The organism is Terrabacter terrae, from assembly GCF_039529575.1.
In the GTDB taxonomy this organism is placed as follows: Bacteria; Actinomycetota; Actinomycetes; order Actinomycetales; family Dermatophilaceae; genus Terrabacter; species Terrabacter terrae.
In genome coordinates, this window is sequence record NZ_BAAANB010000021.1 from 1,499,067 (window position 1) to 1,612,801 (window position 113,735).

Annotated in this window: 107 protein-coding genes and 5 tRNA genes (1 of these 112 only partly in view); 62 read left to right on the forward strand and 50 right to left on the reverse strand. The window is 71.0% G+C overall.

Translation table 11 applies throughout. The features are described from left to right. Positions 1-66: 66 nt before the first annotated feature. A complete protein-coding gene (locus tag ABD194_RS17215; RefSeq protein ID WP_343993610.1) occupies positions 67-252 on the reverse strand; it encodes a hypothetical protein in 186 nt (61 codons plus the stop codon). Positions 253-614: 362 nt separating this feature from the next. Between ABD194_RS17215 and ABD194_RS17220 the strand changes: the two genes are divergently transcribed. The 5 genes from ABD194_RS17220 to ABD194_RS17240 all read left to right on the forward strand — a co-directional run bounded on the left by ABD194_RS17220 (position 615) and on the right by ABD194_RS17240 (position 3,598). Continuing rightward, complete coding sequence (locus ABD194_RS17220) at positions 615-914, forward strand: DUF4193 family protein (protein WP_142186733.1); 300 nt, start codon at positions 615-617, stop codon at positions 912-914. A gap of 53 nt (positions 915-967) precedes the next feature. Continuing rightward, positions 968-1,453: a dUTP diphosphatase gene (dut, locus tag ABD194_RS17225; protein ID WP_343993616.1), complete on the forward strand. Its 486-nt coding sequence runs from the start codon at positions 968-970 to the stop codon at positions 1,451-1,453. Between the two features lie 121 nt (positions 1,454-1,574). After that, a complete protein-coding gene (locus ABD194_RS17230) occupies positions 1,575-2,393 on the forward strand; it encodes a DUF3710 domain-containing protein (RefSeq protein ID WP_343993618.1) in 819 nt (272 codons plus the stop codon). 10 nt (positions 2,394-2,403) lie between these two features. Continuing rightward, positions 2,404-2,877 (forward strand): OB-fold nucleic acid binding domain-containing protein, encoded by a 474-nt coding sequence (locus ABD194_RS17235; protein WP_343993620.1) that lies wholly within the window; start codon positions 2,404-2,406, stop codon positions 2,875-2,877. Further along, positions 2,870-3,598: a DUF3159 domain-containing protein gene (locus tag ABD194_RS17240; RefSeq protein ID WP_343993622.1), complete on the forward strand. Its 729-nt coding sequence runs from the start codon at positions 2,870-2,872 to the stop codon at positions 3,596-3,598. The genes ABD194_RS17235 and ABD194_RS17240 overlap by 8 nt, the downstream gene beginning before the upstream one ends. A 35-nt stretch (positions 3,599-3,633) precedes the next feature. Here ABD194_RS17240 and ABD194_RS17245 read toward each other — a convergent pair whose 3' ends face one another. After that, positions 3,634-4,320 (reverse strand): potassium channel family protein, encoded by a 687-nt coding sequence (locus tag ABD194_RS17245; protein ID WP_343993624.1) that lies wholly within the window; start codon positions 4,318-4,320, stop codon positions 3,634-3,636. A gap of 21 nt (positions 4,321-4,341) precedes the next feature. Continuing rightward, on the reverse strand, positions 4,342-5,004 hold the full coding sequence (locus tag ABD194_RS17250; RefSeq protein ID WP_343993627.1) for a potassium channel family protein: 663 nt from the start codon (positions 5,002-5,004) through the stop codon (positions 4,342-4,344). A 239-nt stretch (positions 5,005-5,243) separates the two neighbouring features. Here ABD194_RS17250 and ABD194_RS17255 point away from each other — a divergent pair, with 239 nt between their 5' ends. The 6 genes from ABD194_RS17255 (at position 5,244) to ABD194_RS17280 (ending at position 14,666) form a co-directional block, all read left to right on the forward strand. Then, positions 5,244-7,205: an APC family permease gene (locus tag ABD194_RS17255; protein WP_343994193.1), complete on the forward strand. Its 1,962-nt coding sequence runs from the start codon at positions 5,244-5,246 to the stop codon at positions 7,203-7,205. A 7-nt stretch (positions 7,206-7,212) separates the two neighbouring features. Next, a complete protein-coding gene (locus ABD194_RS17260; protein WP_343993629.1) occupies positions 7,213-8,475 on the forward strand; it encodes a class I SAM-dependent RNA methyltransferase in 1,263 nt (420 codons plus the stop codon). An 87-nt stretch (positions 8,476-8,562) separates the two neighbouring features. Then, complete coding sequence (locus tag ABD194_RS17265) at positions 8,563-8,976, forward strand: acyl-CoA thioesterase (RefSeq protein WP_343993631.1); 414 nt, start codon at positions 8,563-8,565, stop codon at positions 8,974-8,976. A gap of 152 nt (positions 8,977-9,128) precedes the next feature. Further along, positions 9,129-11,912, forward strand: coding sequence for an aconitate hydratase AcnA (gene acnA / locus ABD194_RS17270; RefSeq protein WP_343993633.1), 2,784 nt, complete (start codon positions 9,129-9,131; stop codon positions 11,910-11,912). 127 nt (positions 11,913-12,039) lie between these two features. Then, positions 12,040-13,191, forward strand: a complete 1,152-nt coding sequence (locus ABD194_RS17275; RefSeq protein WP_343993635.1) for a C39 family peptidase — start codon at positions 12,040-12,042, stop codon at positions 13,189-13,191. A 140-nt stretch (positions 13,192-13,331) separates the two neighbouring features. Next, entirely contained in the window at positions 13,332-14,666 is a 1,335-nt protein-coding gene (locus ABD194_RS17280) for a peptidase C39 family protein (RefSeq protein ID WP_343993637.1), read from the forward strand. A gap of 104 nt (positions 14,667-14,770) precedes the next feature. On the opposite strand, the gene ABD194_RS17285 is transcribed toward ABD194_RS17280, so the two are convergent. Further along, complete coding sequence (locus ABD194_RS17285) at positions 14,771-15,544, reverse strand: VOC family protein (protein ID WP_343993639.1); 774 nt, start codon at positions 15,542-15,544, stop codon at positions 14,771-14,773. A 31-nt stretch (positions 15,545-15,575) separates the two neighbouring features. Here ABD194_RS17285 and ABD194_RS17290 point away from each other — a divergent pair, with 31 nt between their 5' ends. From ABD194_RS17290 to ABD194_RS17300, 3 genes are all read left to right on the forward strand, one after another. After that, positions 15,576-15,968, forward strand: a complete 393-nt coding sequence (locus tag ABD194_RS17290) for a hypothetical protein (RefSeq protein WP_343993641.1) — start codon at positions 15,576-15,578, stop codon at positions 15,966-15,968. Between the two features lie 199 nt (positions 15,969-16,167). Then, positions 16,168-18,033, forward strand: a complete 1,866-nt coding sequence (dxs, locus tag ABD194_RS17295; RefSeq protein WP_343993643.1) for a 1-deoxy-D-xylulose-5-phosphate synthase — start codon at positions 16,168-16,170, stop codon at positions 18,031-18,033. A gap of 62 nt (positions 18,034-18,095) precedes the next feature. Then, positions 18,096-18,413 (forward strand): hypothetical protein, encoded by a 318-nt coding sequence (locus ABD194_RS17300; protein ID WP_343993645.1) that lies wholly within the window; start codon positions 18,096-18,098, stop codon positions 18,411-18,413. A gap of 13 nt (positions 18,414-18,426) precedes the next feature. On the opposite strand, the gene sigJ is transcribed toward ABD194_RS17300, so the two are convergent. Continuing rightward, positions 18,427-19,398: an RNA polymerase sigma factor SigJ gene (sigJ, locus tag ABD194_RS17305; RefSeq protein ID WP_343993647.1), complete on the reverse strand. Its 972-nt coding sequence runs from the start codon at positions 19,396-19,398 to the stop codon at positions 18,427-18,429. After that, entirely contained in the window at positions 19,395-20,360 is a 966-nt protein-coding gene (locus ABD194_RS17310) for an NAD-dependent epimerase/dehydratase family protein (RefSeq protein WP_343993649.1), read from the reverse strand. Before ABD194_RS17310 ends, sigJ begins: the two co-directional genes overlap by 4 nt. Before the next feature lie 247 nt (positions 20,361-20,607). On the opposite strand from ABD194_RS17310, the gene ABD194_RS17315 reads away from it, so the two are divergent. The 6 genes from ABD194_RS17315 to ABD194_RS17340 all read left to right on the forward strand — a co-directional run bounded on the left by ABD194_RS17315 (position 20,608) and on the right by ABD194_RS17340 (position 26,322). Next, positions 20,608-21,828 carry a substrate-binding domain-containing protein gene (locus ABD194_RS17315; protein WP_343993651.1) on the forward strand — a complete coding sequence of 407 codons (1,221 nt, stop codon included), beginning with the start codon at positions 20,608-20,610 and terminating at the stop codon, positions 21,826-21,828. A 16-nt stretch (positions 21,829-21,844) separates the two neighbouring features. Then, positions 21,845-22,579, forward strand: a complete 735-nt coding sequence (locus tag ABD194_RS17320) for an ABC transporter ATP-binding protein (RefSeq protein WP_343993653.1) — start codon at positions 21,845-21,847, stop codon at positions 22,577-22,579. Between the two features lie 68 nt (positions 22,580-22,647). Continuing rightward, the gene (locus ABD194_RS17325) at positions 22,648-23,370 is read left to right on the forward strand and encodes an ABC transporter ATP-binding protein (RefSeq protein WP_343993655.1); all 723 of its coding nucleotides are present in this window, start codon (positions 22,648-22,650) and stop codon (positions 23,368-23,370) included. Further along, positions 23,367-24,251 carry a branched-chain amino acid ABC transporter permease gene (locus tag ABD194_RS17330; protein WP_343993657.1) on the forward strand — a complete coding sequence of 295 codons (885 nt, stop codon included), beginning with the start codon at positions 23,367-23,369 and terminating at the stop codon, positions 24,249-24,251. Before ABD194_RS17325 ends, ABD194_RS17330 begins: the two co-directional genes overlap by 4 nt. Further along, complete coding sequence (locus ABD194_RS17335; protein WP_343993659.1) at positions 24,248-25,396, forward strand: branched-chain amino acid ABC transporter permease; 1,149 nt, start codon at positions 24,248-24,250, stop codon at positions 25,394-25,396. Before ABD194_RS17330 ends, ABD194_RS17335 begins: the two co-directional genes overlap by 4 nt. Beyond that, positions 25,393-26,322, forward strand: a complete 930-nt coding sequence (locus tag ABD194_RS17340; RefSeq protein ID WP_343993661.1) for an alpha/beta hydrolase — start codon at positions 25,393-25,395, stop codon at positions 26,320-26,322. Before ABD194_RS17335 ends, ABD194_RS17340 begins: the two co-directional genes overlap by 4 nt. A gap of 52 nt (positions 26,323-26,374) precedes the next feature. Here ABD194_RS17340 and ABD194_RS17345 read toward each other — a convergent pair whose 3' ends face one another. Then, positions 26,375-28,327 carry a helix-turn-helix domain-containing protein gene (locus ABD194_RS17345; RefSeq protein ID WP_343993663.1) on the reverse strand — a complete coding sequence of 651 codons (1,953 nt, stop codon included), beginning with the start codon at positions 28,325-28,327 and terminating at the stop codon, positions 26,375-26,377. Between the two features lie 69 nt (positions 28,328-28,396). Next, positions 28,397-29,260: a 3-hydroxybutyrate dehydrogenase gene (locus tag ABD194_RS17350; protein ID WP_425580000.1), complete on the reverse strand. Its 864-nt coding sequence runs from the start codon at positions 29,258-29,260 to the stop codon at positions 28,397-28,399. 245 nt (positions 29,261-29,505) lie between these two features. Between ABD194_RS17350 and ABD194_RS17355 the strand changes: the two genes are divergently transcribed. The 3 genes from ABD194_RS17355 to ABD194_RS17365 are packed head-to-tail and all read left to right on the forward strand — an operon-like array spanning position 29,506 to position 31,393. Next, positions 29,506-29,682: a hypothetical protein gene (locus ABD194_RS17355; protein ID WP_343993665.1), complete on the forward strand. Its 177-nt coding sequence runs from the start codon at positions 29,506-29,508 to the stop codon at positions 29,680-29,682. Further along, positions 29,679-30,443 carry a cytochrome b N-terminal domain-containing protein gene (locus ABD194_RS17360; protein WP_343993667.1) on the forward strand — a complete coding sequence of 255 codons (765 nt, stop codon included), beginning with the start codon at positions 29,679-29,681 and terminating at the stop codon, positions 30,441-30,443. The genes ABD194_RS17355 and ABD194_RS17360 overlap by 4 nt, the downstream gene beginning before the upstream one ends. Next, the gene (locus tag ABD194_RS17365) at positions 30,440-31,393 is read left to right on the forward strand and encodes a hypothetical protein (RefSeq protein ID WP_343993669.1); all 954 of its coding nucleotides are present in this window, start codon (positions 30,440-30,442) and stop codon (positions 31,391-31,393) included. The genes ABD194_RS17360 and ABD194_RS17365 overlap by 4 nt, the downstream gene beginning before the upstream one ends. 83 nt (positions 31,394-31,476) lie before the next feature. On the opposite strand, the gene ABD194_RS17370 is transcribed toward ABD194_RS17365, so the two are convergent. The 7 genes from ABD194_RS17370 to ABD194_RS17400 form a co-directional block, all read right to left on the reverse strand. After that, entirely contained in the window at positions 31,477-32,493 is a 1,017-nt protein-coding gene (locus ABD194_RS17370) for an NHL repeat-containing protein (protein ID WP_343993671.1), read from the reverse strand. A 67-nt stretch (positions 32,494-32,560) separates the two neighbouring features. Continuing rightward, a complete protein-coding gene (locus ABD194_RS17375) occupies positions 32,561-33,289 on the reverse strand; it encodes an SGNH/GDSL hydrolase family protein (protein ID WP_343993673.1) in 729 nt (242 codons plus the stop codon). Between the two features lie 710 nt (positions 33,290-33,999). Beyond that, a complete protein-coding gene (locus tag ABD194_RS17380) occupies positions 34,000-35,529 on the reverse strand; it encodes a helix-turn-helix domain-containing protein (RefSeq protein ID WP_343993675.1) in 1,530 nt (509 codons plus the stop codon). A 131-nt stretch (positions 35,530-35,660) separates the two neighbouring features. Next, complete coding sequence (locus tag ABD194_RS17385; protein ID WP_343993677.1) at positions 35,661-37,790, reverse strand: 3-hydroxyacyl-CoA dehydrogenase NAD-binding domain-containing protein; 2,130 nt, start codon at positions 37,788-37,790, stop codon at positions 35,661-35,663. Further along, entirely contained in the window at positions 37,787-39,025 is a 1,239-nt protein-coding gene (locus ABD194_RS17390) for a thiolase family protein (protein ID WP_343993679.1), read from the reverse strand. The genes ABD194_RS17385 and ABD194_RS17390 overlap by 4 nt, the downstream gene beginning before the upstream one ends. Positions 39,026-39,331: 306 nt before the next feature. Then, positions 39,332-40,678: an HRDC domain-containing protein gene (locus tag ABD194_RS17395; protein WP_343993681.1), complete on the reverse strand. Its 1,347-nt coding sequence runs from the start codon at positions 40,676-40,678 to the stop codon at positions 39,332-39,334. Then, positions 40,675-41,259 (reverse strand): DUF3000 domain-containing protein, encoded by a 585-nt coding sequence (locus ABD194_RS17400; protein WP_343993683.1) that lies wholly within the window; start codon positions 41,257-41,259, stop codon positions 40,675-40,677. The genes ABD194_RS17395 and ABD194_RS17400 overlap by 4 nt, the downstream gene beginning before the upstream one ends. Before the next feature lie 94 nt (positions 41,260-41,353). Between ABD194_RS17400 and hemE the strand changes: the two genes are divergently transcribed. Continuing rightward, entirely contained in the window at positions 41,354-42,406 is a 1,053-nt protein-coding gene (gene hemE, locus ABD194_RS17405; protein WP_343993685.1) for a uroporphyrinogen decarboxylase, read from the forward strand. A gap of 17 nt (positions 42,407-42,423) precedes the next feature. Continuing rightward, the gene (gene murJ / locus ABD194_RS17410; RefSeq protein WP_343993687.1) at positions 42,424-44,112 is read left to right on the forward strand and encodes a murein biosynthesis integral membrane protein MurJ; all 1,689 of its coding nucleotides are present in this window, start codon (positions 42,424-42,426) and stop codon (positions 44,110-44,112) included. A gap of 85 nt (positions 44,113-44,197) precedes the next feature. On the opposite strand, the gene ABD194_RS17415 is transcribed toward murJ, so the two are convergent. Beyond that, positions 44,198-45,496 carry a DUF4349 domain-containing protein gene (locus ABD194_RS17415; RefSeq protein WP_343993689.1) on the reverse strand — a complete coding sequence of 433 codons (1,299 nt, stop codon included), beginning with the start codon at positions 45,494-45,496 and terminating at the stop codon, positions 44,198-44,200. Between the two features lie 191 nt (positions 45,497-45,687). On the opposite strand from ABD194_RS17415, the gene hemG reads away from it, so the two are divergent. Both hemG and hemQ read left to right on the forward strand, forming a co-directional pair. Continuing rightward, entirely contained in the window at positions 45,688-47,064 is a 1,377-nt protein-coding gene (hemG, locus tag ABD194_RS17420; protein WP_343993691.1) for a protoporphyrinogen oxidase, read from the forward strand. Between the two features lie 34 nt (positions 47,065-47,098). Next, entirely contained in the window at positions 47,099-47,800 is a 702-nt protein-coding gene (gene hemQ / locus ABD194_RS17425; RefSeq protein ID WP_343993693.1) for a hydrogen peroxide-dependent heme synthase, read from the forward strand. A gap of 51 nt (positions 47,801-47,851) precedes the next feature. Here the strand turns inward: hemQ and ABD194_RS17430 are convergent, their stop codons facing one another. Beyond that, positions 47,852-48,280: a DUF1707 SHOCT-like domain-containing protein gene (locus tag ABD194_RS17430; RefSeq protein ID WP_343993695.1), complete on the reverse strand. Its 429-nt coding sequence runs from the start codon at positions 48,278-48,280 to the stop codon at positions 47,852-47,854. A 47-nt stretch (positions 48,281-48,327) separates the two neighbouring features. After that, on the reverse strand, positions 48,328-48,777 hold the full coding sequence (msrB, locus tag ABD194_RS17435) for a peptide-methionine (R)-S-oxide reductase MsrB (RefSeq protein ID WP_343993697.1): 450 nt from the start codon (positions 48,775-48,777) through the stop codon (positions 48,328-48,330). 121 nt (positions 48,778-48,898) lie between these two features. Here msrB and ABD194_RS17440 point away from each other — a divergent pair, with 121 nt between their 5' ends. Next, complete coding sequence (locus ABD194_RS17440) at positions 48,899-50,068, forward strand: alpha/beta hydrolase family protein (protein ID WP_343993700.1); 1,170 nt, start codon at positions 48,899-48,901, stop codon at positions 50,066-50,068. Between the two features lie 61 nt (positions 50,069-50,129). On the opposite strand, the gene ABD194_RS17445 is transcribed toward ABD194_RS17440, so the two are convergent. After that, positions 50,130-50,873: a dihydrofolate reductase family protein gene (locus ABD194_RS17445; RefSeq protein ID WP_343993702.1), complete on the reverse strand. Its 744-nt coding sequence runs from the start codon at positions 50,871-50,873 to the stop codon at positions 50,130-50,132. 60 nt (positions 50,874-50,933) lie between these two features. Between ABD194_RS17445 and ABD194_RS17450 the strand changes: the two genes are divergently transcribed. Continuing rightward, on the forward strand, positions 50,934-51,914 hold the full coding sequence (locus tag ABD194_RS17450; protein WP_343993704.1) for a polyphosphate kinase 2 family protein: 981 nt from the start codon (positions 50,934-50,936) through the stop codon (positions 51,912-51,914). 64 nt (positions 51,915-51,978) lie between these two features. On the opposite strand, the gene ABD194_RS17455 is transcribed toward ABD194_RS17450, so the two are convergent. Next, on the reverse strand, positions 51,979-53,619 hold the full coding sequence (locus ABD194_RS17455) for an acyl-CoA dehydrogenase family protein (RefSeq protein WP_343993706.1): 1,641 nt from the start codon (positions 53,617-53,619) through the stop codon (positions 51,979-51,981). Between the two features lie 102 nt (positions 53,620-53,721). Here ABD194_RS17455 and ABD194_RS17460 point away from each other — a divergent pair, with 102 nt between their 5' ends. The 4 genes from ABD194_RS17460 (at position 53,722) to ABD194_RS17475 (ending at position 55,345) form a co-directional block, all read left to right on the forward strand. Continuing rightward, entirely contained in the window at positions 53,722-54,963 is a 1,242-nt protein-coding gene (locus tag ABD194_RS17460; protein ID WP_343993708.1) for a YihY/virulence factor BrkB family protein, read from the forward strand. 91 nt (positions 54,964-55,054) lie between these two features. After that, positions 55,055-55,127 (forward strand) — tRNA-Gly (locus tag ABD194_RS17465). Between the two features lie 28 nt (positions 55,128-55,155). Next, positions 55,156-55,226, forward strand: a tRNA-Cys gene (locus ABD194_RS17470). A 44-nt stretch (positions 55,227-55,270) separates the two neighbouring features. Continuing rightward, a tRNA-Val gene (locus ABD194_RS17475) sits at positions 55,271-55,345 on the forward strand. A gap of 99 nt (positions 55,346-55,444) precedes the next feature. On the opposite strand, the gene ABD194_RS21650 is transcribed toward ABD194_RS17475, so the two are convergent. From ABD194_RS21650 to ABD194_RS21655, 5 genes are all read right to left on the reverse strand, one after another. Then, complete coding sequence (locus tag ABD194_RS21650) at positions 55,445-55,891, reverse strand: tyrosine-type recombinase/integrase (protein WP_425580001.1); 447 nt, start codon at positions 55,889-55,891, stop codon at positions 55,445-55,447. Continuing rightward, positions 55,809-56,642, reverse strand: coding sequence for a site-specific integrase (locus ABD194_RS17480; protein ID WP_343993710.1), 834 nt, complete (start codon positions 56,640-56,642; stop codon positions 55,809-55,811). Before ABD194_RS17480 ends, ABD194_RS21650 begins: the two co-directional genes overlap by 83 nt. A 141-nt stretch (positions 56,643-56,783) precedes the next feature. Then, positions 56,784-57,407: a maleylpyruvate isomerase family mycothiol-dependent enzyme gene (locus ABD194_RS17485; protein ID WP_343993712.1), complete on the reverse strand. Its 624-nt coding sequence runs from the start codon at positions 57,405-57,407 to the stop codon at positions 56,784-56,786. Positions 57,408-57,665: 258 nt separating this feature from the next. Then, a complete protein-coding gene (locus ABD194_RS17490) occupies positions 57,666-58,688 on the reverse strand; it encodes an aldo/keto reductase (protein WP_343993714.1) in 1,023 nt (340 codons plus the stop codon). Positions 58,689-59,391: 703 nt separating this feature from the next. Then, positions 59,392-59,835, reverse strand: a complete 444-nt coding sequence (locus ABD194_RS21655) for a WhiB family transcriptional regulator (RefSeq protein ID WP_425580002.1) — start codon at positions 59,833-59,835, stop codon at positions 59,392-59,394. Between the two features lie 434 nt (positions 59,836-60,269). Between ABD194_RS21655 and ABD194_RS17500 the strand changes: the two genes are divergently transcribed. Beyond that, the gene (locus tag ABD194_RS17500; RefSeq protein ID WP_343993716.1) at positions 60,270-61,568 is read left to right on the forward strand and encodes an endonuclease NucS domain-containing protein; all 1,299 of its coding nucleotides are present in this window, start codon (positions 60,270-60,272) and stop codon (positions 61,566-61,568) included. A 268-nt stretch (positions 61,569-61,836) separates the two neighbouring features. Here ABD194_RS17500 and ABD194_RS17505 read toward each other — a convergent pair whose 3' ends face one another. Next, positions 61,837-62,229, reverse strand: a complete 393-nt coding sequence (locus tag ABD194_RS17505) for a hypothetical protein (protein ID WP_343993718.1) — start codon at positions 62,227-62,229, stop codon at positions 61,837-61,839. Positions 62,230-62,978: 749 nt separating this feature from the next. On the opposite strand from ABD194_RS17505, the gene ABD194_RS17510 reads away from it, so the two are divergent. From ABD194_RS17510 to ABD194_RS17530, 5 genes are all read left to right on the forward strand, one after another. After that, positions 62,979-64,229 carry a sugar ABC transporter substrate-binding protein gene (locus ABD194_RS17510; protein ID WP_343993720.1) on the forward strand — a complete coding sequence of 417 codons (1,251 nt, stop codon included), beginning with the start codon at positions 62,979-62,981 and terminating at the stop codon, positions 64,227-64,229. A gap of 386 nt (positions 64,230-64,615) precedes the next feature. Next, on the forward strand, positions 64,616-64,780 hold the full coding sequence (locus ABD194_RS17515; RefSeq protein WP_343994197.1) for a BldC family transcriptional regulator: 165 nt from the start codon (positions 64,616-64,618) through the stop codon (positions 64,778-64,780). 988 nt (positions 64,781-65,768) lie between these two features. Further along, complete coding sequence (locus ABD194_RS17520; protein ID WP_343993722.1) at positions 65,769-68,156, forward strand: winged helix-turn-helix domain-containing protein; 2,388 nt, start codon at positions 65,769-65,771, stop codon at positions 68,154-68,156. 410 nt (positions 68,157-68,566) lie between these two features. Further along, positions 68,567-69,424 (forward strand): alpha/beta fold hydrolase, encoded by an 858-nt coding sequence (locus ABD194_RS17525; protein WP_343993724.1) that lies wholly within the window; start codon positions 68,567-68,569, stop codon positions 69,422-69,424. A gap of 125 nt (positions 69,425-69,549) precedes the next feature. Further along, positions 69,550-71,286, forward strand: a complete 1,737-nt coding sequence (locus ABD194_RS17530) for an alpha/beta hydrolase (protein WP_343993726.1) — start codon at positions 69,550-69,552, stop codon at positions 71,284-71,286. A gap of 112 nt (positions 71,287-71,398) precedes the next feature. On the opposite strand, the gene ABD194_RS17535 is transcribed toward ABD194_RS17530, so the two are convergent. Both ABD194_RS17535 and ABD194_RS17540 read right to left on the reverse strand, forming a co-directional pair. Then, entirely contained in the window at positions 71,399-72,256 is an 858-nt protein-coding gene (locus ABD194_RS17535) for a diacylglycerol/lipid kinase family protein (protein WP_343993728.1), read from the reverse strand. Positions 72,257-72,507: 251 nt separating this feature from the next. Further along, entirely contained in the window at positions 72,508-73,233 is a 726-nt protein-coding gene (locus tag ABD194_RS17540) for a hypothetical protein (protein WP_343993730.1), read from the reverse strand. 470 nt (positions 73,234-73,703) lie between these two features. Here ABD194_RS17540 and ABD194_RS17545 point away from each other — a divergent pair, with 470 nt between their 5' ends. After that, a complete protein-coding gene (locus tag ABD194_RS17545) occupies positions 73,704-74,312 on the forward strand; it encodes an HAD family hydrolase (RefSeq protein WP_343993732.1) in 609 nt (202 codons plus the stop codon). Between the two features lie 397 nt (positions 74,313-74,709). After that, positions 74,710-75,222, forward strand: coding sequence for a DinB family protein (locus ABD194_RS17550; RefSeq protein ID WP_343993734.1), 513 nt, complete (start codon positions 74,710-74,712; stop codon positions 75,220-75,222). Between the two features lie 104 nt (positions 75,223-75,326). Here the strand turns inward: ABD194_RS17550 and ABD194_RS17555 are convergent, their stop codons facing one another. Beyond that, entirely contained in the window at positions 75,327-75,815 is a 489-nt protein-coding gene (locus ABD194_RS17555) for an SRPBCC family protein (RefSeq protein WP_343993736.1), read from the reverse strand. A 5-nt stretch (positions 75,816-75,820) separates the two neighbouring features. Then, positions 75,821-76,195 carry an ArsR/SmtB family transcription factor gene (locus ABD194_RS17560; RefSeq protein ID WP_343993738.1) on the reverse strand — a complete coding sequence of 125 codons (375 nt, stop codon included), beginning with the start codon at positions 76,193-76,195 and terminating at the stop codon, positions 75,821-75,823. A 192-nt stretch (positions 76,196-76,387) separates the two neighbouring features. On the opposite strand from ABD194_RS17560, the gene ABD194_RS17565 reads away from it, so the two are divergent. Both ABD194_RS17565 and ABD194_RS17570 read left to right on the forward strand, forming a co-directional pair. Then, positions 76,388-76,660 carry a three-helix bundle dimerization domain-containing protein gene (locus tag ABD194_RS17565; protein WP_343993740.1) on the forward strand — a complete coding sequence of 91 codons (273 nt, stop codon included), beginning with the start codon at positions 76,388-76,390 and terminating at the stop codon, positions 76,658-76,660. Beyond that, complete coding sequence (locus tag ABD194_RS17570) at positions 76,657-77,508, forward strand: 4'-phosphopantetheinyl transferase family protein (RefSeq protein ID WP_343993742.1); 852 nt, start codon at positions 76,657-76,659, stop codon at positions 77,506-77,508. Before ABD194_RS17565 ends, ABD194_RS17570 begins: the two co-directional genes overlap by 4 nt. Here ABD194_RS17570 and ABD194_RS17575 read toward each other — a convergent pair. The 3 genes from ABD194_RS17575 to ABD194_RS17585 form a co-directional block, all read right to left on the reverse strand. Continuing rightward, positions 77,446-78,780, reverse strand: a complete 1,335-nt coding sequence (locus ABD194_RS17575) for a M1 family metallopeptidase (RefSeq protein ID WP_343993744.1) — start codon at positions 78,778-78,780, stop codon at positions 77,446-77,448. The genes ABD194_RS17570 and ABD194_RS17575 overlap by 63 nt on opposite strands. Next, positions 78,781-82,764 (reverse strand): Pls/PosA family non-ribosomal peptide synthetase, encoded by a 3,984-nt coding sequence (locus ABD194_RS17580; RefSeq protein ID WP_425580003.1) that lies wholly within the window; start codon positions 82,762-82,764, stop codon positions 78,781-78,783. It abuts the gene before it with no gap. Between the two features lie 156 nt (positions 82,765-82,920). After that, positions 82,921-83,142 (reverse strand): hypothetical protein, encoded by a 222-nt coding sequence (locus ABD194_RS17585; protein ID WP_343993748.1) that lies wholly within the window; start codon positions 83,140-83,142, stop codon positions 82,921-82,923. 675 nt (positions 83,143-83,817) lie between these two features. Here ABD194_RS17585 and ABD194_RS17590 point away from each other — a divergent pair. Both ABD194_RS17590 and ABD194_RS17595 read left to right on the forward strand, forming a co-directional pair. Further along, positions 83,818-84,153 (forward strand): hypothetical protein, encoded by a 336-nt coding sequence (locus ABD194_RS17590; protein ID WP_343993750.1) that lies wholly within the window; start codon positions 83,818-83,820, stop codon positions 84,151-84,153. Between the two features lie 62 nt (positions 84,154-84,215). Further along, positions 84,216-84,575: a hypothetical protein gene (locus ABD194_RS17595; RefSeq protein ID WP_343993752.1), complete on the forward strand. Its 360-nt coding sequence runs from the start codon at positions 84,216-84,218 to the stop codon at positions 84,573-84,575. 319 nt (positions 84,576-84,894) lie between these two features. Here ABD194_RS17595 and glsA read toward each other — a convergent pair whose 3' ends face one another. The 3 genes from glsA to ABD194_RS17610 form a co-directional block, all read right to left on the reverse strand. Next, entirely contained in the window at positions 84,895-85,908 is a 1,014-nt protein-coding gene (gene glsA / locus ABD194_RS17600) for a glutaminase A (RefSeq protein ID WP_343993754.1), read from the reverse strand. A 44-nt stretch (positions 85,909-85,952) separates the two neighbouring features. Next, positions 85,953-87,557 carry an MFS transporter gene (locus ABD194_RS17605; protein ID WP_425580022.1) on the reverse strand — a complete coding sequence of 535 codons (1,605 nt, stop codon included), beginning with the start codon at positions 87,555-87,557 and terminating at the stop codon, positions 85,953-85,955. Positions 87,558-87,939: 382 nt separating this feature from the next. Then, positions 87,940-89,517, reverse strand: a complete 1,578-nt coding sequence (locus tag ABD194_RS17610) for an NAD(P)-dependent alcohol dehydrogenase (protein WP_343993756.1) — start codon at positions 89,515-89,517, stop codon at positions 87,940-87,942. A 275-nt stretch (positions 89,518-89,792) separates the two neighbouring features. Here ABD194_RS17610 and ABD194_RS17615 point away from each other — a divergent pair, with 275 nt between their 5' ends. From ABD194_RS17615 to ABD194_RS17630, 4 genes are all read left to right on the forward strand, one after another. Next, a complete protein-coding gene (locus tag ABD194_RS17615; RefSeq protein WP_343993758.1) occupies positions 89,793-90,968 on the forward strand; it encodes a VOC family protein in 1,176 nt (391 codons plus the stop codon). Positions 90,969-91,477: 509 nt separating this feature from the next. Continuing rightward, a complete protein-coding gene (locus ABD194_RS17620) occupies positions 91,478-91,750 on the forward strand; it encodes a hypothetical protein (protein WP_343993760.1) in 273 nt (90 codons plus the stop codon). Next, the gene (locus ABD194_RS17625) at positions 91,750-92,544 is read left to right on the forward strand and encodes an RNA polymerase sigma factor (RefSeq protein ID WP_343993762.1); all 795 of its coding nucleotides are present in this window, start codon (positions 91,750-91,752) and stop codon (positions 92,542-92,544) included. Before ABD194_RS17620 ends, ABD194_RS17625 begins: the two co-directional genes overlap by 1 nt. Then, positions 92,541-92,789 (forward strand): anti-sigma factor, encoded by a 249-nt coding sequence (locus ABD194_RS17630; protein ID WP_343993764.1) that lies wholly within the window; start codon positions 92,541-92,543, stop codon positions 92,787-92,789. The genes ABD194_RS17625 and ABD194_RS17630 overlap by 4 nt, the downstream gene beginning before the upstream one ends. Positions 92,790-92,829: 40 nt before the next feature. On the opposite strand, the gene ABD194_RS17635 is transcribed toward ABD194_RS17630, so the two are convergent. From ABD194_RS17635 to ABD194_RS17660, 6 genes are all read right to left on the reverse strand, one after another. Next, positions 92,830-93,531 carry a GTP cyclohydrolase II gene (locus tag ABD194_RS17635; RefSeq protein ID WP_343993766.1) on the reverse strand — a complete coding sequence of 234 codons (702 nt, stop codon included), beginning with the start codon at positions 93,529-93,531 and terminating at the stop codon, positions 92,830-92,832. Then, complete coding sequence (locus ABD194_RS17640; protein WP_343993768.1) at positions 93,528-94,316, reverse strand: RibD family protein; 789 nt, start codon at positions 94,314-94,316, stop codon at positions 93,528-93,530. The genes ABD194_RS17635 and ABD194_RS17640 overlap by 4 nt, the downstream gene beginning before the upstream one ends. Then, on the reverse strand, positions 94,309-95,289 hold the full coding sequence (locus ABD194_RS17645; RefSeq protein ID WP_343993770.1) for a lysylphosphatidylglycerol synthase domain-containing protein: 981 nt from the start codon (positions 95,287-95,289) through the stop codon (positions 94,309-94,311). Before ABD194_RS17645 ends, ABD194_RS17640 begins: the two co-directional genes overlap by 8 nt. A gap of 92 nt (positions 95,290-95,381) precedes the next feature. Further along, entirely contained in the window at positions 95,382-96,455 is a 1,074-nt protein-coding gene (locus tag ABD194_RS17650) for a glycosyltransferase family 4 protein (protein ID WP_343993772.1), read from the reverse strand. Between the two features lie 9 nt (positions 96,456-96,464). Then, the gene (locus ABD194_RS17655; RefSeq protein WP_343993774.1) at positions 96,465-96,860 is read right to left on the reverse strand and encodes a 6-pyruvoyl trahydropterin synthase family protein; all 396 of its coding nucleotides are present in this window, start codon (positions 96,858-96,860) and stop codon (positions 96,465-96,467) included. A gap of 3 nt (positions 96,861-96,863) precedes the next feature. Beyond that, a complete protein-coding gene (locus ABD194_RS17660) occupies positions 96,864-97,862 on the reverse strand; it encodes a zinc-dependent alcohol dehydrogenase (RefSeq protein ID WP_343993776.1) in 999 nt (332 codons plus the stop codon). 220 nt (positions 97,863-98,082) lie between these two features. On the opposite strand from ABD194_RS17660, the gene ABD194_RS17665 reads away from it, so the two are divergent. Then, positions 98,083-98,469, forward strand: coding sequence for a hypothetical protein (locus ABD194_RS17665; protein ID WP_343993778.1), 387 nt, complete (start codon positions 98,083-98,085; stop codon positions 98,467-98,469). 65 nt (positions 98,470-98,534) lie between these two features. Here the strand turns inward: ABD194_RS17665 and ABD194_RS17670 are convergent, their stop codons facing one another. From ABD194_RS17670 to ABD194_RS17695, 6 genes are all read right to left on the reverse strand, one after another. Continuing rightward, positions 98,535-99,164, reverse strand: coding sequence for a dihydrofolate reductase family protein (locus ABD194_RS17670; RefSeq protein ID WP_343993780.1), 630 nt, complete (start codon positions 99,162-99,164; stop codon positions 98,535-98,537). An 86-nt stretch (positions 99,165-99,250) separates the two neighbouring features. Further along, positions 99,251-100,696, reverse strand: coding sequence for a glycosyltransferase (locus ABD194_RS17675; protein ID WP_343993782.1), 1,446 nt, complete (start codon positions 100,694-100,696; stop codon positions 99,251-99,253). Between the two features lie 146 nt (positions 100,697-100,842). Beyond that, entirely contained in the window at positions 100,843-101,226 is a 384-nt protein-coding gene (locus tag ABD194_RS17680; protein WP_343993784.1) for an SHOCT domain-containing protein, read from the reverse strand. 84 nt (positions 101,227-101,310) lie between these two features. Further along, positions 101,311-101,694 (reverse strand): SHOCT domain-containing protein, encoded by a 384-nt coding sequence (locus tag ABD194_RS17685; RefSeq protein WP_343993786.1) that lies wholly within the window; start codon positions 101,692-101,694, stop codon positions 101,311-101,313. Positions 101,695-101,810: 116 nt separating this feature from the next. Continuing rightward, on the reverse strand, positions 101,811-102,044 hold the full coding sequence (locus tag ABD194_RS17690; RefSeq protein WP_343993788.1) for a hypothetical protein: 234 nt from the start codon (positions 102,042-102,044) through the stop codon (positions 101,811-101,813). A gap of 136 nt (positions 102,045-102,180) precedes the next feature. Then, positions 102,181-104,724, reverse strand: a complete 2,544-nt coding sequence (locus tag ABD194_RS17695; RefSeq protein ID WP_343993790.1) for a winged helix-turn-helix domain-containing protein — start codon at positions 104,722-104,724, stop codon at positions 102,181-102,183. 175 nt (positions 104,725-104,899) lie between these two features. Here ABD194_RS17695 and ABD194_RS17700 point away from each other — a divergent pair, with 175 nt between their 5' ends. Further along, entirely contained in the window at positions 104,900-105,274 is a 375-nt protein-coding gene (locus tag ABD194_RS17700; protein ID WP_343993792.1) for a hypothetical protein, read from the forward strand. A 6-nt stretch (positions 105,275-105,280) separates the two neighbouring features. Here the strand turns inward: ABD194_RS17700 and ABD194_RS17705 are convergent, their stop codons facing one another. Next, positions 105,281-106,111 carry a class II glutamine amidotransferase gene (locus ABD194_RS17705; RefSeq protein WP_343993794.1) on the reverse strand — a complete coding sequence of 277 codons (831 nt, stop codon included), beginning with the start codon at positions 106,109-106,111 and terminating at the stop codon, positions 105,281-105,283. 123 nt (positions 106,112-106,234) lie between these two features. Continuing rightward, positions 106,235-106,405 (reverse strand): hypothetical protein, encoded by a 171-nt coding sequence (locus tag ABD194_RS17710; protein ID WP_425580004.1) that lies wholly within the window; start codon positions 106,403-106,405, stop codon positions 106,235-106,237. A gap of 88 nt (positions 106,406-106,493) precedes the next feature. Here ABD194_RS17710 and ABD194_RS17715 point away from each other — a divergent pair, with 88 nt between their 5' ends. The 11 genes from ABD194_RS17715 to ABD194_RS17765 form a co-directional block, all read left to right on the forward strand. Then, positions 106,494-106,820 (forward strand): putative quinol monooxygenase, encoded by a 327-nt coding sequence (locus ABD194_RS17715; RefSeq protein ID WP_343993796.1) that lies wholly within the window; start codon positions 106,494-106,496, stop codon positions 106,818-106,820. Between the two features lie 116 nt (positions 106,821-106,936). After that, positions 106,937-107,009 (forward strand) — tRNA-Gly (locus ABD194_RS17720). Positions 107,010-107,150: 141 nt separating this feature from the next. Next, on the forward strand, positions 107,151-108,128 hold the full coding sequence (gene ligD, locus ABD194_RS17725) for a non-homologous end-joining DNA ligase (protein ID WP_343993798.1): 978 nt from the start codon (positions 107,151-107,153) through the stop codon (positions 108,126-108,128). An 83-nt stretch (positions 108,129-108,211) separates the two neighbouring features. Further along, positions 108,212-108,697 carry a glutathione peroxidase gene (locus ABD194_RS17730; protein ID WP_343993800.1) on the forward strand — a complete coding sequence of 162 codons (486 nt, stop codon included), beginning with the start codon at positions 108,212-108,214 and terminating at the stop codon, positions 108,695-108,697. Positions 108,698-108,719: 22 nt separating this feature from the next. Continuing rightward, positions 108,720-109,772: a chorismate-binding protein gene (locus ABD194_RS17735; RefSeq protein WP_343993802.1), complete on the forward strand. Its 1,053-nt coding sequence runs from the start codon at positions 108,720-108,722 to the stop codon at positions 109,770-109,772. Positions 109,773-109,836: 64 nt separating this feature from the next. Next, positions 109,837-110,682 carry an aminotransferase class IV gene (locus tag ABD194_RS17740; protein ID WP_343993804.1) on the forward strand — a complete coding sequence of 282 codons (846 nt, stop codon included), beginning with the start codon at positions 109,837-109,839 and terminating at the stop codon, positions 110,680-110,682. Continuing rightward, entirely contained in the window at positions 110,679-111,170 is a 492-nt protein-coding gene (locus tag ABD194_RS17745; RefSeq protein WP_343993806.1) for a TIGR02611 family protein, read from the forward strand. The genes ABD194_RS17740 and ABD194_RS17745 overlap by 4 nt, the downstream gene beginning before the upstream one ends. A 127-nt stretch (positions 111,171-111,297) precedes the next feature. Continuing rightward, positions 111,298-111,374 (forward strand) — tRNA-Val (locus ABD194_RS17750). A 248-nt stretch (positions 111,375-111,622) separates the two neighbouring features. Continuing rightward, entirely contained in the window at positions 111,623-112,993 is a 1,371-nt protein-coding gene (locus ABD194_RS17755) for a phosphoribosyltransferase family protein (RefSeq protein WP_343993808.1), read from the forward strand. A gap of 10 nt (positions 112,994-113,003) precedes the next feature. Then, the gene (locus tag ABD194_RS17760; RefSeq protein WP_343993810.1) at positions 113,004-113,354 is read left to right on the forward strand and encodes a hypothetical protein; all 351 of its coding nucleotides are present in this window, start codon (positions 113,004-113,006) and stop codon (positions 113,352-113,354) included. A gap of 19 nt (positions 113,355-113,373) precedes the next feature. Next, positions 113,374-113,735: the 5' portion of a flavin reductase family protein gene (locus ABD194_RS17765; protein WP_343993812.1), read on the forward strand. The gene runs 157 nt beyond the window's last position; 362 of the gene's 519 nt are visible here — the first part of the coding sequence; it begins with the start codon at positions 113,374-113,376; its stop codon lies off the right edge, out of view.

Here is a 113,735-nt window from a genome sequence, read left to right on the forward strand (position 1 = left end):
CCGTAGCGGGTGGGGCGCTCCTCGTGGAAGGGTGCGGACGGCATACGGCCGCCGCGGGACGGGTGCTCAGGCGGCCTCGAAGCGCGCCAGCTCGGGAACGCGGACACCGTTCTCGGCCGCGAGCCGGGCGTACGACTCCAGCTCGCCGGTGCACACCTGCACGCGGTAGTCGTCTCCGGCCTGCCGCGCGTCGGCGAGGTCGCCCAGCGCGTCGTTGACACGTTGCCTGATCTGGTCGACGAACTCGGTCATGGTGCCACCTCCGGGCCTGGGGGGTTGTCGATCGGTCGGGTCCGCAGACCCTATCGCGCCTTCAGAGCATCAATGTGCACGCCCGATGGTCGAGGAAGTGCAAAGCGCTGGTGTGCGCTTGGCCCGAAAAGGGTAGGAGTGGTGCGCTACGTCCCGCAGCCGTCTCGGGCCTCGGCTCGGGCAAGGTGACAACGGCCCGGGGATCAGGCACCATACGCGCACCCGGACAACATCCGGACCGCTCACGAACGCCCTAGGCTCCGCGGCTCTCCCGGGGAATTCCCTTGGGAACAAGCACGAGGCCACGAGCGTTCTCCGCGTCACAGCCGCAGGCGCATCACGAGTAGAAGCGAGACAACCAGATGGCAACCGATTACGACGCGCCACGCAAGACGGACGACGACCTGAGCGAAGACTCGATCGAGGAGCTCAAGTCCCGTCGGGTCGACAAGACGTCGTCGAGCGTGGATGTCGACGAGACAGAGCAGGCCGAGGGCTTCGAGCTCCCGGGTGCCGATCTCTCCGGTGAGGAGCTGTCGGTCCGGGTCCTGCCGAAGCAGGCCGACGAGTTCACGTGTGGACGGTGTTTCCTCGTCCACCACCGCAGCCAGCTCGCCAAGGAGAGCAACGGCGTGATGATCTGCACGGAGTGCGCGGCCTGACCGCACCCCGGTCGCGCCGGCGGCAGGTTCAGGAGCAAGTAGGGTCGGTCCTCGTGACCGACCCTTGTGCTGTCCCGGTGCGCCGGCTCGACCCGGACCTGCCGGCGCCGGCCTACGCCCACCCGGGCGACGCCGGCGCCGACCTCTGCTCCCGTGTCGACGTGACCCTCCAGCCCGGCGAGCGCGCCCTCGTCCCGACGGGGGTCGCCCTGGCCCTGCCGCCGGGGCACGCCGGCTTCGTCCACCCGCGCTCCGGTCTGGCCGCGCGGCACGGGATCTCCATCGTCAACGCGCCGGGCACCGTCGACGAGGGCTACCGCGGCGAGATTCTCGTCAACCTGGTCAACCTCGACCCGCGCGAGCCGTTCGAGGTCCGACGCGGCGACCGCGTCGCCCAGCTCGTCGTCCAGCGCGTCGAGAGGGCGGAGTTCATCGAGGTGGACTCGCTCGACGAGACCAGTCGGGGGGACACTGGACATGGATCGACCGGCGGCTTCGCCGGTGCCCCACACGGTGCCGCCTCGCCGACACCGGGCTAGACGGTCTCCGTGGCGTGATCATCGGATACGGTTCGCCGGGCGCTGGCTCAGCGCCACGACGACCACTTCTCCGGTCGGGCGAGATGCCCACCGGGCCGCAGGACTCAAAGGACGGATTGACGTGGGACTCTTCAGCCGGGGCAAGTCGAAGGACCGCCCGGACACCGGTGCCGTGGACGCGGAGCGCACCGACGACGTCGTGGACGACGCGGCGGAGGCGGACGACGCCGCCGGTGCCGTCGACCTGGACGACACGGACGACACGGACGACGCCGCTCGCGCCGCCGGTCGCCGGAGTGGCGGGCCGCTCGATCGCACTGAGGTCGCGGACGACGGCGACTACCTCAACCTCGGCGCCATCTGGCTCCGCGGCCAGCAGGGCATGGAGCTGCGACTCGAGGTCAACGAGCAGGAGCAGCAGATCACCGGCGTGACGGCCGTCCTCGGTGAGTCCGCCGTCCAGCTGCAGGCCTTCGCAGCCCCGCGGACCGAGGGCGTGTGGGTCGACATCCGCAACGAGATCGCCGCGAGCATCGTCGGCGCGGGCGGCACCGCAGAGGTCCTCACCGGCGAGTTCGGCGAGGAGCTGCTGACGCGTATGCCGCAGGCCGGCCCCGACGGACGCACCGTCTTCATGCCGGCGAGGTTCGTCGGTGTCGACGGTCCGCGCTGGTTCCTGCGCGCGGTCGTGTCGGGCCGTGCAGCCATCGAGCCGGCAGCCGCCCAGGCGGTCCACGACGTCATCCGCACGACCGTCATCGACCGGGGCGACGAGGCGATGCCGCCCCGTGAGCTGCTGCCGCTGCGGCTCCCCGACGCCGAGCCCACCGGTGAGGTCGAGGGTGCCGGCGACGCCGAGAGCGCTGAGCAGGCGGGACAGCCCGGGCTCGATGACCTCAAGCCCTTCGAGCGCGGACCCGAGATCACCGAGGTTCGCTGATGACCTGGCCGTGTCGCGCGACGGGAGGCGAGGAGGGGTCCTCGTCGTCCTCGTCGACCCCGGCAAGCCGCACGGACGGAGCCACCCGGTGACCACCGGGCACCCGGGCGCCCTGCGACGGCTCACCGAACGCCTGACGCGCTCCTCCCACGACCTCGAGGCGGCCGAGCTGCGTCGCGAGTCGTCGGACCTGCTCGGCGTGGTCCACATCGGCGAGGCGCGGCTGCGCACCAAGGTCACCATCTGCGGCGAGGTCCGCTCTGTGACCCTGCGTCCCCGCGAGGAGACGCCCGCCCTGGACGTCGAGGTGTGGGACGGCACCGAGTCGCTTCACCTCGTGTGGCTCGGGCGACGGCGCATCGCCGGCATCGTCCCGGGGATCAAGCTGCGGGCCACCGGTCGCATCACCTCCCAGCGCAAGCTGAGGACGATGTTCAACCCCGCCTACGAGATCGTCGGCCGGGCCGGTCAGACCCATGACTGAGCCACCCGGCGACGCGGCGCTGTCCGAACCGGACGACGGCGACGGGGTCGCCCGCTCCGAGGCCGACCTGCGCCGCTACGACTTCGTCGAGGAGCTGCTCCGCGACAAGCTGTCCGAGGCCCTCGGCGGCTGGCGCGGGGCGGTCGAGTCGGCGGTCCCGACGCTCGCCTTCGCGCTCACCTGGGCACGGACCGAGAACCTGCGCACCGCCCTCGTGGTCGCCGGCGCCTGCGTGGCCGTGCTGCTGCTCGTGCGCCTGGTCCAGCGACAGGACCCCCGATTCATCGCGTATGCCGCTGCAGGGGTGGGCATCTCGGCCTTCTTCGCGCTGCGCTCGGGTCGCGCCGAGGACGCATTCCTGCCGGGGATGCTGCAGAACGCCGGGCTGCTCGTGCTCCTGCTGGTCACGAACCTCACCCGTTGGCCGCTCTTCGGTTTCGTGGTGGGTGTGGCCGAGCCCGAGGCGTTCGCCGAGAACCCGACGTGGTGGCGCCGGCACTCCGGCATCGTGATGGTGGCAGCACGGCTCGCCTGGGTGCTGATCGCCCTCAACGTCGTGCGGCTGGCGATCATGGTCCCGCTCTACCTCGCCGAGCAGGTCGCGGCTCTCGGCGTCGCCAAGGTCGTCCTCGGCTGGCCGGCCTACCTCGTGGCGGTCACCGCGATGGGCGCGATCCTGCTCCGTGGCCGCACCCCGATCGACCCCAACCGCCTGGCCTGAGGCTCCTCGTCGCAGAACCCCTGGCCCAGGTGCGGTCAGCCCTCGGCGACCGCGTGGTGGCGCTCGTCGGGAGCGACGAGCTCCTGCAGCCGGTCCTCCTGCTCGGTCGTCGTGATGAAGAGCAGCTCGTCGCCGGCCTCCATCGCGTCGTCCGTCGTCGGGGCCAGCGGACGCTCCTCGCGGATGATGGCGACGAGGACCGTGTCGGTGGGCCACTCGACGTCGCCGACCCGGCGTCCCGCGAAGGGGCTGCCCTCGGGGAGCGTGATCTCGACCATCGAGGCGCGGCCCTGTTGGAACTCGAAGATGCGCACCAGGTCGCCGATGCTCACGGCCTCCTCGATGAGGGCGGTCATCAGCCGCGGGGTGGACACGGCCACGTCGACGCCCCAGGACTCGTCGAACATCCACTCGTTCTTCGGGTTGTTGACCCGCGCGACCGTGCGCGGCACCCCGAACTCGGTCTTGGCCAGCAGTGAGAGGACGAGGTTGGCCTTGTCGTCACCGGTGGCGGCGACGCAGACGTCGGACTCCTCGAGCCGGGCCTCCTCCAGGGCGGCCAGCTCGCAGGCGTCGGCGAGCAGCCAGGAGGCCTCCGGCACCCGGGATGCCTGGACGTCGTCGGCGTCCTTGTCGATGAGCAGTACCTGGTGCCCGTTGCCGAGCAGCTCACGGGCGATGGAGCGGCCGACGCTTCCGGCTCCGGCGATGACGACGCGCATTGGTTCTCTCCTGAGTGCCGGTCAGTGGGGGGCCGGAGCCTGGTCGCAGAGCCGCTCGACACGGGCGAGGTCGTCGCGCAGGACGGCCAGGTGCACGAGGTCGCCCTGCTGGACGACCATGTCGGGGCGGGGCAGGGTGCCCTCGCCGAGCCGGGTCACGTAGGCGACCCGCGCGCCGGTCTGCTCCTCGACATCGGTGAGGTGTCGGCCGATCCACGGCTCGGCGAGCGGCACCTCGGCGATGACGATCTTGCCGCTGGGGTCGGTCAGCTCCGGGACCGCGCCCTGGGGTAGCAGCCGCTGGATCATCTGGTCGGAGGTCCAGCGGACCGTGGCGACCGTGGGGATGCCGAGGCGCTGGTAGACCATGGCGCGCTGCGGGTCGTAGATGCGGGCGGCGACGTGCTCGACCCCGAACGTCTCCCGGGCCACCCTGGCGGCCAGGATGTTCGAGTTGTCACCGCTGCTCACGGCGGCGAACGCGTACGCGTCCCGGATGCCCGCGGCGACGAGCGTGTCACGGTCGAAGCCGATGCCGGTGACCGTCTGGCCCTCGAAGGAGGTGCCGAGGCGGCGGAAGGCCGACGCGTCGGAGTCGATGATCGCGACGTCGTGACCGGCGCGGCCGAGGGTGCGGGCGAGGGTCGAGCCGACGCGGCCGCAGCCCATGATGACGAAGTGCACGGACGCGACGCTACACCGTGGGGCACCCGCCGACCGTGCGGCCCGCGGGCAGTGACAAAGGGGGCGGACGGCATACGCGTCGTGCTCCGACGACCGGCTTTATCGACGGGCCCGGGGCAGCTCTGGCGTCCGGGGTGCCGGCGCTCGGGAGCCGGTCTGTGGGCCTGTGCGATCCGTCATACAGTGTCGTCGTGCCCGGTACCGGTTCGCTGTTCAAGCGCCTCCTCCTCGGTCGCGCCATGCGCAGCGACAAGCTCGGTGAGACGCTCCTGCCCAAGCGGCTCGCCCTGCCCATCTTCGCCAGCGACGCCCTGTCGTCGGTGGCGTACGCGCCCGACGAGATCATGCTCATGCTGGGCCTCGCGGGTGGCGCGTTCGTCACGACGCACAGCTGGCAGGTCACCATCGGCGTCGTCCTCGTCATGGTCGTGGTCGTGGCCTCCTACCGGCAGAACGTCCACGCGTACCCGTCGGGCGGCGGCGACTACGAGGTGGCCACCGAGAACCTCGGGCCGAAGGCGGGCCTGACCGTCGCCAGCGCGCTGCTCGTCGACTACGTGCTGACGGTCGCGGTGTCGATCTCCTCCGGTGTGCAGAACGCAGCCACCGTGCTCGGCTTCGTCCGTGGGCACGAGGTGATCGTGGCCGTCGCCCTCATCGCCTTCCTCACCGCCATGAACCTCCGAGGCGTCCGCGAGTCGGGCAAGGCCTTCGCGGTGCCGGTCTACGCGTTCATGCTGGCGATCCTCGGCATGGGCCTCTACGGGTTCGTCCAGGAGGTGACCGGCACCCTGCAACCGGCGGAGAGCGCCGGCCTGACCCTCGTGCCGCAGGGCGGTGAGGAGCTGACCGGGCTCGCGGCCGCCTTCCTGCTGCTGCGGGCGTTCTCCTCCGGCTGTGCGGCCCTGACCGGCGTCGAGGCGATCAGCAACGGCGTCCCCGCGTTCCGCAAGCCCAAGAGCCGCAACGCGGCCACCACGCTGCTGCTCATGGGCACGCTCTCGATCACCATGCTCGGCTCGATCATCGCCCTCAGCCAGTGGACCGGGGTCAAGATGGCCAACGACCCCAGCACGCAGCTGCTGCGCAACGGCCAGCCCGTGGGTGACGGCTACGTGCAGCACACGACGATCGGCCAGCTCTCGGAGGCCGTCTTCGCGAACTTCCACATCGGGGTCGTGTTCGTCTCGATCGTCACGGGCCTGATCCTCGTGCTCGCGGCCAACACCGCCTTCAACGGCTTCCCGGTGCTCGCCTCGATCCTGGCCCGGGACGGCTACCTGCCGCGGCAGATGCACACCCGCGGCGACCGGCTCGCCTTCTCCAACGGCATCGTCATGCTCTCGGCGGCAGCCATCGTCCTCGTCATCATCTTCGACGCCGAGGTGACGGCGCTCATCCAGCTCTACATCGTGGGAGTCTTCGTCTCCTTCACGACGAGCCAGACCGGCATGGTGCGGCACTGGACCCGCAACCTGCGCCTCGAGCGCAACCCCAAGGAGCGGGCGCGGATGCAGCGCTCCCGGGTCATCAACGCCGTCGGCGCCGCGATGTCCGCCACGGTGCTCGTGGTGGTGCTGATCACGAAGTTCCAGGCCGGGGCCCGCTACGCGATCCTCGCGATGGCCGTCCTCTTCTTCCTCATGCTGGGCATCAAGCGGCACTACTCGCGGGTGCGTGACGAGCTCGAGATCGACTGGAGCATCGAGCGGCCCATGTTGCCGAGCCACGTGCACGCCATCGTCTGCATCTCCAAGGTGCACAAGCCGACGATGCGCGCCCTGGCCTACGCACGCGCCAGCCGGCCCACCTATCTCGAGGCGATCACCGTCGACGTCGACCCGGAGGAGACGCAGTCGCTGCTCGACGAGTGGGACACGCACGAGATCCCGGTACCGCTGAAGGTGCTCGCCTCGCCCTACCGGCAGATCACCAAGCCGATCCTCGACTACGTCCGCTCCATCCGCAGCGGCAACCCTCGCGACATCGTCACCGTCTACCTGCCCGAGTACGTCCTCGGGAAGTGGTGGGAGCAGCTGCTGCACAACCAGAGCGCCCTGCGCCTGAAGGCCCGGCTGCTCTTCACCCCCGGCGTCATGGTCGTCAGCGTCCCGTGGCAGCTCCAGTCGTCCGAGGGCGCCGAGCGCGACTGGATCGACGAGCCGCCGATCAGCGGCTCGGTGCGCGGCGGCGCCCTGTGAGCGCCCGATGAGTGCCCGGCGGACGCGAGAGCGGGCCGAGCGCGGACCGTCCCTCGTCGGCGAGGAGTGGACCGTCGACGTCGGGCCGGTGGCCCACGGCGGCCACTGCGTGGCCCGCCACGAGGGACAGGTCGTCTTCGTGCGGCACACCCTGCCGGGGGAGCGGGTCGTGGCGCGCGTCACCGAGGGCCGCGTCGGCGACAGCTTCGTCCGCGCCGACGCCGTCGAGATCCTCGAGGCGGCTCCCGGCCGCGTCGAGGCACCGTGCCCGTATGCCGGCCCCGGCCTCTGCGGGGGCTGCGACTTCCAGCACGCCTCGCTCGACACCCAGCGGGCGCTCAAGGGCGCCGTGGTGCGGGAGCAGTTCGCCCGCATCGCCGGCCTCGACGTCGAGGTGGACGTGCGCCCCGTCCCGGGCGACACCGACGGGCTGCGCTGGCGCACCCGTGTCGAGTTCGCGGTGGACGACGCCGGCCGTGCCGGGTTGCGACCGCACCGCTCCCGGGACATCCTGCCCGTCGACACCTGCCTCATCGCGACGCAGGGCGTGCTCGACTCCGGGGTGCTCGACACCGAGTGGCCCGACGTGGAGTCGGTCGACGTCATCGACGCGGCCCACCCCGACGAGCCGGTGCTCGTCCCGCTGCCGACGCCCGAGGGCTCCGACGGCAGCGGCGGCCTCGTCGGTGAGCTGGTGCGTGACGGGGACTGGGAGGGCGAGTACGTCGTCGCCGCTCGCGGGTTCTGGCAGGTGCACCCCGGTGCCGCCTCGACGTTCCTCTCGCGGGTGGTGGCGCTGCTCGGCGTCCGGCCGGGCGACCGGGTGGTCGACCTGTATGCCGGTTCGGGGCTCTTCGCCATGCGCCTCGGCGAGCTCGTGGCGCCGGGCGGTTTCGTCCTGGGGGTCGAGGGCGACCGGCGTGCCGTCGACAACGGCACCCACAACACCGAGCACCTCGACAACGTCGAGTGGCGTGCCAACCGGGTGGACCGCGAGCTGCGCTCGCTCGTGGGCCAGGGAGTGACGGCAGACCTCGCGGTCCTCGACCCGCCGAGGACCGGGGCGGGCAAGGACGTGATGGCGCTGCTCGCCTCGCTGGGCCCTCGACGCGTGGTCTACGTCGCGTGCGACCCCGCCGCGCTGGCGCGCGACGTCAAGGCCGCTACCGCACACGGGTACTCGCTCGCGTCCCTGGAGGCGTGGGACGCCTTCCCGATGACGCAGCACGTCGAGTGCATCGCCGTGCTCGAACCCGCCGACCGGGACTGAGCGACCTACGACCGTCCGACCGTCCGACCGCCCCGGGTCTCCGGGGCGGTGCGAGGGCCGTGCGGGCGTCGGGAGACCATGGGCGCCATGTCGTTCAGCTATCCCGTCGCCGTGAAGTTCTCCGAGATCGACCTGGCCGGCGTGGTCTTCAACTCGCACTACCTGACCTGGTGCGAGGACGCCAAGATGGCCTTCCTCGACGACGTGGGCTTCGGGCCCTACTGGTTCGCCGAGCACGGTCGCCTCGCCCTGGTGCGGCACGCCGAGATCGACTGGACCGCGAGCCTGAGGCCGCTGGACCACGCCGACATCCGGGTCGTCGTCGAGCGCATCGGCACCTCGTCGTTCACGCTGCGTCATGAGATCTGGCGTCGCGGTGAGTCGGCCCTGCTGACGGCCACGTGCGTCATCACCTACGTGTGGTTCGACACGGCCGCCGGCGCCAAGGCGCCACTCGATTCCCACTTCCGCGAGGCGCTCGAGGCCTCCCGCGTGGCATGAGCGCCCGGTGTCACAAGGGAGACAGGTGGGCGGGACGGGGGAAGGATTGGCGGGTAGGGGTGCACTGACAAGAACCGGCCCGTGTGGTTAGATATCTTGACGTCAAGATAAATGGTGCAGCATGACATCAGAGTTGCTGGAAGGAGCCCGTCGTGGGCAGTGTTGACAGCTTCAAGGCCAAGGGAACCCTCGAGGTGGGTGACCAGTCCTACGAGATCTACCGGCTGGCAGGGGTCGAGGGTCAGGAGACCCTCCCGTACAGCCTCAAGGTGCTCCTCGAGAACCTCCTGCGCACCGAGGACGGCGCGAACATCACCGCCGACCACATCCGCGCGATCGGCTCCTGGGACGAGAAGGCCGAGCCCTCCACGGAGATCCAGTTCACGCCCGGCCGCGTGATCATGCAGGACTTCACCGGTGTCCCGTGCGTCGTCGACCTCGCCACCATGCGCGAGGCCGTGGGCGACCTCGGCGGCGACCCGGCCCGCATCAACCCGCTCGCGCCGGCCGAGCTGGTCATCGACCACTCCGTCATCATCGACGTCTTCGGCCGCGCCGACGCGTTCGAGCGCAACGTCGAGATCGAGTACGAGCGCAACCGCGAGCGCTACCAGTTCCTGCGCTGGGGCCAGAGCGCCTTCGACGACTTCAAGGTCGTCCCGCCGGGCACCGGCATCGTGCACCAGGTCAACATCGAGCACCTGGCCCGCACCGTCATGGTCCGCGAGATCGACGGCGAGCGCGTCGCCTACCCCGACACCTGCGTCGGCACCGACTCGCACACCACCATGGTCAACGGCCTCGGCGTCCTGGGCTGGGGCGTCGGCGGCATCGAGGCCGAGGCCGCCATGCTCGGCCAGCCCGTCTCGATGCTCATCCCGCGCGTGGTCGGCTTCAAGCTGAGCGGCGCCATCCCGACCGCGGCGACCGCGACCGACGTCGTCCTCACGATCACCGAGATGCTGCGCAAGCACGGCGTCGTCGGCAAGTTCGTCGAGTTCTACGGCGAGGGCGTCTCGCAGGTGCCGCTCGCCAACCGCGCCACCATCGGCAACATGAGCCCCGAGTTCGGCTCGACGTGCGCCATCTTCCCGATCGACGACGTCACGCTCGACTACCTGCGCCTGACTGGCCGCTCCGACGAGCAGGTCGCCCTCGTCGAGGCGTACGCCAAGGAGCAGGGCATGTGGCTCAAGGCCGGTCCCGACCAGCCCGAGGCCCGCTACAGCGAGTACCTCGAGCTCGACCTGTCGACGGTCGTGCCCTCCATCGCCGGCCCGAAGCGTCCCCAGGACCGCATCGCGCTCAGCGACGCGAAGGAGGCCTTCCGCAAGGTGCTGCCCACCTACGTCTCGCACGAGGAGGGCGACTCGGGCAACGCCGAGTCCTTCCCGGCCAGCGACCCCGGTCTCGACGACGGCGGCGACAAGCCGTCCGACGGCGCGACGAACGGCCGCCCGAGCAAGAAGGTCAGCGTCACCGACGCCGAGGGGCGCGAGTTCGAGATCGACCACGGCATCGTCTCGATCGCCTCGATCACGAGCTGCACCAACACGTCCAACCCGTCGGTGATGATGGCGGCCGCGATGCTCGCGAAGAACGCCGTGGAGAAGGGCCTGTCGGTCGCCCCCTGGGTCAAGACGTCGATGGCGCCCGGGTCCAAGGTCGTCACGGGCTACTACGACAAGGCCGGCATGTGGCCCTACCTCGAGAAGCTCGGCTTCCACCTCGTCGGCTACGGCTGCACGACGTGCATCGGCAACTCGGGTCCGCTCAACGAGGAGATCTCCCAGGCGATCAACGACAACGACCTCGCCGTCACGTCGGTCCTCTCGGGCAACCGCAACTTCGAGGGGCGCATCAACCCCGACGTGAAGATGAACTACCTCGCGAGCCCGCCGCTCGTCATCGCCTACGCCCTCGCCGGCACGATGGACTTCGACTTCGAGACCGAGCCGCTCGGCCAGGACGCCGACGGCAAGGACGTCTTCCTCGAGGACATCTGGCCGGCCCCGGCCGACGTCGAGCGCACGATCGCCGACTCGATCAGCCAGGAGATGTTCACCGAGGACTACGCCGATGTCTTCGCCGGTGACGAGCGCTGGCAGTCGCTGCCCACGCCCGAGGGCGACACGTTCGCGTGGGACGGCGAGTCGACCTACGTGCGCAAGCCGCCGTACTTCGACGGCATGTCGATGGAGACGACCCCGGTCGCCGACATCGAGGGCGCGCGTGTGCTCGCCAAGCTCGGCGACTCGGTCACGACCGACCACATCAGCCCGGCCGGCGCCATCAAGAACGACAGTCCCGCCGGCAAGTACCTCGCCGACCACGGCATCGAGCGCAAGGACTTCAACTCCTACGGCTCGCGCCGCGGCAACCACGAGGTCATGATCCGTGGCACGTTCGCCAACATCCGCCTGAAGAACCTCCTGCTCGACGGTGTCGAGGGCGGCTTCACGCGCGACTTCACCAAGGGCGGCGAGCAGACGACGATCTACGACGCCGCGCAGAGCTACGCCGAGGCCGGCACCCCGCTCGTGATCCTCTCGGGCAAGGAGTACGGCTCGGGCAGCTCGCGTGACTGGGCGGCCAAGGGCACGAGCCTGCTCGGCGTCAAGGCCGTCATCGCCGAGAGCTACGAGCGCATCCACCGCTCCAACCTCATCGGCATGGGCGTCATGCCGCTGCAGTACCCGGCCGGCCAGAACGCCGACTCCCTCGGCCTCGACGGCACCGAGACCTTCTCGATCACCGGCATCACGGCCCTCAACGAGGGCGCGACGCCGAAGACCGTCAAGGTCGTCGCCACCAAGGAGTCCGGCGAGACCGTCGAGTTCGACGCCGTCGTCCGCATCGACACCCCCGGTGAGGCCGACTACTACCGCAACGGCGGCATCCTCCAGTACGTCCTGCGCTCGCTCGTCAGCGCCTGACCCCAGCCGATCCCAGCTGGGTTGCCCACGGGCCCCGTATGCCGCATCGCGCGGTGTGCGGGGCCCGTTCGGTTTCGCGCGCGACCCCGCCCGGCGGCATCCGTCGGCAGGTGGCATGCTCTCCAGCGTGAGCGAGCGACACGCTGCCCTGGCCCTGTGGGAGAACGACGTCGAGTGGGTCCAGGCCCCGGACGTGCACTATGCGGACCCCCATGTCGAGGGAGCTCCGGCCACGACCTACCGGGCGCGCTACTGGGAGTCCCCGGTCATCGAGCTGGACTGGGCGGCAAGAGAGCTCATCCCGTCGTGGAATGCGCGCACCCCGGGCGGCACGTGGTTGCAGGTCGAGGGGCGCGTGGCCGACGAGGGCGGATGGTCGCCGTGGTTCACCTTCGCGCGGTGGGCCGAGGACGACGTGGCGGGGGAGTCGCCGATCACCCGAACGTCGGTCCCCGGCCAGAGCTTCGAGGCAGGACACGTCGAGGCGGACAGCTGGGTCGCGGCTTCCGGCCACGAGTTCGACCGGTGGCAGCTGCGCCTCACGGCCCTCGCCGGGGCGAGCCACGAGCAGCCCTGGCCCGACGTGTCGCTCGTGGCGGCGGTGGCCTGCCGGATGAGCATCGACCCGGACGAGCCGACGAGCACGCCGGCCGTCGGACGCGGGCACGAGGTGCCGGTGCCCGTGCACTCGCAGCGGCTGCACGTCGACTCGTTCCCGCACTGGGACGACGGCGGCCAGTCCTGGTGCTCACCGACGTCGACCACGATGGTCCTGGCCCACTGGGGACTGGCGCCCAGCCCTGCCGAGTCGGCCTGGGTGGGGCACGACACCGACCCGGAGGTCGTGCACGGCGTGCGCCGGGTCTTCGACCGCGACTACGGCGGAGCGGGCAACTGGTCGTTCAACACCGCGTATGCCGGCGCGCGCGGCCTGCGAGCGTACGTGACGCGGCTGCGCGACCTCACCGAGGTCGAGGCCTTCGTCGCGGCCGGGGTGCCGCTCGTCGTCTCGGTGACCTTCCGGGAGGAGGAGCTCGACGGGGCCGGCTACTCGACGAAGGGCCACCTGCTCACCGTCGTCGGCTTCACCGCCGAGGGCGACGTCATCTCCAACGACCCGAACTCGCACCGCGTGGCGAGCAACGACGAGGTGCGCACGGTCTACCGGAGGGAGCAGTTCGAGAGGGTCTGGCTGGGCGCTGACGGCGGCCTCGCGTACGTCATGCACCCGCGCGACGTCGCCCTTCCGACGGCGCCGGTCGAGGCCAACTGGGCATGAGAAGGCTCGCTCGAGTCAAGCGCACGTAAATTTGCTCCATTCGCGGTCCGAATCGCGAGAATGTTTCACGCCAACGGCCCCACGGGGCGACGGCGCGGTGTTGACTGACCGCGCCCAGCCCCCGTCCGGAAGGTGTGTTCATGTCGCGTTCCCCCGTCCCCTCCGCCGGTTCGCCGAGCCGGCGGCTCGTCCTCGGCTCCGCAGCCGGCGCCACCCTCGTCGGCATCGCCGGCGCCGGAGCGGCCACCGCTGCGTCGGCCCCCACGGCGCCGGCCGCCGCGCCGGTGTCTTCACCGCACTACGACACCGGCGACCGTCACATCTCCTACCGCGAGTGGAGCGGGCGAGAGCTGCACGTCGGCCCCTACTCCGGCCACCGGGACTACGTCGACCCCTTCGACGCGACCGCCACCTCCCGCTCCTACGACGTCGCCACCTGGGTCTCGCCCGTCGTGCGTCCCGGTTTCGGCCTGACGGAGCTCGTCGCGTCGTGGAACGCCGACACCCCCGGAAGGTCCTGGGTGGAGGTCTCGGTCCGCGGGCGCAGCAACGGCGTGGCCACCAAGGAGTACGTCCTCGGCCGCTGGTGCCGCTACGACCCCGACCAGGGCGGCGGCATCCACCGGACATCCGTCAACAAGCAGGGCGACACGGTGGCCACGGTCTACACCGACACCCTGGCCACCCGGTCGGGCTACGTGCTCGACGAGTGGCAGCTCGTCGTCCGCCTGATGCGCCCGGCCGGCACCCGGGAGGCGCCCCGGCTGCGCTCGGTGGGCGCGATGGCCTCGGCGCTGCCCGACGCCCCCCGCGTGCCACGGAGTCCCGACGGCCGCGCCCGCGGCCGTGTGCTCGACGTGCCGACCTTCTCGCAGGAGAAGCACATCGGCCACTTCCCCCAGTGGGACAACGGGGGAGAGGCCTGGTGCTCGCCGACCTCCACGTCGATGGTGCTCGCGTACTGGGGCGCAGGGCCCCGCCGCGACGAGACGGCCTGGGTCACCGACGCGCTGCCCGACGAGACCGACCCGCAGGTCGACTTCGCGGCACGCAACGTCTACGACTACACCTACGACGGCGCCGGCAACTGGCCCTTCAACCCCGCCTACGCCGCGACGCGTCCCGGGATGCGCGGCTTCGTGACGCGTCTGAGGTCGTTGACCGAGGCCGAGGAGTTCATCGCGGCCGGGATCCCGCTCGTGACCTCGGTGTCGTTCGAGAAGGGCGAGCTCGAGGGCGCCGGCTACGGCACGAACGGCCACCTCATGGTGATCGTCGGTTTCACCCGTGAGGGCGACGTGGTCTGCAACGACCCCGCCTCGCACCTGATCCACGACAACTCGCAGGTGCGCGTCGTCTACGACCGGGAGCAGTTCGAGAACGTGTGGGTGCCCCACAGCGGCGGCATCGTCTACGTCATCCACCCGGAGCGCCACCGGTTGCCACGGCCGCCGCGCAACGAGCCGAACTGGTGAGCGTGTAGCACCGTGCCCACTCGCCCGTAGGGAAGCGCCCACTCGACGCCGTCCCACGTCGAGTGGGCACTTCCACACGTCGAGTGGGCACCCGACGGGGCCCATCAGCGGCCGAGGCCGGACCGCGGGTCGCGGTCGGTGACGCAGTAGAGCGCCCCGGTCGGGTCACGCAGCGTCGTCCACCCACCGCCGTGGTCCGCGACCAGGCTCGCCCCGAGGGCGAGATGCCGCGCCACCTCGGTCGGACGGTCGTCGCAGGCGAGGTCGAGGTGCCCCGACACCGGTCCCGGCGCCGGCTCTTCGAGCCGCTGCAGGAGCAGCCGGATCGGTATGCCGTCCGGGCGCACGAGGTGGCGCAGCTCCGGTCGGCTCACCGAGCGGCGCACGGGCCAGCCGGTCAGCGCCGACCAGAAGCCGCACTCTGCCTCGTAGCCGTCCGCCGCGACGTCGAGCGACACCTGGTCGACGATGCTCTCGTGCTGCTGCGGCCAGCGGGTCGGCAACGGACGCTGCGCCAGCTGCTCGTGGACGAGGCAGAAGGTGAACCCGCCGGGGGAGCGCAGCACCACGTAGCCGTGCTCCGACCGGTGCACCAGCTCGGCTCCCAGGCCCTCCGCCCGGTCGGCGGACTCGGGCGCCGACGTGACGTGCAGGTCGAGGTGCAGGCCGGGGCCCGTCCCGCCGCCGTCGCAGGCGCCCGTCCGCTGGATCTTCAGGAAGGGGTTCCCGACGGGCGGGAGGAGCGTCGTGAACTCGGCGTCCTCGCCCCGAGCCGGCGACACGGCATACCCCGTCACCCCGGCCCAGAAGCGGGTGCCCGCGTCGTGGAGCGCGGGCGGCAGGTCGAGGAACGCGGTGACCCAGCTGACCCTCGTCATGCTCCGAGACTAGGCGAGGCAGACTGGGAGCATGGCGACTCCGACTCCCTCTGCGGCCACGGGGCACACCCCGCCGGGGTGGCCGCCGGGCGTCCCGCCGGCGCACACACCGGGCTGGGAGGAACGGGCCGTGCTGTGGCTGCTCGACCAGTGCCCACCCGACTACCGGGCGTATGCCGGGTGGCGGCGTCACCCGATCGCACTCGCCTGGCTGGCCGGCCGGCACATCGACGGGCAGGTGGTGGCCATGCGTGAGGCGTGGCGCGAGGCGAGGGTCGCGATCGGGCCGCACGTCCCGGCCGAGGCCCTGACCGAGATCCTCGGCCACATCGAGGCGGAAGGCATCCGGCTGCTCGCCGCGTCCCGTTCCGCGCGGCTGCTGCACGAGGCCCTGCAGGGCAAGGTGTTCGCGCCGCGCCTGTGACCGCCTGTGACGGGCGGGGACGGGCGGTGACCGGCTGCGACCGGTGTGACGTGTCCGTGAAGCTCCTGTGAGACGTCGGGGAGGGCTGACGTGCACGGTTCGGACCGTCCGATCCACGCGCCGTAGACTCGACCGCGACCCACCTGTGCCCGACGGGCGGGCGATGGACGACCGACAAGGACCGGAAGGACGGCGCCGCGTGGCTCTGCTGGAGACGATCACGAGCCCCGCCGCGCTCAAGGCGCTGCCGGCTGCCCAGCTGCCGGACCTCGCCGAGGAGATCCGGACCTTCCTCGTCACGGAGGTCTCCAAGACCGGTGGTCACCTCGGTCCCAACCTCGGCGTCGTCGAGCTGACGATCGCCCTGCACCGGGTCTTCGACTCCCCGCACGACACGCTCGTCTTCGACACCGGCCACCAGTCCTACGTGCACAAGCTCCTGACCGGTCGCCACGACTTCAGCAAGCTCAAGAAGCGCGGTGGCCTCTCCGGCTACCCGAGCCGCGCCGAGTCGGAGCACGACGTCGTCGAGAACTCGCACGCCTCGACGGCACTGTCGTGGGCCGACGGCATCGCCAAGGGGCGGCGCCTGGCCGGCGAGACCGACCGGCACACCGTCGCCGTCATCGGCGACGGCGCCCTGACCGGGGGCATGGCGTGGGAGGCCATCAACAACATCGCCGTCGACAAGACCCTGCCGCTCGTCATCGTCGTCAACGACAACGAGCGCTCCTACGCGCCCACCATCGGCGGCCTGGCCGACCATCTCGCGACCCTGCGCACGACGCGCGGCTACGAGCGCTTCCTCGACTGGGGCAAGCGCTCGCTCGCCCGCACCCCCGTGGTCGGCGGCGCGATGTTCGAGACGCTGCACGGGGTCAAGAAGGGCATCAAGGACATCGTCGCGCCGCAGGGCATGTTCGAGGACCTCGGCCTGAAGTACCTCGGCCCGGTGGACGGCCACGACGAGCAGGCCGTCGAGCGGGCGCTGCGCAAGGCCAAGGACTTCGGCGGGCCGGTGCTCGTCCACGTGATCACCCAGAAGGGCCGCGGCTACCAGCCGGCCATCGACGACGAGGCCGACCAGTTCCACGGCGTCGGCAAGTTCAACCCCGAGACCGGCCTGCCGTTCGAGGTGTCCGGGCGCATCTGGACCGACGAGTTCAACCAGGAGATGGTCGCGATCGGCCGCGACCGCCCCGACGTCGTCGCGCTCACCGCCGCGATGCTCATCCCGGTCGGCCTCGACGGGTTCGCCGCCGCCTATCCCGAGCGCGTCTTCGACGTCGGCATCGCCGAGCAGCACGCGGTCACCATGGCCTCCGGCCTGGCGTATGCCGGGAGGCACCCGGTCGTCGCCGTCTACGCGACGTTCCTCAACCGGGCCTTCGACCAGCTCCTCATGGACTGCGCGCTGCACAGGGCCGGGGTGACGTTCATCCTCGACCGCGCCGGCGTCACCGGCAGCGACGGCGCCTCCCACAACGGCATGTGGGACATGACGCTCACCTCGATCGTGCCCGGGCTGCGGCTGGCCGCACCCCGGGACGGCGAGCAGGTGCGCACGCAGCTGCGGGAGGCCGTGGACGTCTCCGACGGCCCGACCGTGATCCGCTTCCCCAAGGGCGACGTCTCCGACCCGCTCGACTCGGTGCGGCGGATCGGCGACCTGGACGTGCTCTTCGAGAACGCCGGGGACGAGGTGGACCTGCTCGTCGTCGGGGTCGGCGCGTTCGCTGGCCTGGCCATCGAGGCGGGGGAGAAGATCGCCGCCCACGGCCGGACGGTCCGCGTCGTCGACCCGCGCTGGGTCCTGCCGGTCAGCGACGACGTCGTCGCGCTGGCCCGGCGTGCCAAGGCGGTGGCGGTGGTGGAGGACAACCTCGTCAGCGGCGGCGTCGGCGCTGCAGTGTCGCTCGCCCTGCGCGAGGCCGGCATCGCCGTCCCCGTGCACGGCTACGGCATATCGAAGCGCTTCCTCGAGCACGCGTCCCGTGGCCAGATCCTCGAGGACCTCGGCCTGACGGCCGAGCACGTCGTGGCGGACCTCGAGCCCCGGCTCTGACGAAGCGGCCTGCCGCGCGACCCCGGCCTCCACGGCGCAGGCCGGCTGCCTACCATCGAGGGATGCAGCTTCGAGACGCAGCAGACGTGACGACCGCCCCCATCGCAGCCCTCGGCCTGATCGGCGGCTTCGTCGCCGCCCGCGAGACGGGGATCCGCCCGCTCGGGGGCGTCGTGCTCGGCCTGGCCGGCGTGTATGCCGGGCGCACCTGGCTCGCGAAAAGCGGGGGCCCGGCGACTGCTGGCCTCGCCGCCGTCTACCTCGGCGGCTTCGGCGCATCGCACCCGCTGGCCAAGCGCATCGGCGCCTGGCCCTCCGTCCTGACCGTTGCCGCCGCCAGCGCGGCGGCCTCGTGGATCGTGGCAGACCGGCGGCGCTGAGGCGAGCGAGCGCTCAGTCGCCGGGCGTCGACCCCGCGAGGCGACGGATCAGGGCGTTGGCGTCACCGACCGGCCCCAGGTGGGCGAGCTTGTCGGGATTGACGATCGCTCGGACGCCGGCGACCTGCCCGTCCCGGAGGTCCAGAGACCAGACGGCCACCAGACGAGCCTCGACGAGGAACATCGCGCCGGGGCCGCCGTTGACCTGGGTGAGCCGGATCTCCAACTCGGGCAGGCGGCGCAGGGCGCGCAGCCAGTTGGTGAGGGTGTGCGCGACCCGGCTGCGGCCGCGCTGCGAGCGGGCGAGTGAGGGCGCCTTGCCGCCGCCGTCGCCGACGAGCTCGACGTCGTGGGCGAGGAGCGACTCGAGGCCCGCGAGGTCGCCCGTCCGGGCTGCGGCGAAGAAGCGGCTCGCCAGCTCGCCCTGCTGCTCGGGAGTCGTCGGAAAGCGCGGCCGACGGTCCTCGACGTGGCGTCGCGCGCGCACCGCGAGCTGGCGCACGTTGGCCTCGCCCTTGCCGACGATGGTCGCGACCTCGTCGTAGCCGTAGCCGAAGACGTCGTGCAGCAGCAGGACCGCCCGCTGCTCCGGCGACAGGCTCTCCAGCACCACGAGCAGTGCCATGGAGAGCGAGTCCGCGGTCTCCGTCTCTCGTGCCGGGTCCAGGTCGACGCCCTGGTGGTCGGTGAGGATCGGCTCCGGCAGCCAGTCCCCGACGTAGCGCTCACGCCGCACGCGCGCCGACCGCAGCTCGTCCATCGCGAGCCGGGTCGTCACCGTGGCGGTGAACCCGCGTGGTGAGGCGATCCGCTCGCCGGCCTCGAGCGAGCGGTGGACCCGGAGCAGCGCCTCCTGGACGATGTCCTCGGCCTCGGTGACGCTCCCCAGCATCCGGTACGCGATGCCGAAGGCCACCGGCCGCAGATCGGCCAGGACCTGCTCGCGGTCGTGGATGGCCGCCGTGGGCGGGCTCTCGTCGGTCACGCCGCAGTGCCGCTCTCGGCCCGAGCCATGGCACCCAGCTCGCGGAAGCCGTCCCGCCACGAGGCGCGCCTCGGTGCCCAGCCCAGCTCCTGCTTGGCCCTGGCGTTCGACGCGCCGCGCAGCTCGGTCATCATCACCGTGCCAGTCTCACCCGCCAGGAGCCTGCCGACCAGACGTGGCACGCGCATGGGCGGCCGGGCCCCGAGCGACGCAGCGAGCACGGGCAACCACGTCGCCACGCTCGCGGGCTCGTCGTCCACGACGTTGTAGACGCCCGGCGCGCCGCCCTCGACGGCGGCCACGGTCGCCTCGGCCGCATCGGCGATGTGGACGAACGACCACACCCCGCCACCGTCGCCGACGACGGGGAACTTTCGCCGCCGGACCGCCTCGGTCTGCTCGCCGTCCACGCCCAGGGACGTATGCGGACCGTAGAAGCCGCCGTACCTCAGGACGAGACCCTGCGCCCATGACGCAGCCAGCACGCTGTCCTCGACGTGGCGGATGGCCCCCACGGTCTGCTCCATCCCGGCCGGCGGCTCGGTGCCGAAGGGGTCATCCTCCGTCTTCACGGCGCCCCCGACCCGGTCGTAGCCCGCGAAGAAGCTCTGGGCGACGAACCGCCTCACCCCGACGTCCCGGGCGGCCGAGAGCAGGTGGTCGGTGCCCTCGGTGCGGAGCCGGTTGGTCTGGGCGAACGCCCGGTCGAAGTGCCGCAGGTCCATCGGCCCGATGGCCGTCAGCTGGTGCACGACCACCTCCGGGCGCGACTGTGCGACGGCCCGCGCCACCTGCTCGCGGTCGAGGGCATCGGCCACGACCGGCACCGCTCCGAGCCCACGCAGCAACGCCTGTTTCGTCTCGCTCCGGGTCATCCCGTGGACCTCGTGCCCGGCCTCCACCAGGCGTGGGACCAGCTGCCGCCCCATGGCACCGGTTGCTCCAGCCACCAGAACCCTCATGGCCAACTCCTTCTGTCGTTGCTTGCCTACTCCCTCTCAGACGAGACAGCCTGCGGTCCTGTGACACCTCGACGGGAGAAGGCAAGGCCTCACAGGTGGCGGCCACGCACATGAGATCCCAGAGCATTGTGGTGTTGCGTCCCACCGTCGCCGCTGCCGGGCTGAACTACTTTCGCCCGAACGGTTGGGCGTCGACGGATCTCGTTGCGGCAAAGGCGCGAGCGCCCACCAGAGGTGGAGGACATCGGTGTCCAAGAGGTGGAGCGTCGCGCTCGCGAGCGCCATGATCACGCTGTCGGTGGCGGCCTGCGGCTCGCCGGGCCAGCCGGGTGCGGCGGCAGGGGGCGGCACAGGGGCCGCCGCGGGCGGCACGGCGGGCAGCGCCTACAAGGTCGGGCTCGTCTACTCGAAGTCCGGTCCGCTGGCCAGCTACGGCCGGCAGTACCGGCAGGGCCTGACGGCCGGCATCGACTACGCGACCAAGGGCTCCGGCGCCGTGGCCGGGCACCAGATCCAGATCACCGAGCAGGACGACGCGGGAGACCCCGCCAAGGCCGTCGCCTCGGCGACCGACCTCATCGGCCAGGGCAACAAGATCATCGCCGGTTCGACGGCGAGCGGCGTGGCCCTGCAGGTGGCGCCCCTCGCCAAGGACAACAAGATCCTGTTCATCTCCGGCCCCGCAGCCGCCGACGCCGTCACCGGCGCCAACCGCTACACCTTCCGGTCGGGCCGACAGACCTACCAGGACGTGGCGACCGCAGGCAGCATGCTCGGCGACGTCAAGGGCAAGAAGGTGACCGTGCTGGCGCAGGACAGTGCCTTCGGCAAGGCCAACGTGGCCGCCGTGACGGCGGTCCTCGGGTCCAAGGGCGCCACGGTCAGCTCGGTGGAGGTTCCGTCGGCAGCCACCGACCTCACCCCGTTCGCCACGAAGGTCAAGAGCGCGGCGCCCGACCTGCTCTTCGTCGCCTGGGCCGGCGCCAACGCCACAGCCATGTGGACCACGCTGGGCCAGCAGGGGGTGTTCGACTCCACGAAGGTGGTGACCGGCCTCGACATCAAGGCGACGCACACGCTCTTCGGCGAGGTGGCGACCAAGATCGACTTCCTCTCCCACTTCTTCGACGGTGCGGCCGACAACGCTGCATACCAGGCGCTCGACGCGGGGCTGAAGAAGCAGGGCGGCAGCGTCGACCTCTTCACCAACGACGGGTTCGTCGCGGGACAGATGATCGTCCACGCTCTCGAGGCGGGCGGGGACGACGTCGACGAGATGGTGACCTCCCTCGAGGGCTGGAAGTTCGACGGTCCCAAGGGGTCCATGGAGATCCGGGCGCAGGACCACGCCCTCCTGCAGCCGATGTTCACCGCGACCCTCAAGAAGGACGGCGTCAACGTGACCCCCCAGCTGGGCAAGACGCTCGACCCCGCGACGGTCGCCCCGCCCGTCACCCCCTTCAAGTGATCGGACACCTCCCGACGTGATCAACGCAGAGGCGGTCGGCTGGAGGGTCGGCGGCGCGCAGATCCTCGACGACGTCTCCCTGACCGTTGGGGCCGGTGAGCTGCTCGGCATCATCGGCCCCAACGGGGCGGGCAAGTCGTCATTCGTCAACATCCTCAGCGGGGTGACGAGGCCCTCCAGCGGGCGAATCATGCTGCAGGGCAAGGAGGTCACCGACGCGAGCGCGACGCGGCGGGCACGCATGGGACTGGCACGGTCGTTTCAGACGTCGGCCCTCTTCGACGGGCTGACGGCGGGCGAGAACGTGCGTCTCGCGGTCCAGGCAGCGGGAAGCGCCGTGCTGTCGCCGTTCCGTGGCGCCGGGTCCGCGACGTCCGAGGTGATCGACTCCCTGCTCACCCGAGTGCGTATGCCGGGTCGCGCGCGGACGCTGGCCCGTGACCTCTCACACGGCGACCGACGCAAGCTCGAGCTGGCCATGGCGCTCGCCTCGGAGCCGGCCGTGCTGCTCCTCGACGAGCCGATGGCCGGCGTCTCGGCGGAGGACGTCGACGGCCTGACCGAGATCATCGGCGAGGTGCGCGACTCGGGGGTCGCGGTGGCGATGGTGGAGCACCACATGCACGTCGTGCTCGGGCTCGCCGACCGGGTCGCGGTCCTGCACCACGGCCAGCTGCTCGCCGTTGGTGCGCCGCCGGAAGTGACCGGCGACGAGCGGGTCCAGCAGGCCTACCTGGGAGAAGCACTGTGACCCATTGCAGCCCATCATCCGATGCGACCGATGCGACCGGTGCGACCGGTCGGAACAGCGCGGAGCCGATGACCCGGACGACTCCGGTCCTCGAGATCGAGGACCTGCACGTCCGCTACGGCGGCTCCCACATCCTCCAGGGTGTGGACTGCGACGTGCCGGCGACCGGTGTGACCGCCCTGCTCGGACGCAACGGGGTCGGCAAGACCACCACGCTGAGGGCGATCATCGGACTGGCACCGCGAACCGGTCGGATCCGCTTGCACGGCAGGGAGATCCAGCGGCTGGCCACTGCGCGGATCGTCCGCGGTGGCATCGGCTACGTCCCCGAGGACCGGGAGGTGTTCGGCGGCCTCACGGTCGAGGAGAACCTGCGGCTCGTGGACCCCGAGCGCGGCGTCGACGCGCCCGTGGTCGAACGACTCTTCCCCGAGCTGGTCCGACGACGTGGCCAGCGCGCCGGGACGCTCTCCGGCGGCCAGCAGCAGATGGTGGCCCTGGCCCGTGTGCTGCTGCGCGAGAACGCCCTCCTGCTCATCGACGAGCCGACGAAGGGCCTGGCACCCAAGCTCGTCACCGAGGTCGCCGATGTCCTGGCCGAGGTGAGCCGGACGACGCCCATCCTCCTCGTCGAGCAGAACCTGCCGCTCGTGCGCCGCATCGCCGACCGCGTCGTCGTCCTCGACGCCGGTCAGGTCGTGCACCGGGGCGCAGCGGCCGAGCTCGTCGCCGACGTGGCGCTGACGCGTGAGCTGCTCGGGGTGTCGATGCGACGGGAGGGGGCGGCGTGAGCGATCTGCTCCTCATCCTCGTCACGGGCCTCGGGCTCGGCGCCCTCTACTTCGTCGCGGCCAGCGGCCTCAGCCTGATCTACGGCCTGATGGGGGTGCTCAACTTCGCCCACGGCGCCTTCATGACCGCCGGCGCGTACGCCGCATGGCTCACCATGGGTGCCCTGCCCACCGGCTGGCCGGTGGCCGGCCGGCTCGTGGTCGGCGTCCTCGTCGCGGTTGCCGTCGGTGGCCTGGTCGGCCTGGTGGTCGAGGTGGTGCTCATCCGGCCCCTCTACCGCCGGCACATCCAGCAGGTGCTCGTCACGGTCGGCCTCTCGCTGGCGGGCGTCGCTGCGGCACAGGGCGTCTGGGGAGCCGATCCGCGGCCGGTCGACAAGCCGGCCTGGATGAGCTCCACGACCGACGTGCTCGGGGCCCGGCTCCCGAACGACCGCCTCATCTACCTCCTCGTCGCCCTCGCCCTCTTCGGCGGCCTCCTCGCGCTGCTGCACCTGACCCGTCTCGGCCTCGTCATCCGTGCCGGCGTCGAGAACCGCACGATGGTCGAGGCCCTCGGCATCGACGTCCACCGCACGTTCACCCTCGTCTTCGCCATCGGCGGCGGCGCCGCCGGACTGGCCGGGGTGCTCTACTCGCAGTACGCCGGGACGGTGTCACCCGCCCAGGGCGGCTCGCTGCTGATCTTCGCCTTCATCGTCGTCGTGATCGGCGGCATGGGCTCGCTCACCGGGACCGCCGTCGCCGCCGTCGTCGTGGGACTGGTCCAGCAGCTCGCCAACTACTACGCCGCCACCGGCGTCGGGGACCTGTCCGTGGTCCTGCTCCTCGCGCTGGTCCTCCTGCTCCGACCGACCTCCCTGAAGGGAGCGACGGCATGACGTCGCCCACCGACCACCTCAGCTCCACGCATACGGACCCGACCGGATCGACGCACGTCACCACGGACGCGCAGGATGCGGGCGATGGCGCCGGCGTGGAGAGGCGTCGCAGGCTGGGACGGCTCCGCACGGTCGTCCCGGCTGTGCTGGTGCTCGGGGTGCTCGCCTACCTGCCCTACGTCGCCGTCGACGTCCCCGGGGTGCTCCCCGGACGCGTCAACGGGCCCGGGTCGATGCAGCTGCTCGCCACGTGCCTCGTCATCGGCGGCGTGGCCCTCAGCTACGACGTGCTCTTCGGACGCACCGGACTGCTGAGCTTCGGGCACGCGCTCTTCGTCGCGGCCGGCAGCTACCTGCTCACCATCTCGCTCTCGGAGTGGTCGATGCCCCTGCCACTCGCGCTGGTCACGGCGCTCGGCCTGTCGACCCTGCTGGCGCTCGTCGTCGGGGTCGTCGCGCTCCGGGTCGGCGGCATCGCCTTCGCCATGGTGACCCTGGCCTTCGCCCAGGCGGCCTCGATCATCGTGCTGCGCAACCCCGGCGGCGCGACGGGCGGCGAGGAGGGTCACCCGCTCGACCGCAGTGCCGTCCCGGACCTGCTCGTCGGGGTCGCCAACGCGCCCTACCGCTACTGGCTGGCCCTGGCCTTCGTCGTCGTCGCCTGGGTCGTGGTGACCCTCGTCGTGCGCGCCCGGGCCGGACACGCCATGGCCGCCGTCCGGGAGAACGAGCAGCGCGCCGCGGTCCTGGGCTTCGGCACCTACCGCGTCAGGCTCCTCGCCTTCGTGCTGGGATCCTTCCTGGGTTCGCTCGGTGGCGCGGTGCACGCTCTCGTGCTCGGCGGTTCCAACCCGCACCTGACCACGTCGGAGTTCACCCTGTCGCTGCTCGTCATGGTCGTGCTCGGTGGTGCTGGAAGCCGGTGGGGAGCGGTGCTCGGCGGGGTGCTCTACACCTACGCGGACGCCCGGCTCGTCGAGGTCAGCAGCGCCCCGTTCGTGCAGTCCCTGCCCGACGTCGTCGGACAGGTGCTCTCGCAGCCGCTCTTCATCCTCGGCGCCTTCTTCGTGGTCGTGGTCTACTTCGCACCGGCGGGCCTCACGGGCCTCGGCGGCCGGCTGGTCAGGAGGACCGCATCCAGATGAGCACCACCTCGTCCGCCTTCGTCATCGAGCTGCCGGAGGGCAGCCTCGCCATCCACGACCTGAGCCTCGGCACGCCGGCCCCCGACGCGCCCGTCGTGCTGGCGATCCACGGGATCACGGCCAACGGGCTCTCGTGGAGCCGGGTCGCCGACGAGGTCGGGCGCCGGCACGGTGCCGGTGGCGTCCGGTTCCTCGCCCCGGACCTGCGTGGCCGCGGTGACAGCCGTTCGGCGCCAGGGCCCTACGGTCTCGCCGCCCACGTCGAGGACCTGACCTCGATCGCCACGGTGTTCGGTGCGGCGCCGGTCCTCGTGGGGCACTCGATGGGTGCGTTCATCGCCGCCCTGGCCGCAGCCCGGCATCCCGAGCGCTTCCCCGCCGCCGTGCTGGTCGACGGGGGAGCGACGTTCCCGGTGCCGCCCGGCGTCGACGTCGACGCGGCGCTGAAAGCCGTCATCGGACCGGCCATGGACCGGCTCTCGATGCGCTTCGCCGACCCCGCGGCCTACCTGCAGTTCTGGTCCGCGCACCCGGCACTCGGGCCGATCCTGGACGGGCCCGGCGGTGACGCGGCCCGCGCCTACATCGAGCACGACCTCGTGCAGGACCCGTCGGACCGGCAGTGGCGCAGCACGTGCGTGCTCGACGCGGTACGAGCCGACGGCGCGGACGTCCTCGCCGACGCGGAGACGCACGCCGCCTTGCGCGCGGCCGTCGAGAGCGGGGTCGAGACCGAGCTGGTGTGGGCCGAGCGCGGCCTCCTCGACGAGCCGCAGGGCCTCTACGACGAGGGACGGCTCGCGGCACTGGGCCTTCCCACGGCGGTTCGGGCGACCCGTGTGGACGCCAACCACTACAACGTCATCCTCGACGACCGGGGCACGAGCGCAGTCGCCGACGCGATCGACCGGCTGCTCGTGGGCTGAGCGCCCCGCGGCGGGGCGGGTCGACGTCCGTGCGTCTGGTCACGCGGCTGCGTCAGGAACGGGCGGTGCCGGCGTGGCTCGAGGCCTGCAGAGCGCGCAGGCGCAGCGCCAGCTGCAGCTCCAGCGAGTGGTCGGGCTGCTGCCACGACTCCCCGAGCAGGGCCGTGATGCGTTCGAGCCGCTGGGAGACGGTGTTGACGTGCACGTGGAGGCTGCCGGCGGCGTGCCGCGGGCTGCCGCCCGAGGCGAAGTAGGCGACCAGCGTGCCCACGAGGTCCGTGCCGCGCCGCTCGTCGTAGTCCAGGACCGGGCCCAGCAGGCCGCGGACGTACGCGTAGACGTCGGGTTCGGAGCCGACGATGAGCCCGGCGAAGCCGAGCTGCGTCGCGGCGGCACCCGTCCCGCGGTGCCCGAGGGCGATCAGGGCCGCGACCGTGCGATGCCCCTCCTCGTAGGCCTTCGCGATGTCGTCCACGTCGCCGACGGGGCCGGCCCCGGCGACGGTGACACACGTGCGCTTGCCGATGCGGGCGGCCACGGTGCGGGCCAGGGCGTCGGTGTCCGTGCCGGGGACGAGGGCGATGACGTCCCCGTCGTGGCTGCCGACCAGGGACGCCTCACCGGTGGCGGCACTGGCGGAGATCAGCAGGGCCCGGTGCCCGTTGGGGTCGTCGCCGCGCAGGACGAGCAGGCAGAACGACCGCTGCGGGTCGAAGCCGACGTTGCGCGCCAGGGAGAGCCGCTCCTCACGCGAGCCGCGTGAGCTGACGAGGTCGCTGACCAGGCGGTTGCGGGCCGACTGCCGGGCGTCGGCGGCCTGCCGTTCGAAGAGCAGGACGAGGGCCGTGACCACCCCCGCGCGCTCGACGGTCCGCTGGTCGGAGTCGATCAGGCTGAGGCCGCCGACGAGGATGGTGCCGAGCCGCTCGCGCGCAGCCGTCACCGCGACCGCGTAGACACCGTCGCGTTCGACGAGCCGCCCGTTCTCGAGGCCGGGCAAGGCATCGAGGGCGGCCAGAGGGTCGGCGCCCGAACCGTCGACCGTGGGAGCGGGGCCGGCGGAGCTCTTGCGCCGGCCGTTCTCGTCGACGAGCACGGCCCAGCCGCCGAGCAGCTCGGCCAGGGCGTGAGTGATGTCGTCGACCCCGCCGCCACCGAGCACCAGGGAGGCGAACCGGTCGTGCGCGGCTGCCGCCTTCTCCACGCCCTCGGCATACTGGCGCACCGTCTCGTGCGCGACGGAGAGGGCGGCGAGCGCGCCCTCGGAGTCGGCGAGCGCCCGGGTCTGCACCAGTGTCAGCGCCGCCAGGGTGGCGAGGTTGCCGAGCAGCGCCACCTCCTCGCGGGTGAAGGGACGGGAGGAGCGGTTGGCTGCGAAGAGCACCCCCACGAAGTTCGACTCCACGATGAGGGGGGTACCGCAGATCGCGATGATGCCCTCCTCGCCCACAGCGCCGTCGATGGCACCGGTGTGCCGGAAGCGCTCGTCGGACCAGTAGTCGGCGGTCCAGTACGGCTTGTGAGTGGACGCGACGAGGCCCCCGAGCCCTGCTCCCAGGGCGAGGCGCACGGACTGGAAGACCGCCGAGACCGAGCCGTCGGTGGCCCGCATGAAGGTGTCGCCGGCCGCGGGGTCGTAGAGCGTGAGGTAGGCGAGGTCCGTGCCGACGAGGCGACGGGCCCGCCGCACGATGGCATCGAGCACCGAGCCGGGGTCGCTCGCCGTCGCCAGCTCGCGGGCGGTGTCGAGCAGGGCCGCCAGTCCCGCCTCGCGCTTCCGGTGCACCTCGCGAGCGCTCGCGATCCGCAGGGCCAGCTCGCGCGCCGCCACGGGCGCCTCGACCGCAGCGACCGTCGCCACCGGCGCGTCGGCAGCGAGCAGCTCCAGCAGGTGGACCACCTGATCGAGCTGTGCGGGCTGCTCCCGCCGGCCGGCCCCCCCGAGCCGCTCGCTGGAGGTCGAGGGGCGCTGGGCGGGCGTCCGCGTCTCGGGGCTCGTGGTCACGCGGAGATCCTAGGTGGCTGGGGCGCGTGGCGGGCTCCTGGATCATGACGAGGTCGCGGCGGCACTCGCTCAGTGCGCGGTCCACCCGCCGTCCATCGAGAAGGACGTGCCGTTGACCGACGCGGAGGCCGGTCCGCAGAGGAAGAGCACGAGGGCGGCCACCTCGTCGGGCTCGACGAGCCGCTTCACGGCGACGGGTTCGAGCATCACCTTCTCGACGACGTCGGACTCGGGGATCCCGTGGGTGCGGGCCTGGTCGGCGACCTGGGCCTCCACGAGCGGAGTCCGAACGTAGGCGGGGTTGATGCACGTCGAGGTCACGCCGCGGGGGCCGCCCTCGAGGGCGACGACCTTCGACAGGCCCTCGAGCCCGTGCTTCGCCGTGACGTAGGCGGACTTGAAGGCACTGGCTCGGAGGCCGTGCACGCTGGAGATGTTGATGACCCGACCCCAGCCGCCGGCATACATGTGGGGCAGCGTCTGGCGGATCAGCCGGAACGGCGACACGAGCATGAGGTCGAGGATCAGGTCGAAGCGCTCGAGCGGGAACTCCTCGATCGGACTGACGTGCTGGACCCCGGCGTTGTTGACGAGGATGTCGATCGCGGTGGGGAGCGCGGTGAGGCCGTCGAGGTCGGCGAGGTCGGTGGCGATGGTCTCGATGGAGGACCTGCCGGAACCGCCGAACCCGTCGGCGAGCGCCCGCAGGCCGTCCTCGTCCCGGTCGACGGCGTGGACGGTGGCGCCTGCAGCCGCGAGCGCCCGCGCCACGCTCGCCCCGATGCCACTCGCGGCGCCGGTGACGAGCGCGGTCCGTCCGGTGAGGTCGATCGGCTCGTTGACGGGAAAGCGTGCCGGGTCCCGGCGGTCCGGGGCACCACTGCTGGCGTGGTCCGTGGCGTGGTCGCGTGCGTCGTCGCGGGCGTCTGGCATGCGGGAATCCTAGGTAGCGGTCCAGTGAGTCACCTGTGTGGTCGCCGAACACAAAACGGCCGATCACATGTGCAACGGACGTCGTGGGCGCCACTGCACCGCGCGCGCCCCCGGCGCCGGCGCCGGGGGCCGTGATTCTGTCCAACCACCTGCCGGCACGCGGCGACGGTTTTAGTCTTACAAGACGTAGTAGACCTACTGGCGCAGGAGCGACTCGCAGATCCTCACGCTTCAGGAGGTCTTCGATGTCCAACACTCTCGCCGCCGCGACGCAGCCGACACCTGCCGGCGCGGTCGTCCAGTGGGGGTTCCTCACGATCACCGTGGCGAACCTCGTCACCATCCTCGTGATGCTGCTCGTGTTCGTCCTTGCGGTGCTGCTCCCGTTCCCGGCGCCTCACGAGGAGGGGGAGCAGCCATGAGCGCCCGCCCCACCGAGTCGACCCGACCGGTGGCGGGCGGCTCGGGCACCTGGACGGCCAAGCTGACCGCGTGGATCGAGGGCCTCGTGCCCAAGGGGCAGTGGCTGCCCGACCGGCAACCGGCGTACGTCGCGTCGTGGGTCTACGTCTTCGGGGTCGCCTGCCTCGCGAGCCTCGTCGTCGTCATCGTGTCCGGCCTGGTGCTGACCCTCGGGGGCGTCATGTGGTGGCACTCGAGCTCCGTCGGCCACTTCGTCAACTCGGTGCACCTCTGGAGCGTCGAGCTCTTCTTCGCCACCATGGTCATCCACCTGTGGGGGAAGTTCTTCATGGCCGCCTGGCGCGGGCACCGCGGACTGACCTGGGCCACCGGCGCGCTCGCGTTCTTCGGCTCTCTCGGCACCGCGTTCACCGGCTACCTCATCCAGACGAACTTCGACTCGCAGTGGATCAGCACGCAGGCCAAGGACGGCCTCAACGCGGCGGGGATCGGCGCGTACTTCAACGTCATGAACGTCGGCCAGATGGTCCTCTGGCACGTCTCCCTGCTGCCCCTCGTCGTCGGGACCATCGTCGGCCTCCACCTGTTGCTGGTGCGCCGACGCGGCGTCGTCCCGCCGATCGGCGCAGAGGCGCCCGACCGCATGATGCAGCCGGGACCACCTCTGCCGCCCGCTGCTCCCGAACCCTCGGCACGTCGCCCCGTTCCCGACGTGAGCAGCGACGAGCGGGCCCGCACGAGCTCGGGTGTGCGGCCGTGAGCACCGTACGCGTTCCGCGCAGCGAGCGACGAGGCGCCACCTGGGCGCCCGACTCGCACGCGTTCCCGACCCGGCGCTACGACCTGGTCAAGGAGTTCGTGATCGCGCTGGTGGTCATGCTCGTTCTCGCCGTCGTCGCAGCCATCGTCTTCTCGTCGCCGGACGAGCCGGCGATCTCCCTGCAGCAGTGGGCGCGTCAGGCCCCGAACGACGTGGTGGCCACCGCCACCGGTGAGCTGGCCGGCACGACCACCTCGGCGACCTACGGGCCGCCGTACAACACGGCCGGCGAGGGACAGGCCCTCGGCCCGGCCTCTCTGCAGAAGCCGCCGGGTGTCACGGAGCCGGTCGATCCGGCGAACGACTTCGTCGTCAGCCCGCTGCGGACCCTCTCCGCGCAGCCCCTCGTCGCGGCAGCCCTTCGACAGTGGTCTGCAGCCACCCCCGACCAGCGCACGAGCTGGGCGCAGAGCTACTCGGACGCTGTCGGCAAGGCGCCGGACGGCGACCCCGCCAAGGTGGCACCGGGGGAGTACGGGCCCGTGCCGGTCCTGGCCCGAGGTGTCCTGGCGCTCGCCGCCAGCGGCGCCCTCGAGGGGCTGCTCACGTCGCGGACGAGCTTCTTCGGCGTCGACAGCACCAAGCCGCTGCTCCTGCTCGCGGACGGCTCGCACCTGGAGGACCGGGCGCGTGCCCAGAACCTCGGCGGGGACCAGTGGGGGATCATGAACGAGACCGGGAACTACCCCGGCCAGCCGTGGCTGTGGCTGTACACCTTCTGGTACCAGGTCCCGCCCTTCTCGACGTCCGACAACGCCGACGTGCAGGTCTGGGCACTGATGGTGCTGCTGAGCATCGGCTTCATCTGCATCCCCTGGATCCCCGGGCTGCGCACGCTGCCCAAGCACCTCGGGGTGCATCGGCTCATCTGGAAGCAGCGTCCACGCTGAGGTCCTGGCACCGCGCCGGCCACACGGCATACGCCCGGCCACACGGCATACCCCGCTGACATGGGTGACCGGCGCCGACGCGGTCAGCGCCGGGGAGTCAGGCGCAGGACGAGGCGGGCCTGGTCGTCGGCGACGAAGATGGTGCCCGAAGGGCTGACGAGCAGGCCTTGGGGCTCGAAAAGGCCGGAGCGCGCCAGCACGGTGGGGGCCCCTCCTCCACGGGGCCACCCGCGCACGTCGTGCCGCGTGTGGCGCACGTCAGTGACCAACAGGTTCCCGGCTGCATCGAAGGCGAGGTCGTCCGGCATGACGGCCTCGGCGACACGGACCCGTGACCCGCCGGGACCCAACCTCCAGACGCCGCCGCCGCACTCGTCGGCGACGTAGACCCTGCCGTCGGGACCGACGGCCGCTCCGACCGGGCGGACGAACCCGCGGGCGAGGACCGAGCGCGAGGTCCCGTCGGCAGAGATGCGGTAGACGGTGCCCGTCACCGGGTCGGGCACCACGAGGCTCGTCGTGGCGGGGTCCCAGGCGATGCCGTCGACGCCCTGGTGGCAGGTGGCCTTGACGGAGGTGCCGGGCAGGGCGGCCAGCACGATCGGCGTGGACCGGCCGGGTTTGAACTCGACGAGGCGGTTGGCGTCCTGCTCGGCGACAACGAGCGTTCCGTCCGGCAGGAGAACCATGCCCTCGGGTCCCGGTAGCCCGCGGTGCAGGACGGTCGCCGACCCGTCCGGGTTCAGCCGAGTGATGGTCCCGCTCGTGTAGTCGCTGTAGAGCAGGGCGCCCGCAGCGTCGAGCGCCAGGTCGTCGGGGTGGTCCGTGCCCCGGCGGACCACGTCGAGGCGGTAGCTCGCGGGTGTGGGTGGGCTGGTTGAGGTCGCGGGCCCGGACGGCGCGGGCGTATGCGCGGGGCTCGCTGACGGCGTACGCGCGGGGGAGCCGGTGGGCGGCGTACTGCTCGAGGGGCTGCCGTGGGCGCTGGTGCCCGCCCCCCGGCCGGCCTGCGACGTGGGCGTGGGCGTGGACCCGCCTGTGCAGCCGGCCAGGACGAGCGTCAGGCCGAGCCCTGCGGCGAGGGACGAGGCGCACCTCATCGGACGACCCTAGGCCGGGCCCCTGTGACCCGCCGGGGAGCGGGCTGCAGGGGCCCGTGGCCGTCCGTCAGTGTCCGAGCTGGAGCAGCGCCTGGCGTGCCATGGCCGCCTCGCCCAGGGCGTTCGGGTGCACGGGGAAGGCGTTGACCGGTGCGATCGCCGGCTCGATCCACCGCTGGCCGGCCGGCTGGCAGGCGTCGTGCCCCAAGGAGCTGGGGGTCATGTCGACGAACCGCGCACCGGTCTCGCGCGCCGCCCGGCTGACCGCTGCGTTGAGCACGTCCTGCTCGTGGTTCAGCCAAGGGACGTCACCCATGGCGATGGGCATCGAGCGGTAGCAGGACAGCTGGCCGATCGCCGGCAGGATGCGCGGGTAGCCGAGGATGACCTCCGTGGCGGCCGGCGCCTTCTTGCGCACCGCCGTCAGCGCGGCGACGAGGTGGGGGTAGGTCTGGTTCTCGATCAGGTCGGTGAAGGTCGGGCCGTACGTGCGCTCGCACGGGTTGCCCGTGACGTCGGTCGAGGAGATGGTGGCACAGCCGAAGAAGGAGCCCGAGAAGACGCCCTCGTCGTTGCCGCCGAAGGTCATGGTGACCAGCCGGGTGTGCTCGGTGACCGCATCGAGCTGCGGGGCGACGCCGGGTGCCTGCGAGGAGAAGAAGTCGCTGGTCCTTGCCCCGCTGCAGGTGGCGTCGGTGAACGAGGAGGCCTCGGTCTGGGCCGCGATGTCGTGGGCGACGTCGGCCTGCGAGCGGCTGAACGTAACACCGGGAACCGACAATTCAGGACGTCCCATGACGTTCGACTCTCCGGCGAAGTGCTGACGGTCGGGGTCGACCGGGGCCCGCTCGACACCGTCAGTGACGCGCCGCTTCCGCGGGGAGCAGACGAGCAGACCTCAGCCGAGCGCATGCGGAGGAGCAGATGCCGGACGGGCAGAAGCCGGACGGCGTCTGAGACGGCTGACGCGCATTCCGGGGTGTGTTGCCGTCGCCTGTGCATTGGGTCATCCAGTGACCCAGCGGTCAACCAGTGCTCGGGCACGTCCCGGCTGCGCCGTATGGGTCATCACACGACCCAACGCACAGGGAGGGTCTCTGGATCGAGATGGCACTCGAGCCGCACCTTGCCGAGGACACCGCTCACCGCCACCCGCACAAGCAGGAGTGGATGAACATGGATCTCGGCATCGGGTGAGGGGCGCAGCACGTGCGCGCGGGTGAACTCCGGGACCGTTCCTGCAGCAGGCCCTCGGACGTACATCGTCAGGTCCTGGTCCTCGACGAACGGGCCGAGGACCCTCAATCCGGCTGCCCTGCCTGCTGCCGCGGCTCGCTCGAGGGTCTGTGGCAGGGCGCGCCACCAGCCGCTCCTGCTGCTCGCACTGGGAGCTGCCCGCCTCGACAGCGTGCGGCAATCGTGACCTGGCGGGCCGCCGGCGGAGTCATCGCCACCGGCCGCCGCCAGGGTCAGAGCCGGCTCGGGCCCTCGGTTGCGCCGAGCAGGTCAGATGTCGCGGAAGACCTCGATCGTCGCGCCCAGCGCGTTGAGACGCTCGGCGAGGTCCTCGTAGCCGCGGTTGATGACGTAGACGTTGCGCAGCACCGACGTGCCCGGCGCAGCGAGCATCGCCAGCAGGACGACGACGCCGGGACGCAGCGCCGGTGGGCACATGACCTCGGCTGCGCGCCAGCGGGTCGGGCCCTCGACGATGACCCGGTGCGGGTCGAGCAGCTGCACCTTGGCGCCGACCTTCGTCAGCTCGGTCAGGTAGATGGCGCGGTTCTCGTAGACCCAGTCGTGGATCATCGTGCTGCCCTCGGCGACCGCGCCGATGAGAGCGAAGAACGGCAGGTTGTCGATGTTGAGACCCGGGAAGGGCATCGGGTGGATCTTGTCGATGGGGGCGTGCAGCGGCCCGGGGATCGTCGTGAGGTCGACGAGGCGGGTCTTGCCGTTGGCCGAGGTGTACTCCGCCGACAGCTCGTACTTCATCCCCATGCCGTCGAGGGTCGCCAGCTCGATCTCGATGAACTCGATCGGCACCCGACGGATCGTGATCGAGCTGTCGGTCACGACCGCCGCGGCGATGAGGCTCATCGCCTCGATCGGGTCCTCGCTGGGGGAGTACTCCACGTCGACGTCGATCTCGGCGATGCCGTGCACGGTCAGGGTCGTCGTGCCGATGCCCTCGATGCGCACGCCGAGCTTCTCGAGGAAGAAGCACAGGTCCTGGACCATGTAGTTCGGGCTGGCGTTGCGGATGACGGTGGTGCCGGCGTGGCGCGCGGCCGCCATGAGGACGTTCTCCGTCACCGTGTCGCCGCGCTCGGTGAGCACGATGGCGCGCTGCGGGTTGACGGAGCGGTCCGAGTGGGCCTCGTAGAAGCCGTGGGTGGCCGTCACCTCGAGCCCGAACGCGCGCAGCGCACTCAGGTGGGGCTCGACGGTGCGGGTCCCGAGGTCGCAGCCGCCGGCATACGGCAGCTGGAAGCTCTCGTGCTCGTGCAGCAGCGGCCCGAGGAACATGATGACGGTGCGGGTGCGGCGCGCAGCGGCGACGTCGATGCCCTCGAGGTTGAGCTCGGCGGGCGGGATGATCTCGAGGTCGCTGCTGTCGGGCAGCCACCGGGTGCGCACGCCGATCGAGGCCAGCACCTCGAGGATGCGGTTGACCTCCTCGATGCGGGCCAGGTTGCGCAGGGTCGTGCGGCCCCGGTTGAGCAGTGCGGCGCAGAGCAGGGCGACGGCGGCGTTCTTGGAGGTCTTGACGTCGATGGCGCCGCCCAGCTTCTGGCCGCCGACGATGCGCAGGTGCTGCGGGCCCGAGTGGCCGAGGGAGACGAACTCCGAGTCGAGGGCGTCGCCGATCTTCGCCAGCATCTCGAGGCTGAGGTTCTGCTTGCCCTGCTCGATGCGGGTGACCGCACCCTGGGAGCTGCCGAGCAGCTCCGCGAGGTCAGACTGGGTCATTCCCTTGTGGCGTCGGGCGTCGCGGATGAGTCCGCCGATCCGGGTCAAGTAGGTCTGAGTCACGGATCGAGGCTAACTCATATATGAGTTAGGGCAAATCTGCCACGTCGAAGGGCCACGAACCGGGAGCGCAACTTGAGGGGCAGCGCCCGTCCGAGCCCGGTTCGTGGCCTTTCGACGGTGGGGTGGAGCGGTCAGGCCGGAGCGTTCGCCACCCCGACGGGCAGGAAGCGCGAGCCCGTCACGGCCTCGGCGACGCCGGTCCGGTCGAGCAGCGGGGTGATGCCGCCGTTCCAGAACTGGAAGCCGGCGCCGGTGATCATCGCGAGGTCGAGGTCCATCGGTGCCTGGGCGACGCCCTCGTCGAGCATGCGGCGCGCCTCGTCGGCCAGGACCGTCAGCACGCGCTGGCGCACCTGGGCGAGGTCGAGCACGACCGGCTCCGCCGGCTTCTCGATGAGCTCGGCGACCTCGGGGTCGAGGACCGGTCGGCCCGAGCCGAGGTCGTAGAAGCCGCGCTTGCCCGCCGCGACGATCCGCTGCAGGGTCGGCGACGCGTAGAACCGGTCCGGGAAGGCGCGCACGAGCGTCTCGCCGTTGTGCAGCGCGATGGCCGGCCCGACGAGCCCGATGAGGACGAACGGCGGCATCGGCGCGAGACCGGCGAAGGCGCGGTCGACGACCTCGATCGGGGTGCCCTCGTCGAGGATCTTCGCGGCCTCGCCCATGAAGCGGCCGAGGAGGCGGTTGACGATGAACGACGGGCGGTCCGCCGCGCGGATGCACGTCTTCTTCAGTGCCTTGCCGACGGCGAACGCGGTTGCGAGAGTGGCGTCCTCGGTGCGCTCGCCCGGGATGACCTCGAGCAGCGGCATGACGGCGACCGGGTTGAAGAAGTGGAAGCCGACCACCCGCTCGGGGTGCTCGAGCTTCGAGGCCATCTCGGCGATCGACAGGCTCGAGGTGTTCGTCGCGAGGACGCACTCGGGCGAGACGACGGCCTCGACCTCGGCGAAGACCTGCTGCTTGACCGACATCTCCTCGAACACGGCCTCGATGACGAAGTCCGCGTCGGCGAAGCCGTCCTTGCTCGTCGACCCGGTGACGAGGGCCTTGTAGCGGTTCAGCTTGTCCGCGTTGAGCCGGCCCTTGCCGGCGAGCTTGTCCAGCTCGGCGTGGACGTAGCTGACGCCCTTGGCGACGCGCTCGTCGTCGATGTCGGTCAGCACGACCGGCACCTGCAGGCGCTGGATGAAGAGCAGCGCCAGCTGGCTGGCCATCAGGCCGGCGCCGACGATCCCGACCTTGGTCACCTTCCGCGCCAGGGCCTTGTCCGGTGCGCCGGCGGGCCGCTTCGCGCGCTTCTGCACGAGGTCGAACGCGTACAGCCCGGCGCGCAGCTCGTCGCTCATCAGCAGGTCGGCGAGCACCTCGTCCTCGGCGGCGAAGCCCTCCTCGCGGGTGGCGGTGCGGGCGGCGGCGAGCAGGTCGAGGGCGGCATACGGGCTCCTGGCCTGGCGGCCGGTCTTGACGTCGGCGAGCTTGCGGGCCCTGCCGATCGCGGCGTCCCACGCCGTCTCGTCGCGGTCGACGTCGGGACGCTCGACGGCGGCCTCGCCGGAGAGGACCCGCGCTGCCCAGGCGACCGACTCCTCGAGGAAGTCGGCCGGCTCGAGGAGCACGTCGGCCATGCCGAGCTCGTACGCCTGGGTCCCCTTGAGCATCCGGTTCTGGCTCAGCGGGTTCTCGACGACGACGGTGATCGCCTTCTCGACGCCGACGAGGTTGGGCAGCCTCCAGCAGCCGCCCCAGCCGGGGACCAGGCCCAGGAAGACCTCGGGCAACGCGACCGCGGGGACGCCCGCGCTCATCGTGCGGTAGGTCGCGGACAGCGCCAGCTCCACGCCGCCGCCCATGGCGGCCCCGTTGACGAAGGCGAACGTCGGCACCGGCAGGTCGGAGAACGCTGCGTATGCCGCGTGGCCGGCCCGCGCGACCTCGAGCGCCTGGTCGCGTGAGCCGATGAAGGGCACGCCCGTCAGGTCGGCGCCGACGGCGAAGATGAACGGCTTGCCGGTCACGGCGACGGCGACGATCTCCCCGGCCTCGGCGCGCTGGCGGAGCGCGGCGATCGTGGCCGTCAGGTCGGCGATCGACTGCGGGCCGAACGTGTTCGGCTTGGTGTGGTCGAAGCCGTTGTCGAGCGTGATGAGGGCGAGGGTGCCTGCGTTGTCCGGGAGGGCGATGTCGTGCGCCGGCGTGCGGGTGACGACCTCGGTGGCGAAGTCCGTTGCAGCCGTGGCCTTTTCAGTCGTGGCGGTCACGCTACGGACTCCTTCTCGTTCGTGGTCGTCGAGGGCACGTAGGCCTCGTGGTGGGGGTTCTCCCAGATGACGGCGCCGCCCATGCCGATGCCGATGCACATCGCGGTCAGGCCGTAGCGCACCTCGGGGTGCTCCTCGAACTGCCGGGCGAGCTGCGTCATGAGGCGGACGCCGGAGCTGGCGAGCGGGTGGCCGGTGGCGATGGCGCCGCCGTACTGGTTGACGCGGAGGTCGTCGTCGGCGATGCCGAAGTGCTCGAGGAAGGCGAGCACCTGCACGGCGAAGGCCTCGTTGAGCTCGAAGAGGCCGATGTCGTCGATCGACAGGCCCGCCTTGGCGAGGGCCTTCTCGGTGGCCGGGACCGGCCCGACGCCCATGACTTCGGGCTCGACGCCGACGAAGGAGAAGGAGACGAGACGCATCCGCACCGGCAGCCCGAGGTCGGTCGCGGCCTGCTCGGACGCGAGCAGGCAGGCGGTGGCGCCGTCGTTGAGACCGGCGGCGTTGCCGGCGGTCACGTTGCCGTGCGCGCGGAAGGGGGTCTTCAGCTGACCGAGGTCGTCCACGGTGGTGCCGGGACGCGGCGGCTCGTCGGCGGTGGCGAGACCCCAGCCCTTCTCGGCGTGGCGCGTCGCGACGGTGACGAGGTCGCGCTGGATCTTCCCGTCCGCGTAAGCCTTCGCGAGCTTGTCCTGGCTGCCGACGGCGAAGGCGTCGGAGCGCTGCTTCGTCAGCTGCGGGAAGCGGTCGTGCAGGTTCTCGGCGGTCTTGCCCATGACGAGCGCGTCGGGGTCGACGATCTTCTCGCTGACGATGCGCGGGTTGGGGTCGACGCCCTCGCCCATGGGGTGACGGCCCATGTGCTCGACGCCGCCGGCGATCGCGATGTCGTAGGCGCCGAAGGCGATCGAGCTCGCGGTGTTGGTCACGGCGGTCATCGCGCCGGCGCACATGCGGTCGACGGAGTAGCCCGGGGTCGTGTTCGGCAGGCCCGAGAGGAGGGCGGCCGTGCGTCCGAGCGTCAGGCCCTGGTCGCCGATCTGGGTGGTCGCGGCGATCGCGACCTCCTCGACCTTGTCCTTGGGCAGGGTGGGGTTGCGGTGCAGCAGCTCACGAATGCACCGGATGACGAGGTCGTCGGCCCGGGTCTGGGCATACATGCCCTGATCGCCGGCCTTGCCGAACGGCGTTCGGACGCCGTCGACGAAGACGACCTCATTGAGTGCGCGGGGCACAGTGCCTCCAGTGGGTCGAGGGTGGTCGCAGGGACCAGGTTGGTCGCGGGACCGGGACAGAACCCGGCTCCAGGGCGCGGGTGCACGCCCCGACTCATGCTACTTCCCGGTAACTTCGCCACCAACGGGACCGCCCGTGACGATGCTCACCCGCTCTCGAGCGGCACGTCGGTACGCGCACCAGGGCTTGCTGCGCGCGTTGGAGGTCGGCACGAACGGCGCACCACGCGAACCGACCCGCAACCTGCGTGCGGAGCCCGGACCCGCGAACGAGCCACCTTCGACGGCAGGGCGGCCGCGGCGCGGTCAACCCGGCCGGTGCTCGCTGCAGGCCAAGGAGACCAGCGGAGCCGCGATCGTGGTCTGCCAGCGGCGGGCCCCCATCGAGGAGAGCGCGTCGGCGACCTCGGCCGTGGTGGGCGCGGCCGGGCCCTCCCACAGGAAGCGGCGCAGCAGGTCAGGCGTCAGGAGGTTCTCGACGGGCACGGCCAGCTCGGCGGAGACGGCGCCGAGCAGCTCACGCGAGCGCGTCAGGCGTGCGGCCGCCACCGGGTCGCGGTCGGGCCACGCCTTGGGTGGCGGCGGACCGGTCGGTGGCAGGGTCAGCGGCGGCAGTTCCGTCTCGGGCAGCTCCAGGGCGCGGGCGACCGTCTCGATGATCGCCTCCTGGTGGCGACGGATCGAGCGCGCCAGGCGAGGGTCGCTCGACGACACGGTGTGCGGAGGCCTGGTCGCGCGCTGGTTGGCGATGGCGATCTCGCTGATGGCGGCGTCGGGCAGGACGCGGCCGGGGGAGGTGTCGCGCTGCTGCGCGGTGGTGTCACGCCAGAACCACAGCTCGCGCACGATCGCGAGCCCGCGCCGGCCCCGCACCTTGTGCATGCCCGACGTGCGGCGCCAGGGGTCGACGCGGGGCTCGGGGCCACTGAAGTCGAGCAGGTGCTCGAACTCCTCGCGCGCCCACGCGTCCTTGCCCTGGGAGGCGAGCTCGGCGGCAACGGCGTCGCGGAGCTCGACGAGCACCTCGACGTCGAGGGCGGCATACCGGAGCCACGGCTCGGGCAGCGGGCGCACCGACCAGTCGACGGCGGAGTGCTCCTTGGCCAGCTGCAGCCCGAGGTAGTGCTCGACCATGGCGCCCAGGCCCACGCGGGGCAGGCCGGCCAGCCGGCCGCCGAGCTCGGTGTCGAAGAGCGCCTGTGGACGCAGCCCGACCTCCGTGAGGCAGGGCAGGTCCTGGGTGGCGGCGTGCAGGATCCACTCGGCGTCCCCGATCGCATCTCCTACGGGGGAGAGGTCGGGGCACGCGATGGGGTCGATGAGCCAGGTGCCGGAGCCCTCGCGTCGGATCTGCACGAGGTAGGCGCGCTGCCCGTAGCGGTAGCCGGAGGCCCGCTCGGCATCGATGCCGACAGGCCCCGTGCCGCCGGCGATGGCCTCGGCGGCACGCATCAGGGCGCGCTCGTCGACCACGACGTCCGGCACGCCGTCGCGCGGGTGGGTCAGTGGCACGAGAGTCGGCGCGGTGTCCGTGCCGTCCGCCACGGGCTCGTCTGCAGCAGCGGCAGCATCGATCACACTGGAGTCTGCGACCACGTCGGTTGCGAGCTCGTCCGTGGCCTCGTCGGTCGGCTCCCTGGGCTCCGCCGTCACCGGCGCTGCCCCGGCAGGGGGACGACGCCGTCGGGCAGCGGCGGGATGCCCGCGATGGTGCACAGCATGTCGGCCCAGGCGCGCAGGTGCTCCGGCGCGTCGCCGCCGACCGGCGTCCAGGAGGCGCGGATCTCCATCTCGACGCTCGCCTCGCGATCGGCGAGCCCGGCGAAGCTCTCGCTGACGACGCGCGTCACGGTGCCCGCCTCTGCTGTCCAGGAGAGCCCGCGACTGACCAGCGAGTCGGTGAGCCAGGACCAGCCCACGGCGCCGAGCATCGGGTCCCCGGCCAGTTCCGGCTCGAGCTCGGCTCTGGCGAAGGTGACAATGCGCCACTGGCCGTCCCAGGTCTCCGGTGCCGCGGGGTCGTGCAGCAGCACGAACCGGCCCGTTGCGAGGTCCTCGTCGGGGTCGGCGACGTCGATGACGTCGGCGGTGATCGCAGCGGCGTACGGCGCGATGCGCGTCGGGGCGGGGACCTCGGTCAGGCGCACCTCGGAGCGCAGACGGACGTCTCGCAGGGCGCTCAGCGTCCTTGCGAAGACCGCGCCGTGGCTGCCCGGCAACGTTCTCGTGTGCACCGCACGAGCGTATGCCGCGTGCGGGCGTTCTGTCCTCAGGCACGCCGGGTGAGCGTGGCTCGGGGGGCACCCTGCGTCATGGCAGGATTGACCGGTGCCGACCGCAGCCCTACCAGACACCCGCCAGAGCGACCTCGTGCGCGCTGCCCGCAGGGAGCCGGTCAGCCGCACCCCCGTGTGGTTCATGCGCCAGGCCGGCCGCTCCCTGCCCGAGTACCGCGCGATCCGCGAGGGCGTGCCGATGCTCGAGTCCTGCATGCGTCCCGAGCTCGTCACCGAGATCACCCTGCAGCCGGTGCGCCGCCACGGGGTCGATGCCGCCATCTTCTTCAGCGACATCGTGGTACCGCTCAAGGCGATCGGGGTCGACCTCGACATCGTGCCGGGGGTGGGTCCCGTCGTGGCGCGGCCCGTGCGCTCGGCCGCCGACCTCGACCAGCTCGTGCCCCTGACGCCGGAGCACGTGCCCTTCGTCACCGAGTCGGTGCAGCAGGTCGTCCGCGAGCTGGGTGAGACGCCGTTGATCGGTTTCGCCGGCGCCCCGTTCACGCTGGCCTCCTACCTCGTCGAGGGTGGCCCGTCGAAGAACCACGAGAAGACCAAGGCGCTCATGCACGGCGACCCGCGGCTGTGGGATGCGCTGTGCGCCAGGCTTGCCCAGATCTCGGGGGAGTTCCTTCGCGTCCAGGCGCAGGCCGGTGCCAGCGCCGTCCAGCTCTTCGACTCGTGGGCGGGCGCGTTGTCGCGCGCCGACTACGCCGCTCTGGCGCAACCGCACTCCGCGGCCGCGCTCGCAGCCGTCGAGGACCTCGACGTGCCGCGCATCCACTTCGGCGTCGGCACCGGAGAGCTGCTCACGCTCATGGGAGAGGCCGGGGCCGAGGTCGTCGGCGTCGACTACCGCGTGTCGCTGACCGACGCCGTCGACCGTCTCGGGCCGGGGTATGCCGTCCAGGGCAACCTCGACCCCGCGCTGCTGTTCGCGCCGTGGGAGGCGCTCGAACGGCGGGTGCGCGAGATCGTGGAGGAGGGGCGTCGGGCGCCCGGGCACATCTTCAACCTCGGTCACGGCGTGCTGCCGAACGTCGACCCCGACGTGCTCACGCGCGTCACGGCGCTCGTGCACGAGTGCTCGGGCCGCGGATGACGGCAACGGCGCCCAGGATGACCACGGCTGCGCCCTCGGTCGCTCGCTCCAGCCTGACCATGCTCGGCGGCTCGGTCGCCTCGCGTCTGCTCGGCATCCTGCGCAACGCCCTCATCACGGCGATCATCGGGCTCACGCTTGCCGGTGACGCGTTCTCGCTCGCGAACACCCTGCCCAACGTGCTCTACGTCCTCGCCGCGGGGGGCATCCTCAACGCCGTCCTGATCCCGTCGCTGGCGCGTGCGATGAAGCTCGACGACGGCGGGCAGGAGTTCACCGACCGAGTCATCACCGTCGCGCTCGCCGGGATGGCGGCCATCACGGTCCTCGTCATGGCAGGGGCAGGCGGCTTCGTCTGGCTGCTCGCGCGCAACTCCTCGCCGGATTTCAAGAGCCTGGCGCTGGCCTTCTCGCTGATCTGCCTGCCGCAGATCTTCTTCTACGGACTCTTCGCCCTCCTCGGCCAGATTCTCAATGCCAGAGGCCGGTTCGGCGCGTTCGCGTGGGCGCCGTTCATCGCCAACGTGGTCGCTGTCGCCGGGCTGCTGCTCTTCCTCGTCGTCTTCCCCAAGCCGCATCTCCTCGACGCTGCCGGCCAGGCCCGCGCCCGCAACCCGTCGGAGTGGACGGCGCCGATGATCTGGCTCTTCGCCGGCTCGGCCACCCTCTCTGTCGTCGTCCAGGCGCTGTCGCTGCTCCCGGCGCTGCGCCGCACCGGCTTCCGCTACCGCCCCCGCTGGGGTGTGCGCGGTGTCGGACTAGGAGGCGTGAGCCGCCTGGCCCTCTGGGCCTTCGCGGGCCTGGCCATCTCGCAGCTCGGCTTCTTCATCAGCCAGGGCGTCCTCAACAACGCGACGTCCTCCGCGGCTCAGATGGGCCTCGGTCGCGAGGTGCGCGGCCCCGCGGCATACGGGGTCGCCTTCACCCTGTTCATGCTGCCGCACGCCTTCGTGACCACCTCAATCATCACCGCCCTCTTCCCGCGCTTCTCGGCGTCCGCCGCCTCCGGCGACCGGGTCGCCCTGCGGCGCGACTTCCGGCAGGGCCTGACCATGCCGCTCGTGGCCAACGTGCCGATCATGGTGCTCGTCATCGTCCTGGCCCGCCCGATCGTGGCCCTGCTGTATCCCAGCGGCGCCGACCCGCGGTCGATCGAGGTGTCGGCGAGCGTGCTCGTCATCATGATCCTCGGCCTCGTGCCGTTCGGGCTGGACCTGCTCTGCTACCGCATGTTCTTCGCCCTCGAGGACGGCAAGCCGACGGTGGTCATGCAGGCACTGCTGACCGGCATCAGCGCCCTCGCCGGAGTCGTCACCTTCTTCGTCAACCCGGTGTGGGCGATCGGGATCATGGCGATGGGGCAGACCGTGGGCAACGTCGTCAGCTCCGGCGTCGGGCTCTACCAGCTGCGCCGCCGCACCGGCAGCCTCGGCCTCATGGGCTCCGTCGTCACGGCGTCGCGGGTCGGCATCGCCGCCACGGTGGCCGGGCTCGTCGCCTGGGCCGTCACGGTGGTGGTCCACCCGATCACCGCCGGAGCCATCGACGGGTCGTCGTCAGTCGGCAAGCGGATCTTTGCCAGCGCCCTGGAGATCGGCCTGACCGGCCTCGTCTTCGGCGTGATCTACCTCGGCATCGCCCACGCGATGCACGTCCGGGAGGTGCGCCAGGTGTCCGACATGGTGCGCCGCCGGCTGGTCCGCTGAGGCTCTGAGCTCCTGAGGCCACACCACGGCGGCGGGGGACTGGGTCACCGAGCCACTGCAAGGCCTCGGACGGTCACCGGGACCCTCACTGGCGCGGGTCGGAGGTCCCGGAGGTCGAAGAGGTGCCGGTGGAAGCGGTGCCGCCGGAGGCAGGAGCGCTCACGGTGGGAACGGTGGGAGGCGAGCTGGGCGAGGCGGCCGGAGCTGCGCCGGCACCGCGGCGACGCCACAGCCGCAGGGCGAGCAGGCCGAGCGGCACGAGGACGAGGAGCCACGGCAGCAGCGCGGCCAGCCCGGTCAGCACGACCGTGAGCGAGCCGAGAAGGCTGTCCCAGGCCGACCTCAGACCCGTGGCGAGGCCGTTGCCGGAGGGCGCTGGCGTGGGCGCCGTCGTGGTGGCGGTCCACAGCGAGACGGTGACGTCGCTGGTCGTCGTCATGGCGTCGAGCTGCGCCAGGCGCTGGGTCAGCGAGTCGAGCTCGGCCTGACGGCGGGTCAGCTCGCTCTCGAGCGTGATGATCTGCTGCAGGTCGGTCGCCTTCGCGAGCAGCGCACGCACCCGGTCGATCCCGTCGCGCATCGGCTGGATCCGCGCCCTGGTGTCGACGTAGGTGTCGGTCACGTCCTCCGACTGCGACGAGCGGTAGCTGACGGTGCCGAGCCGGGACAGCTGTGTCAGCACCTCGTCGAGCGCCTTGGCGGGCACGTTGAGCACCATCCGCGCCTGGTCCACCCCGACCTCCTGCAAGGATTCAGTCGAGTGGCTGGGTGGCTGGGTGCCCGACGAGCCCGTCACCCCGCTGGGGGATGAGTCGACCGGGCCTCCGGTCGGGCCGCCGGTGGGATCGATCGACGTGACGACGTTCTCGGAGGTGACCTGACCGCCAGCGTCGGTGGCGACGACGCGCGCGCGGGCCGCGGCTCCGGCCAGGTCGCTCACCTTGAGCCCGAGCCAGGCAGTGCGGGCGATCTTGGGACCGACGACCACCGAGTCGCCGGCACCGGCGGAGGCGCTGGGAGACTGCGCCCCTTCCTTGCTCGCGCCGGAACCAGAGGGAACCGACGGGGCCGACGGCGAGATGGCGGCGCCGGCAGACCCGCTGCCTGCCCTCGCGGGAGCGCCCCGGTCGGCAGCCACCCCGGCGTCGGCCGACGGCCTGACGGATCCGCCGGTCACGCCGCGCAGGCCGAGGGGGATCGCGAGCCCGAGCAGGACGACGGCGGACCCGGCGGCGATGACGAGTCGGCGCGTCGACGGCGCCCGCGAGGCCCGGAGGAACGGCCGAGCTGACGACTGAGGGGACGACTGCCCGGGTGACTCGGTGGGCGACGAGTCGGCTGCTGTCGCGGAGGTGTCACGGGGCAGGTGCGAGAGGGCGGTCATGGGTGAGCCTTTCGACGGGTCGCCTCCGCGGTGGCCTCGTGGTGGTGGAGCGCCCGCGACGCAGCCATGGCGACGTGATGCCTGCACAGACACCTGAGCGGCCGGGGACGTTGCGGGGCCCTGGCTGCACCGACCCCGAGGTGCGCAGCCCCGAGCACGGCACCGCCGGACGCGAGTGGAAGAGTGGCGGCATGGCAACGACGGTCGCCGTCCTCGGCGGTGGGATCAGCGGGCTGGCGGCGGCGTGGGAGCTCTGCCGTTCCGACAGCGGCTGCGAGGTGACGCTGCTCGAGGGCACCGACCGCGTGGGTGGCAAGCTCCGCCTCGCGGAGGTCGGCGGAGTGCGCATCGACGTCGGCGCCGAGTCGGTGCTCGCCCGCCGGCCGGAGGCCCTGACCCTCTTCGACGAGCTGGGGCTCGCCGACCGCGTCACCCACCCAGGCCCTGCCGGTGCCTCGATCGTCTCGCGCGGGAAGCGCTGGCCGATGCCGCGCGGCACCCTGATGGGGGTGCCGTCCGACCCCGAGTCCGTACGCGGACTGCTGACCTCGGACGAGGTCGACCGGCTCGCGCGCGAGGTCCTCGGAGAGGTCGTCGAGGGTGACGTGTCCGTGGGCGACCTCGTCGACCGTCGGCTCGGCAACGCGGTGACCGACCGGCTCGTGGAGCCGCTGCTCGCGGGGGTCTATGCCGGCCACGCCCGTGAGATCTCCGCCGAGCAGGCGGTGCCGGTGCTCGCTGCGGCGGCCCGTGACGGGCGGCCGTTGCTCGATGTGGCCCGCACCGCGGCCGCCGCTGCGGCCAACGGCTCCGCGGCCGGTCGCCCGGTGTTCGCGTCCCTCGTCGGAGGGCTCGGCACGCTGCCGGAGGAGCTGGAGCGCCGGCTCGCCGAGTCCGGGGTCGACCTCCGCACGAGCACGGTGGTCCGGGAGCTGGGCCGGGACGGCGACGGCTGGGTCGTCTCGACCGGTCCGACCACCGACGTGACCCAGGAGCGCTTCGACGCCGTCGTGGTGGCCACGCCGGCAGCCCCGGCCTCGCGCCTGCTGAGGACCGTCGCTCCCGCCGCCGCGAGTGCCTTGGCAGGCATCGAGTACGCGTCGATGGCGATCGTCACGCTCGCGCTCGACGGTCCGCCGCCCGCCGTCCTCGACGGCAGCGGCTTCCTCGTGCCGCCGACCGAGCCGCTGACCATCAAGGCGTCGACCTTCAGCTCGGTCAAGTGGCCCTGGCTCGCCGCAGCACACCCCGAGCGGACCTTCCTGAGGGCTTCGGTGGGACGCCACCGCGAGGAGAGCTCACTCCAGCGGTCCGATGCCGAGCTCGTCGAGGTCGCCCTCGCCGACCTGCGGCGGGTTCTCGGTGAGCTGCCGCAACCGAGCGCCGCCCACGTGCAGCGCTGGGGTGGGGGACTGCCGCAGTATGCCGTCGGGCACCGTGCGCGACTGGCGCCCACCCGGGACCTCCCACCGGGGCTCGCGCTGGGCGGGGCGGCATACGACGGGGTGGGCATCCCGGCCTGCATCGCCTCCGGTCGGGCCGCTGCTCGGGCCGTCCTGACCCCCTGACAGGCGGCCCCCGGGAAGTTGCGAGAATGGGGTCATGAGCGAGCGCCTGACCCCGGCAAGAATGCGAGAGATCAACGACACCATCCGCTACTCGATGTGGTCGGTGTTCAGCAGCGTCACCCCCCTCGGTGACGACCGCGAGAAGCTGGTCTCCGAGCTCGAGGCCTTCCTCGAGGACCTCGTGGGCGAGGGCGTCGTCGTGCGCGGCCTCTACGACGTGGCGGGCCTGCGCGGCGACGCCGACTTCATGGTGTGGTGGCACGCCGAGACGATCGAGCGGCTGCAGTCGGCCTACCACCGGCTCCTGCGCACCGAGCTCGGCCAGCACCTCGAGCCCGTGTGGAGCAGCGCGGCGCTGCACCGGCCGGCCGAGTTCAACAAGAGCCACATCCCGGCGTTCATGGCCGAGGAGGTGTCGCGCAAGTACCTCTGCGTCTACCCGTTCGTCCGCTCCTACGACTGGTACCTCCTCGAGGACAGCGAGCGGCGCGACCTGCTGCGCGAGCACGGGCAGATGGCGCGCGACTTCCCGGACGTGCGGGCCAACACCATCGCCTCCTTCGCCCTGGGCGACTACGAGTGGCTGCTGGCCTTCGAGGCCGACGAGCTGCACCGCATCGTCGACCTGATGCGCGAGCTGCGGGCCTCCCGCGCCCGCCTGCACGTGCGCGAGGAGATCCCCTTCTTCACCGGGCCCAAGGTCGAGCCGGCCGAGCTGGTGGCCAACTTGCGCTGACCTCGCTGCTCCACGACGCACGAATGGGCCCCGCTCCCGGTGGAGCGGGGCTCACTCGTCGAACGTCCGGGCCAGGATGGCGATGATCGGGATCAGCAGGAAGGCGAGCCAGGACCGGGTCAGGAAGAACGTGCCGAGGGCGATGAACGGCGACAGGCTCACGAGGGTCCGCGCGAGCTTCGCGCGCGGCGAGGACGACACGGCAGGCGGGGTCTGCGGCGCGGGAGGTGCCGGCGCGCCCACCGTCGAGCCGACCGTCGAGCCGAGCGACGAACCACTGGGCTGGCCCAGCTTCGGCCGAGGTTCGGGAAGGTCGACGAACAGCGACGTGATCTCCCGCCGGACGACGGCGTCGTTCGCCCGGCCACGACGGTCCTCGTACTCGTTCGCGTCCAGCCGCCCGGCCGCGTGGTGCTCCGCCAGATCGGCGAGAGCCTGCTCCCGCTCGGCGCTGCTGATCCGGATCTCCCCGTCGTCCATGGATCGAATCTAGGCGAGGAGTCCGAGGCCCGACAGCCGACCGGTGATCAGGCCTCGCTCGCCGAGGCGCTGTCGTCCGGCTCCAGCCGCAGCGAGATCGAGTTGATGCAGTAGCGCTGGTCGGTCGGGGTGTCGTAGCCCTCGCCCTCGAAGACGTGCCCGAGGTGCGAGCCGCAGCTGGCGCACCGGACCTCGACGCGCTTCATCCCGAAGGACCTGTCCTCGATGAACTCGACGGAGTCGCCTGCCAGGGGGGAGTAGAACGAGGGCCACCCGCAGTGCGACTCGAACTTGGTGTCGCTGCGGAAGAGCTCGGCGCCGCACGCACGGCAGGAGTAGACGCCGTGCGTCTTGGTGTCGGTGTACTCGCCGCGGAAGGCCGGCTCGGTGCCCGCCTGGCGCAGGACCTTGTACTCGGCCGGCGTGAGGGCCGCGCGCCACTCCTCGTCGGTGCGCTGGACGGCATACGGCTTCTGGGAGGTGCTGTGCTCGCTCATGTCCTTCCCAACGCGATGCCACCGCGGTTTGTGCCCGAGCCCCGCTGGGCGCCGTGCGCGCCGGCACGCCCTGCGGCACGCCCTCCGACGTGATGTCACCGACCTTTGCCACGATGGGGCGGTGCCGGTGCGCCGCGTGGTCTCCCGTCCGGTGCTCGTGGCGGCGGCTGCGGGCACCGGCTCGCTGCTCGGCGCGGCCAGCGGCTCCCTGGCAGCCGCTGCCTACTTCGCCCGCAAGGTCGTGACGCCGGACGAGCTGCAGCCCGACGACGTCGAGATCGCCACCCACGACCGGCAGACCGTCACCTTCGCGAGCACGTCCGAGACCATGGCGGCCGGGCGCTACGGCGTCTGGCTCGACGGCGGGTCCGGTCACGCGCGCGTCGGCGAGGTCGTCGACGAGGGCGGCGGCACCGTGACGCGACGGCTGCTCGCCGTCGACCGAGGACGGCTCGAGGTCGGAACTGCGCGCTGGAACCAGTACTACTACTGGGACCGGCCCTCGGTGTGCCTGGGCCTGCCCGACGAGGACCTGCGCATTCAGTCCGACGTCGGTGCGCTTCCCGGCTGGCTCGTCCGCCCCGAGGGCGACGCGCGGGGGACCGACTGGGCGGTGCTGGTCCACGGTCGCGGCGCACGCAAGGAAGAGACCCTGCGGGCGGTGCCCGTCCTGAGCGACGCGGGCTGGACCAGCCTCGTCACCGCCTACCGCAACGACCGCGACGCGCCGCGCGGGCTGGACGGGCGCTACAGCCTGGGTTTGTCGGAGTGGCGCGACGTCGAGGCGGCCATGGCGTATGCCGTGTCGCACGGTGCGCGGCGGATCCTCCTCCTCGGGTGGTCGATGGGTGGCGCGATCGTCCTGCAGGCGCTCGACCGGTCGCCGCTGGCGCGCCACGTCGTGGGCGTCGCGCTCGACTCCCCGGTGGTCGACTGGGGTGTGGTCCTGCGGCACCACGGGAGGTTGCGCAGGGTCCCGGGTCCGCTCGTGCGTGTCGCCACCGACCTGATGGGCTCACGCCGCAGCCGGAGGCTCGTGGGGGTCCACGAGCCGATCGACGTGGCGCGCACCGACTGGGTCGCACGAGCAGGCGAGCTGCGCCATCCGATGCTCGTCATCGCCTCCGACGGCGACGACTTCGTCCCCGCCGGTCCCGCAGTGGCTCTCGCCGGGCGGCGGCCCGACCTCGTCCGGCTCGAGCGGTGGGAGACGGCCGGGCACTGCCGCGAGTGGAACCAGGACCCCGAGCGCTGGGAGCGCGTGCTGCGCGAGTTCGTCGAGACTCGGTGAGGCGCATCGCTCGATGACCTGCCGACCGTGTGGGTGTCGGCGGAGCCCACGCGTCGGGCGCTCAGCGCCTGACCCGCCACCGTCCCATGAGCGTGTCGTCCTGCTCGGCGAGGAGCTCGAGCTGCAGGTCGAGCGGGACGCCCTGCAGCGCCACCGGACGAGGGTGCTTCCCGCCGACGACCTGGGGCGCGATGGTGAAGCACAGCTCGTCCATGCGGCCCGCGGACAGGAACGCGGCCAGCAGGGTCGGGCCCCCCTCCGTGAGCACGTGGTCCCACCCCCGCTCGTGCAGGGCGGACAGCAGCGCGGCGACGTCGACCTCGTCCTCGCCGCAGACGATGACGTTCTCGTCGCCGAGGTCGCGTCGTGCCTGGGCCAGGCCCGGCGCGGAGGCGGGCACGGCCATGAGCGCTCGGCCGTCACGGCAGCCACTCAGCGTCGGGGGTACGGCGCCGCGGTTGCTCACCGCGACCAGGGGTAGCACCTCGGGCAGCCCGAGGCCGCGCCGCAGGTCCAGCAGCGAGCCGGCCACGGACAGAGGCGGATAGCCCTCCGCCCGGATGGTGCCGGCCCCGACGACGATCACCTGGCTGAGGGCCCGCAGCACCTCGAAGACGACGTGGTCCGCCTCGTTGTTGAGCGAGCCCGAGCGCCCGTCGGGACCGGTGGCGGCACCGTCGAGCGAGGTGATCATGTTGCAGCGCACCCAGGGACCACCCGGGGCGGCATACGCGGTGAAGAGGCCCGCGTCGTCGAGGTCGGCGAGAGCGGGCAGGCCGGAACCGCCGGGGACGAGCAGTCGCATGCCCGCCAGTATCCGTGGTGCATCCCGCCGCGCGGGGCCCGTCTCGGGCAGGATGTCGCCATGGGCAAGGGCGCGAAGGGCAAGAAGGGCAAGGGCAAGCACAAGAAGGACGCGAGAACGCGGAGCGGCAAGCTCGCCGCGGCCGTGGTGGAGCGGGCCGCTGAGCAGGACGAGCTGGTCGCGGAGCACGAGGCGGACGCCGTCAAGGAGATCAAGGACATCGGCAACGCCTTGCGCGTCGCCAAGGGCTTCGAGCTCGCCCTCGTGAACACCTCGGGCACACCGGGTTTCACCGGGAACAAGCTCGACGGCAAGGCGGCGCTGCAGGCCTGCGAGGCCGAGCTGGCTGACCAGCTCGAGCGGCTCTGGGCCGAGTCCACGGCCGGCGGGAAGCGGTCGGTGCTGCTGGTCGTGCAGGGCATGGACACCTCAGGCAAGGGCGGCATCATGCGGCACGTCATCTCGGTCAACCCCGAGGGCGTCAAGGCCACCGCGTTCAAGGCGCCGACCAAGGAGGAGCTGTCGCACGACTTCCTCTGGCGCATCGACAAGGCGCTGCCGGCGCCGGGACAGCTGGGGGTCTTCGACCGCTCGCAGTACGAGGACGTCCTCGTCGTCCGGGTGCACGACATCGTCCCGCAGGAGGTGTGGTCGAAGCGCTACGCGCAGATCAACGCGTTCGAGCGCAAGGTCGTGGCTGCGGGAACCACCGTCGTCAAGGTCATGCTGCACATGTCGAGGGACGAGCAGAAGGCCCGTCTCCTCCGGCGGCTCGACAGCCCGGAGAAGTACTACAAGTTCAACCCGGGCGACGTGGACGAGCGGGGGCAGTGGGACGCCTACATGGAGGCGTACCAGGCGGTGCTCGACAAGACGTCCACGGTCGGCGCCCCCTGGCACGTCGTCCCGGCGGACCGCAAGTGGTACGCCCGGCTCGCGGTGCAGCAGCTGCTCCTCGACGCACTGCGCGACATGAACCTGCAGTGGCCGCCTGCCGACTTCGACGTCGAGGGGGAGCGCAAACGGCTGGCGCTCAGCTGACCCGAGGAGGTATGCCGTCCCGCGCGGCCGTCGGTGACGACCGGGCGGGACGGTGGGCGGGCTCTCAGCCGGCGCGCGCGATCAGGGCAGGGGCCGCGCCGGCGAGGTCGACGCCGAGCGACCCGAAGGTGTGGCCGCGCCGCCCGGCGACCCGGCTCACGACGAAGGCGTCGGCCACGGGGCCGGGGGAGTGCCGGACCAGCAGGGCACCCTGCAGTGCCAGGGCGAGGCCCTCGACGACGGCGCGCGCCCCGAAGGTCGCTTCCGCCGACGCCGGGTCCAGCGAACTCGCCTGTGCCAGTGCGACGTCCACGTGCGCATCAAGCTCGCGGCTGTGGCCGCGCACCTCGTGCAGCTCCTTCGTCAGGGCCTCGAGGGTCGTCGGCTCGCGTGTCACGGCGCGCATCACGTCGAGGGCGTTGACGTTGCCGGAGCCCTCCCAGATCGAGTTGAGCGGCGCCTCGCGGTAGAGGCGGGCCACTCCGTTCTCCTCCACGTAGCCGTTGCCTCCGAGGCACTCGAGGGCCTCGGCGACCAGGGGCGCCGTGCGCTTGCACACCCAGAACTTCCCGAGCGCCACCCCGATGCGAGCGAGCTCGGTCTCGCCGCAGTCGACCGCGTGGGCCAGGCGGAGGCCGAGGACGGTGGCGGCCTCGGCCTCGAGGGCGAGGTCGGCCAGCACGTTGCGCATGAGGGGCTGGTCGACGAGCAGGGCGCCGAAGGCCGACCGGTGCCGGGCGTGGTGCACCGCCCTGGCCACCGCGTCGCGCATCGTGGCGCTCGAGCCGAGGACGCAGTCGAGACGGGTGGCGCCGACCATGTCGATGATCGTCCGGACGCCACGCCCCTCCTCGCCCAGGCGGCTCGCCCAGGTCTCCTCGAGCTCGACCTCGCTGGAGGCGTTGGAGTGGTTGCCGAGCTTGTCCTTGAGGCGCTGCAGCGCGAACGCGTTGCGGGTGCCGTCGTCGAGGCCCCGGGGCACCACGAAGCAGGTGAGGCCACCGGGCGCCTGCGCGAGCACCAGGAAGACGTCGCTCATCGGCGCCGAGCAGAACCACTTGTGGCCGGTGAGCCGGTAGGTCTCACCCGGCAGCGGGCCGCCGGGGGATGGCGTGGCACGGGTCGTGTTGGCGCGCACGTCCGAGCCGCCCTGCTTCTCGGTCATGCCCATGCCGGCGACGGCGCCGGCCTTCTGCGCGACGGGCCGGATGCCGAAGTCGTAGCGGCGGCTCGCGAGGGCCGGGAGCCACCGGTCGCGCAGGGTGGGGTCGTGCCGCAGGGCCGACGCGGCGGCATACGTCATCGACACGGGACAGCCGTGGCCGGCCTCGACCCGCGACCACAGGAGGAACCCGGCAGCGCGGCGCACGTGGGCGCCCGAGCCGGCCGGTGCGGTCCACGGCTCGGCGGTCAGGCCGGCACCCACCGCCTGCGTCATGAGCCAGTGCCAGGAGGGGTGGAACTCCACCTCGTCGATGCGGTTGCCCCGTGCGTCGTGGGTGCGCAGGACGGGCGGGTTGGTGTCGGCGAGCCGGGCGTGCTCCTGGGCCTCCTCGGTGCCGGCCAGGGCGCCGAGGGGCGCCAGCTCGGCCACCGCCGACGGGCCGGCCCACCGCTCGACGCACTCGCGCAGCGCGGCGTCGTCGAGGAGGAAGTCGCTGCCGAGGAACGGCGGGACCTGGTTGGTCACCTCGTGTGTGCTCACCCGCTGAGGGTAGGTCGTCAGTGAGGCGGGGCACGGGCGGACCGGGTGTCGCGCCGGTCACGCGTCACGGAGTGGCCCTGACCCGGTTAGCCTCGGACAACGATGAGCGTGCGGACGAGGACTCGAGCAGTGCTGGAGCGGGTGCCGTGGGGCCTCCGGCTCGGCCGGCTGGCCCGAGAGACGACCCGCGTGTGCCTGCGCTACCGGGTGACCGGGCTGGCGGCCGAGGGTGCGTTCTTCATGCTGCTCAGCCTCCCGCCGCTGGTGCTCGGGCTCTTCGGCGGGCTGGGCTTCGTCGGCAACTGGATCGGGGCAGCGACGACGCAGAACATCGTGTCGGCCATCGAGGCGTATGCCTCGCGCTTCCTCTCCGAGTCCAGCATCAAGGAGCTGCTCCTGCCGACCATCTCGGACGTGCTCGGCAGCGGCCGCGTCGACATCGTCTCGGTCGGCTTCGTGCTCTCGCTCTGGTCGGGGTCCCGCGCCCTCAACGTCTTCGTGGACACGGTGTCGATCATGTACGGGCAGAACGGCGCTCGCGGGATCGTGCACATGCGGGCCTTCAGTCTCCTGCTCTACTCCATCGGCATCGTCTCGGCCGTCATCGTGCTGCCGCTGATGCTCCTCGGACCCGGGCTGCTGTCCTCCTGGCTGCCGGAGGTGGCCGCGACCGTCACTCGTGCGCTCTACTGGCCCGCGCTCATCGCCTTCGGCGTGGTGCTCCTCGCCTCGATGTACCACGTGTCCACGCCGCACCGCAGCCCCTGGCGGCGCAACCTTCCGGGCGCGGTTCTGGCCATGGCGATCTGGATGGTCGCGTCCTACGTCGTGCGCATCTCGCTCGAGGCCTCGATGGGCGGATCCTCCATCTACGGACCGCTCAGCACGCCCATCGTCCTGCTGGTGTGGCTCTACGCCCTGGCGATCGCCATCCTCATCGGCGCCGGGATGAACGCGGCCGTGCGCCTCCTGTGGCCCGTCGACCTGCACGAGGGCACCGACGTGCGGTTGGTCAACTGGGCCAAGGAGGGCGCGGGCGCGCTCCTTGGGCGCGGCGAGGGCAGCGGTGGCGCGGGGGCTGGCACGGCGCACGACGCGGGCCTGGAGGCGGGCACGGAGGTGCGCACCGAGTCGGGCACCGAGGCGGCGCGACACAGGGCCACGAGTGACGAGGGGCAGGACCGTGGGCGTGACCAGCAGTTTCACAGCAAGGCGCCCGGAGCTCTCGGTGCAGCCATCCGGCGTGGGGTGGGGGCGGGCTCGCCGGAGGCCGCCGTGGGGGAGTCGGGGGAGGCCGCGCCCGGCCACCCGGAGGCCGCGAATCCGCCTGCGGCGCGGCCCTGACGGGGGTGCAGCCGCCGGTTTTGTATCTGGTCGAGCGATCGGCTAATGTCTAGCAAGCACCGAGCGGGGAAGTTACACCGCTGGTGTTCCCGCGGACGTAGCTCAGTTGGTAGAGCGCAACCTTGCCAAGGTTGAGGTCGCCGGTTCGAGCCCGGTCGTCCGCTCGGAGGCAAAGATCCACTTGCCTTCCACGGTGGAGTGGCCGAGAGGCGAGGCAGCGGCCTGCAAAGCCGCGTACACGGGTTCAAATCCCGTCTCCACCTCGGTGAGACACCACGCAGGACCCAGCAGTACCAGCAACACCCACGGGCGATTGGCGCAGCGGTAGCGCGCTTCCTTGACACGGAAGAGGTCACTGGTTCAAACCCAGTATCGCCCACCACCACGAGACAGCCCCTGACCAGCGGAAACGCCGGTCAGGGGCTGCTTCTTTCGGGGGGCCGATCGGCTCCGAAGTGCTGATGCTTGACTAACTGCTTGACTAAGGATCCGTTTTCGAGGGCTCGTCGAGTCGGTCAGGAGATCGGTCTGGGGCCCGGAAGAGACGGTCCATGGCCTCAGTCCCTTGGGTGAGTACCGGGCGTAACTGCTTGCGGTAGACGGCCTCGGTCACGGTCGTGCTGCGGTGCCCGACGAGGCGCGAGATGTCCTCCAACGGCACGCCGGCGTCTGCCATGAGGGAGACGAAGCTGTGGCGCGGCTCCCGAGGGGTCCACACCTGGTCATCGAGTCCGGCCCTGCTCACCACGGCACGGAAGGATCGCCGCACATTGGCGGGGTCCAGCGGGAGGCCCTCACGGGTGCAGAAGACGAGATCATGCTCCTGCCACGCGCCCGCGATCGCGCTACGCCAGGCGTTCTGGGCGTCGAGGTGGCGGCGGAGGGAGTCCACCGCCCGGTCCGGGAGCCGGAGGGTGCGGCGCGACATGCGGGTCTTGGTGTCGCCCCCTTCGCCGGACTGAACGCCATACCTGGATGCTTGGCGGCCGCGGGGGCTCGGCGTCGGGGATTCCTTCGAGGTCGAGATGGGACCACGTGAGCGCTCTGAGTTCTTCGGTGCGGGCGACGGTCAGCAGGCTGACCGTCACATATGCCTCCATCTCGGTGCCTTCGACAGCCTTTAGCACAGCCGTCGCTTGATCGAGGGACAGAGCCTTTGACGGGCGGCCGGCCCTGCCATGCGGGACCTCGCAGTGGAGCGCGACATTGCGGCGGAGCCGGTCGCGAGCCACCTGTCGAGTCACGGCGCGTCGCAAGATCGAAAGCAGGCGTTGCAGCGTCGATCTGGAGAGGTCCGACGACTTCCCCTTGAGCCATCGGTCCACGTCCTCGGCGGTCAGCTGGTGCAGCTTGCGCGCACCCAGATCCGGGATGATGTGCTTTTCGGCGAGGATTCGGCAGGTCGTGACCGTCCTCTCGGATCGACCGCTCAGGCCGAACTCCAGCCAGTCCTCGACTGCGGCAGCTACTGTCGTCCGGAAAGTCGCCTGGATGCCATCCTCGCGGTTCCGAAGCAGTTCCTTGAGCTTCGCCTTCGCCTCGGTCTTGGTCTTGCCCGCACCTGTCTTGACGATGCGCTTGCCGTTGGGCAGGAAGCCCACCTGGGCGGTCGCGATCCAGCGTCGGCGACTCTCGGAGTAGTGAACGCCGCCTTCGCCCCGGCTACGCCTCGCCGCCATGGTGCTCTGCTTCGGACTCGAGCAGCGCCACGTAAGGCTCCATGGCGTTGGCGGTCACGTAGCAGCGGCGGCCTTGGTGCACGGTCCCCGTGGGTCGAGTGGGGTCGCAGCGCCGACGCCCCCGTCGCGGTCGCCTAGGGCTCAGGGACGGGAGCGGAGCACAGCGACGCCCTCGCCGGTGAGGTCCTCAAGCGCGACCTTGCGTCCAGTCATGGCCATCACCAGGGCGATGACTGGACCGACCACCTCAGGGCCGCTGCCGGAGGTCCAGTCGGCGTCGGTGGCGCGCAGGGCGACCCCCTCGATGCGACGCTTGGCCCCGATCAGCAGGTTGCTGCCTCGGTAGAAGTCGGCGACGGCAATGACGTGCTCAACCGGGTGGTCCCGGTAGCCGTCGAGGGCACGGAACACGTCCTCACCGTGCACGATGGTCTCGCCGAGCCACGACGCTGCCGGCCCCGGCGGGGCCGTCCGCGCCGAGACCCGGGACCGGAAGTGGGCGACGAGATCGTGCGGGGTGCTCGCGTCGCCCTCCACCCGGGCGATCTCGGCCTCGCTCATCCGCGTGAAGGAGAACCCGTGGCGGGCGAGGTTGACCACGAACGCCGCCGGCCTCAGCTGCGCCGTCGCGACCATGTGTGCGACGGTGTCGCGCACCGTCCGGCCCGCGCACAGCGACGGCCGGTTCCAGGCGTCGGCGGGCAGGGCGCCGAGGGCGTCCACGAGCGCGGCGCGTTCTTGGGCGATGGCGGGCCAGACATCCATGGTGGTGACCTCTGGTCGAAGTGGCTCGAGCGCTGCGCGGGCCGAGCGAGGCTGCAAATCCGAGTCTAGGTGCCACCGCTGGGTCCCCGCGGGCGGATGCCACCGGCCCTGCCGGGCTTGAGGAGCGCCGCCGAACTGTCAGCGGTTGCCGACCGAGTGATCGTTGCTGTGTGACGGCAGCGGGGGAAGTTGCTGCATCCCCAGAAGGTGCCGTAGGGGCCATGGCCCCAGTGAGGACGCCGCCGCTCGGCGCCGGGCTCAGCCGATGACGCGGTGGCGCTGGGCGATACCGGCGGCGCCGTAGGGGTAGTCGCCCATCCGGGGGGCGCTGACCTCGCTGAGGTGGGAAAGCTGCTCTGCGGTCAGGTCGAGGTCGGCGGCGGCGAGGTTGTCGGTGAGCTGCTCGACGGTGCGGGCACCGAGGATCACCGACGTGACCGCCGGCTGCGCCGCGACCCAGGCGAGGGCCACCGCTGCGGAGGTGACGCCCTGCTGCTTTGCAACCTCGGCCACGGCGTCGATGACCGCCCAGGTGCGCTCGTTCGAGTTGCGGGGCCTGTAGGCCTCCATACCGCGCTCCGGGTCCTCGCCGAGTCGTGAGGCTCCGGTCGGGGTGGTGTCGCGCTGGTACTTGCCGGTGAGCCACCCGCCCGCGAGGGGCGACCAGGGCAGGAGGCCGAGTCCGCCATCGAGACAGGCCGGCACGACCTCGTGCTCGATGTCGCGAACGAGGAGGTTGTACTGCGGCTGCAACGTCACCGGCGGTGTCCAGCCGTGCTCACGGGCGGTGTGCACTGCCTTGGTGACCTGGTAGCCGAGGTAGTTGGAGAAGCCGTAGTAGCCGATCTTGCCCGCTGCAACGGCGTCGTCGAGGAAGCGCAGCGTCTCCTCGAGCGGCGTGACGGCGTCCCACGCGTGCATCTGGTACAGGTCGATGTGCCCGACCCCGAGCCGGGTCAGCGACGCGTCGAGCGCCTGACGGAGGTGGCGTCGTGAGAGACCGACGTCGTTGTGACCCTCGCCCATCGGGAAGCGGCCCTTCGTCGCCACGACCATCCGGGCCGCGTCGTCGGGGTGGGACTTCAGCCACCGGCCGACGATCTCCTCGGAGACGCCCTTGCTGTAGACGTCCGCCGTGTCGAGGAACGTGCCCCCGGCCTCCGCGAAGGCGCCGAGGATGGACCCGGAAGACTCCTCGTCAGCCTCAGCGCCGAAGGTCATCGTGCCCAGGCACTGGGTGGACACGATCGTGCCGCTGCTTCCGAGAGTGGTGTATCGCATGAATGCCACCGTATGTCGGACGAGCCGCACCACGCCCGTCGAGCCCGGCGCCAGAGCCGAGCCTCTTCGAACAAACGTTCGACTGTGCGCCACACTGGTGCCATGGCCAGCGGGTCCGCGGTGGCCGTGACGCCCCCGGCCCGCACCCAGGCATGGTGCTGGAGTGGCAGCAGCGCAACGGCACCTGGTTCGCGTTGGTCGCCTACGTCATCGAGGCCGACCGGGTCCTCTGCAGCAGTGGCTCTCAGCCGAGCTGCTGACGCGAATCGGTTGATCGAAGGGTCGGGGGCCTGCTTGGGCCAGCAGCCGTGCAAGCAGATACCAACCGAAAGGCACGCGGTGTAGTACTACGGCGATCCTTGCGGTTGGCATCTTCTTGCACGCCGGGTTCGGGTGCTGCACAGAGCGACACCAGGCGCTGGCGCGTTGCATGCCTTGTGTTGCGGGCACCTCGTCTGTGCTGGACGGCCTACATTCGGTCCTTCGGAGAGGGCCTACGCCATAGCGTGGACGCCATGACCCAGCTACCGGCACGATGCCGCCTACGGGACCTGGCCCCTGACGAGGACACCTGAGATGTTCGCAACCAACTTCGTTGAGGTCCTGGTCCTCGTCGGCATCGTCATCTGTCTGATCGGCGTCGTCTACGCGATCCGACGTCAGTAAGACCGACCCAGCCGTCCTCCATCCGGGACGGCTGCGGCTAGGCGTGGTTCATAAGGGGAACAACAAAAAAACCCACCACCGAGGGTCTTCTGTTGTTCCCTTTATGCGCCGACGTGGTGGCACCTGCCGGAGCATTCAGGTGGGGCAGGGCGAGACCGCCGGCCCCAAACTGGCCTAGGGGCTTACTTCCCTGGGCTGCCATGCCCGCCCGAAGGGCGGACTTCCACGAGGTGATGTCCGGTCGCTTCCGCAGCAGCGCTCGGCGCTCCCGCTCGGTCATGCCTCCCCACACACCGAACTCCGTCTTGCTGTCCAGGGCCTCGGCCAGGCACTGCGCGAGGACCGGACACGTCTTGCAGATCGCCTTTGCATCGTGCTGGGCCTTGCCCCGGACGAACAACGCCTCAGGGTCTTGGCCGGCACAGTTGGCCTCCTTGGCCCACTCGTCCACCCATAGATCCACCGTTGCGACAGCGCTCATGACTACACCCCTCCCAGGCCCGGCGCCTCCCATGACTACCGAGCCGACCAGGGCCGTCCCACCAGCCCAGATCGTGCAGACCCCCACAGGCCCAAGGAAGAGACTACGAACACAGACCCCTTCCCGAAATAGCTCCCGTGGATGGTTTCGCGCAAGATCTGCGCAAGTCATGGCTAGCCACTTTTCGCCGAGCGGTGCTGGTCAGCCCGGCCGGCTGGAGGGAAGGCAAGGCCGCGAACCTAGGTTGAAGGGACGCGGAGTTGGGAGCGTGGTCTTCGCGCCCGAGCCAATAGGTTCTGTGAATGTGCCTAGGGGCGATCGGCGAGATATGGGGTAGGCGCTCTCGCCCGAGGCTTAGCCTGTCTCTTCAGGACCATTGACGTTGCACGTAAGGGGTAGGGGTGCCTAGGTTCGCGATCCGTCACGCAATGGACATGTCCAATGCGATGCGCGGCGTCCTGTTCGTCAAGGAGGACGGGACGCCGGTGAAGTACGAGCCCTCGCAGGATGGCGAGCGGACTCCCACCATCGTGGCTGAGGCGTTCGCGCTTGGATACGGTTTCGACTACGTCCGAGGAATGATGCGCCTGTGCACGTTTGAGGAGTTGGAAAGCGACGCGGACACGTTGGCTGCCATCGAGAACGCCACACCCCCACCGCCGCGAGACATTTCCGTGAGAATGCGGCGGCGACGGGCTTGGCCAGCAGAATTGACACTTTCGCAGACCGCTGAGGCTGCCGACGCCGCGTCGAAGGAACCGCTCGCCGTGCAGGGGGAGACCTTGCCAGAGCCAGCCTGGGTGGTGGAGCGTGTTGTGGCCGAGTCGGGGGAGACCGAGGCTGACGTTCGGGAATTCCTTTCGGCGGCGCACCACGTGGTTGATCGCTTGGTTACCGACGACATTTTGGTGATCGCTTATCCGTTGCTCGTTGTCCGCGTGGGCTGCCCGGTCTGGGAGCGCTTCCGCTACCTTGTGAAGGGCGACTGGGACGGTTCCTTGGACATCTTTGACGGGACGAGCGAAGAGGTGGCACGCGAGCTGGCGTTGCCCGTCGGCTTGGTGGAGCAGTACCCGACCGCTGGATATGGAGCCGTCCTTCTTCAGACGGCAGATGTGCTGGGATTCTCGTCGCGGGGCGAGGAGCGAGCTCTTGACCTTGTGCTGACGGCCTGGGTCGAGACCTGTCAGCGGCCCAACCATGAGGTGCGCAGCTACAAGCTTCAACCGGCCGGACGTGAGAGCCGCTTCGAGGACTGGTTGGTCCAGGAGCTGGAGGTGTTGGGCGAACACGGGTACCCCGTTCGCTTGGCGGAGCGCATCCGCGACGGCATGGTCGGGCGCCAGGTCGCCGTGGATGGACGACGCTCCATCGCCGACCTTGTCTGTGTGGTGGAGCAGGACACCCCCGAGATGCATGCTGGGGACCTGCTCGTCATCGAGAACAAGGCCACTGCGGTCGACTCGCGGGCGGTCGACCAACTGGCCCGCTACGTGGACCTCCTCGGTGCTTCGTCGCCCACCGCGACGCACGGATTGCTCATCGCCGACGGGCTGACCGTTGATGCCGGACGGGCCATCTCGGAACGAGGATTCGGCTACCTGTCCCTGTCATCGCTTGGCTATCGCGACTTCCTGCGCACCGCCGCGGAGGGCCGCGAGTGGGACAGGGACACCACGTCGGTGGCCTACCCGGGGGTGTCGTCCCTCGCCGAGATCCAGGATGTCGACTGAGGGGCTACGAGCTTCGCCAGGGGGTGGGCCCTATCGCTGGCCGTTGCGGACTTTCCCATAGCCAGTGCTCGATGTGGCCGACCGCTTCGACGAGGCGAAGGTTCACATCAAGCCCGCTGCGCACCGTGAAGGCAGATACCAACCGAAAAGCACGCGGTGCTACTACTTTCCGGCGTTCCTTGCGGTTGGCATCTTCCTGCACAGACCTTGCCTCGGCGTACCTGCCGGCGAGGCGGGGTGCTCGCCTCGACTGCTCCAGCGGCCGGTGTCAGTTGCAGGTGCCCTTCTCGCCGCCCTCTTGAAGGATGATGGCTCGGATGTCGGCGCGGGACCGGGGCAGCGTGTTCAGGATCGACTTGATGGCCCCGCACATGGCGGTGTCGTAGTAGTAGTCGATGCGGGTCTTCCACCACTTCGGCGCCCCTCCTGACCAATCCGGTGCGGTGTAGCTCATCCATGGCTCGACGCCGGAACCTCCCGTGCCGGGGGTCTCGGGCTCGTAGAGGCTGTCGTACTTCTCCGGAGTGTTCGAGGTGTCCAGCGGGATTTGCGCAGGGGCGGACTTCTTGGCCCCGGACGTGGTCCCGACGTTGCCGCTCACTGTGACCTTGATGGTTTTGGTGACGGCGGGGAGGGGAGCAGCTTGAACGGTCTTGGTCACGGCCGGACCCGGCGTCTCGATGGTCTGAGTGACGTTGCTCGGCCTCTTCTACTACCTGGGGCTGGCTCGTCCCGGCCTTCGGCCTCGGGTCCTCAACGGCGCAGACCGTCGTCCCCCGAATGGCATACGGCCGCGGCGCGTACTCTGCTGCCACGCTTGCCGTGCTTCTCAGCCTGGCCCTCGGCCTCGGCGCGGATTGGCTGTGGAAGGCATGACCGCTACCACGGCGCCGTCGCGCACCACCGGGCAGACGCCGTGATCCCCGGCAGGACTTATCCCTCGATGACCAGGCAGCGGGGTGGGTCATCGGCTATGCGCAGGACCCGGTGCACGCAGTCCGCTACGCACGGTTGGTGAGTGACCAGGTGACCGAGAGGAGACCGAGGTCAGGGGCCCCTTCCGTCTGGCTGGCCTGAGGCTGTGCAGCGAGTGAGTGACCGACCGGCGACTGGGGCTTCGCGGCAGCCGCCTGAAGCCAGGCTGCGTCCATGTACGTCGCGAAGAGGGGCCTTGGTATCCGCCGATGGCTGCGGAGAATCGCGACGAAAGGCAGCGTCGGCGTAGCAAGCCAGACTGGGCGCCTGCGCGCGGATCATCTCGACCAATCGTCCTTTACGGGTGATGCCACGACGCGGGAGACGTTCGAGGGTGGTACCAGGGCGACGTGCCGACTTCTCCGGAGCGGGGAACCACGGTCTCTGCCCGCCGCGGTGTTCCTCGCCGTGGCCACTGGGGAACTGGAGGATTCGGTGTCACCCACGACCAAGCGCACCGTCGCCGCCTCCGCGACTTCCCTGTCGGCAGCGTTGACCCTGCTGGCTTGCAGCACCGCCGCTCCGACTACTGGCGGCGGGTCGGTCCAGGCAGCCGCCGCCGGTCCTGTGACCGTCACGATGATGATCACGTCGACTGGCGCCGCAGAGACCAAGCTCCAGCAGGACACCGTCAAACCGTGGGAGACCAAGACCGGCAACACCGTGAAGGTCGTCGCGGCCGCCGACATAGACCAGGAGCTCACCCAGGCCTTTGCCGCCGGCTCGCCTCCAGATCTGTTCTTCACCGACGCCAGCGCTTTCCCGACGTACGCGAAGGCGGGCGACCTGCTGCCCTACGGTGACCAGCTCGAGATGAGAAGCGACTTCTACGAAAGCCTGGTCAACACCTTCTCTTATCAGAGCACCTTCTACTGCGCGCCGAAGGACTTCTCCACGCTGGCCCTGGTGATCAACACTGATATGTGGGAGCAGGCCGGCCTGACCGTCGGTGACGGGCCCAAGACCTGGAGCGACCTGGAGACGGTCGCCCAGAAGCTCACGAAGGGCGCGGTAGAAGGCCTGGTCGTCGGCGGCACGCACGAACGGATCGGAGCCTTCATGAAGCAAGCGGGAGGCTGGATCGTCAACCCGGACCAAACGCAGATGACCGCGGACAGCGCGCACAACCTGGCGGCGCTCACCGAGGTGCAGGGCCTGCTGGCCAGTGGGAGCACCTCGTTCCCGGACGAGGTGGGCGCCGGTTCCGGCGAGGAGGCATTCGGCCAGGGCAAGGCGGCGATGACCATCGAGGGCAACTGGGTGCAAGGGTTCCTGAAGACCAACCACCCGAACACGAAGTGGCAAGCCATCGAGCTCCCGGCTGGGCCGGCCGGCAAGGGGACGCTGCTGTTCACCCAGTGCTACGGCATCGCCGCCGCCAGCAAGCACCAGGCCGCAGCCATCGACCTCGTCAAGTACCTCTCGACCGAGGAGCCGGCGCTGGCGCTGGCCGAGGGACTTGGCGTCATGCCCGCCATCAGGTCTGCAGCCACCGCCTACAAGGGCGCCTACCCGAACGCTGCAGCCTTCGTCGCCGGCGCGTCGTACGCGCAAGGTCCTGTCACGGTCGCCGGCATGATGCCCGTGCTGGCAGATTTCGACACGCAACTGCAGGCCCTTGCCGGTGGCGACCCGAAGGCGATGCTGGAGAGGCTGCAGACCAAGGGCGAGGCAGTCTTCAAGTAGGCGCCGCTTCGTCCGACGATGGCGTGCGTCCCTCCTTGGTGAGGTCGTTGAGGTTGGCGCCCCGGTATGTCTCCGCGGCCGGCGACGACCAGCTACGTGTTGGCTGGCGGAGTTCTCCGCGAGGTCGTCGAAATCCCCGCCGGAGTCCGGACCATGGTCGGCGCGGTCCGGGAGAGGGGATTGCGTGGGGTCGCCCGACAGGTCGTCCTTTTCGGCTGATGCCACCGCGGGCAGATCGGCTCGAAGGTGACACCGAGGGCGACGCGCCGACCTGTCAAGAGCGGCGAACCACCGTCGGTGCTCACCGCAGCGGTGCTGCGGCCGGTAGGACAGGAGTCAACGTGTCACGCACAGCACGGTTCGTCGCGAGCCAAACCGTAGACAGGCTGCTCACGCCCGGTGAGGTTGCGGCCCTCTTCCGAGTGGACCCCAAGACGGTCACCCGGTGGGCCAAGGCAGGGAAGCTGACTTCGGTCAGGACGCTCGGCGGGCACCGGCGATATCGCGAGGCGGAGGTTCGCGACCTCCTGGGTGGCGGTCCTCGAGCCTGACCGAGTGCTCGGAGTGATACGTGAGTGAACTGTCACGGGAGCCTGCGAAGTGCTCCTTTCACCGTCTCGCCGAATGAGGGAAAGGCTCTCACTCGCATTTGCGCTCATTCTCCCTGCTTGACGACCGCATCGATTTCGCGATCCCCTGGGGCTGTTTTCGAACGCGCGAGGTGCTTCATCCGCGTCAGGACAATGAGTATGGCATGTGATGTCCGGGCGTACCTCATCCGTCGCTCTTGCCGAACTCCGGTTCGGCGAAAAGCATCCGGCACAGCCCCGGATCCCAATTGTGGCGTGCTTTGTCGTGTCGGCTGCATAGCCCGGGGCGGGCGCGCTTGATATTCGTCCGGACGCGCCGGAACAACCCTGGCCTCTGCGGCAGGCGCACCGACAAGCGGTCAGACGGAGGCCTACGACAACACAGCCGAAATGGCACCAAGCGGACGATCGTGCCCACGGGGCCCTTAGCCGTCTTGCTCGCTCATTGTGGCTCCTAGCGATGCAATCTCCGAATATGTCGTCTGTATGGCAGCGACATGCGGACTTATTAACTCAGGCTCGTACAGGGACAGCATTTGGAAGAAGTGATGGCAGACGTCACAGGTGCCGAACTCGGCACAGCTGGTTCCGCAACGATTTAAACTGGTCAACATGGAAGGGAGCCCCGCAGCGCCTATTTGCCCGATAGCCACATAGGTGGTTGGCACGGCGGCCGTCAAACGCTGCCCGGGACGCCACTTGCGCCCATCCATAAGGGGATGAGATGGTCGGACCACGACACGCCCGCATGATCATTCCGCCAACTTCTGTTCACACCATCGAACGAGCGCGCCTCGTCGCGCTCGTGGAGCACCGGCCGGTGGTGGTGCTCGCAGGTATGGCCGGCTACGGCAAGTCGACGCTGCTCGCTGGCGCCTCGAGGCGCCAGCAGGTCAAGGGTGCGGCCATCTGGCTCGGCCTCGATGACTCCGACCGCTCACCGGCGCGGTTGGTTGCCGACCTCGTCACCGCCGTGGGCCTGTCGGGAGTCGAGGAGCTGGCGAGCGACCTGGAGCCGCTGCGGGCCTCCGCACCACGAGCGGAGCCGCTGATCCTCGTGGACTCACTGCTGGAGGTGCTCTACGGGGCGGAGCTGCCGGTGACCCTCGTGCTCGACGACGTGCAGGAGCTCATCGGCGCCAAGGGCTCGATCGAACTCATCGACCACATTCTCAAATGGGCGCCTGCGAACATGCGCGTCGCCGTGGCGGCGCGCGTTGCGCCACCGCTACGGCTGCAGCGGCTGCGGCTCGACGACCGGCTGACCTATCTCAGGCACGAGCAGCTCGCGTTCACCCCGGAAGAGACCTCGGAGGCGATGCACACCGCTGGCCTCCACCTCGACGCCGAGACGGTGGAGTCGATCCACTCCGCAACCGGTGGATGGCCGGCTGGGGTGCGTATGGCGATCCTCGCCACACGTCAGTACGGGGAGCACAGGCAGGTCCCGACGCAGTTGCGCCGGGACCAGGCGCTGGCGGAGTACCTGGCGACCGAGGTGCTTGCATCCCTGTCCGACGACTTGCGAGAGTTCGTCCTCGACGCCACCTTGGACGAGCAGGTCTGCCCGTCGTTGGTCGACAGTGTGCGGGGCACGCGCAATGCCGAAGCGATGCTGGAGCGATGCGTCGCCGACGGGCTGTTCCTGTCCCGCCGTGCCGGCGACGCCGAGGAAGCCTGGTATCACTGGCACCCGCTCTTCGCCGCCCACATCCACCGACGCGTCGTCGCAGACTACCCAGAGCGGGCAACCCTCCTGCACGCAGCCGCGGCGGACTGGTGGAGCGCCGTCGATGCGCCCACGGCCATCAGGCACGCCGTGGCAGCCGGCGACGGGGAGCGGGCCTCGAGGATCTTCGCCAACCGCTGGCTCGAGCTCCTGCTCCAGGGGCGCACCGATGCAATGCTCCAAGCGCTCGAGCAGGTGCCGGAGGGTTCGGCGTATGCCGGCGACGCCCACCTGGCCCGCACCCTGGTCCTCGTGCAGGACGGGAATACGGACGATGCGCAGGCGCAGATGCACGGCGCGACCGACGCGGCGGCGCTCCTGCCCCCCGAGGCCAGGCCCGAGTTCGAGGACCGGATGGCCGTCGTCGAACTCTTCCGAACCGGGTACGGATTGGGTCTGAGGGCGGCCGCCACACCCGGTGCGGCCTTGCTGGAGCGGTTCCACCAGGCCGAGCACCGCCCCGACCCGGCTGTCCTGGCATCGGTGCAGATGTTCGTCGGCATGGGCCGAACACGGCTGCACGCCGAGCCCGAACTCACCTTGAGCATGCTCCGGTCCTCGGCGGCCACGGCGCACGACACCGGCCTGCTGGCGCTGGAGCTGTCGGCCCTGGCGGAGTGGTGCATTCCCGCCATCGCCCACGGGCGGCTTCGTGAGATCCGCGACGTCGCCGTCGACGTTCTCGCTCGCGCCGACGAACGCGGCTGGGTGGGGCTGGCGACGCTCGCTCCCGCGGTTGCCTTCCTCGGCTTTCTGGACTACTGGCAAGGCAACCTCGAGGAGGCACGGGCCCAGCTCGACCGCAGCCTCACGATGATGCTGCCCTTCGACTCGGACCTGCGCGTGCTCATCCTCGACTACCTGACGCAGGTCTGCCTGGAGCTCGGCGATCTGGCTACCGCGAGAAGGTACATCACAGAGATCCAACCGCTGGTGGACTCCGACCGCAGCGCGCGGTGGTGGCACTCAATGCTCGCCGCGCTCGAGGGGCTGGTCCTCCTGGCCGAGGGCCACACGCGCGAGGCGGTGGCCTTGGCAACGCAGCCGATGACCGAGCCGGAGTACCCCATGGCGCGGGCACACCGCGCGAAGGTGCTGGCGCACGCGGGCCGCCCAGTGGAGGCGCTGGCCGAGCTCGACCTGATGCCGCGGGGTCGGCTCGTCCAGGTCGATTGCCTTGCCCGTTGCGTGGAGGCCGAGGCCCGCGCACAGCTGGGCCGTCCGGACGCCCATGCCTCGCTCGAGCAGGCCCTTGCCGCAGCCGGGCCCGACGAGCTCTTCGGGCCCTTCCTCGGCGGCGGGAAGCGATTGGCCAATCTCCTCAAGGCCCACCTCGACCACGGCACGGCCCATGCGACCGCGGTGACTCAGGTGCTCGGCCGGATCGCGTCGGGACATCGGCGGGGCCCCGTCGGCGAGCAGCTGACCGAACGCGAGCACGCAATCCTGCGGTACCTCGCCACCAACCTCACCAACGAGGAGATTGCCAAGGCGGAGTACATCTCCCTGTACACCGTCAAGACGCACCTTGCGCACATCTACCAGAAGCTGGGCGTCGGAAACCGACGGGCCGCCATCCGCAGGGCCGCGGAGCTCGATCTCTACTGAGGCCGAGCCCATCTGCGCCGTGCCACCAAGGACTCTCTGGCTGACGTTTGGCCGCAGGAGGGTCTTCCAGCTGCGCCTCGGGCCTTGCGTCACCTCGTGCGTCCTCATCGCCCTGTCCCTCCTAGTCGGCCCGATGGCGATCCAGGCGTGCCGCGCCTGAGCGCACGACTGCGTGCGCGCCAGGTGGTGGGCCTCGGCTTCCTGCTCACTGCCGCCGGCTTCGCTGCGATCGGGTTCGTCGGCGCCTCCTGGCCCTACCGCAGCTTCCTTCTGCCGCTCATCGCCGTGGCCGTCGGGGATGTCCAACGGAGCGGCCTCGTACGCGTTCGGACTCCGGGCAGTGCCTGCCTGGTGGGGGTTCATCCCCGGCGCGCGACGCACGCTACCCCGCTGTGGCGGACGCTGTACGCGTGTCGACCTCGCTGCCGGGCTCTGCCCTGACCGAGCACTGGACCTTGATCGACGGCGTCAAGGTCTTCTACCGGGCGTCTGCAGGGCCGCCCGGTGCCGCCACGATGATGCACGTGCACGGGTTCGGCCTCTCGGGTCGCTACCTGCTGCCCACCGCCGAACGGCTCAGCGGGCAGTTTCGCACCCTGGTGCCCGACCTACCGGGTTTTGGTCGCAGCGGGCGTCCACGCGAGGCGCTGGACGTGCCGGAGCTGGGTGCGGCGGTCGCGGCGTTTCTCGACGACCGGGGCGTCGAGTCGGTCACGCTCGTGGGCAACTCGATGGGTTGCGCCGTCATCTGCGAGTTCGCGCACCTCTTTCCGGATCGGCTGGAGCGCGCCGTGCTCGTCTCTCCGGCTGGCGGGTTGCACAACCAGCCGCTGCGCCGGGCCGTGCAGCAGCTGGCGCAGGACGGCATACGCGAGCCGTTGGGCCTCATTCGGGTCGCCGTGCCGGACTACGTGAGGTTCGGGGTGCCGAGCACGATGCGGACCTTCCGAGCCTTGACGCGCTATCCGGCGCTCGACCGTCTGCTGGCGCTGCACATCCCGACCCTCGTCGTACTGGGCAGCGAGGACCCGCTCATGCCTGCGCCGCCCCGCGTGAAGGAGGTCGCAAGCCGGTTCGAGACGCGCGTGGTCCTCGTCGTCATCGACGGGGCTGCGCACGCGGTCAACTTCAGTCACCCGGGGGAGCTCGCCAACGTCACTCGCCGTTTCATGGCCGACCTGCCGATCGAGGACGACCCCGAGGCACCTGGGAAGGCGCGCGCCTACGAGATCTACCGAGGGGCTGACCTGCCGCCATTGCGAACCTGACGGCGAGCCCCGGACCGTCCCTGCGCTGGCGCTGCGCCAGGGGCGAGGGCGCTCTCACTCCTCACGGGTGAGGTCGAGCGCTCGCAACGTCCATATCGTTCGATGCGGGACGGGAGGCGGGTGCCATGGCGACAGTGGTCGAACCGGACGAGAGTGGCACGCCGAGGCCTCCAGCACCGGCGGCGACCGAGGATGCTGACGGTGAACCGACCCAGCCCCCTCACAGAACCGGGCTGCGCAGGCTCGTCACCCTGAGCCTGCCCGGGTCCTGGGGGGCGCTCGTCCTTGCCTGCCTGTCCTTCACGCCGTCCCTGCTGCCGCGTGGTGGATTTCTCCAGGGGCTCATCTGGGGTGTCACCGCGGCGATCGGCTACGGGCTCGGGGTGGTGGCCGCGTACATGTGGAGGGCGTTCGCCGACCGTCAGCCGCGTCCCGCTGCGTCGGCGGCATGGCGCGTCCTGGGCGTCGCGGCGGCGGTCCTGCTCACCGTGTCCTTCGTGCTCGGCCAGTACTGGCAGTCGCAGATCCGCCACCTCATGGGCGTCACCGAGTACAGCGTGCCCCTCGTGATCGCCTCGCCGGTCGTCGCGGCAGCGGTGTTCGGGTTGCTCCTCGCGGCCGGTCGAGGCCTGCGCAGCCTGTACCGGTGGACCGCCGGCCTGCTCGACCGCTGGGTCGGTCCTCGAGCCGCAAAGGCCGTGGGCTGGCTGCTGGTCGTCGCTGGGACGTGGCTGCTCGTCAGCGGCGTGGTGCTCCAGGGAGCCGTGGAGGTCGCCAACCAGGCCTTCTCGGTGAAGAACTCCGGAACCGAGGAGGGCGCCCGACAGCCCACGTCAACACTGCGCTCCGGAGGCCCCGGCTCCCTCGTCGGCTGGGACACGCTCGGGCTTCAGGGCCGGAACTTCGCCGGTCTCGGCCCGACCGCCGCCGAGATACAGCAGGTCACCCACGCGGCCGCGGTGGAGCCGGTCCGGGCCTATGCCGGGCTCGACTCGGCTCCAGACGCCGAGTCCCGGGCGACCTTGGCGGTCAGGGACCTGCAACGCGCAGGAGGGTTCGCCCGCAGGAACCTGCTCGTCGTCACCACCACGGGCAGCGGATGGGTGGACCCGGCCATGGTCGACAGCTTCGAGTACCTGACGCACGGGGACTCGGCCACCGTGTCGATGCAGTACTCCTACCTGCCCTCGTGGATCTCCTACCTCGTCGACCAGAGCAAGGCACGGGAGGCCGGTCGGGCGTTGTTCGACGCCGTCTACGACCAGTGGTCCGCCCTACCGGCCGACGCCCGACCCAGGTTGTTCGTGGCAGGCGAGAGCCTAGGGTCCTTCGGCGGGGAGACCGCCTTCAGCGGTGAGTACGACCTGCGCAACCGCACAGCCGGGACCCTCTTCGTCGGTCCGCCCAACTTCAACACCCTCTTCCGGGAGTTCAGCGACCACCGCGCGCCCGACAGCCCCGAGGTCCAGCCGGTCTACAAGGACGGCCGGACGGTGCGCTTCAGCAACGCCCCGGCTACGGCCGTCCCACCAGCCTCACAGCCTTGGGAGGGTTCGCGCGTCCTGTACCTGATGCACCCGTCGGACCCCATCGTCTGGTGGAGCCCTGACCTCATCCTGCACGAGCCCGACTGGGTCGCCGAGCCGCCCGGGAGCGACGTGCTCCAGCGCATGGTGTGGATCCCGTTCGTGACGTTCTGGCAGGTGTCGGCAGACCTGCCGTTCTCCACCGGTGTGCCGAGCGGCCACGGACACAAGTACACGACCGAGTACGTCGACGGCTGGAACGCGGTCCTGCGGCCAACCGGTGTGACCACTCAGCAGCTCGCAGACATCCGTCGCACCATCAGCGAGCTCGACTGAGCGTGTCGTCCCGGCCGCGAGCGCAGAATCCGGGCTGGCCGGCATGCGATGTCTCCTCGCCTCTCCCGGAACTGGGCAGCCCGCCTCCTGGTGCAGGTCTGATTCTGGTGGGTCAGGACGACGACCAGGACGGCAGTCGAGCCAAGGGGGGCGCACCGGGATGGCGCCGTGAGATCCGGACCCGAAGCGCCGCGGGCTGAACGTCGAATCGCAGTGGGCCGAGGAGTTGGACCTCGTCTCCGTCGATTCCAGCGCGCGTCTCATCGGCCGCCTGGACGTCCAGATGGCTAGCGCTCCAGGCGCGGCCGGGCGAGGGCCTCATCTCCTTCCACGCGTCGATGAACAAGACGCCCAGCCGTCTGCTTGCCAACGTGGGCCGAGTGCCGGCACTAGGGCCCTCCAGCGCGTACGGGTTGTTGGAGATGAGCAGCACGCCAGGCCGGAGTTGTTCCCCTTCCGTCTCCTCGGCCGGACGCAGCTCCGGCATCAGCCCGCCCGGGACGAGCACTCTGCGCGCTGTCGCTCCCAAGGTGCAGACTCCGGCGTCGTGATGGTCGCCTCGTCGACCGCCTCCGCGGAAGGCGAGGGACACGCTGTTCAGGAACATGCGACCGTTGACGACTCCGACATCGATCTCCCGTTCCACGCCCACCGTGAACGCGTCTAGAGCGTCGGCCACGTCGCCCACGTCCATGCCGAGGTCCCGCGCGAAGTGGTTGCGCGTCCCCACAGGGATGCACACGAATGGCAGCTCATGTGCGGCAGCGACGGCTGCCACGAGCGCGAGCGAGCCGTCGCCACCGGCCATCCCGAGCGCATCGGCGCCGTCCGCCACGACCTCCGACACGCGGGCTCGCAGATCCCCGCCCGAGCACGAGGTGACTGCCTCGATCCCGCGATCACGGGCGAGGTCCGCGATCGCGTGGCCGCCTGCCGAGCCATCCCCATTTCGGGTGTCGACGAACAGCACCGGTCGTTGACACGGCGCCACGGGCCGCCAGCCGCGAGCGAGGAGCCTCGAGAGTCGGTGGGCCGTGGGCTGGAGCAGCTGCACCATGGCGTTGGTCCCCCTCCGGCACTGACGGCCGACGAGTATGCCGGCGCACACGAGCGCGGCGACGGCTCAGACGATCGTGCTTGGCTTCCGCGATGCGACCTCAGACCGCAGGGTGCCGAGTGTCCGGACGCCGAGGGTGAAGAAGCACCCGAAGGCTGGCGAGCTCAGGGGAGTTGGTGGCGCGCCTTACGCGTGGGGGTCTCCTGGCGGACGGCAGGGTCGTGCGCCGGCCAGGAGACGGTGACCGGATCGGGCACGAGCGGCGAGAAGGCCGCCATGACATCGATGCCGTCGCGCAGCAGTCTGACCAGGCGCTCCTGCCGGTCCTCGACCCAAGCCCGGGCGATGCAGTCCACGGCCACGGCGGCGACCCTGGCGGCGCTGGAAGGTGGCATCGCTGTCGACCCCGAGCTCATGCCGGCCAAGTGCTCGCGGGCCCACCGCTCGGCCGCGGGGGCGGTCGCCAGAGCGACGCAGGACGCCTCGGACATGCGTATGGGGGAGCGGCCGTCTTGCCTGGCGAGCACCCGCTCGGCGTTGAGGATCGCCAGGGCCATGACGTTCTGCCGCTCCTGCGCGGCGACGGGCAGTGCCGCGCGGGCCGCGGTCAGCAGCAGCGCCGTCGTGGCGCGTGGGTCGTCGGGGTTGAGGCCGACGACCTCGGGGATCATCGTCAGGAGCCGCTGGCGCTGCGAGTCGTCGAGCATGTCGTTGACGCACCGCGCGACCGTGGCGAGGACCGGATGGGTGCACGTCGGGTGGTCGCTCCATCGCTCGCCGGCGAGGAAGGAGGCCATCTCCATGAAGCATGCGCCCTTGCGCGGGCTGCGGTGACGGCCGCGGGACAGCACGGGTACGCCGTCGGGAACGAAGGGGGCTCGTCGTGGCATCGTCGCTCCTTGGGCGCCTATGGGAATTCGCTGGCCTTGCTTTGCTGTACGCCTCGGCTGAGGAAGACCTTGCTCTCGACGTTCACCCGCCCTGCAGGTGTCGACTAGCACGGTGGCGACTGCCGGCTGAACCACCATCCATCGTGTTCGGCAACGCGACATCGTTCTAACCGGATGATTGCGCCGCGCCGGGACCGAACACGGGCAGCTTCGACTTGGGAAGAGGCACGCTGCCGGCTGCGCTTCGATGCACCGACCGGTTCAAGACGCGAGGTGACCGAAGTCACCCGCCAGCAGACCGGGACGTCCCGCGCCGAGGCGCGCGAGCTGCTCGAACGCTCAGTCACGGCGTTCTCCCGCAGAACACCCGCCACCTCGTCCAGAGGACTACGGCCCAAGCGAGCCGCGTGGCGCTCGTACTGTCACTGGTGCGACAATCGGCCGTCTGTCGGCTGGTGTGAGGGGACCGCATGAAGCCAGTGGTGTTCGACCTCGGCGGCGTTGTGGTGGTGTGGGACCCCGTGGCGCCCATCGCGGCGGCTGTGGGCCCCGAGCGCGCAGAGCGCTTCGTGCACGGTGAGGAGTTCGACTTCGCCGCCTGGAACCACGCCCAGGACGCGGGTCGCTCGTGGGCCGAGGCAGAGGCGTCCGCCACGGCAGCCCACCCCCACCTCGCCGAGGAGATAGCCGCGTATCGGCGCAACTTCCCGCTCTCGCTTCCAGAGCTGGTCCCGGGCACTGCCGAGATCCTTCGCGCGCTCCACGAACGCGGCATGCGGCTGGTTGCCCTCACCAACTGGTCCGCCGAGACGTTCCACCACGCGCCGCAGCGCTTTCCCGAGGTCTTCGCGGTCTTCACCGACGTGGTCGTCTCCGGGGTGGAAGGAGTCGTCAAGCCCGACCCCGAGATCTTCCGGGTCCTGGCACGACGACTGGGTCACCCGCTGGAGGGCGTGCTCTTCGTCGACGACTCCCTTGCCAACGTCCACGCCGCTCGTGCCGCGGGGATGGACGCGGTCCATTTCACGGGAGCCCCCGCGCTGTGGTCGGAGCTGCAGGAACGCGCGCTGCTCGACTGACTCTTGGCCACCGTTCAGGGCGGGATGCGCTTCCCGGCAGTTCTCCCGCGGCGGGGGCGAGGTCGGGCCTCGCCATGGTGAACATGGCCTGAACCGCGGCGTCAGGCGTCAGCCCGCCGACCGCCTCGCCGACCGGGGACACCTGCGCCCACCGGCCGGCGTGATCCCGCGCACGGTGGCGAGACGCTCGTTGAAGCGCTTGGCCCGAGCATCAGCTCGCGCAGGATCGGGTAGGTCGCGGGCTGCCGAGCAGCTCCATGGCATGCGCGGTAGCGCACGCGTCGCGCAGCTGTGCCCCGTGTCACCACCACTGACTGGCCGCGGAAGGACGCAGCTGGTGCGCGCTCGGACATCGACCGTCACGTCGGCTTCCGGGGTGGATGGCTAGGGTCGCACCATGGGTCCCGCCTCGAATGAGACACGTGCCGAACGGGCCGTGTTGCTCAGCCGCCTTTCGGGCCAGCGTGCCCACGTCTTGAAGCAGTTGGAAGGACTCTCCGACGAGCAGCTGCGTCGCCCGGTACTGCCGTCAGGTTGGTCCTGCCTCGGTTTGGTGCGGCACCTCACCCTCTCCGACGAGCGCTACTGGTTCGAGGTGGTCGTCGCGGGCGAGCCGCTCGACTTCTGGCCCCCAGGCGACAACGGTGACTGGCTGGTGGGTCGTGATGAGCCGGTCGCGGCGGTCATCGAGGCCTACCACTCGGCCATCGCTCACGCCGACGAGATCATCGCCGCCCGTCGCCTCGACGAGGCCCCGAGGCAGCCCGAGGAATGGTGGGCTGAGGCCGGGCTCTCGTTCCCGGACCTGCGCACCGTCGTCGTGCACGTGCTCGTCGAGACCTCTGTGCACGCCGGCCATCTCGACGCGGCACGAGAACTGTTGGACGGTCGTCAGCACCTCGTGATCTGAATGACCCCTCCAGGCGGTTGGCAGGCGTGCGCCCCTCGAGCCCGTATGTCTCGCGGGTCGGTGGCAAGGATGGCCCCGCCGAGACGTGGCGCAGCCCTTCTCTGTCAGGCGGTGACCAGGTCGTCGATCTGGTTGATCGCCGCGGAGGCGCCCTCCACGACGCCCATGTCGAGGACCTTCTGCAGCGCCTCGGCGGTCGCGTAGGTGCTCACGTAGGTCGCGCGCGTGCCACCGTCGTGCTCTGCGAAGGAGAAGGCGTTCTTGCCGACGGGCAGGTCGGGGTTCTTGGTGAACGCGTCGTCGAGCGCGAAACCGTCGTCGAAGGTGAAGCGCGTGGGCTCCTCGACGGTCTCGACCTCCCAGTAGCCGTAGAAGTTGTCGCCCTCGGGACTTGTCATGTAGTAGTTCATCCTGCCGCCGGGAACCAGGTCGTGATCGACGAAGGTGGCGGGGTAGGTCGGGGGTCCCCAGATCCGCTCGAGCTGACGCGGGTCCGCGTAGATCTCCCAGATCCGCTTCGGCGGGCAGTTGAAGTCCGCGACGATGGTGAGGGTCCGGGTGTCGAGGTCGTGCGAGACGTCGGTGACGGGCATCGTGATCAGTCCTTCTGTGTGTGGTGTTGGGTTGGCGTCCGCTGGGTGCCGGGCCCGGGCGTGGCGATGAGCTCGTCGATCCGCGCGATGCGGCCGCGCCAGAGGGACTCCAGCTCGGCGAGCATCGCTGCCACCGACCGCACCGCTGCCACGTCGCCGCTGGCCAGGGCCTCGCGCCCCTGTCGGCGCTTGGTCAGCAGGCCTGCCTTCTCGAGCACGGCGACGTGTTTCTGCACCGCGGCGAAGCTCATGTCGTAGGACGCCGCGAGCGTCGAGACGGAGTGCTCTCCTGCCAGCACCCGGCGCAGGATGTCGCGCCGAGTGCGGTCGGACAGTGCGTGGAACCAGGCATCCGCCCGGTCCTCCGAGATTCCGTCCACAGGTCAAACATACAACCGGTTGGTTGCGTATTGTCAATGGTCGTCGCGGATCCGAGGACGGCAATGGACGCAATCCACGAACCACGACGCCTTCGCGGCACGCAACCACGGCTCTCGGAACCGGCACCCACGCCCGCGCTGGTGTCGGGCACGCGGCTTGCACGTCGTCACCGCTTGCCGGAGCATGGGCCCATGGACCGCGCAGCGGAACACCGGGCGCTGGGAGAGGTGCGGCACCCCCTCGAGGAGCCCTTCTCACAGCCACACCCGGATGTTGTAGCCGCTGCTGTGCGACTCGCCCACTCCGAGCTCGGCGGGCCGGTGCGAGACTTCGTGCCGGTGCTCGTCGAGCGCGCGGCCCGCGACCGTCTCGCGTTCGCGGAACCACGGCCGCCGACCGGCTTCCGTCCTGGCGTCGAGGAAGATGGGGCCACCGCGGAGTCGCTGGCCCCGGCCGACCGTTGACCGACCTCCCCAGCGCACTCGTCGATGCCGACGACGTCGCCGATGCCGCCGCGCACGCGGTCGTCGTGTGGCGCGCCGAGGTCCCTCGAGCGGTGGCGCCCTGCGACCTCGAGACGCTGAGCCCCCCCGAGCGCCTTCGGGTCCACACGGCAGGGAGCCCGGAGGTGGCGGTCCGACGCGCGACCGCGTACGCCCTGACCCGGCGTGCGGTCGGGCAGGTGCTGGCAGGGCGGCCGGCGGACGTCGGGCTCGACCGGACCTGTCCCCGCTGCGGGCAGACCCACGGCCGCCCGCGGGTGGAGAGGGATGCCGGGCTGCACCTGTCCGTCTCCCACGCGCGACCCGCGGGCGACGGTCGCGAGGCGGCACCGGTCGTGGTCGTCGCCGTCACCCGGCTGGCTCCCGTGGGGATCGACCTGCTCTTCGCGGCCGAGACCGCGTTCGCGGGGTTCGACGCCGTCGCGCGGCACCCCGACGACGCCGCCTCCCCGGACGACGAGTCGCGCGCCCGTCTGTGGGCGCGCAAGGAGGCGGCCCTCAAGGCGATCGGCACAGGTCTGGACATAGACCCGGCTTCCTTCCCAGCGCCGTGCCCGGGGGCCGTGACGGGGATCGGACCCGACCGCGTACCCGTGGCGCTCGCGGACCTCGAGCTCGGCGGCGCGGCGGGCCTTGCCAGCTCGGACCCGAGAGGTCTGGTTGGCGCGGTGGCGCTGGCGCGGGACGCCCCCTCCGTGCCGGTGGTGATGGCACCGACGGCGTCGGCGCGTGTGCTCGTGGATCGGTCAGGGCAGGTTGGGCACAGGTCGCGCGTCGAGCCAGGCGGCCAGGAGCCGGCGAACGCCTGACGGGTCGGCGGAGGCCCGGGCTGCCTGGTCGACGAACGCGTGGGTGCACACCGTGCCGTCCGTATGCGTGGCCGTCCACTCGCGGAGCAGGCCGAAGAACGCGGCGTCGCCGACCTGCGTCCGCAGGGCGTGGAGGGCAAGGGCGCCGCGCTTGTAGACACGGTCGTCGAACATGTCGCGCGGGCCGGGGTCGGTCAGGACGAGGTCCTGCGGCAGCCGGTCGAGCCCGGCATGGTGCTCCCTCGCACTCACATCCGCCGGCACGCCGTCGGCGACCTCGGCCCACAGCCACTCGGCGTAGCAGGCGAAGCCCTCGTGGAGCCAGATGTCGCTCCAGGTGCCGAGCGTCAGACTGTTGCCGAACCACTGGTGCGCCAGCTCGTGCGCGACGAGCCGCTCGTGGCGCCGGTCGCCCCGGAGCCAGTTCGCGCCGAAGGTCGCCATGCCCTGGGCCTCGAGCGGGATGTCGAGGTCGTCCGCCGTCACGACGACGGTGTAGTCGGGGAAGGGGTAGGGACCGAACCGGTCGGACAGGACGGTCACCATCGCGGGCAGCCTGGCCAGCTCGTGCGCGGCGTCGGGGGCGTGCTCGTCGTCGACCAGGAGGCGGATGCGTACGGGCCCCTCGGCGAGCAGGTGCTCGGTGTAGCGACCCACGTGGACCGCCGTGAGGTAGGTCGCGGTCGGGTGCCTCTGCTCGAAGACGCGCCGTGTGCGGCTGCCGCGCACGCGCAGGTCGGTGAGCACGCCCGTGGCGGTCACGGTGAAGGGGGAGTCGCACTCCATGGTGATGCGGTAGGTCGACTTGGAGCTGGGATGGTCGTTGCAGGGGAACCACGTCGGGGCACCGGTCGGTTGCGAGGCGACGAGGGCCCCCTCGGCCAGCTCCTCCCAGCCCAGCGGGCCCCAGCGGGTCGGCGTCGGCCCCGGGGTCCCCGCGTACGCCACCACCACCTCGGTGGCCGCGCCGGCCTCCAGGGGCCGGGGGAGCCGAACCGTCACGACGTCGCCGCGGTGCCTCCACTTCGCGGGGGAGCCGTCGACGGCGACCTTGCCGATGCGCAGGCCCACGAGGTCGAGCCGGAGCCTCTCGACACGCACGAGGGCCCGGACCGTGAGGGTGGCCCGTCCGCCGAGGCGGTTGCTCGAGACGCGGTAGTCGAGGTCCAGGTCGTAGTGCTCGACGCGGTAGCAGGGGTCGCCACGTTCGGGGGTGTAGGGGTCGAGGACCAGGGCGTCGGGGCGGCCGGCACGGGCGGGGAAGGTCCCCATTCAGGGGCCCCGCTTCTCGCGCCACGGGGCGATGGGGTTGCCCGTCCAGCGGCTGCCGGCCGGCACGTCCTCACCGCGCAGCACCAGCGAGCCGGGCCCCACCGTGGCAGCGGTCGAGATCGAGGCCGCCGGCAGGATGACTCCGTGGGGTCCGAGCGTGGCGCCCTGGCCGAGGGTCACGGTGTCCATGCTCATGATCCGATCATGGAACAGGTGCGTCTGCAGCACGCACCCCCTGTTGACGGTGGCGCCGTCTCCCAGGCTGACGAGGTCGGCCTCGGGGAGCCAGTACGTCTCGCACCACACGCCGTGGCCGATCCGGGCGCCGAGGGTGCGCAGCCACACGTTGATCGCCGGGGTGCCGGTCGCGGTCCACGCGAACCACGGCCCGGCGACCATCTCGACGAACGCGTCCACGACCTCGTTGCGCCACACGAAGGAGCTCCACAACGGGTGCTCGACGACGGGGATGCGCCCGACGAGGACCCACTTCGCCAACGTCGTGACCGCCGCCGCCACGGCCCCGGCGAACGCCAGGACGAGCCCTCCGAGCAGCGCTGCGGCCAGCCAGCCCCCGCGGAGCGCCACCGCCTCCACGACCGCGAGCACGCCGAGGGCCAAGGCGACGGTCACCATGACGGGGACCATGCGACACAGCTCCACGAGGGCACGGAACACCTTGAGCCGCACGGGCGGCTGGAACGTGCGCTCGTCATCCGTGCCCTGGGGCGCCCGTCGCAGCCGCACCGGCGGGCTGCCCAGCCAGCTCGAGCCGGCCTTGGACTTGGGCGGAGCCGCGGAGAGCACCGCCACGAGGCCGTACTTCGGCACCCGCCGCCCCGGCGCTGTCATGCCGCTGTTGCCCAGGAAGGAGCGCTTGCCGATCTTGACCGGGGCGATGTGCATCCACCCACGCGCCATCTCGTAGCTCGCGACCATCGTGTCGTCGGCGAGGAAGGCCCCGCTCGCGACGGTCGTCATCGACGGCAGGAGCAGCACCGTCGAGGCCTCGACGTCGCGGCCCACCCGGGCGCCGAGCAACCTCAGCCACACGGGGGTGAAGAGGCTCGCGTAGAGCGGGAAGAGCAGGGTGCGGGCCTGGTCGAGCAGACGTTCGGTGAACCAGACCTGCCAGCCGACGCGGCTGCGCACGGCGTGGAAGCCCTCGCGCAGCCCGATGGCAAGCAACCGCACGAGCATGAGGGTCAGCAGCGCGAGGCCCACCTCGCCGGTGACCGTGACGACCGGCACCCAGGCCAGGGCTGTGGTGGCTGCGTCACCGGGCCCGGTCGTGCCCCGGAGTGAGCGCGCGAGCAGCAGCAGCGCGGGCGCCACCGCGACGAAAGGCAGCAGCGACAGCAGGACGCCAGACACGGCATACACCCACAGCCAGGCGAATCCCCGCGGCGCGCGCTCGTTCGGGTAGCCCAGCTCGACGGGGTGGTGGACCCGGCGCGCGGGGGAGCCCGCCACGACGCGTCCGGCGGGGACGGAGGCCAGCACGGTCGAGCCGGCCTCGACGACGGCGCCGCGGCCGATGTGCACGTCGGGGCCGATCGTGCTGCGGGCTCCCACGACGGCGTCGCGGCCGATGTGGATCGTTCCGACGTGCACGACGTCGCCGTCCATCCAGTAGCCCGACAGGTCGACCTCCGGCTCGATGCTCGCGCCGTCGCCGATCCGCAGCAGGCCGGTGACCGGTGGCACGGTGTGCAGGTCCACCCCCTCGCCGATCGCCGCCCCGAGCAGGCGCGCGTAGTAGGCGATCCATGGTGCGCCGGCCATCGTCACCGCGCCCATGGCGTCGGCGAAGCGCTCGGCGGCCCACAGTCGCATCTGCACCGAGCCGCCGCGCGGGTAGGAGCCCGGTCGGAGCCCGCGCAGCAGGAGGCGGCAGGCGAGTGCCGTGATGCCCATGCGGCCGACGGGGGTCACGAACGCAAGGATCCCGATGCCGAGCAGCCACCACGAGACGGGGCGTGGCCACGTCGCCAGCCCGGTCGCGCGCAGCAGCTCGGTGGCCACGGCCAGCCCGATGAGCCACTGCAGCCCCTTGACGGTCAGGAGGACCACCGAGATGAGCGTCTGCATCAGCTGGGTGCGCCGGGGGATACGCCGCACCGTGCGCGTGGTCCCGACCGAGATGCCGTCCGTCGGCGCGAACGACTCGAGCAGCTCGACCTGGGCTCCGAGCCGGGGGTGGGCGTGGACATCGGCCACGGTGACCGTGGGGTAGCGCTCACGCAGGAGCGAGACGAGCCGGGCCGAGGAGAGGCTGCCGCCACCGAGGGCGAAGAAGTCGGCGTCGGTCGAGGTCACGGACGTGCCGAGGACGTAGGACCAGTGGCCGGCGACCCAGGCCTCGATGCCCTCGAGCGCGTCGCCGTCGGGGGCGCCGATGTCCCTTTGCCGGCCCTGGCGGTCCGGCAGCGGCCACGGCAGGGCGGCGCGGTCGACCTTGCCCGAGGTACGCGTCGGGATGCTCTCCACCTCGGCGAGGACCGGGACGAGCGCAGCCGGGAGCTCCTCGCGCAGCCGCCCTCGGGCGGCCGTGAGGTCCAGCGTCTCGGCGCCGCCCCCCACGAGGTAGCCCACGAGCACCTGGCCGCCGGCCGGCGTGGTGTGGACGGCCGCTGCGGCAGCAGCGACGCCGGGCAGGGACTGCAGGGCCGCATCGATCTCGCCGAGCTCGATGCGCCGTCCACCGAGCTTCACCTGCTCGTCGGCCCGCCCCACGAAGACGAGGCCTCTCGGATCATTGACGACGAGATCGCCTGAGCGGTAGGCGCGTTGCCAGCCGAGGGTCGGCATCGCGGCATACTTCTCGGCGTCCTTGGCGGGGTCGAGGTAGCGCGCCAGCCCGACCCCACCGATGATGAGCTGGCCTGTCTCGCCCTCCGCCACGGGCCGGTCGTCCGAGTCGACGACCGCGAGGTCCCACCCGTCGAGGGGCAGTCCGATCCGGATCGGCGCTGAGCCGTCGAGGCGGGCGGCGCACGCCACCACTGTCGCCTCGGTGGGCCCGTAGGTGTTCCACACCTCCCGCCCGGGGATCGCCAGCCGCGCGCCGAGCTCGGGCGGGCAGGCCTCGCCGCCGAAGATCAGCAGGCGCACCGACTCCAGCGCCTCCACCGGCCAGAGCGCTGCCAGCGTCGGGACGGTGGACACGACGGTGATGTCCTGCGCTACGAGCCAGGGCCCGAGGTCCTGCCCCGTCCGGACGAGGGAGCGGGGCGCCGGGACGAGGCAGGCCCCGTGGCGCCAGGCCAGCCACATCTCCTCGCACGACGCGTCGAAGGCCACCGACAGGCCGGCGAGGACGCGGTCACTGGGACCGACCGGGTTGTGCTGCAGAAAGATCCGCGCCTCCGCGTCGACGAAGGCAGCCGCCGAGCGGTGCGTCACGGCCACCCCCTTCGGCACTCCGGTGGAGCCCGAGGTGAAGATGACCCATGCGTCGAGCCCCGCGTCGACCGTGGCGCTGGCGGGTACGCGACCAGGTGCGGCCGCCGAGGCGTTGCCGACGGCGCGGAGGCGGCGCCTCGCCCCGATGACCACGCGTACACCGGCCTCCCCGAAGACCAGGTCGGCGCGCTCCTGGGGGTCGTCGGCGTCGACCGGTACGTAGGCCGCGCCGGCGAAGAGCGCTCCGAGGATCGCGACGTAGAGGTCCACGGAGCCGGACGGCGCGCGTACGCCGACGCGGTCGCCGGGTCCAACGCCGGCCTCTGCGAGCTCCTCCGCGACGGACTGTGCAGCGTCACCGAGCTCGGTGTAGGTGAGCACCGTGCTGGTGTCGTCCACGGCCGGTGCGTTCGGATGGGCCGCAGCGGTCGCCCGCAACACGTCCACGAGCGAGCGCGGCTCGGGGGCGCGTGCTGCGGCATGAAGGGGTCCGGCCACCGGGTCTCCTTGCGTCAAGGGCTCTACCGTCGACGGTAGAGCCTCCAGGTCAACGAGACACGTCGCGCCTGCGATGTGCATGTCTGCCCGCCCGGCATTCGGGCAGTGTTCACTCCCGGGCCACTGGCTGTGGAGGGCTCTGTCAGGCGCATACGAAAACCACAAAAGCCTTCCCGCGGCGGCGGAACGCTCTTCGAGGCTCATGGGTGGCCTCTCTTCCCGAGGGCTCTGTCGGGGTCATGCTCTCGAGGAATGCTTCGCCGACGACCGAAGCTTCTGGATCTGCGCGTCTTTGACCTCGATCGCCTTGTCCTGCTTGGCGATCTGCGCGTCCTTGTCGGCCAGCGCACGGCGATGCGTCGCGCCGGTGACCAGGCGGTCGGTGGCGAGCATCCAGTAGAGGCCAATCAGCATGACGACGGGGCCGCCGAACTGGAGCAGCTGGGGAGGCAGGTCCACGGTGCCTCCTTCAGTCCACAGCGCGGCCGGACGCCAGGCGCGCCAACCACAGGAGCGAGTCGTAGGTGGTCACGGTCGACTCGTCGTCCGCCGTGCGCTGCACGGTGAGCTGGGCGATCGCCTGCAGGATCTGCTCCTGCCGCGCGGTGACCAGAACACCTGGACGGTGACGGTGCGGCCGTGGATGCCCATGAGGCCCGGGGCGCAGCTGGTGGTGGTGACGCTGGGGACACATCTGCCCGACAGCGTCCGCCGCATCATGATCGGTTCCACTGAGGTCTCCTTGAGTCGTGAGGGCCGGCCTGGTGTGGTGCCGGGTCAGGCGACGGTGCTTGCGGTTGGCACGGACGTGGTCATCCAGCGCCGCGCACTCGACGCGCGCTCGGCGCGCGCCAGGTTGCCGACCGGGACCGTGGAGTGCCGACGAGTCGGTAGACGGTGGACCGCGCGGCCCGGAGCTGGGCGGCCACTTCCGGGATCTTCAGTGATGGCGGTGCCCTGCGTGGGTGGCCGCCCATAGACAGAAGGTAGCCCCGTAGGACAGCATAGGACGGCATCGGACAGTTCCCGTGATCATACCGTTACCTCGGGTGGCCACACGGGCTGGTAACGGTCCGCGCCGCGACGCGGTAGGACAGTATGAGTCACCACGCGACACCATGGGAGTTTGCAAGCATGACACTTGACCGCAAGATCATCGGCGCCATCGTCGAGCGGCAGATGCGCCGCACTCGCACCCTCGGTTCCTGGCCTGCCCTCGAGCGCGCCTCCGGCGTCTCCCGCTCGACCCTCTATCGCATCCGGGACGCCGACCCACGCGTCGAGGCCGCCACGTTCGAGCGCGTCGGCGCCGCCCTCGGCCTGCCCTACGACGCGCTCATCACCGCAGCCACGCACGACCTGGACGGGCTCGTTGAGCTCGGAGTCGACCATGAACTCGTGCACTGGGTCGGTAAAGAGATAGCCAAGGCTGCCTCCGAATCGCTCCCCGATGTCGGCAATGCGATCTAGCGTCACAAAGAGGACATCCACCCCTTAGGTGTCCGGCCAGGGAAAGAGTCGGGGGACGACCGATGTTTGGCACTTGCAGGACGTACTGGATCGCGGCGGGCGTATCGGCCTTGCTCGGAGTCGTCGTCGTCTGGAGTCACTTCGACGTCGAGGAGGCCTGGTTCTTCATCGGGCTGACCCTTTTGCTGTGCAGCGGGCAGTGCATCAATGGCGGCCTGGTGTCGAAGCGCTCTCATACGCTCGACGAGGAGTTCGACGCGGGGTACCGCGTGGGATACCGGGCGGGACGCCGCCGACGCGCGCCGCACTTCGTCCACCTCGAGGACAGGAGGCACGACACCGGCCTGTCGAAAGCTCCTCTCGGGCTCGTGGCAGGCGACCACCGTACGCCTCCCCGACGGCCGTCGACGCACCACGACTGACCCGCTCAAAGGCGTGTGCGGGGCCCTTGCCGAGGACGCCGATGCGCATGCCCGACCCCCGAAAGGCCTGGCCTGGCAGGCAATGGCTGTTTCGTCTCACGTTCTGGGCGCAGTCCAGCACGCCCGACGACGGGCATCAGGCAGAAGCCGCCTCCTGACCTCTGAGAACACGGCCGACGGGGTCCTGCGGCCCGAACCTTCCGCAGCGCGTCAATGGCCGCGACCGAGCTGCTCGCGGCGTGTGCGGACGTTGCTTGGGTGCCGGCAGCGTGATGGGCGAACCGTCCGGAGAGCTCGGCCTCGTCGCGATGCCAGCCGCTCAGATCTGCTGCTGCACGGGCTCGGAGGCGAAGAGGTTGAGGCCGAGCCGCTCGGAGAGGAACTTCGTGACGAGTTGGCCGCGCACGCTGTTGCCGGCGGGATCCAGCGGGGGCGAGAAGGTGGCCAGCCCGCCCTTGCCGGGAGAGACGGTGACGATGCCTCCGCTGACGCCGCTCTTGCCCGGTACGCCGATCTCGTAGAGCCAGTCTCCGGAGAGCTCGTACAGTCCGGCGGTTGCCATCACGGCGAGCACGCGCCGGCACACGCCTCGGACTACGACGCGTTCCTGCGTCTGCGGATTGACGCCGCCGTTGGCCAGGGTTGCCGCCATCACGGCGAGGTCGTGGACGGTCACCTCGAGGGAGCACTGTCGGGTGTAGACGTCGGTGGCCTCGTCGGGGTCGAAGTACAGGCTGCCGTAGCTGTTCAGCAGGTGCGCGATCCCCTGGTTGCGCATGTTGGAGCTCGACTCGGAGGCGTACACCTCTTCGTTGACCCTCAGGTCTCGGCCGGCGAAGCGCGACAGGCCCTTGCGGATCTGTTCGAACTTCTCGTCCGCGGTCGTGCCCGGTACGAGGCTGGTGGTGGCGATCGCGCCGGCGTTGACGAGCGGATTCATTGTCCGGTGGTCATTCAGCTCGATGGCCATGAGCGAGTTGAAGGGGAACCCCGTGCTGTTCACACCGAGTCGGCGCCGTGCCGTGTCGGAGCCCACCGCGTCGGCCACCAGAGCGAAGACGAACGGCTTGGAGACGCTCTGGATCGAGAAGCCCACGTCCACGTCCCCGATCTCGAAGGACCGGCCCCGAGCGCCGACCACGCAGATTCCGAACAGGGCAGGCGATGCCGCGGCCAGCACGGGGATGTAGTCGGCGACGTGGCCTTCCTTCGTGCCTCGATAGCGTTGGTAGGCCTCGGTGACGAGCTCTTGCACCTCCTCGGACCGGGGCAGTTCGCCGGTGGAGACCCGGGGCGGTGTCGTCGTCTCGTCGAAGGGGAGCCTCTGGTGCATCGAGAGCTGTGTCACGAGGTCCTGCCTGTCCTTTGAGCGGTCCGTCAGCCGAGCAGTGTCCCGTCTGCGGCGCCGGACGGCTTGGGGTCGGGCCTGCGGAACATGCGGAAGGAGTTGAGCAGCCCAAGCAGCGCAGCGAGGATCGGCACCAACAGCGCGGCTTGCAGGGCCCGGGGCCTCGCGTCGGTGTTGATTCGAAGGACCTCGGCCTGGAGCTGCGGTGGCTGGCCCGTGAGCTGCTGCTGGAGGGCGGTGTTGCTCATCACCTCGGCGTCCTCCTCGAGCGCCGCGGCGACCTGCTGCTGCTGTGCGGACGACAGCACGGTGCTCGACTGCGCCATGTTGGTGAAGGTGAACGACAGCGCCGCGAGCATGATCGCGCCCGCGAACGCGAGCCCGAACGAGAGCCCGAAGGACCCACCTGCCGAGTTCACCCCGGCCGCTTCGCTGACCCGCTCTTCGGTGATCGGCGAGAGGGTGTAGTTGTTCAGCTGGGACACCAGCAGGCCCAATCCGGAACCGGCGACCAGCAGCGGAAGCGTCAGCGCCCAGCCGGACTGCGCGCGTGGTACGACCGGGACCAGCGCCAGCATCCCGAGCAGGAGCAGGAAGAACCCGACGCGGATGATGCCGGCCGGTCGCCGGTTGCCGGACCGCTTTCCGGCAAGCATGGCGATCGCGAACATGCTCAGCGACAGGGGCGCGATCGACAAGCCGGACTGCAGGGCGTTGTACTCGAGCACCATCTGCAGGTAGATGGGGAGGGCGATCATGGTGCCGCCCAGGGCGATCTGCTGCATCATCTGGGCTGAGACGCCGAGCCGGAACGCCTTGGAGGTGAACAGATCGGGGTCGAGCAGTGCCGCTTGCCCCCGGCTCTTGCGCCGTCGCAGCCAGTACGCCAGGCCGGCGAGGGCGCCGCCTCCGAGCAGGAGCAGGGCCAGCACGAACCCGCCGCCCTCCTGCCAGACCAGGATGCCCAGCACGAGGCCGCCCATCCCCACGACGGACAGCGCCGAGCCGACGAGGTCGATCCGGCGTTCTCCCGTGTACGGGACGTCCTTGACGAGCCCGACCCCTGAGAGCACGACGGCGATGATCAGGGCCTCCAGCAGGAAGCCAACGCGCCAGGACAGGAACGTCGTGATGAGACCTCCGAGCAGCGGTCCGACGGCGGCCGCGATCGCCGCCGCGGCGCCGACGAGCGCATAAACGCGCTTCTGCGCAGCCCCCTCGAAGTTGCCGTGGATCAGGGACTGCATCGCCGGTAGCAGCAGGGACGCGCCGATGCCGCCGATCATCGCCCAGAAGACGATGATCGCCGCGAGACCCTGGGCCACGGTCATGGCGACCGCGCCAACGGCGTACCCGAGCAGCCCTAGGATGTAGGCGCGCTTGCGCCCGAAGAGGTCACCGACCTTGCTGCCGATGAGGATGAACGCCGCGGAGACCAGTGCCTCGAGCGCGATGGCGGACTGCACGCCGCTGACCGTCGTGTCGAGATCGTGCACGACCGCCGAGATCGAGACGTTCATCAGCGAGGTGTCGACGACCAGGACGAACATCGCCATCGCGAGCAGAACGGCGAGCCGGCCGTTGAAGGCCACCCCCGACGGCTTGCCACTCTTTGCTTCCACGGCCACCCGCATCACCGCTCACACGTCGCGAGGCATGACCGCGGAGCCTTGGTCGCTTCCTGCCGCCGTCCGTGCCGACCTGGGCTCATCATGGCTCATCGACCTCGCCGCGCGGAGCCGTATCGCCGTACTCGTGCATCCGCCCATGAACGTGGAGGGCGCTGCCCGTGGCTCGGGCCGCCGATGAGCGAACCCGACGGGGCGGTCTCCCCGTGGCAGTCGTGGCGATCTCGGTTCAGGTCTCACCCCCGGCCTTCGTCTCGACCTGAACATCGGACCAAGGCTGGGACCGAGTAGCTTCCGGCGTCGTTCACACGCTGGGACCAGCGCTTCCAGGCGCGCCCGCTCGACCTTTCCAACCGGCCGGCGACCGTGTGGCCGTTCGTCCAATCTGTCAGGCGGTGACGTCCTGGGCGTGGCTGTCGAGCGGGATGATGACGACCTTGCCGCGGATGCTGCCCGCCTCCAGGAGTTGCATGGCGGCCCTTGCCTGGTCCAGCGAGAAGCTGTCGGCCAAAGTAGGGACGAGTCGTTGGGCCTCGAGGTGTTCGGTGAGCAGTTCGAGGTCACTCGCGCGTTCCTTGGCCACAAGCAAAGCGAGGCGCTCCGGGACGAAGAGCGAGACGATGGCGCCACGGAGCTGCCTGCCCATGCCTGTGATGTTTCCGGTGTTCTCGCTGCCGACGAAGACGACGGTGCCCCGGGGCTGCAGGGCGCGGCGCAGGCGCTTGAGAGACGAGCCGCCGCCGATGTCGAGGATCAGGTCGTAGCAACGGGTGCCGTCGGCGAAGTCGTCGTGGGCGTAGTCCAGGACGTGGTCGGCGCCAAGGTTGCGGACGAAGTCGGCCTTGGCGACGCTGGCGACGCCGGTGACCTGGGCGCCGAAGATCTTGGCGAGTTGCACTGCGTAGCTGCCGACGCCGCCAGAGGCGCCGATGACGAGCACTTTCTGACCGGCCTGGATTTTGCCGACGCCCCGCAGCGCCTGCAAGGCCGTGCCTGCGGAGATGGGAACGACGGCGGCCTGGGCGAAGGTGAGGTTGATCGGCTTGTGCGCGAGCTTGCTCTCGGGGCCGACGGCGTACTCGGCGAACGAGCCCGGTGCCACGCCGTAGATCTCGTCGCCGGGGGCGAAGCGGGTCACGGCTGAGCCGACCTTCACGACGGTGCCGGCGACGTCACGCCCGGAGACGGGGTTCTTGGGTCGTCGGATGCCGGTCGCGATCCGCATGGCGTACGGCTTGCCCGTCATGAGGTGTTCGGTGCCGCGGTCGAGGCCGGCGGCGTGCACTCGTATGAGGACCTCGTTGTCGCCGGGTTCCGGGACGTCGACGTCGCCCACTCGGAGGACGTCAGAGCCGCCGTACCGGTCCTGGATGACTGCTTTCATGGTGACTGCCTGTCTGGGGGTCGTCGTGGTCACCATGGTGTGCCTGTCTTTCGCTGGTGGATAGGGCTTTGCGGATTCAGTGCTGTGTGGGCCGATGGTGGTTCCGCGCTCGGTCCGAGCCCGGGCATGCGGTGGATGCGAATGAGGCGTGGTGGAGCTCGTCCGGTGTAGCAGGGCGAGCATGACCACCTCCGACACGCAAGCGCAGCACCAGGTTTCGGACCTGGTGTGCGGGGATGGAGCTGCCCTGAGCGGCGGAGCGAGAGGCCCACCCCAGACCCTGCGGGATGCGGTCAGGACGTGGCGGCCACCCGGGGGAGACCCCAGAAGCGTGTCGCCCACCGGCACGACGAACGCATCGCGGATCGTCACGCCCCTCGCGGCGACCAAACCGACAGCTCTGATGGTCACCGGTCCCGTCGCACGGTTGGTGAGGGGCTGGTTGCCGAAGGCATAGTCGCCGTTCGGTGATGCCGGGAGGCACAAGTCACCGGCATCGCCGCCAAGCGCGAGCACGCCGTCGTCCGGCTCCGCGGGCTGGCAGGCGGCAACCACCACCAGGCCGGTGAGCGCAGCGGCCACCCCGCGGGCGTAGCCAGCCGTCGTCGCGGACGGCGGGCTGAGTCGAGCATGGGGCAACGTATCGGCACGAGCCGCCTACCGAGCGGAGCCGTTCGGGAGCGGCCGGGCGCAGCGTCCGCTGAAAGAGTGCGCTGCCACCACGTTCCTCGCGACGGAGGAGCCGGCGACCCAGGTGCGCGCCCGGCCAGATCATCACCGATCTCGTCGATGTTCCCGGCCGGAGAGCACCCCGGATCCAGATGAGAGGGCGCCCGAACGGTCCTACAGTGCCGGCTATGACGAGGATGGGAACCGACTGGCGGGTGATGGATGGGCTCTTCACAGCTTGGTTCGACGCGCCATCGCTGAGGGAAGGGGCGGCCCTCGTCGTCCGGCTCAGCGAGCTGTCGCCCGCGACGATGGCCGATCTACGGGCGTCCGGCGTGCGCGTGCGCCTCCACTCCGACAGGTACGCCGACGCGGTGTCGACGGCCGCTCGGGATCTCGGACTGCAGGCGAACCCTGCCACGCTGCAGCAGCTGAGCGTGCTGCTCGAGTCCGGCAACCCGCCCGCGGTGACGCAGTTCTGGCGGCGCATGCTCGACTACGCGCCCGCAGAAGACGGCAGCCTGACGGATCCGCTGCACCGCGACCCCACGATGCGGATCCGGAAGTCGCCCCAGCCACGGCCGCTCCGGAACCGCATCCACCTCGACGTGGTGCGTCCCGCCGCGGCAGCACAGCAGGCACGCCCCGGTGAGGCATCGGGACCCTGGGGCGTCTGCCACACCGACCCCGACGGCAACGAGGTCGACTTGGTGCCGGGCGGAGCGCTCGGCGAGGGGACCGGGACGACCGACTGGCAGGAGGTGTGGAGCGCGATGGCCTGCTACCGGGTCACCTCTGCGCAGCAGCAGCGTGACCTGGTCCTCGCAGCAGCGGGACTGGCCGACGACGCGGGTTTCCCGCTGCTCGTCGACCTGCGCCCAGGGCTCGTGGTCCTCGACAGCGGGAAGGACCAGTGGGACCCGGACGCCCACGGACTCGACGTCGAGTTCACCGACCTCGCTCGGCGACTCCAGGCGGTGGCTCGCGAGCTCCGAGCCACTGCTGACCCCGGGCTGCCGCGCCATGTCCAGCTCTTTCTCGACGCCGCAGACGTCGCCACGGTCCGAGCGTTCTGGGTGGCCGCGCTCGGCTACACCGCGGACCGGAGGGCAGGACTGAGCGACATCCATGATCCGCGCCGGCTGAACCCGGTCCTCGTGTTCCAGCAGCTTGATGCCTCGGAGACGGAGCGACGACGGCAGCGCAACCGCATCCACTTCGAGCTCGCAGTTCCGGCGGATCTCGCGCCGACCCGCCTCGACCGGACGGTGGCCGCCGGGGGCCGGCTCCTCGACCAGTCGGAGGGTCGCTGGCTGGTGACCGACCCCGAGGGCAACGAGTTGGTGATCGTCGGCGAAGCCTGAGCTCGCGCCACCCGGGGTCGTCTGACCGAGCCGGCCTCACGTGACCGGCCGGGTGGGTGCGAGGAACTCCGCACGGGACCGGGAGTCCTCGCGCAGGACGCCGACCCGGCGCCGCCATGCGCTCGGCAGTGCGAGCCAGCGACTCGCCGCCGAGGGGGAGGTACTGGTCCCACTCACGAGAAGGTCGGTGAGCTCGTCGAGGCCGAAGACGATCGGTGCGACGACGAAGGCAGCGCGCCGAACGGCATACGCCCGGTATGCCGGGTCGTTCCTCGGCGCGCGGGTGCGGTGTCCGCTGTGGAGGGTGAGCGGAGGCGGATGGTGAGCATGGCTGCTCCTGACGCTGGCCGGGTGGCCCTGCCCTGGTCACGAGACATCGGAACCTTGGAGTGGGACGCTGACGGGGTGTCAGCGCGCTCAGCACACACTGGTCTTACGGACGACCCGAACGACCGTCGGGACGTCGGCGCGTTCGGTAAGACGTGCGCCTCTCCGGACGGCAAACAGGCATGATCACCCGCCAGTCCAGTGCCAGACCTGCCCCGTGCGCATCGCCCGGGCCGCCGCTCGACGTCGTCGAATGGCGGCTGTGCAGGCTGCGCGAGGCGGGGTTCCCTGCGGCCCTTGTCGATTCGCTCGCCCGCCAGCGCGTCGACCTGCACGCCCTCCTGGAGCTGGTCGACGCCGGCTGCCCCCCAGAGCTGGCGGCACGCATACTGTCCCCCCTCGAGGACCTCGCGCCGCTCGGTGACGTCGGCACCGCCCGACGGGGGCTGCCCTGATGCCCGCGGTGAAGAGGGACGAGGCCCGCCGCGGCACTCGGTCGCCCCTGGCGCCGCTCGACGCCGATCCTCCCGCCGATCCTCCCGCCGACCCTCCCGCCGACCCTCCGGCCTGCGCTCCTGCGGACGAGCCGGTGGACTGGGTCGAGGCGCTGCGCGGCGACGGCCCCGACCAGCTCGCGGCCCTGCGACGGCTGCACGGCCTGATGCTCCGCGCGTGCGGTCACCAGGTGTGGCGGATGCGCGCCGCCCTGCCGGACACCTCCCCGGACGCCGTCGAGCTGCTCGTCAACCAGGCGGCCGACGAGGCCATGACGGCCCTCCTGGGGAAGCTGAACACCTTCGAGGGTCGGAGCCGATTCACCACGTGGGCCTTCAAGTTCGCCATCCTGCAGGCCGCCACCGAGGTTCGGCGCCTGCAGTGGCAGCACCGCGAGGTGGAGCTGCGCGACCTCGACGAGCCGTCGGCGTCTGCCGCTGACGATCCCCAGCTGCGCGCGGAAGGCACAGCGCTCGCCGACGCGGTGGTGGACGCCATGCGCCGGGTGCTCACGCCTTACCAGCGGCGCATCGCCGTCGCCCTCCTCGTCGACACCGTCCCGATCGACGTGCTGGCCGAACGGCTCGGCACGAGCCGCGGCGCCCTCTACAAGACGCTCCACGACACCCGGGTGCGGCTGCGCGCCGAGCTCACGGCCCAGGGCTTCCTGCCCGTGGACCGTCGACAGCCGATCCGGCCGCTGACGGCACCGGATCCCGACGACTCCTCCACCCCTGCGGGAGGCAACCGATGAAAGACACATCCCAGACACCGCAGTCACGCCCGTCGCCATTGACCGGTCCAGCCGTCGACGCGCTGCTGCGCGACACGACGCCATGGCTCTCCTGCGAGGACTGCTTCGAGCGGATGGACGCGTATGCCGACGGCGTGGTCCGCGGCACACATCCGCCTGATGACGCCATGGCCACGCACCTGAGCGCCTGCCCAGCCTGCGCAGAGGAAGCCGACTCCCTGATCGAGCTGCTGAGGGCCGAGTGACGGGCGGCGGCCGGCTCCCTCCCGGTACCGGCCTCCTGGCTCAGTCGGACTCACCCGGCGTGGCAGGCAGCTCGAGGGTGTGGGCGCCACTGCGTGCCTTCGTGGACAGGTAGTGCGCGTTGGCCGCTGACACGTGCACGGCGGTCGGGACCACGCGCGTGATCTCGAGGCCGAGCCGCTGCAGCTGGGCGGGCTTGTCGGGGTTGTTCGTGAGGATCCGGACGCGCGGGGTGTCGAGCGCGAGGAGCATCTGCGCGGCGACGGTGTAGTCCCGCTCGTCGGCGCCGAACCCGAGCGCGAGGTTCGCCTCGTAGGTGTCGAGACCGCGGTCCTGGAGGACGTAGGCGTCGAGCTTGGGGTACAGGCCGATCCCGCGGCCTTCCTGACGCAGGTAGAGCAGGTATCCGCCGGCGGCCGCGATCCGCCGGACTGCTTCGTTGAGCTGCGGCCCGCAGTCGCAGCGCCGGCTGCCGAACACGTCTCCGGTGAGGCACTCGCTGTGCAACCGCACGAGGGGCGCGGTGCCGGGCGGGCGAGGCGTCAGGTCCCGTGGCGCCGCCCGGTCACCCAGCCCGAGCGCCACGTGCTCGAGGCCGTCGACGAGCCCGCTGAACGTGTGCGCCAGTGCCACCGTCTGGAAACCGTCAGCCAGTGCCAGCGGCACGAGGACCGAGGTCCGGACGGTCGCGGGTGGTGGGAGGGTGTCCCCGAGCGACTCGGGACTCATCGCGGGTTGCGTCATCTGCCTGGCTCCATGTCTCGTTGCGTATGGGCATGGTCGGGTGAGGGCGGCAGCACCGCGCAGCGCGGGGACAAGGCATAGCGCAGCAGGGCGACGTCGCCGATCTGGCGCAGCTCCGTGAGCGTCGCCCGTCGGTCGCGGTCGAACGGGTACGCCGCGTCGCCGACGAAGCGCGTGGCGCGCGAGCTGCCGACGAAGAACGGCGCGACCACGAGCTGCAGCTCGTCGGCGAGGTCGGCGGCGAGCACCTGGGTGTGCACGGTGCCTCCACCCTCGACCATGAGCCTCCCGACGCCACGCGCCCGGAGGTCGGCGAAGACGTGCTGCAGCTCGCAGGCCTCGCCGACCGAGACGACGGTGGCGCGGCCCCCCACTCGGGCCAGGGCGTGGTCGTATGCCGTCAAGGGGCAGTAGACGAGCTTCTCCACCCCGTCGTCGGCGAAGAAGCGAGCCCTCGCGTCCAGGTCGCCCCTTCTGGTCAGGGTGACCTTCGTGGGGGAGTGCGACAGCCCACGGGCGACGCGGTCGGCGCGCCTCGTGGTGGAGCGGACGAGCAGGCGGGGGTCGTCGTGGCGGATGGTGGTGGCCCCGACGAGGATCGCGTCGGAGGCGGCCCGTTCGGCGTCGACGCGGTCGAAGTCGGCGTCGTTGGACAGGAGCAGCCGTTGCGGCCCGGGCGTGTCGAGGTAGCCGTCGATCGACATGCCGCAGCTGAGCACGACATATGGTCGATCCGGGGGCGCTGCCGGCCTCGTGGAAGCGGTCACGTCGTCGCTCTCAGGCATGCGCCCTCCCCGTGCAGGCCGGCCCGGGGACGCGGTTCCTCCGGCGGGAGTGCAGGATCACCGCGGCTCCCGGCAGGCTCGCGACGACCACCAGTGCCCCGTAGACCGCCGCGACGACGACGCCGCGGTCGGCGCCGAGTCCCGACGCGCCGAACACCCAGGCCGCCGCGCCTTCACGCGGGCCCCACCCGGCGAGGTTGACGGGGACGGCGGCCGCGAGGAGCACCACGAACGCCAGAGGGACGAGCTGCAGGGGCACCGCCGCGACTCCGGCGGCGCGAGCCGCGAGCAGGAACGTGCCGACGTGGCCGGCCACTGCGACAACCGACAGGACGACGACTGCCGGCCAGACACGAGGGGACAGCAGTGCCCGCCGAAGCCCGGAACGCGCACCCCCAGGCACAGCACCGACGCCGGAGCTTCTGCGCCGCAGTCGGGCTCGCATCCCGAGGCCCACGACGACCGCACCGGCAACACCGACGCCCCAACCGACCCGCCCGGGCGGTCCCACGGACAGCCCCGACGTCCAGTGGAGCGGGGAGGGCACGGTCGCCAAGGCGGCGAGCGCCAGCGCGACCTGGACGGCCTGGCCGGCGGCCCGCTCGCACACGACGGCATACGCCCCACGCGCCACGTCGCCGGCGGACCGGCCGTGGGTGACCGCGCGGTGCACGTCGCCGGCCACGCCGGCCGGGAGGGTCACGTTGAGGAACTGGGCCCGGTACGACGCGGCCACCGCGTCGGGCAGCGTCAGTGCCAGCCCCAGCCCGCGCGCGACGAGGACCCAGCGCCAGGCCACGCACACGGTGGAGACGACGGCGACCGCGACGGCGGCAGCGAGGGCGAGCCCGAAGGTCGCCGGGTCGACCTGGTGCCAGGCGTGCGTGACCGCCGCCGGCTCCACTCGCCAGGCCAGCACGCCGACGAGCGCCAGCACGCCCAGAGGACGCATCCACCAGCGGACCCACCCCATCCTCGCCTCCTGCGGTGCCTCGAGCCCTCGGCCTGCCGGCCCGGCACCGTTCCGGGCGCCACCCTCGAGGACGTCTCCAGGTCCGGAAGGGTTCAGTCGCGGAGCACTGCGAGCAGGGCCGCGACGTGCCGGGCTGTCCCTGACCACGGTAGGAGCCGCGACCGGCGCGCGACGGCGTACTGTCGCAGCCGGTCACGGAGGTCCGCCTCCGTCAGCCACGAGCGCAGCCCTGCCGCCAGGGCATGCGGGTCGCCCGCGGCCACCAGGAACCCCGGCAGGTCCGTGGTCTCCACGGCCCCTTCGACGCGTCCCTCACCACCGGGGCCGCGCAGGGTCGAGGGCAGGCCACCGGCGCTGCTCGCGGCGACGGGCACTGCGCGGGCCAGCGCCTCGGTGACGACCATCCCGTACGTCTCGACGCGGGAGGGCTGGACGACCAGGTCGGCGGACGCGTACGCGTCGGCGAGCTCCTCGCTGCGGAGCGGGCCCGGGAAGGAGACCCGGTCGGCGATGCCGGCGGCTCGCGCCCGCCGGACGACCTCGTCGGCGAAAGGGACGTCGATCTCGAGGGACCCGGCGCACACGCAGCGCCACGGCAGGTCGGTGAGCGAGCCCAGCGCGTCCACGAGCAGGTCCTGACCTTTGAGCGGGGTGACGGCCCCGACGCAGAGCAACCCGCCTCCGGCGGGTGTGCCGGCGGCCAACGGCGCCGAGTCGACGCCCGGTTCCACGACGTGGACACGAGCCCCCTCCGACCCCACCAGCCCGTGCATCCGGAGGAGACGGTCGCGGGACCATGCGCTCGTCGTGATGACCGTCGACGCCGCGCGCAGCACGGCCAGCTCACCGATGCCGCCAAGGGGCAGGTGGACGAGGACGACGAGGCACGCCCGGCGCGCCAGCGGCACCAGCACCTCCGGGGAACCCGAGGCCACGAGGCCGTCGACGAGCACGAGCCCACCGGTGGGAGGACGCGCAGCCGCCTCGCCGAGCGAGCGGCGTCCCGCCGCGTCGGGGACCGGCCAGCTGCCGGCGACCAGGTGCTCCTCGACCCTCCACCCGAGGCCCTGCAGCTCCGTGAGGAGGCGTGTGTCGTAGGTGTTGCCGCCGCTGGGACGCGTCGGGTCACGGACCGCCTCCGGCAGCAGCGCATGCAAGGTCGGCATCGTCGACCCTCAGAGGATCCGCTCGTACGACGCCCATGCCACGTGCGACTCGTGGAGGGTGACGACGAGACTCGTCACCCGCCCGGGGTCGGTGCCCAGGGCCCCGGACCGGATCAGCTCGGCCAGCTGGTCGGCGACGTGCCGGGCGAGCACCTCGGTCGAGGTGTTGCGTCCCAGACCCTCGACCTCGTCCAGGTTGCGGTAGCTGAGGTCCCCGACGAGCTCGTGCAGCTGTTCGGCGGCCAGCCCCATGTCGAGGAGGATCCCGTCGGGGTCGAGCTCGGGTCCACGGAACGTCGCGTCGACGACGAAGGTGGCGCCGTGCAGTCGCTGCGCCGGGCCGAACCGCTCACCCTCGAAGCTGTGGGCGACCATCATGTGGTCGCGGACGGTGACGCCGTACACCTGTCACCCCGTTCCGTCGCTCGTCGGGTAGGTGATCGAGTGGCAGATCGCGGGCAGGCGCCCGTCGGCCAGCCGCGGCAGCACGTCGGGAAGGTCCTCGAACGGCGAGCTGCCGGTGAGAAGCGCGTCGAAGGCGTCGTCGCGGAGCAGGTCCAATGCGAGAGATAGCCGTTCGGTGGTCGTGTACCTGGACCGGCGAGCGGGAGACACGACGCCCACCTGGCTGGCGCGGATGCCGAGACGCCCGGAGTGGAAGGCGCTGCCGAGGGCCAGCTCGACGGTCGTGTCGCCGTACCAGCTGAGCTCCAGGACGGTGCCCTCCGGCCTCAGCAGGTCGAGCGCGGTCTGCAGTCCGGCCGAGGTGGCGCTCGCGTGCACGACGAGGTCACAGGTCGCGACCGGCAGGCCCTCGTCCGGACGGGCGAAGGCGACCTCGAGCGCCTCTGCCGTCGTGGCTCGTGACGGGTCGACGTCGACGAGGATCACCTCCACGCCCGGGATGCGGGCGAGCAGCCGGGCGACGCTGCAGCCGACCATGCCCGCGCCGATGACGGCCACCCGGTCGCCGATCAGGGGCGGGACGTCCCACAGCGCGTTCACCGCCGTCTCCACGGCGCCGGCGAGCACGGCCCGCGCCGCGGGCAGGGCGTCGGGCACCACGACAACCGCCGACGCGGGCACGACGTATGCCGTCTGGTGCGGGTGCAGGCAGAACACGGTCCTTCCGCAAAGCGGAGAGGGGCCCTGCTCCACGACGCCCACGGAGAGATAGCCGTACTTGACCGGCGCAGGGAAGTCACCCTCCTGGAAGGGGGCGCGCATGGCCTCCCACTGGCTGCGGGGCACGGCGCCGCGAAACACCAGTGCCTCGGTGCCGCGGCTCACTGCCGAGTGCAGCGTGCGCACGAGCACCTCGCCGGCGCCGGGAGCGCGCACGATGACGGGCCGGATCTCCCCCCGCCCGGGCTCGACCAGCCAGAACGCTCGTGCGTCCGTCACCACGGCGTCAGCGTAGCCACGAGCCGACCTTCCGGCGGGTCACACGGCCCGAACCCGCGGTTCGACATGCAGTGCGACGCCGACGTCGTTCCGCTGACTTCCGCTGGCGTCCAGCCGATGGCGCGATGAACCGGCTACGCCCTTCCGGGCGTCATCACAGGTGTCCAACTAACGACGGCCCACGTGCTGGGGATCGGCTGTGGAGCAGGAAGGAAGGGCCATCATGACCCTGCGACTCGTGGGTGCAGCGGCGCTGCTCGTCTCCGCCGGAGTGCACCTCTACCTGTGGTTCGACGGGGTACGCGACCAGTCCGTCGGGCCGATGTTCCTCGTCAACGTCGTGTCCGGCGTCGTCATCGCCGGACTGCTCGTGGCCTGGCGCCACTGGGTGGCGGCGTTCCTGACTCTCGGCTTCGGGGTGGCGACCCTCGGAGCGTTCACCATCGCCTCGACCGTCGGCCTCCTCGGCATCCACACCGAGTGGCGCGGAGGCTCAGTCTGGGTGGCCGCGGCCGCCGAGGTCGTGTGCATCGTCACCGGCGGAGCGCTCCTCGTGCGCCAGCGGCCCGTCCTCCTCCACCTGCCGACCCATCACGGCACGCACGCGTGAACCACGCGGCGTGCATCCGGCCCCGAGCAACCGTCAGACCCCACGTCCGTCAGACCCCACGACCGTCAGGCCTCGCGTGTGAAGGTCAGGTGCGTGACGCCGCTGGGGGACGAGACCGACTCCACCGCGTAGCCGGCCTCCAGCGCCTCGAGGCCGTCCCACAGGCGCACGCCGCGGCCCAGCACGATCGGGACCTGCACGAGATGCATGTGGTCGACCAGTCCGGCGGCGAGGAAGTCGCGCACCACCGTGGCCCCGCCGCCGATCCGGACGTCCTGGCCGTCCGCTGCCGCGCGTGCCACCTCGAGCGCTTCGGCAGGGGAGGCGTCGAGGAAGTGGAACGTCGTGCCGCCCTCCATCTCGATCGGCGACCGCGGGCGGTGGGTGAGCACGAAGGTCGGGGTGTGGAAGGGCGGGTTCGGGCCCCACCATCCCCTCCAGTCCGGGTCGTCCTGCCACCCGGGGGGCCCGAACTTGTTGGCGCCCATGATCTCCGCGCCGATGCCGGGACCGTGGCGCTCGGCGAAGGCGTCGTCGACTCCCGCCGTGCCGCTCGGGTCCCAGTACCGGGTGGCCATCATCCACCGGTGCAGTCGTTGGCCGGCATGCCCGAACGGGGTCTCGAGGGTCTGCGGCTCGCCGGTGGCGAATCCGTCGAGGGAGATGGAGAAGTTGTGGATCCGTGCGAGTGACATCGGGCGCGCTCCTGGGTCGTCGACGGGTTCTGAACCGGTCCCGGACAGGGTGGCGCGTCGTGACGGTGTCCGCACCCCGAACACGATCAACGGCTCGGCGACTCCGAACCGGCGACCAGGGCGGCGAACAGCTCGCCGTACTGGATGAGATGACGGTCGCCGAGGAACTGTCGGGTCACGCGCTCGTGGGCCGCAGCGCCGATCCGCGCTCGGCGTCCGGGGTCCCGGAAGAGGTCGGCGGCGAGGGCGGCGAAGCGGTCGAGGTCCGCCGGGTCCTGCAGCAGCACGCCGCTGACGTCGTCCTCGATCTGGTCCACGATGCCGCCGACCGCCGAGGCGACGACGGGCCGCTCCTTCCACATCGGCTCGGTCACGGTGAGGCCGAAGCCCTCCATGAGGCTCTTCTGCACCACGACGGTCGCGTGCCGCTGAATGGCGTTGACCAGGTGCGCGTTCTCGTCGACGTCATCCATGGACAGGCAGCACAGGTGCACCCGCGCACGCGTCGGAGGCGGCAGTGCGGCACGCAGCTGTCGGCACTCGCTGAGCACCTGTGCCCCCTCGGGGTCGTCGCTCACCCCGCGCACGTCCGGACCGACGAGGAGCAGGTGCACGCCGTCGGGGAAGCGGGCCTCGTGGTCGGCGAAGCCGGTGAGCACACCGGCCATGTCCTTGAGCCGGTCCCACCTGCTGACCTGCAGCATCACGGCGGCGTCCGGAGGCAGTGGTCGCTCCTCGTCCACGAGCAGCCCATGGTGGACGCGGACGGTGCCCGGGGTGCCGTTCCGACGCACGAAGGCGACGTTCCCGTCCCCGTCCAGGCGCTCGACGATCCCCGCCCGGTGCAGCGCCCCGCGCACGCTCTCCTCCGTCATCGGGGCGTTCTTCGCACTGAACGGGTCGAGCGACGGCGGGATCACCCACACCCGGGATGCCGGCAGCCATGCCGGCGCGTACTCCCGCCGGGAGAAGACGTATGCGTCGGCGTCCTCGACGAACGGACGCAGAAAGTCCCAGGCCCGGCTGCTGTGCCCGTCGGCGCGGTCGCTCCCGATGTGGCAGCGCCAGATCACCTGTGCGCCCAAGGCGCGGAGGGCACCGGCGAGGCCGACGGTCTGGGGGTCGTGAAGCAGCACGATGTCGCCGGGCCGGACCTGTTCCTCCCAGCCCTCGAGGTTGCGGGCCAGGACCTCGCGGTAGTGGGACTCGTCGTCCGCGTCGAGCTCGGCCCCGTCTCCGGAGAAGCCGTGGATCAGGTTGTGCAGCCGCTTGGTCACGGTGAAGAACCGCTCGTCGCCCGTGACGACGACCCAGCGCGTACGGACCCCGGCGCCCTGGCCGTAGGCAACCAGCGTCTGGAGCATCTCGGCCACACCGCCGCCGCGCTCGGTCGAGCTGACGTTCCAGACCGTGCGCCCGGCCAGCCGGTGGGCCGCCCTGTCGGCAGCGGTCTTCAGGACGGCGACCCGCTCCGGCGGGAGCACCTCGGCGAAGCGATCCAGCCGTAGGGCACCGATCGACACCTCACGCATACTTCATCTTCCTGCGCGCGGCAGCCGGTGCCACGGTTTGGCTCGAACCCCGCCCTCGGGCGACACGAAGCCGCGGCTCAGCTCGTCCGGTGGGAGGGGCGTCTCGCGGTGACGCAAGACGCCCCTCCCGTTGCCGGGCAACGCTCTCAGGCCAAGGCCCTCACCTTGATCTGGGCGAAGTCCTCGGTGCTGATCGCGCCGCTGTCGAGCAGCGACTTGGCCTTGGTCAGCTGCTCGACGGGCGTCGAGCCGCTCGACCCGGCGACGCTCCTGACGTACACATCGCGCGCATCCGCCTGGCGCAGGTCTCGCTCCATCGTGCGCTCGGCCATGCCGCGGCCACGGACCATCAGGTAGACGAGGGAGGTGAGCAGGGGGAACACGACGAGGGCCAGGACCCACACCACCTTCGCGAAGCCGCCCAGGTCCCTGTCGCGGAAGAGGTCGCCGAGGATGCGGAAGAGCACCATCAGGTAGGCCACGAACAGGAAGGTCCACACCAGCAACCAGAAGTAGCTCCAGAAGTCCACGGCGACCCGGTCCTTTCATCACGACGCTTCGACGGCGTCAGCCTGACGAGGTCACTCCTGAAGGGCGACCTCGGCGGCGCCCGCTCAGGCGAGCGCCTTCTGCTTGATCTGGGCGAAGTCGTCGGCGGTGATCAGGCCGCTGTCGAGCAGGGACTTCGCCTGGGCGAGCTGGTCGACACCGGTCGCGCTCTGCGGCGCGGCCACACTGCGGATGTACTCCTCCTGTGCGGCCATCTGGCGCTGCTTGCCCTCCATCTCGCGCTCGGCCATGCCGCGGCCGCGGACGACGAGGTAGATGAGTGCGGCCAGGAAGGGCAGGACGAAGAGGACGACCACCCACAGGACCTTGGCGAATCCCCCCAGCTCCTTGTCCCGGAAGAGGTCTCCGAAGATGTGGAAGAGGATCATCAGGTATGCCACGAAGCAGAAGGACCATACGAGCAGCCAGAAGAAGCTCCAGAAGTCCATGGTGAGCCAGTCCTTTCATGATGACTCGCGAATGTGGCGGTGAGTGGCCGCCTCCACCACCCAATCTGTCGCGGCGAAAGGTCCGCGTCATCGCTCTCTGCGGACGAGAAGGTGGCTCACCGGGTGTCGGGCTGCCCCGTGCCATGGCGTTCCGGCGGCTCCTCGACGAGCTGCGTGGAGGTCACCTCCAGCCCCAGAGCGGTCAGGCTGCCGAGCACGGCCACCAGCTCCTGGCTGTCGTGCACCCGGACGGTCAGCGTCGTTCTGGTCCCGTCGCTGTCGCACCACGTGGCATAAGGCCAGATGTCGCGCTCGTCCACGTCCCCGGTCACGGTCACGACGGCGTGCATGGTGTCCCTCTCCCTCTGCGGTCCCCTGAGCGTCAGAGCCATAGTCCGGGCGCCGCAGCCACCTGCGCGTCGCCTCATCGGGGGGAGATGACCGCCGGTTCCTCGAGCGCCGGGGAGGTTGTCAGTACAGCTGGTGTCAGTACAGCTCCAGCTCGGCGGCGCGTCGGATCGCCGCCCGACGGCTGCTGACACCGAGCTTCTGGTAGATGTGCGCGATGTGCGTCTTGGCGGTGTGCAGCGAGATGTACTCCGCCTCGGCGATCTCGGCCGCGGTGAGGTTGGTCGCGAGGTAGTGCAGGATCTCGTGCTCACGCTGGGTGAGCTGCTCGCTCCAGCCGGTCACGTCCTGCCGCTGCCCGGAGGAGATCCGCGCCAGCACCTGCGTCACCGCCGTCGCGTGGGCGGTGCCGTGCCGCAGGTGCGACCTCAGCAGCCCCCGAAGCTGCTCGCCGGACGCGAGGAAGGGACCGTAGAGCTCGTCCGGCTCCGCCGCGGCCAGGGCGAGCTCGAGGGAGGTGTGCGCGTCCGGCCGATCCAGCGCCGCGCGCGCTTCCGCCTCGACGCAGCGCGAGGCGCACTCGACGTGCACGAAGCGGTCGGCGGGCACGTGGTCCAGCTCGGCCAGGGCGTCGGTCGGGAGGCCGGCGCGCACGAGCACCGTCGCACGGTGAGCCCGGGACAACGGGTACTCCGGTTCGGTCACCGGACCCCGGGCCAGGGCGACGGCCTCGCCCGTCCGGCCCTCGGCCATGAGCAGCAGTCCTTCGAGGGCGGCGTACATCGAGGGCCACATCGGGGCGCTTCGGCCGGACTCGATGAGCCCCTCGATCTGGTCCGCGGCCCGCCTCGCGCCGGTGACGTCGCCGAGGGACAGGCACGTCTTCGTGAGGAAGTTCAGCGTGAGCCCGCGCAGCTCCCAGTCGAAGGGGAGCATCATCGAGAGGCTCCGCTCGAGCTGTGCTCGTGACTCGTGCAGGTTGCCGCGCCAGTAGTCGAGCCACCCGAGGAACGCGACGGCGGGAGCGAGGGTGGACAGGCCCACCCAGCCGCGCTCCTCGGCACGTGTGAGGAGGTTGACAGCGAGGTCGCGGGTCTCGCTGAGCCGACCCTCCGCCACAGCAGGGATGCACGACTCCGCGAGTGCGGTCAGCTCCAGCGCCAGCAGCCCGGTGTCGTGCGCGGTGGCGGCGGAGGAGCGCAACATCTCGAGCACGAGGCCGCCCTGCCCCTGGAGCCGCGCCTCGCCCATCCCGACGAACATCTGGACCGACGCGAGGATGGCCGGCTCCGTGGGGCGCTGGCTCTGGTCGAACCGCTCGAGCAGTGCCGCTCCGGGCTCGAACGCCGCGCTGAGCCCCAGACCGTAACCGGTCCGGAAGAGCTCCACAACGGCCATGCGGTCCTCGAATCGTGCCTTCTCCGCCGCCGGCAGTCCTCCGCCGGCGCCACGAGCGGCGTCGATCTCGAAGCCGGCTTCATCCATCTTTCCCTGCTGGACCAGGATCAGCGCCCGGGCCAGGTGGGCGTCACCGGAGTACGACGACTGCTCCGGCAGCTGGTCGAGGGCGTCCAGAACAGCGTCCTCGCGCCCTTCGAGGAAGAGCTCCAGCCAGTGTTTCGTGAAGATCCCGGAGGTCAGGCCACCGTCGCCGGCCATCGCAGCGTGCCTGATCGCCGTCGGAGCGTCGACGGAGCTCCACCAGGCCGCGGCGGCAGCGTGCTGCGCGGTGGCCCGCTCGGGGTGGTCGGCGACCAGCCGCCGGTGGGTGTGTGCGGCGAAGAGGGGATGCCAGGAGTACCAGGGCTCGCTCCCGTTGCTACGGCGCGAGAGGAAGAGACCGTCGGCGACGCACTGCTCCAGCAGCACCTCGGCGTTGTGCGTGCCGCGCACGCTGTCCACGAGCGACGGACAGACCTGCTCGTCCAGCGTGCTGTCGAGCACGAACTCCCTCACGTCGTCGCTCAGGGAGGCAAGCACCTCCGTGGCGAGGTACTCGGCCAGCGCCTGGTCGCGCCGGAGCTCGGGCGGTACCTGCTGCCGGATCCCGTACTGGCGTGCCGCCAGTACCGCCATGCGCACACCCGCGGGCCAACCTCCGGTGGTGTCGTGGATGGATCCGACGGTGGCGGCGTCGAGGTCGAGCCCTGCGGCCCGTACGGCTTCAGCCGTCTCGTCGGACGTGAACGCGAGGTCCTCGTGCGTGAGGTAGGCGAGCCGGTCGTCCAGCCGGAGGCGCTGGAGACGAAGAGGCGGGACCACGCGCGCAGCGATGGCGATGCGCATGTTGGCAGGGGCCCATCTCAGCAGGTGGTCGACCAGACCGGCCGACGCCGGGGACACGGTGAGGTGCTGCAGGTCGTCGAGCACGAGTGTCGACGGCACTGCCGCGTCGTAGAGCACCTCGAGGAACGAGTCGACGAGGGTGAGCGGTTCGGCTCTCAGGGTCGACTCCCGCAGCGGCGCCAGGTCCGCCCCCGTCGCCTCCAGGTTCGACATGCCGGCAGCGGTGATGAGGTCCGACACGAGGCGCACCGGGACGCGGTCCGAGTCGTCGAGGGTCAGCCAGATGGCCACGCCGTGCTCCTGCTGGCGTCGCGCGGCCTCGGCGAGAAGCGTCGACTTTCCGTAGCCGGCCATGCCTGCGAGCACGACCACCGGGTGCCCGTCGATGAGTGGCACCAGTCGCGGGCGATCGATGGTCTGGGCGGACGCCGGTGGAGGGGTCATCCGCGCCTGACGTGGTCCAACCATGTCATCCCCGTCGGTGGATGCTTGCGTCTCTCTTCCTTGCCAGCCTAGTCACGGGCACCGGCGTTCGAGCCGACTTCGAGGGTTTGCGAATGTGAGGCCCGTTATGCAGAGGTACGACATCGTCATCGACGGGGAGCTGACCGCGGATCTGCTCGACCCCGCACTCCCGCTGCGCCGACGTAAGAGCGGCAGGGCGACCGTCGTCAGTGTCGACGCCGTCGACGCCGGCGTGCTGGGTCGAGCGCTGGCGCTGCTCGAGTCCCTGGGCATCGGTGTGACCGCGATCCACAAGGTGGAGGACGCCAGTGGTGGCGGTGGCGCCGAGGACGCCGGTGGGGCTGAGGACATCGAGGATGTCGAGGACATCGCGGGCATCGGGGACGCCGAGGGCATCGACGCCGAGGGCATCGACGCCGAGGGCATCGACGCCGAGGGCATCACCGAGGCACAGCAGATCCCCGGACCGCGAGGGCAGTGACGGGCGTCAGAGCACGAGGGCGGGACGCGTCGGTTCGAAGGGTCGGATCTCGTCGTCGCCGGGCTGGATGATGCCGCACGACGACTCGGGCACCTCGCGCCACGCCCCCGGGAGGTCCCGCAGCGGCTCTGAGACGACGAACCGGGTGTCGTCGCTCAGCGTCCGGAGCATCTCGAGCTCCGGGTGCAGCTCGCGCAGCCTGGTGACGTTCGTCGAGTGGTAGAGGGTGCGGCTCTGGTGCGCGGTGGAGTACCTGAAGGCCCACACCGAGTGTCCGTCGCTGGCTGCCATGGTGGCCTGGACAGGGTTCGGGATGCCGCGACGCTCGGCCTGCTCCTCGACGAAGCCCACGGCGCGTGCCACGGCGGCGATGGGGTCGTCCTCGAGCCCGAAGGTCAGGGCCAGGAAGAAGAGGGCCTCGGAGTCGGTGGAGCCCTCGACGTCCGGGTAGAGCGAGGGATCCACGGCGAACATGAGGTCACGCTTCAGCTCATGGAAGCCCCCGACGGCCCCGTTGTGCATCCACAGCCAGCTGCCGTGCCGGAACGGGTGGCAGTTGCTGCGCTGCACCGGCGTTCCCGTGGAGGCGCGCACGTGCGCGAACAGCAGACCGGTGCGCACCTGGGTGGTCACCTCCCGCAGGTTGCGGTCGTTCCATGCGGGTTCGACGCTCTTGAAGATCGCGGGGACCGGGCCCTCGCCGTACCACCCGATGCCGAAGCCGTCACCGTTGGTGGTCGTCGCCCCCATCCTCGAGTGCAGGCTCTGCTCGATGAGCGAGTGCTCCGGCTTGAAGAGGAGGTCCTCTGCGAGGACCGGTTCACCTGAGTACACCATCCAACGACACATGCATTCATTGCAGCGGCGCCCGCAGGGCCTGCTCATCAGCCGCCGAGGATGAGTCGGCCGCCCGACCGCTTGTGGCCACGCCCTTCGCCGGGGCAGCCCGACGGGCGGGTGTCACCACCAGTGGTGCTTCTCCTCGGCCAGCACCAGCCGTCCGAGGGCAGCCTCGTCACGTTCCGCGTGATCCTGACGGACGTACAGCTGCAGGTCGGCGACCCGGCCCGCGTGGTCCTCCTCGAGGGCCAGCGGCACGGCCCACGGCACCGCCCGCACGGGGTGGTTCACGTCGAGGGACGGGTACGCATCGGTCGACGACCACCCAGACGTGCATCCCGCTACTTGTCGAGGCACGTCGACACCAGGAGGAAGCACCTTGATCTTCATCACCGCGAAGTTCGCCGTGAAGCCGGAGCACGCCGACGACTGGCCCCAGATCTCCCGGGCGTTCACCGAGGCCACCCGCGCCGAGGAGGGCTGCCTGTGGTTCGACTGGTCCCGCAGCCTCGACGACCCGACCGAGTACGTGCTCGTCGAGGCCTTCCGTGACGAGGCCGCAGGTGGCGCGCACGTGCAGAGCGACCACTTCACGGAGGCCACCTCGACCCTTCCCGCCTACCTGTCCGCCACGCCGAAGATCGTCAACACGACGGTCGAGGGCACGCAGTGGTCAGAGCTCGGCGAGATGGAGGTCGAGCAGTAGTCGGAGCGCACCCGAACGGCTGCCGAACGACCACGCGCAGAGCGGGTTTCGCACTCGGCCCGGCCGTCCGCTATGGTCTACCTCGCGCCCCGGGCCCACGGCTCGGAGGTTGGCACGCGGACGTAGCTCAGTTGGTAGAGCGCAACCTTGCCAAGGTTGAGGTCGCCGGTTCGAGCCCGGTCGTCCGCTCCGCTGGAAGGGCCCGTCGACTCACGTCGGCGGGCCCTTCCGCTTCTGCGCGCACCCCGCGGAGTGCCCGGCGCCAGGCGAGCGGGAGCCGGGCCGTGCCATATGCCGTGTGCCGCCTCGCGGGTCCGTAGGCTGTCGCCCATGGTTGCGTCGAGCAAGACCCCCGCCGTGGAGCTCGAGGTCGGCGACCACACGGTGCGCCTGTCCAACCCGGACCGCGTCTACTTCTCGGAGCGCGGCGAGACCAAGCGTGACCTGGCCGACTACTACCTGTCGGTCGGCCCCGGGATCGTCAACGCGTTGCGCGACCGGCCGTGCATGCTGCACCGGTTCCCCAAGGGCGTCGACGGCCAGAAGGTGCACCAGAAGAGGCTGCCGGCGGGAGCGCCCCCGTGGGTGCAGACCGTGCGCCTGCACTTCCCCCGCTACGGCCTGCACGCCGACGAGCTGTGCGTCACGCAGCTGGCCGACGTCATCTGGGCCGTGCAGATGTCCACGGTCGAGTTCCACCCGTGGAACAGCCGGCGCGCCGACACCGAGAAGCCCGACGAGTGGCGCATCGACCTCGACCCGATGCCCGAGTGCGGCTTCGACACGGTGCGACGGGCGGCGGCCACGACCCACGAGATCCTCGACGAGCTCGGCGCCGTCGGCTGGCCGAAGACCTCCGGTGGTGCGGGCCTTCACGTCTACGTCCGCATCGCCCCGGAGTGGGGGTTCAAGGACGTGCGCCGCGGAGCGCTGGCCTTCGCCCGCGAGGTGGAGCGGCGGCTGCCCGACGAGGTCACGACGACGTGGTGGCGCCGCGACCGGTCGCCCAAGGACCTCTTCGTCGACTACAACCAGAACGCCCGCGACCACACGATCGCGGCTGCCTACAGCGTCCGGGGCAACCCACGCGGCACCGTCTCGGCGCCGCTCACGTGGGACGAGATCGCGGATGCCGAGCCGCAGGACTTCACCATCGCGACCATGCCCGACCGCTTCGCACGGCTCGGCGACCTGCACGCCGGCATCGACGACGCGGTCTTCGACTTCCGCCCGCTGCTGGACTGGGCAGAACGCGACGAGCGCAGCGGCAAGGACGTCCCACCCGAGCCAGAGGACGGCTCGGCCTGAGCTCCGGAAGAGCCCGCACGGACCACCCATCCGCGAGGGCCCCCGTTCGAACCCCATCACCGACCGAACAAAGAGGAGTCACCGTGACGGTGCTGCACGACTTCAAGGCCACCTCCCTCGACGGGACGGAGGTCTCGCTGGACGCGTACTCCGGCGACGTCGTCCTCGTCGTCAACACCGCCAGCAAGTGCGGTTACACGCCACAGCTGGCGGGACTCGAGACGCTCCACGAGACCTTCCGCGACCGGGGCTTCACGGTCCTCGGGTTCCCGTGCAACCAGTTCGGCGGCCAGGAGCCGGGCACCGCGGAGGAGATCGGGGAGTTCTGCCGGAAGGACTACGGAGTGACGTTCCCGATGTTCGCCAAGGTCGAGGTCAACGGGCCGGGGGAGCACCCGCTCTTCACCTGGCTCAAGTCGGAGAAGGGCGGCCTGCTCGGCGCGCGGATCAAGTGGAACTTCACCAAGTTCCTCGTGGGCCGCGACGGCACGGTCATCGGCCGCTACGCGCCCACCACCGAGCCCGCCGACCTCGCCGACGACATCGAGAAGGCCCTCGGGGCCCAGTAGGCCCACCCCCTACGATCGGCGCGTGGACCACGCCCGCTTCGCCGACCGGGACGCCCACGGCGTCCTCGACGTCCGCCACGGCCAGGACGCCCTGGAGGCCATCTCCGGCGAGGGGTTCTGGGCCGTCGTCGCCACCTTCGAGGGCGACGTGACGGCGGTGCGGTTCCAGCACGTGACCAAGCGGGCGCATGCCGTCACGCACGGCGACGCCCTCGACCCCGCTCCCGCAGGGGGCTGGCGCCCGCTCGACCGGCGCTGGCACAGCTCGCTGGACCGGACGGCATACGTGGGAGCGGTGCGGGAGGTGCAGCGGCGCATCGCGGCGGGCACCGTCTACCAGGTGAACGTCTGCCGAGTGCTCAGCCACGAGCTCACGGCGGACGCGGATCTCGACGCACTGGGTTCGCTCGTGCGGCACGGCAATCCCTCCCCGCACGGTGCGCGCGTCCGATGCGAGCCGGCAGGGCTCGACGTCGTGAGCGCCTCACCCGAGCTCTACCTCTCGCGACACGGCCGGCGACTCGTGACGCGCCCGATCAAGGGCACCGCCGCCACGGCCGACGCGATGCTCCCGAAGGACCATGCGGAGAACGTCATGATCGTCGACCTCATGCGCAACGACCTCTCCGGCGTCTGCGACCCGGGGACCGTCACCGTCGACGCGCTGTGCGAGGTGGAGCAGCATCCGGGCCTCGTGCACCTGGTCTCCACGGTCAGCGGCCGCCTGCGCGAGGAGGCCGCCTGGACCGACGTCTTCGCGGCCGCCTACCCGCCCGGTTCGGTGTCGGGAGCCCCCAAGTCCAGCGCCCTGACCGCCATCCGCGACCTCGAGGCGGCGCTGCGTGGGCCGTACTGCGGCGCGGTCGGGTGGGTCGACGCCGACGCCGACGAGGCCGTGCTGGCTGTCGGCATCCGCACCTTCTGGGCCGAGCACGATGACGACGGCCGGCGCTGGCTGCGGTTCGGCACCGGCGCCGGCATCACGTGGCACTCGGACCCGGCGGGGGAGTGGGCCGAGACCGAGCTCAAGGCGGCCCGGCTGATCGGGCTGGCCGCGGGCGTTGTGACACCATGAGCCCTCGCGGTCGGCCGCCCATCCGGCGGCTGCGGGGTCCGGAGGAAAGGGACGTCAGAGGCACATGAGCAGCACCACACGCGTCTGGGTGAACGGCGACCTCGTCGACCCGGACGGCCCCTCCGTATCGGCCCTCGACCACGCGGTCACCGTCGGCGACGGCGTCTTCGAGACCGCCAAGATCGTCGACGGCCGGCCCTTCGCCCTCACGCGCCACCACCGGCGGCTCGAGCGGTCCGCGGCCGGCCTGGGCCTGCCCCCGCTCGACCTCGCCGTCGTGGACAAGGGTGTGGCCGCCGTCCTCGACGGTCCGGTGATCGACTTCGGTCGCCTGCGCTACAGCGTCACCGGGGGCCCCGGGCCGCTCGGCTCCGACCGCGGCGACACGTCGCTGACCTACATCGTGCTCGCCGCGCCACAGGCCCGACCGCCGCAGAGCGGCAAGCTGACCGTCGTGCCGTGGACCCGCAACGAGCGCTCGGCCGTGGCCGGGCTCAAGACCACCTCGTACGCCGAGAACGTCGTGGCGCTGGCCCGCGCCAAGCAGGAGCGCGCCGTCGAGGCCGTCTTCGCCAACACGCGCGGCGAGCTGTGCGAGTGCACCGGCAGCAACGTCTTCGTCGTCGTCGACGGCACCGTGCTCACCCCGCCGACCGACGCCGGCCTGCTGCCCGGCATCACCCGTGAGCTGACGATCGAGTGGGGCCGGGCTGCCGGCGTCGAGATCCGCGAGGAGGCGCTCCCGCTCGACATCCTGCACACCGCTGACGAGGTCTTCATCACCAGCACCACGAAGGACGTCCTGCCCATCCACGCGGTCGACGAGCGCCTCCTGCCCGTCGAGCACCCGGTGACGGACGAGCTGCAGCGGGTGTTCCGCAGCAGCTCCGAACGGGACAGCGACCCGTGACGCCGGCCGGGGGGGCACGCGACCGCCCGGGGGAGGACGCGCGTACGCCGGTGGACTACTCCGACGTCGGCGTCACGCTCGACGCCGACGAGGACCGCTGGGCCTGGCGGGCACGGCTACGCCGCAACCCGGTGACGCACGCCATCTGGCGCACGGCCGTCGGCGTCGTCGGCGCGCTGGTCACGGTCGCCGGCCTCATCATGGTGCCCGCGCCCGGTCCGGGCTGGCTCGTCGTCTTCTTCGGGCTGCTGATCCTGGCCAGCGAGTTCGAGTTCGCCCAGCGCTGGCTCGACTTCGCCAAGCACCACGTGAGCCGCTGGAACGACTGGATCATGTCGCAGGCGATCTGGGTGCGGGGCCTCGTGGCGCTCGGCACGCTCCTCGTCGTCTGGGCCGTCGTGTGGGGCTATCTCGCCCTGGCCGGCATCCCGCCGTTCGTGCCCGAGTGGGCGGAAGAGCTCCTGACGCAGGTGCCCGGAGTCGACTGAGCGCCACGCCGGGCACCGACCGCCGCACCGGGTTCCGCCCTCGCGGCGGGCCGATTACCGCGACCGCCTCCCTTGCGGCTATTGTTTGCAACCGTCGCCCCGAGGCCTCCTCGGCACAGGGGCGCCCGGACGTGTAGCTCAGTTGGTTAGAGCGTTCGCTTCACACGCGAGAGGCCAGGGGTTCGAGTCCCTTCACGTCCACCAACACCGGCCCCCGCGCTGCCAGCAGGCAGCCGGGGGCCGTCGCCGTTCTCCGGCGTCGCGGTGACACGGCCCCGTCGGACGGCGTCGCTCGGGACCAAGGTCTCTGCTGCGTGCCGTGCTCTCGGTGCACCATGGTCCGAGACACGACGCCGGCGGGTGGCTGCGCCCTGGCCGGACGACCGGCCGGGCCCGCGCCATCGCGTGACCTGCGCTTCCGCCGCTCGGTGTCCGAGCCGAGGGAGGCCACCATGGTCGTTTTCGAGGACCGGCGAGATGCGGGCAGCCGACTGGTCGAGGAGCTCGGGTTCCTCAAGGGCCAGGACGTCGTCGTGCTCGGGCTTCCCCGAGGAGGCGTGCCGGTCGCGGCCGTCGTGGCGGCGGCCCTCGACGCCCCGCTCGACGTCATCGTGGTCCGCAAGCTCGGGGTGCCCTTCCAGCCCGAGCTCGCCATGGGCGCGATCGGGGAGGGGGGTGTCAGCGTCGTCGACGCGAGGATGGTCAGGCGCGCCCGTGTCACCGACGAGGAGCTGGACGCCGTCGAGGCGCGGGAGCGGGCGGTGCTCGACGGCCGTGTCGAGCGACTGCGTCGTGGCCGTCCTCGTACAGACCTGCGGGGCCGGGTGGCGGTCGTCGTCGACGATGGGATCGCCACGGGGTCGACGGCGCGGGTGGCGTGCCTGGTGGCCCGGCGCCTCGGTGCCGAACGCGTCGTGATCGCCGTCCCCGTGGCACCTCCCGACACCCTGGCCCACCTCCCCGAGGCCGACGAGGTCGTGTGCGTGTCCGCACCGGCGCACTTCCGCGCCGTGGGTGCCCACTACGACGACTTCTCCCCGACCTCGGACGACGACGTCGTCGACCTGCTCCAACAGGCCGATCGCCGGTCGCGGGTGGCGCGCGCCGCGCGAGCCACCGACTGCGACGTCGACGAGGACGTCGCCATCCCGGCCGGGTCGGTGACGATCGAGGGGCACCTGCGACTCCCCGAGCGCGCCACTGCGGTCGTCGTGTTCGCGCACGGCAGCGGCAGCAGCCGCCACAGCCCCCGCAACCGGTATGTCGCCGACATCCTCCACGGCGCCGGCCTCGGCACCCTGCTGCTCGACCTGCTGACCCCCGAGGAGGAGGGCGACCGCACCAAGGTGTTCGACATCCCGCTCCTCGCAGGGCGCCTCGAGTCCGCGTCCGGCTGGCTGGCGCTGCGACCCGACACCGCCTCGTGCACGGTGGGCTACTTCGGCGCGAGCACCGGGGCCGGCGCCGCGTTGTGGGCCGCGGCCGAGCCGGACGCGCGGGTGGCCGCCGTCGTGTCCCGTGGGGGACGTCCGGACCTCGCAGCGCCGCGCCTGGCGGACGTACGCGTACCCACGCTGCTCATCGTCGGCGGCGCCGACGACGTCGTCCTGGGGCTCAACCGGCGGGCCCGGGCCGCGCTCGGGGGCGGTTCGAGCGAGCTGGCCGTCGTGCCGGCCGCCACGCACCTCTTCGAGGAGCCCGGGACGCTGGCGCAGGCCGCGCAGCTCGCCAGGGACTGGTTCGTGCGCCACCTCGCCCACGACCCGGCCGGCGTCACTCACCGGGCGGTGCGGCGGGGCGCCGACGGCTCCCGCGCGGACTAGCGTGGGAGACATGATCGCCACGGTCTCGAGCCTCTACATCTATCCCGACTCCGACGCGCCCGGTCAGGAGCTGGACTCCGTCGAGGTGACCGAGTCCGGCCCCGAGGGCAACCGCTCGAAGAAGCACGCCGTGCACCTGGTGTCCGTCGACGACTACGTCGAGACTCACCCCAAGGCCAACATCGTGCTCGACATGGACTCCTCGGCGCTGGAGAAGCTGGTGGGTCGCATCGTGCGCCTCGGCGACTGCACGCTCGAGGTCACCCAGACGCCTTCGCAGTGCGCCGGGGTGTATGCCCGGGTCGTCGAGCCGGGCACGGTGTCGGTGGAGGACTCCCTGCTCGTCGCCGCGCCCGAGTGAGAGGGTCCTGCGCCCTCCCATGACCATCCACACCGAGCACCCGTTCGACACGCCCGAGGACGACCGCGACCAGCTGCGCCGTCTCCGCGGCCGCGTCGGCGGGGCCGTCTCGCTCTGGACGGCCGGTGAGGGGATCGAGCGCGCCGGCCTGACCGTCTCGTCGTTCCTCGTGGCCACCGGCGATCCGGGGCGCGTCGTCGGCCTGCTGCACCCGGACTCGGACCTGCTCGACCGGCTCCAGGAGACCGGGACGGCCGTGGTCGCGCTGCTCGGGGCGCGCGACGAGCGACTGGCCGACGCCTTCGCCGGCACGATGCCCGCGCCGGGAGGGCCCTTCCGCCTCGCCGAGTGGGAGCAGACCGAGTGGGGTCCTCGAGCGGT

Bases quoted from the DNA above. Each gene is read 5' to 3' on its own strand.
- ABD194_RS17285 (WP_343993639.1), bottom strand. From the start codon at position 15,544: ATGACGAGGGTCAGCTGGGTCACCGCGTTCCTCGACCTGCCGCCCGCG.
- ABD194_RS17755 (WP_343993808.1), top strand. From the start codon at position 111,623: ATGGTCGTTTTCGAGGACCGGCGAGATGCGGGCAGCCGACTGGTCGAG.
- ABD194_RS17595 (WP_343993752.1), top strand. From the start codon at position 84,216: ATGTTTGGCACTTGCAGGACGTACTGGATCGCGGCGGGCGTATCGGCC.
- ABD194_RS17605 (WP_425580022.1), bottom strand. From the start codon at position 87,557: ATGCGGGTGGCCGTGGAAGCAAAGAGTGGCAAGCCGTCGGGGGTGGCC.
- ABD194_RS17265 (WP_343993631.1), top strand. From the start codon at position 8,563: ATGTCGTTCAGCTATCCCGTCGCCGTGAAGTTCTCCGAGATCGACCTG.
- ABD194_RS17450 (WP_343993704.1), top strand. From the start codon at position 50,934: ATGGGCAAGGGCGCGAAGGGCAAGAAGGGCAAGGGCAAGCACAAGAAG.
- ABD194_RS17480 (WP_343993710.1), bottom strand. From the start codon at position 56,642: ATGGCGGCGAGGCGTAGCCGGGGCGAAGGCGGCGTTCACTACTCCGAG.
- ABD194_RS17310 (WP_343993649.1), bottom strand. From the start codon at position 20,360: ATGAGGGTTCTGGTGGCTGGAGCAACCGGTGCCATGGGGCGGCAGCTG.
- ABD194_RS17555 (WP_343993736.1), bottom strand. From the start codon at position 75,815: ATGCCCGTCACCGACGTCTCGCACGACCTCGACACCCGGACCCTCACC.
- ABD194_RS17615 (WP_343993758.1), top strand. From the start codon at position 89,793: ATGACGAGGATGGGAACCGACTGGCGGGTGATGGATGGGCTCTTCACA.
- ABD194_RS17490 (WP_343993714.1), bottom strand. From the start codon at position 58,688: ATGCGATACACCACTCTCGGAAGCAGCGGCACGATCGTGTCCACCCAG.
- ABD194_RS17445 (WP_343993702.1), bottom strand. From the start codon at position 50,873: ATGCGACTGCTCGTCCCCGGCGGTTCCGGCCTGCCCGCTCTCGCCGAC.
- hemG (WP_343993691.1), top strand. From the start codon at position 45,688: ATGGCAACGACGGTCGCCGTCCTCGGCGGTGGGATCAGCGGGCTGGCG.
- msrB (WP_343993697.1), bottom strand. From the start codon at position 48,777: ATGAGCGAGCACAGCACCTCCCAGAAGCCGTATGCCGTCCAGCGCACC.
- ABD194_RS17335 (WP_343993659.1), top strand. From the start codon at position 24,248: ATGACGTCGCCCACCGACCACCTCAGCTCCACGCATACGGACCCGACC.
- glsA (WP_343993754.1), bottom strand. From the start codon at position 85,908: ATGCACCAGAGGCTCCCCTTCGACGAGACGACGACACCGCCCCGGGTC.
- ABD194_RS17625 (WP_343993762.1), top strand. From the start codon at position 91,750: ATGCCCGCGGTGAAGAGGGACGAGGCCCGCCGCGGCACTCGGTCGCCC.
- ABD194_RS17575 (WP_343993744.1), bottom strand. From the start codon at position 78,780: ATGGGGACCTTCCCCGCCCGTGCCGGCCGCCCCGACGCCCTGGTCCTC.
- ABD194_RS17650 (WP_343993772.1), bottom strand. From the start codon at position 96,455: ATGCCGACCTTGCATGCGCTGCTGCCGGAGGCGGTCCGTGACCCGACG.
- ABD194_RS17620 (WP_343993760.1), top strand. From the start codon at position 91,478: ATGATCACCCGCCAGTCCAGTGCCAGACCTGCCCCGTGCGCATCGCCC.
- ABD194_RS17280 (WP_343993637.1), top strand. From the start codon at position 13,332: ATGTCGCGTTCCCCCGTCCCCTCCGCCGGTTCGCCGAGCCGGCGGCTC.
- ABD194_RS17630 (WP_343993764.1), top strand. From the start codon at position 92,541: ATGAAAGACACATCCCAGACACCGCAGTCACGCCCGTCGCCATTGACC.
- ABD194_RS17355 (WP_343993665.1), top strand. From the start codon at position 29,506: ATGTCCAACACTCTCGCCGCCGCGACGCAGCCGACACCTGCCGGCGCG.
- ABD194_RS17635 (WP_343993766.1), bottom strand. From the start codon at position 93,531: ATGACGCAACCCGCGATGAGTCCCGAGTCGCTCGGGGACACCCTCCCA.
- ABD194_RS17350 (WP_425580000.1), bottom strand. From the start codon at position 29,260: ATGCCAGACGCCCGCGACGACGCACGCGACCACGCCACGGACCACGCC.
- ABD194_RS21650 (WP_425580001.1), bottom strand. From the start codon at position 55,891: ATGTCGCGCCGCACCCTCCGGCTCCCGGACCGGGCGGTGGACTCCCTC.
- ABD194_RS17590 (WP_343993750.1), top strand. From the start codon at position 83,818: ATGACACTTGACCGCAAGATCATCGGCGCCATCGTCGAGCGGCAGATG.
- ABD194_RS17290 (WP_343993641.1), top strand. From the start codon at position 15,576: ATGGCGACTCCGACTCCCTCTGCGGCCACGGGGCACACCCCGCCGGGG.
- ligD (WP_343993798.1), top strand. From the start codon at position 107,151: ATGGTTGCGTCGAGCAAGACCCCCGCCGTGGAGCTCGAGGTCGGCGAC.
- ABD194_RS21655 (WP_425580002.1), bottom strand. From the start codon at position 59,835: ATGAGCGCTGTCGCAACGGTGGATCTATGGGTGGACGAGTGGGCCAAG.
- ABD194_RS17530 (WP_343993726.1), top strand. From the start codon at position 69,550: ATGGCGACAGTGGTCGAACCGGACGAGAGTGGCACGCCGAGGCCTCCA.
- ABD194_RS17565 (WP_343993740.1), top strand. From the start codon at position 76,388: ATGGACCGCGCAGCGGAACACCGGGCGCTGGGAGAGGTGCGGCACCCC.
- ABD194_RS17685 (WP_343993786.1), bottom strand. From the start codon at position 101,694: ATGGACTTCTGGAGCTTCTTCTGGCTGCTCGTATGGTCCTTCTGCTTC.
- ABD194_RS17215 (WP_343993610.1), bottom strand. From the start codon at position 252: ATGACCGAGTTCGTCGACCAGATCAGGCAACGTGTCAACGACGCGCTG.
- ABD194_RS17220 (WP_142186733.1), top strand. From the start codon at position 615: ATGGCAACCGATTACGACGCGCCACGCAAGACGGACGACGACCTGAGC.
- ABD194_RS17460 (WP_343993708.1), top strand. From the start codon at position 53,722: ATGAGCGTGCGGACGAGGACTCGAGCAGTGCTGGAGCGGGTGCCGTGG.
- ABD194_RS17690 (WP_343993788.1), bottom strand. From the start codon at position 102,044: ATGCACGCCGTCGTGACCGTGACCGGGGACGTGGACGAGCGCGACATC.
- ABD194_RS17550 (WP_343993734.1), top strand. From the start codon at position 74,710: ATGGGTCCCGCCTCGAATGAGACACGTGCCGAACGGGCCGTGTTGCTC.
- ABD194_RS17580 (WP_425580003.1), bottom strand. From the start codon at position 82,764: ATGCACATCGCAGGCGCGACGTGTCTCGTTGACCTGGAGGCTCTACCG.
- hemQ (WP_343993693.1), top strand. From the start codon at position 47,099: ATGAGCGAGCGCCTGACCCCGGCAAGAATGCGAGAGATCAACGACACC.
- ABD194_RS17705 (WP_343993794.1), bottom strand. From the start codon at position 106,111: ATGGTGTACTCAGGTGAACCGGTCCTCGCAGAGGACCTCCTCTTCAAG.
- ABD194_RS17360 (WP_343993667.1), top strand. From the start codon at position 29,679: ATGAGCGCCCGCCCCACCGAGTCGACCCGACCGGTGGCGGGCGGCTCG.
- ABD194_RS17545 (WP_343993732.1), top strand. From the start codon at position 73,704: ATGAAGCCAGTGGTGTTCGACCTCGGCGGCGTTGTGGTGGTGTGGGAC.
- ABD194_RS17500 (WP_343993716.1), top strand. From the start codon at position 60,270: ATGTCCAATGCGATGCGCGGCGTCCTGTTCGTCAAGGAGGACGGGACG.
- ABD194_RS17325 (WP_343993655.1), top strand. From the start codon at position 22,648: ATGACCCGGACGACTCCGGTCCTCGAGATCGAGGACCTGCACGTCCGC.
- ABD194_RS17645 (WP_343993770.1), bottom strand. From the start codon at position 95,289: ATGGGGTGGGTCCGCTGGTGGATGCGTCCTCTGGGCGTGCTGGCGCTC.
- ABD194_RS17415 (WP_343993689.1), bottom strand. From the start codon at position 45,496: ATGACCGCCCTCTCGCACCTGCCCCGTGACACCTCCGCGACAGCAGCC.
- ABD194_RS17245 (WP_343993624.1), bottom strand. From the start codon at position 4,320: ATGCGCGTCGTCATCGCCGGAGCCGGAAGCGTCGGCCGCTCCATCGCC.
- ABD194_RS17430 (WP_343993695.1), bottom strand. From the start codon at position 48,280: ATGGACGACGGGGAGATCCGGATCAGCAGCGCCGAGCGGGAGCAGGCT.
- ABD194_RS17640 (WP_343993768.1), bottom strand. From the start codon at position 94,316: ATGCCTGAGAGCGACGACGTGACCGCTTCCACGAGGCCGGCAGCGCCC.
- ABD194_RS17540 (WP_343993730.1), bottom strand. From the start codon at position 73,233: ATGCCACGACGAGCCCCCTTCGTTCCCGACGGCGTACCCGTGCTGTCC.
- ABD194_RS17260 (WP_343993629.1), top strand. From the start codon at position 7,213: ATGAGTGCCCGGCGGACGCGAGAGCGGGCCGAGCGCGGACCGTCCCTC.
- ABD194_RS17340 (WP_343993661.1), top strand. From the start codon at position 25,393: ATGAGCACCACCTCGTCCGCCTTCGTCATCGAGCTGCCGGAGGGCAGC.
- ABD194_RS17240 (WP_343993622.1), top strand. From the start codon at position 2,870: ATGACTGAGCCACCCGGCGACGCGGCGCTGTCCGAACCGGACGACGGC.
- ABD194_RS17485 (WP_343993712.1), bottom strand. From the start codon at position 57,407: ATGGATGTCTGGCCCGCCATCGCCCAAGAACGCGCCGCGCTCGTGGAC.
- ABD194_RS17675 (WP_343993782.1), bottom strand. From the start codon at position 100,696: ATGCGTGAGGTGTCGATCGGTGCCCTACGGCTGGATCGCTTCGCCGAG.
- ABD194_RS17370 (WP_343993671.1), bottom strand. From the start codon at position 32,493: ATGAGGTGCGCCTCGTCCCTCGCCGCAGGGCTCGGCCTGACGCTCGTC.
- ABD194_RS17700 (WP_343993792.1), top strand. From the start codon at position 104,900: ATGCAGAGGTACGACATCGTCATCGACGGGGAGCTGACCGCGGATCTG.
- ABD194_RS17375 (WP_343993673.1), bottom strand. From the start codon at position 33,289: ATGGGACGTCCTGAATTGTCGGTTCCCGGTGTTACGTTCAGCCGCTCG.
- ABD194_RS17760 (WP_343993810.1), top strand. From the start codon at position 113,004: ATGATCGCCACGGTCTCGAGCCTCTACATCTATCCCGACTCCGACGCG.
- ABD194_RS17740 (WP_343993804.1), top strand. From the start codon at position 109,837: ATGAGCAGCACCACACGCGTCTGGGTGAACGGCGACCTCGTCGACCCG.
- ABD194_RS17255 (WP_343994193.1), top strand. From the start codon at position 5,244: ATGCGCAGCGACAAGCTCGGTGAGACGCTCCTGCCCAAGCGGCTCGCC.
- ABD194_RS17670 (WP_343993780.1), bottom strand. From the start codon at position 99,164: ATGTCACTCGCACGGATCCACAACTTCTCCATCTCCCTCGACGGATTC.
- murJ (WP_343993687.1), top strand. From the start codon at position 42,424: ATGACCACGGCTGCGCCCTCGGTCGCTCGCTCCAGCCTGACCATGCTC.
- ABD194_RS17665 (WP_343993778.1), top strand. From the start codon at position 98,083: ATGACCCTGCGACTCGTGGGTGCAGCGGCGCTGCTCGTCTCCGCCGGA.
- ABD194_RS17300 (WP_343993645.1), top strand. From the start codon at position 18,096: ATGCAGCTTCGAGACGCAGCAGACGTGACGACCGCCCCCATCGCAGCC.